The organism is Kitasatospora sp. NPDC048715 (genome assembly GCF_043198905.1).
Classification (GTDB): Bacteria; Actinomycetota; Actinomycetes; order Streptomycetales; family Streptomycetaceae; genus Kitasatospora; species Kitasatospora lactacystinica.
Genome location: NZ_JBICVH010000006.1, coordinates 1 through 114,087, shown reverse-complemented (window position 1 = coordinate 114,087; position 114,087 = coordinate 1). Strand labels below are relative to the sequence as shown.

The following is a 114,087-nucleotide window of genomic DNA, read 5'->3' as shown; positions in this document are numbered from 1 at the left end:
CGGCGGGCGGGGGCGGCGTGAGGCCGGCGGCGGGCGCGACCCGGCGGGTGTGCTCGTCCGCGGCCCGCGTGACGGCGTCCAGCACCGCCACGTCGGCGCTGCGGAACCGGCGGGCGGCGCGGGCGGCGTCGGCCAGGGTGCCGGCCGCCCGCGCCAGCCGGGCGTAGGCGCGCGCCACCGACGCCGGTTCGACGCCGGGGCGTGGGATCCCCTGCCAGGCCCTGCGGAGCGCGGCGACGCGCGGGTGGGCGGAGCGCGCCAGCCGACGGCCCATCGGTGTGCCGGCCCAGGCCGCGAAGGCCGCGGCGACCCGGTCGGCCCCGTCGGCCAGCACCGCGCGCCGGTCGGCCCGCTCCGCCTCGGCCACCGCCGCGACCTCGGCGTCGAGCGCGGCCAGGCGCCGGGCGGTGGCACGGTCGACGGGACGCCCGAGGACCCGTGCGGCCAGCGTTCCGGCCCGCCGGGACAGGGTGCGCAGCGCGGTCCAGGCGGGCGTGCCGCCGTAGCCGCGGGTGGTGAGGTCGTGGGCGAGGTCGGCCGCGAGGCGGGCGACCGACCGGCAGGCCGCGGCGCAGATCCCCCGCAGGAGCCGGGTGGCCCGGTACTCGCCGTCGGCGAGCACGGTCTGCTGCCCGACGGCCTCCTTGACGGCGGCCCAGGCCCCGACGGCTGCCGCCTGGACCGACTGGACCTGTGCCCACTGGGGCAGCGCCAGCCACCACTCCGCGCGGGCCCGTACGGTCTCGATGGCGGAGGTGAGTTCGGCGAGGGCCTGCTCGGGCGGGAGCCCGGCGTGCGCCGCGTCGTCCGGGGCGGGCTCGTGCCGGACGTCCGGCGGGGCCGCGGTCAGCACACCGAGGCGCTCCCGCAGGAGCGCGGCCTGTTCCTGCGGCATGTCGGTGGTGAGCGCCAGCGCGTCGGACAGCCATCCGTCGTCGGAGGAACGGGACTTCGCGGCAGTGGCCCCGTCGTCCTCGGCCTCGGCCCGGGCCATGCCGTCGTCGTCGGGCCCCGCGTCCAGGCCGTGCAGGGCCGCCTCGGCCTCGGCCCGCTCGCGTTCGCGTTCCCACCGCTCGTTGTCGCGGACCTGGACGTCCCAGAGGTCGCCTTCCTTGACGAGCTGTTCGTAGAGCGAGGTCGGGGCGTTCGGTCCGGTCATCGCGCGGTAGGCGTCATGGGGCCGGAACGCCCCGCCGCTGGTCATGAGCTCCTCGGACTCCTCGCCGCGGTGGACCCAGAGCGACTCCTCCTCGGTTCCGCGCCGGTAGGCGCGCACGTAGGTGCTCTCGCCGACCCGTCGGGACTCGACGACCTCGTACGCCGGGTCGCCGAAGACGCTGTAGAGCGGCTCCGCGGGCGGCTGTCGAAGTGCGGCGCCCCGTTGCGCGGAGGCGGGCCCCCGGACGGTCCCGCCGGTCGTGGACGGTGGTGGGGCGGGGCCGTCGGCCGCGGCGTCCTGCGGCGTGAGCCGCTCCCGTGCATCTGTGTCGGGTTCGGCGGGCTCGGGTGGCATCAGGTCCTCCTCGGGGTCGGCCGGCTTCCACCGGACCTCGGCGGGTGGGCGGGGTGTCGTCGGATCCGGCGCACTACAGCGGCGGCTCGTCGGTGCTCAGCTCCGCCGCCAGGGCCGGGCTGGGGTGCTCGCGCTCGCGGGTGCCGAGGCCGCCGGGCTCCTCCAGCCACTGCCGCAGGGTCTCCTCGTCCGGCCCGCCCCAGGGCCGGGCGACCGGGTCGGCGTGCCTGTTGGCGCACTTCGCCCGGCGGGTGGTCGGGAGGAGGTTGTTCGCCGTGATCAGCCAGTCCGCCTCGGCGGTGTCGCGGCCAGGGCTGGGGCAGGTGTAGGAGCGGACCCATCCGATCTGCAGCGCGAGGAGGACCTCGATGACGTCCTCGTGCCGGTGCCAGCAGGCGGGCACCGAGGCGCGGGCCTCCGGGTTGACCTCCACCAGCCAGCGCAGCCAGTGCCCGAGCTCCTCCAGCCGGGAGCGCCGCTCCTGCGGCTCCATGTCGCGCAGGACGATCCGCGGCACGGGCGCGGGGTCGGGCTCGGGGACGTCCGTCCACGGATCGGCCGGGTACAGGCCGTCGGTCGGCTCGGTGCGGGTCTCGGACACGGGGTGCTCTCCTCAGGACTTGGTCAGCGGGACCGGGGGTGTCGTGGGTGAATGCTGCGGCCGCGGCGGGACCACCACCGGCGCGGGGCCCGCCGCGGCCGTCGGCTCGGGTTTCCCGGCCAGGAGCCCGATCAGGTCCGGGTCGGCGTACGTCCGACGCAGCTTCACCTGGACCGGGCGCTGGTTGCCGTAGACGGCGATCGCGGTGAAGTCGGGCAGTTCCCGCAGCACGTGGGTGGGCGCGAGGTCGGTCTCGACCAGCTGCTCGGAGGTGGACGCGCCGCCGCCTCCCCTGCTGGTCGACCTCCTCGTCACCAGGGCCCGGCCGAGGAGGTTGGTGAAGGCCCGCAGCGTCTCCGGGTCGGCGTTGCCGGGCAGCAGCATGCGCAGGCCGCTCGCGTTCATGACGGTGTTGGCGGCCTCGCGGCCGAGCACGCCGATCAGCTGGCTGAGGTCGTGCCACACGGTCAGGGCGACGATGCCGATGCCGCGTCCGACGGTCAGCAGTCTCGGCAGGGCCTTGTAGCGGAAGCAGTTGCCGGCCTCGTCGATGACGAGGCCGAGCGCGGGGTCGAGGGGGCGGCCGGTGCGCTGGTAGCGGGCCTGGGCGGCGTGCACGATGCTCGCGGTGATCGCGGTCAGCAGCGGCGCGAAGCGTTCGCCGTCGGCCTCGCTGGCGATCAGGCAGACGGTGCCGCACCGGTCGAGGACCTCCTCGGCGGTGAAGTCGCTGGCCGCGGCGGTGGCCCGGACCTCCTCGTCCGCGTAGACCTTGGTGATCACGCCGAGGGTGAACTTGATGCTCCCGACGCCGTCGGGGTGCAGGGCGAACGCGGCGGCGTAGTCGTCCGCGACATCGGGGTGGCCGCCGTCGACCAGGACCTCGCGGACCTCGTCCACGGCGTCCTCGGCGAGCGCGAGCCAGCGTCTGAACGTGGTGATGTCCCCGCCGGCGAGGTTGGCGGCCAGCAGCACGCCCTTGACGACGGCCTTGGCCTGGTCGACCCAGGGGCCGGACCGCGGATCGCCCGCGGTGGAGGCGGCGTCGGCCAGCCAGGTGGCCATCCGGTCGGCGGCCTTGGCGTCCGCGCAGTAGTCGACCGGCGACCAGCGGGCGGTCGGGCGGTCGGGCAGGCCGGCCGGGGCGACGACGTACACCGGTCCCAGGGCCGCCCGCCGCGCGTACACCACGTCGAGGTCGGCCGCCTTGACGGTGGTCATCACGCAGGGGCCGTACCACTCGGCGGCGATCGGCAGCACCAGTCCGGTGGTCTTGCTGCTGCCGGGCAGGCCGAACACGGTCGCGGAGATGTTCTCCTTGGCGGCGAGGATCCAGTTCCGGCGGGCCTTGCTGCGGCCGAAGGCCATGCGGTTGCGACGCCGGTCGGGTTCCTCCGGTACCCGGAGCCGGCGTTCGGTCGCCCGGCCGCCCCAGCGGGCGCCGTCCGCGCCGGGGTCGGTGCCGCGGCGCATCCACAGCCACGTCCCGCCCGCGACCGGGCTGGCCCAGATCAGTACCAGCAGCGGCCACCACAGCCAGCCCGGCGGTGCCGGGGCGAAGGCCGCGGCCGGCCCGCGCAGCGGCCAGGTGACGGCGGCGAGGCCGGCGCCGCCGACCAGGCGGCAGGAGTGCCCGGTGAGCAGGGCGGCGGCCCGGGCGGCGATCAGGCCGGAGGCCAGCAGCCACAGCACCGCGGTGCCGAGCACGGTCGCGGCCCAGGTCGGCTCGGAGCGCTGGTCGCTCGTCACAGGGCCATCCGCTCGTCCGTGTGGTACAGCTCCTTCTCCTTCTCGGTGAGGTGGAGCTGGACCGGGAAGGCGCCGGAGCGGCCGGGCATCCACAGGCCCCGGCCGGCGTGCGCGCGGCCCCAGCCGGAGATGAGCTCGACCTGCGGGTCGGTGAGGCCGACCGCGTCCCGGATCGGCCCCAGGGCCTTGGCGTCCTGAGCCATCGTGATCTTCGTGTCGAACGAGGAGACCATGTGCTGGGCGATCATCGCCGCCTCGCTCCCGGCCGCGCCGACCGCCTCGAAGTCGCTCAACCTGTGGGTGGCGGCGAGGTCGAAGACGCCGTCGGCCCGGTGCAGGCGCAGGTCGCTGTCCAGCTTGCGGATCACCGTGGCGCCGCCGACCTGGAGCGCCCGCCACAGCTCGTCCCTGACGACCAGGCGCTGGGGCCCGTCGGGCTGGTCGATCGCGGCCTGGGTCCAGCTGGAGATGCACATCATGATCATGGCGACGGTCTCGTCGCCGTAGGCGCGGGTGCGGGAGATGTCGATGCTGACCATCGGCGCCGACCAGTCGATGCGGCTGGGGGAGGTCTCCGCGGTGCTGAACAGGTCGCCGACGTGCCCGTCGAGCATGGTGGCCAGCGCGGCCCGGGACGCCCTGGTCGCCTCCCGGGTGGCCTGGATGTCCTCGCCCCGGATCCGCAGCTCGCGCGCCATCTCGGTGGTCGGGTCGCGCAGGGCGGCGTGCACGGCGCGCAGGGTCGGGGTGGCCAGGACGGTGGTGCCCCTCAGCTGGCCGGTGACCTCCTTGATCGCGGCGGAGATCGCCTCCGTCTCCTCCGGCGTCAGCGGGCGGCGCATCTGCAGCTCCAGCAGCGTGCACAGCAGGCTCAGGCGGCGCCGGTGGATCTCCGTGAGGCGCTCGCGCCACTCCACCGGGTCGGTGACGCGCTCCAGGCCGTCGCCGAGCGAGCCGGCGTCCAAGGGGTTGATGCGCCCGGGCAGCCCGGGGCCGAGCTCCAGCGGCTCGCACCCCAGCCAGCGGCACACCCGCCCGTACTCGCCCTTCACGTCACCGGCGATCAGGACCTTCACGCCGAACGCCGCCAGCCGTGTGGACAGGGCCTTGATGAGCGCGCTCTTCCCGGCTCCCATGGTGCCGGTGACCAGGACGGCGGGGTTGGAGACGATCTTGTGCTGGACCCACGCGCCCGGGTGCATGGAGAACTGCCGGCCGGTCAGGATGTCGTGGCCGATGTAGGCACCGACCGGAGGCAGGGCCGAGCCGCCCCCGAAGGGGTAGAGGCCGGAGACGTTGTGGGTGTCGCAGCGGTGGACCTCCGGGGCCGCGACCCGTACGGCCCTTCCGGCGTGGGGGCCGGGCCACCCCAGGAGCGGCGTCGGCGGTGCGGCGGCGGGGCGCCGCGGTGCCCGCCGTCCGCGCTGGGCGGGAACCGGCGCCGGCCCGGTCGTCAGGACGTCCGGCAGGCCGATCGAGGACAGGTCGGTGTCCCCGCGGCGCATCCAGTCGCTCAGGCGGCCCATCAGATCACCGCCCGCCGCTTGACCGGCAGACCCAGCCCGAGCGGCAGCGTCGCCGCGAAACCCGAGTCCTGCGCGGCGTAGAGCTCGCGCAGGCGAAGGCCGGAGGTGTACGCGTCGCGCTTCAGCCGGGCGGTCGCCAACGGCAGCTCCTCGGGCTCGTCGACCGTCACGGTGACCACGCCGCTGAAGCGCGCGATGCCGTGGCCAGCCGTGCGGGCGTGGTCCTGGTCCTGGGTGTCGACCAGCGCCTTGCGCTCGTCCAGGGACTCGATCCGCCCGCCCCGTGCGCGCACCCGGCGCTTGACGTCGGCCTTGGTGCGCTCGCGGCTCAGCGTGGCCCGGGCGGTGCGGGCACCGAGGCACTCGTAGGTGAGCGAGACACTCCGCCGGGCGTTGCCGGAGGGGCTCATCAGCGGGGTCAGCACGCTCGCGTACACCCGGCCCTCGGGCCAGCCGTAGACCTCGAAGCTCGCCGACACGCCGCTGTCGTGCCGGTAGCGGCTCCAGTGCTGCTCGGCCGCGGCGGGGCCGGCGGCCGACTCGTCCACCCCCGGCGGTGTGCCCGCCCACCCGGGTGCGCAGGCGGCCGCCGCGTGGGCGGCGAGCACGGGCACCTCGCCCGGGTCGTAGGCGGTGCGGATCACCTCGACGATCTGGCCGACGGTCAGCGTGGCGACGACCTGGAGGTCGGCGGCGGCGATCGCACCCTGCATCGCGAGCAGCTCGCGCACCAGGACGGCCGTCGCCCCCAGGGTGCCGCCGCCCGAGCTCCTGATGTCCTGGCGGACCCGGGACGCGGCCAGGGTGACGGTCAGGTAGGTGCGGCGGGTGGACGCCGCGGGCGCCGCCTCCGCGGCGAGAGCGGTGACCAGGTCGTGGGCTGCGGCGGGCGCACCCCGGTCGAGGTGGCCGGTCGTCCACGCCATCAGCGCGGTGCCGTCCTCGGGAGCGGACCGGTCGGTGACCGAGATCCGCACGATCGGCCCACCCTCGACGCAGTGCCCCCGGAGGAAACCGCCCCAGCCGGAGACCCGGGCGTTCACCCGGGCCGTGTCGGCGAGCGCGATCCCGGGGTAGCGCACCTCCATGATCGCCGAGTAGTGGCCCTGCAGCGGGTCGTGGACGACGCCGATCTCCCGGCCGGCCCCGGTGGGAACCGTCAGGAACTCCAGGCGGGCCAGCACGCCGGGCAGGTCCGTGCGCCGCGACCCGTCGGCTCGCCGGGGCGCGAACGCGCCGCTGAAGAACATCGTCTGCCTCCTGACGACAGCAATCTGGAATCGGACCGTGAGTACCGCCCACTCCGCCGCGGTCAGGCCGTACACCCGCAGGTAGACCGCCGCGAGCAGCAGCAGCGCGACCGGCACGGCGACGATCTCGCCCGCCCACGCGTGGGTGTAGACCGGCAGCATCGCGACCAGGCCCGCGCCGGCGACCGTCACCAGTCCGCTCAGGCTCAGCTCGCCCAGGTACGGGCTGCGCTCGCGCTGCCAGCCGCCGTACGTCGCCGGCTCCTCGGGGGACGTCACGGCCCCTCACCTCCTGATGGCGGGTCGGCCGGCAGGGGCGGGACCGGTGCCGGGGTCGGGTGGGCGGCGGCCGTCGGGCCGTTCGTCGGGCCGTTCGTCGGGCCGGGCTGCGGGGCAGCCGGCGGTGCGGGGGCGCCCGCCGCGCGCGCCAGGGGCGGTCGCGGCGTGCTGGCAGCCGGAAGAGGCGGGGCCGCAGTCGTGCCGGAGTGCGCGGCCGAAGACCGGGCGGCGGGGGCCGGACCGGTCGAGGCAGCGGCTGGGGCCCTTGCGGTGCCCGGCGACCCGGCGGGCGCGGATGCCTCGCCCGAACGGCTGGGCGGGAGGTTGACGGAACCGCCCATGTCGCGCCCGGAGCCGAGCCCGGCGTGCGCGGCCATCGCGTCCAGACCGCCGGAGGCCAGCTCGGTGCCCGCCTTCACGCCCTGGGCGGCCATCAGCCCGGCCATCACCGCGCGGCCCGCCGAGGAGCGTCGGCCGTCGTCCGCCCTGCGCCGGTCGGCGTCGTCCGACTCCACCGCCCTGGCCAGCGCCGGCCCCGGCGGTGCCGCGCCGCTCCCGGACGGAACCCCGCCGCCACGGCCCCAGATCGCCGAGGCCGCGGTGCCGCCGACCGCGCCGATGATGCCGCTCGCGACCGACCCGCCGCTGGAACCCCCGCCGGCGAACGGCATGAAGCGGGCGGTCACCGGCCAGGCGACGGCACCGACACCGACGACCAGCAGGCCCCCGACCACGCCCGTGACGGTGGTGGCCGCACCGACCATGCCCTGCCCGATCAGCAAGGTGATCACGACGACCGGCTTGATCATGACGATCGAGTACACGGCCTTGCGGGCGGTCGGCGCCCACTGTCGGGTGAACTCGCTGATCGCCCCGGCCGCCGACACCGGGAACGCCACGACGAGGAGGTCGAGGGCGTCGTGCCGGAAGATGAACTCGATCCACATCAGCCCGGCGACCAGCGATCCGACGACGCCCAGCACCAGCAGCCAACCGACTTCGGAGACGGTGTCCATCCCGGCGAACAGGCCGCTGACACGGGCGACGAACTGGTCGGTGGTCAGGCCGGAGGAGCGGATCATCCAGTTGGAGACGTCGTCGGCGGCCCAGATCAGGGTCTGGGTCACGGTGTACATGGCCGCGCAGCTCAGCCCCCACTCGACCAGGCCCGTGACCGCCGTGGCGATCCCCTTGCCCTCGTGCGAGACGCAGGTGCGGGTGACCTCCACGCACAGCAGGATCGTGGCGATGACGGCGGACAACTGGAGCATCAGGGCGAGGGTGTCCGAGATCCCGTCCGCGTCCAGGTCCACGACGGACCCCTCCAGCACCGTCTTGGCCATCTCCCCGAGCACCCACTTCGCCGCACTGGCGAAGGTGCGGGCGAGGCGGCTGGTCCCCTCATCGGCGATCGCGGCGCCGGGGTTCTTCAGGGCGGCGCCGAGGCCACCCTCAGGTTCGGTCCCACAGTGGGCGGCGCCGGGATTCTCCTTGCACCAGGTGGCCATCTCCTTGTCGGCGTTCTCGCAGTAGACCTCCATCCCGGGCAGGGGCAGGAGATCGGCGTCGCAGTACTTGTGCTTGAAGGTCGCGTACACGCAGGTCGAGAGCGGGTCGTCCCTCAGCCCGAGCGTCCGGCAGCCCTCCTTGTCCAGTGGCACGCAGCCACCGCGAGCGTCCATCTGCTCCGCCGGGGGCTTCGGTTGCAGACCGGCGGCGGTCAGCTTCTCGGGCTGCCCGACGGGCCGGGTGTGCGCGGGGCAGGGTGTTCCGGCGGTGGCTCCCGAGACGGGAACCGGTGGCGGCGCGGCGGCGAACGCGGCAACGGGCCCGGCCAGTGCGGCCAGGAGGAGCACCAACACCAGCACCGCGCGCCGCAGGCCACTAGTGCTGATAGGCAACGGGCCTCCAGCCGGCAGCGTCGGCTTGCGCGGTACCCGGCTGGGCCACGACCGGGGTCTCCCGCATCTTCTTCGAGGTGAGCCTCCAGTCGTCGCCGTCCCACACCACCGGGGCCGCGACAGCGAAGACACCAGTGCCGTGCTGGATGCCGCCGACGGTGGGTGTCTGGGTGGTCAGCAGCCACACGTCGACGGCGTCGGCGCTCACCGACTCGGTCTGGTAGGCGCGGACCTGGAAGGCGATGAAGTCCGAGCCGGTGCTGCCTCCGGCCTCGGGAAGGCCGAGCAGGCGTCGCCAGTCCCGGGCGTCCGCGATAGCCAGCGAGGTCAGCTTGAAGAACTCCTCGTCGTTATGGCGGGCCATCACCATCATCTGCCCGGGCACCGCGTCGGGGCTCAGCAGGTCGCGGGCCTCGGTGTAGTGGGCGGCCGCGGACACGGCACCGGCCATGGTGTGGGGGTAGCCGATCGGGATGCCCTTCTCGACCCGGGCGGGCGCGGGCAGCGGCACCGCCGCCACCACCGTGGACGGGCTCGCGGACGGCGGCGCGGCGGCGGCCGAGGCGCTGGCAGCAGTGCCGCCCCGCGGTTCGGGCTCGGCCTGCCAGACCAGGACGGCGACCGCGCCCGTGACGGCGGCCGCCGCCAGGGCCGCCCCGGTGACGAGCGTGCGCAGGGCCCGGCGTCGGCGGAACTCGACGGAGTCCACTCGTCAGCCCTTCAGGCTCGCGCCGAGCCAGACGATCGGCCACGCCAGTCCGATGATCACGGCCCCGCGGAAGCACTTCGGCATACCCGCCTTGCCCCGCGCACTGATCTCGGGTCGGTCGGACATGGACCCGAAGCTGTCCATCGCGGCGCACGCGCAGAGCGCGGCCACCACGAGAACCAGGCAGATGCCCATGGTCCAGTTGACGATCGTGGTGAGCGCGCTGCCGACCTCCCCGGACGGGATCTCCGGCTTGAAGCCCTTCCCGACGTCGTAGAACGACCCGTTCGGGGCGGTGGTGGGGTCATTGGCCGGCAGGGCGGTCAGCCGGGCTGCCAGCAGCGACATAGAGGTCGTCATGTGAGGGATCCTCCGAGGTGGCGGCCGTCCCGGCCGGGGCCCGCAGCGGGCCCCAGGACCTCTCGGCCGTGGTGATCAGGGTGTCGGCGAGCCCGGTGCCGGCCGCCTCGAACCGGCGGCTGAGCCGGTCGGTCCGCAGGGCGTGCGCCCGCCAGGCCGGGCAGTGCGGCACCCGCACCACCGCGCCGACCCGGGGTTCGAGCATGGTGGTGACCGCCCGGCACTGCCGCGGCATCCCGTTGGCCATGCCGACCAGCGCCAGCACGCACCGCTGAAGCGGAAGGGACGCGGCCTCGGCTGCGGCGATCGCGACGGCCGCCGCCTCCAGGCCCTCCCGCGACGTCGGCGCGCAGATCACCGGCACGGCCCCCTCCAGCAGCATCCACTGGGCGGTGCGTGAGTGGACCCCGGCGTCACCGAGGTCGTCCGCGACGGTCAGCGCCGTGTCCACCACGCTCACCTGCCAGCCGCCGGCCCCTGCCAGAGCCGGCCATGCCGACGGCGCCGAGGGCAGGGCGAGCGGCGGTTCCGACCATGGCCTGCGGTCGGTGAGCACCTGGACCCGGCCGTCCAGGCAGGACGAGGCGGCGGCGCGGACCTGACCGGTGCTCAGAGGCCGGTCGACGGGTACGGAGACGAGCCCGGCGCCGCCGGCCAGCGGCCAGCGGCGCCACGGAGACGACGCGGTCGACGCGCTGTCGAGCACCACCGTCGAGGCGAGCCGGGCCAGCCCGGCCGCGGCAAGCAGGGCCACGGTGCTCCGGCCGCTGCCGGCCGCCGCCCCCAGGACCGGGACGACGAGCCGGGCGCCGACGTGCAGCCCGGCCACGGGCGCGGACCTGCCCACCGATGTTCACTCCCTCCCACCTGACCGATGTTCAGCGATGCCAGTTCGATGCCAGTTCATGGCCATCACTGGCCGTAGCCGCACTGTCTAGCACAGTGACGACCAGCTCTGTTTACACTCGGCGATCGACTTGGAGCGGATCGTGACCAGGGGTGCGCCGGTGCCGTACGACACCACCGACTTCGGGGCCGGGGCCGGAATGCGGCCCTGTCCCCGCTGCCTCGACGGTCGGCCGGAGGTGATGCCGGCCGCCGAGGCAGCGGCCCACCTGCGGCGTCGCCGCCTGCGAGTCCTCGTCTCCGGCCGCTCCGGGCACCTGCCCGGTCGGCAGGTCGGCCGGCTCCGGCGGTGCGGCAGGCAGCGCCCGGAGCACACGTTCGCCACCGGCCGCGCCGGCCTGCCCGGCCGGTCCGTACCTGACACGCCGACGGGTGCCACACGATCGGGGGACCTGGACTGTGCCCAAACGGACGATCCTGCTGGCGGGCGGCGCGGTCGCCGCACCCGCCGGACTGCTCGCCCTGGTGCTGCTGGCGGCCGCCACCGACGTACCCGCCGCAGCGAGCGCCCCGGGGCGCGGACCGTACGGCAGCGCGCTTCGACCGGGCAGCGTCCCGACGCCGTACGGTCCGATGATCGAGCGCGCCGCCGGGGCCTGCGACCAGGGCCTGACCTCCCCCGGGCTCGCCGCCCAGCTCCACCGGGAGAGCGGCTTCGACCCCAACGCCCAGAGTCCGGCGGGCGCCCAGGGCATCGCCCAGTTCGTCCCGGACACGTGGCGCACCTGGGGCCGGGACGCCGACGGCAACGGGGTGAGCAGCCCGTTCGATCCGGCCGACGCGATCGACGCCCAGGGACGGATGATGTGCTCGCTGATCCGCCAGGCCCGCGACTCCGGCATCGCCGCCGACCCGTGGCAGCTCGCGCTCGCGGGCTACAACGCGGGCTGGCACGCCGTCCAAGCCGCGCACGGCATCCCGCCCTACCGGGAAACCCAGCAGTACGTCGCCGCCATCGTCGCCGAGGTCCCGGACTTCACCGCCCCCACGCCCGCCGGACCACCGGCCGACGCTGACGACGCCCTCCCACCGGGGTGGGACGTCCCGGCCGGCACCCACCCGCAGGCCGCCGCCGCCATTCACTGGGCCCTCGCCCAACGCGGCGGCTGGTACACCTTCGGCGGGGACTGCACCGACCCGCTCGGCACCGCCCCCTCCCGCCGCTGCGACTGCTCCAGCCTCGTCCAGCAGGCCTACGCCCGTGCCGGGATCCGGCTGAGCCGCTCGACGTTCACCCAGGTCGAGGAAGGGCAACCGGTCGACCCGGACAGCCTCCGGCCCGGCGACCTCGTCTTCACCACCGGAACGGACGGCGGTCCGGGCCGCCCCGGCCATGTCGCCCTCTACATCGGCGACGGCCGCCTCCTGGAGGCCCCCCGCACCGGCCTCCAGATCCGGACGGGCAGCTACCAGGCCTGGAGAGCAGCCGGCAGCGGCCCCAACCAGGTCGTCGCCGTCCGCCGGATCGTCACCTGATCCCCCGTCCGGGTGACCGGATCCACCCACAACCCCGGGTTATCCACAGGAACCCGCACCATCGGCCCCCGGGGACGGCCGGATCGGCCACCCTGACCGCCACGACAACAACCGACGAAGGAGTCCGCCATGACGACCGCCTGGTTCGACCGCATCGCCGCCCGCCTCGCCGAGCCCGGCATCCAGGGCCCGCTCTCGGCGGCCTGGTCCCTCGCCCACCAGACCGTGTTCTGGTCCCTGGCCGTCACCACCGACACCGGCGGCGACACCCTGGCCGCCTGCGGCACCCACAACCACGCCATCGAGCTCCGCGGCTTCCTGCCGGAGCCCGACGACGGCGACGACCCCGAAACCGACCTCACCTTCGCCGACGGTCCGCGGCTCGCCGAATTCCTGGAGCAGGCGGAGCTTCGGCTTTCGGCAGCGGCGGCCACCGCGGCGACGCCGGACGAGGTCTACACCGTCCTGGTTGCCGTCCGCCTCCTCGGGCACACCGCCGCCGCGGTGCGCACCACGCTCCGCCCGGCGCAGACCGCCCGGTGAGCGCCGAGTTCGGCGAGCTCGTCGTCCTCGCCGGCAGCTACCTCACCGACGCCGACTACCTGCCGATCGAGCGGAGCTCGGAACTCTACCGACGGACCGTCGGCCACCAGGTCGCGGACCTGCTGGACCTCCTCCTCGCCGTGGAGACCCGGTACGCCTGGGAACCGGTGGACACCCTGCCCGACCGGGCGTCCACCGGCCCCGGCCCGGCGACGGCACCGGACAGTGCCCGCCGGGCCCGGCTGCACGTGGCCCTGGCCGAAGCCGCCCGACAACTCAGAGCCGCCTACGGCAAGCCGCCGGCCCTCACGGCCCTCCAGGCCTTCCAGGCCCCCCGGTACGTTCTTCATGCCATCCAGGCCCTGCGCACCGGCCTGGACCTGCTCGCCACCCACACCGATCCCGACGGCCGACCCCTCACCCGGCACGGGCTCGCCCTGGAGAGCACGCAGCTGCGCACCGCCGTCCTGGTCAGGGTCCTCGCCCTCGCCGGAACGGTCGCGGACCTGGTGGGCCGCCTCGGTTCGGCCACGTCCAGCACGTCCTTCACCGAACGCATCCGCGCCCTCGACCGGGTCGTCGACCAGCTGGGAGTGGTGCAGCAGGAGGTCCGGACGCTCGCCGCCGACCCGGACGTCCGGCTCGGCGCCGCGGCGCTCGACACCGTACGGCCCCGCGCGCTGCTGCAGCCCGACCCGCCCCGCACCGCGGAAACCCCCGCACAGCTCGGCACCGGCGCCGCCGCCTCCGCCGACCGGCTCGCGGACATCAGCTGGCGCGCCGTACAGGCAGGTGACGACTCCCACGCGCACACCGCCTCCGCCATGGGCACCGCAGCCTCCAACGCCGTCGCCGTCTACCAGCTGACCCGGTTGCTGTTCACCCACGCCGCCACCCATGCTCCCGCCACCGTGTCCGCCCACCTCGCCTCCGTCCACGCCGCCGACACCGCCTGGGAAGCAGCCGAGCTCGCCTGGCGCCGCGTACGCGCCTGCTGGTTCCCCCTGCGCTCCGCTCCCGACAGCACCCTCTCCGCCGTCACCGCGGAGTCGCACGCCCTGGTCGACCGGGTGGGCCGGCTCCTCTACGCCGACCCGGCCTGGCGGCTGTCCCACGGCCACGGGGGACCGACCCGGCAGGCCTCCGACATCGCCGCGGCCCTGCCGGTGTGGTGCGACGCCCTGCGCCAGATCTCCGCCCGCCTCCAGCACCTCGCCGAGGACCACGCGGTCCTCGCCGAACGCCTCGCCGACACCCGACGGCTGATGATGCGAGCCTCCGGCCCCGGGCACAACCGGCTGCCGGCCCGGCCGCTGCCCGCCGACCGACGCGCCGAACTCGCCGAGGAGTACCGGTCCGCCGGCCGGGCGAGCGCGGCCGCCGAGACGGCCCTCGCCACCGTGGTCTCGGCACTCGGAACCGACCTCGCCGCCCAGCACCTCCACCACCGGCTCGCCTCCACCCCAGACGCCCAGGCCGCCGACCGCATCACCCTCAGGCGCTCAGCGGCCCGGCTCGCCGCCACCGGGCAGAACCCGCAACCGACCCGGCGTCCAAGGCGGAGCGGCCTGGGCCTGTGAACTATGGACCCGCCGGGCGGAATCCAAGAACGCGACGTGGCCGACACCGGTGACGATTCCTACGAGGTGCCTCCCCGCCAGTCGGCGTCGAAGCCTGGACCACCGGCAAGTGCTGTGCCTTCACCGACGACCCGATCCACAGTCGACTGCTCGCGGTCGAGCGGTGGGCCGACCTCGTATGTCCGCAGGAGCACGCAGTGGCGGTTTGTGGCGACGACTTCGGCGACGGCGGCATCGGGGAGCTGAAGGTCGTCCTACTCAGCCTCTCCGCCCCGGGCCCTGGCCGATGCGGTCACCGGCGAACCCGTCCCCTGCACCCATGCCTGATGACAGCCCGTACGATGCTGTCGAAGGTTCAGAGCTGGCTCGCCGGGGCGCAGCTGGGACATACAGCCGCTGAGGATTTGGCCCCGCACACGTGGGGCTCCGGATTCGAACTGAATGGATTGGCGCGCTCTGAGCTCAATCGCCGCAGGTCAGGAAGTGTCGGCCCCGCGCTCGCGGGGATAGCTCCTCGGTGTAGACGGTGATGTCGACGTCGTAGCCGTCGGCCCCGCGCTCGCGGGGATAGCTCCGCGGGTGGGCCCGGCTGGTCGAGGTTCTGCCGGTCGGCCCCGCGCTCGCGGGGATAGCTCCGGGGCTCCCAGGTGCCGGCCGATCGGCGCAGGGTCGGCCCCGCGCTCGCGGGGATAGCTCCAGCCCTTCGAGGGTCTTCGCTGACGTGGTCGGGTCGGCCCCGCGCTCGCGGGGATAGCTCCGGCTACCAGGGCATGGCGGCGGCCGCCGGAGCGTCGGCCCCGCGCTCGCGGGGATAGCTCCACGCTCGCGCTGATCGACTCGATCGAGTCGGCGTCGGCCCCGCGCTCGCGGGGATAGCTCCTCCACCAGCGAGAGGACCAACCGACCATGACCGTCGGCCCCGCGCTCGCGGGGATAGCTCCACCGTCAGCGCCCTGATGTGCGAGTCCTGGTGGTCGGCCCCGCGCTCGCGAGGATAGCTCCTGCCCGCAGCACGCCAGGACCTGGACCGCGCCGTCGGCCCCGCGCTCGCGGGGATAGCTCCAACGTCGACTGGGCGGTGTACTCGCAAGAGGGGTCGGCCCCGCGCTCGCGGGGATAGCTCCTATGCCACTCACCGCTACGGCGCCGGGTGGCCGTCGGCCCCGCGCTCGCGGGGATAGCTCCTGGCGCCTCGATTTCCGCCGGACCCGGCAGCTGTCGGCCCCGCGCTCGCGGGGATAGCTCCCAGATGCTGGCCGACGCCCCGGCGCTCGCGTCGTCGGCCCCGCGCTCGCGGGGATAGCTCCACCCCGGTCCGGCTCCGCATCACCGACGGGGAGTCGGCCCCGCGCTCGTGGGGATAGCTCCCGCACCGGCGATGAGAGCGGCTCCTGCCAGGAGTCGGCCCCGCGCTCGCGGGGATGGAAATCCACGATCCTGGGCGGGCGGGTCCTGCGCGCCCGCACCCCGACCGGGATCGAACAGGAAGTCTGGGCACTGCTGATCGCCTACCAGGCGCTACGGACCGCGATGACGGACGCAACCGACAGCGTCCCGGGCACCGCCGTCCGCCTCCCCCGGGCGAGCCGATCGCGGCTGGTCACCCAGGAGGAGGCGGACGGATCACGTCAGGTCAGACCGGGTCAGGCCGGTCCTCACACGCCCCGGTCAGCAGGTCACGACGGTCGACACGGTTGCGGTCGACGGCGACCAGCCGGGCTGCTCCACACTGAACGTGGCGCTCACCGTCGTGCCGCAGGGCACGGTGCCCGTGATGCCGCCGACCTCGGCCCCTCCGGCCGGGATCAGGACGGTCGGGGTGACGGTGGCGAACGGCGGGCTGGTGATGCCGGTGCTGGTCAGCCGGAAGGAGACCTGCTGGTCCTGCCAGGTCGGGCTGGTCGGCGTGGCGCGCCCGGACGCGTACACCTGGTTGCCGTTGACGGTGATACAGGCCCTGGTCGTGACGTAGTTCGGCGCGCCCGGGCTGCCGCAGACGGTGGTGCCCGCCGGTCCGGCCGGGGAACCGGTCGCGGCGGTGGCGGCGTAGGCGGTGGCGGCCTGGGCGCCGGTCAGCGCCGCCAGGGCGGCGGCACCGGCGAGCACGGCGGAGAAGCGGTTCATGGGGTTCCTCCCTCATTCGGTGCTCCCGGCGGACGCCGAGAGCACTGTGACATGTCACATCGCTCTTGTCGGGCAGTGTGGCAGGCCATCACGAACGGAGTACCGGATTCCCCCAGGAGGGCCGCGCCCTGTCCACAACCGGTCGCCGAATGGCCTGGATGGCCTGTCATGGGCCGAACGAACCGCCACCGGCCGCACAACTCCACGGGAGAACAGTTGAGTTGGCGAGAACCTCGGGAACCGACACCTCGGGAACCGCCCCGTCAGTCCAGGAAGAGTGCCGCGAGTCGGGGAAGGTGGCGCCGCATCGCGTCGTCGTCCTCCGGATCCCAGGTGCCACCACCCGGCCGGTCGGGACGCGTCATACCGTTGATCGCGGCCTCCACCGCCGCCCCGAGCGTGTCGGTCTCGCCCCGGACCTTCCGGTACGCGTCCGTGATCGGGAGGCTCAGCGCCTCGAAGCCGATCCAGCCGCCCTCGTCGCGGCTCATCCTGACGACCACCGGCAGATCGGCCAGGGAGTCGGGATCGGCCACCGCGCGGCTGAACGTCTCCCGTCCGAGCAGGGCCAGCCCGTCACGGAAGTCCATGAAACCATCGTCCGAGACGCTGCCCTCGATCAGGAAGGCGGCCCACTTCAGCGGATACCGCTCCGCGGCGTCGGTCACCTCGATGTGCTTCACATAGAAGTCGATGATGTCGTCCGGCTCCAGCGCCGCGAGTACGTCGACCAGCGCTCCGGGCAACGGGTCATCGGGCGGATCCCGGTCGTCGGCCCGGTCCCCGACCGCGGCGCGCGCCTGCCCGATGATGCCCCACCATGCGTCGATGTCCATGCCCGGGATCGTAGAAGCCCCCTCCGACAGGTCCCCGCCCACGGGCCACGGGCCGCAGACCACGGAGCACGGACCACCTGCCGAGCACCGGGGCCGTCACCTCGGCCCTACACCAACTCCCCCAGGGAGAAGGCGGGTCCGGTCTCCATGGATCGCCATCCCTGACCGAGCGCCGCGCGGACTCCCGCCTCGACGGCGGACGGCAAGACCGGAAACGCCGACGTGGCGGCCACGAGCACCGCGCTCCTCCGGCCGACCCGTTGGACCGCGAAATCCGAAACACCGTTGCTGCACGGGACACAGCACCGGACGCTGCCGATCACCCGCCACCGGTACACCACACCGTCGACGGTGATCAGACGCGAACCCTTCTTCACCAGCGACAACTTGTCCCCCTCGTCGGGAACCACAGTATCGACCGCAGTCCGCCACTGGCCCGGACCGCCCCAACTGATCCGGTCCACGGACGAGGCTGCGACCGGCCGCCTCGTTACGGTCTACCCGGCGGCCGGCCAGTTCGGGGTGATGTCGTAGGCGTACTCAACCTCCCCGAGCGTCTTGCCGTCGTCGTCCACGAAGGTCGACTTGGCGGTGTAGCTGCCCCGGGACAGCATCCCGCTCGGGGCCCCCTCCCAGCCATGCCGGGGAAGACGATGACACGGGACCAGCGCCGCCGGGGCGGCCGCCCTCCTGACCAACCGCCCGACCGGCTCTGGGGCGGGCGGTTGCTTGTCGGCAACGATCTCCGCGCCCAGCGGAAACCCGGTAGGCGTGGCGGCATGGCGCTGGCATCATCCCCACATGTACCTCACCTTGCACCCGGATGCGCACCGTGAGGGTGCGCTCCAGGCCCTCGAGCACGTTCACACGAAGGTCAGCAACCTGTACACCGGCTTCTCGGGCGACGCCGGGCAACTCGTGCTCGCCTACCTGGAGTGGGCGAACGACGCGTTCTCTCACCTGGAGGGGCGGATCAGCGAGGCGGACATCGACCGGCTGATCTTCACCCGCCGGTACGAGCACATGCTGGCCGGTGCGACCGAGTTGGGCGCCGCGCACATGGTGCGGTTCACCAACAGCCTCGTCAGGCTCGAACTGGGCGTGCGCAGCCGCGAACTCGCGCTCGCCGTGAACGCGCTCAAGGAAGCGATCGCGAACCGGCCTGCCGTAGCGCTCAACGCCGTCTTCGACACCAGCCTGTTCATCCACCACCCCGAGAAGCTGGATGCGATCGACTGGGTCGCTCTGACCGGGCTCTCCGAGGGCGCGGTCAACTTGATGATCCCGATGGTCGTCATTGATGAGCTCGACCGGACCAAGGACACCCACTCGAAGGGGGACGTGCGAGGCCGGGCCCGGGTCGCCTTGGCCGTCATAGACCGGTTGTTCCCGAAGGGCGATGAGACCTTCCCCGTCCTGCAGAAGGGAGGAGCCGGGGGCCTCGATGTGACCGTAGAGATCATGTTTGACCCGCCGCGGCACACCCGGCTCCCGATCGCCGACGACGAGATCGTGGATCGGACGCTCGCCCTGCGGCCGATGGTCGGTGATGCCCCCGTGACGCTCTTCACCTATGACACCGGCCAGTCGACCCGGGCCCGGTACGCCGGCCTCGACGCCCGGAAGCTCAGGCAGAGGGACTGAGGGGGTCGGCTGTCCACCGCTCCGGCTCACACGGCGAGCCGGTCTGTGCCGTTCTGTCCGGCCCAATCGGACAGGAAGGGCACAGGGATGACGACCCTCCACATGACCAGCGACGACTCCTGAGCCACGCGTCCGGAGTGGACGGCGCGTTCGCGATCGAGCTGACCGAGCAGGGGATGCGCCGGCTGGCCGGCGCGGTGAGGTAGCACGAGCAGGCGATGACTGAGCCGGGGCAGTGGGCGGTGTGGCTGCGCAACCTGCCCGGCGCCGAGCTAATCGAGGTCGCCCTCGGCCGGTGGGGCGGACGTTCTCGACGAGGCCGTGCGCCGCCCCCGGAACCTGGTCGCCAAGGCTGGGATGGGGGCGTGAACGCTGTCCAGCAGGACTCGCAGGCCGAGCGGTGCCTCCCGCAACCGGATTTCCCTACCCGCTCGGACACCTCAAGGCCGGGACGGTCCGCTGGTGGTGCCCGCTGCGCTGCGGCCGGCACCTCGACGGGTGGCCTCGGGCTGGAGACCGTCGGGCCGACCCGGCTGCCGATCGGCTTTTGGTACGGCGCCCCGGTTGGCCTGCGGCGGAGCCGCCTGGGGACGGAACCCAGCCGGCCCCGGGACGAATCCCAGCAGCCGTTGCCGAACGTCCCGCCGGCGTCGTCCGGCTCAGAGGGTGATCGGGCGCCACATGGAGACGTAGCGGGGGAGTCCGGGTACGGCTGCATGATCCCCATCTCGGTGCAGCCCCACCGTTCGTAGAGGGCCGGACCTTCGGGTGTTTCACGTCGACCAAGAGGTTGGAGCGTTCCTGGGTTCGGTGGGAGAGCAACTCTTCGTGGAGCGTGCGGGCGGTGGGTGCCGCGGTAGTCCGTACGGACCATCACCTCGCACAAAGCAAAGGTGCGGCGATCGTGCTCCTCCAGGTCCACGCCCGGCACGGTGCTGACGAGCCCGGTCCCACTGGTAGCCGGCGGTGCGGGCGAAGCCGTAGGCGTAGCCGACGGGCTGCCCGTCCACCTCCCCGAGGGTACAGCCCCAGCGGGAGGTGGCGGTGTGGCGGTGGAGGCGGTCGGTGAACCGCTCGACGGAGAGGAACGGATCGGTGGCGGCCTCGACCTTGTAGATCTCGGCGTAGAGGTCGAGCAGCAGCGGCTCGATGGCGGGCGGGTGCTCGGTGGCGTGGGTAGCTGACGGTCAGGGCCTTGGGCTGGGTGGCCACGGTGCTGCTCCTTCTGTGGTGGTGGTGTCGTCGTAGCGTTCATGAAGGCGGCCGCGTAAGGGGTCGTCACGCTTCCGGGACGGGCACCGTGCTGTTCCCCGGGCGTGATCTGGATGGTTACGCTCGGGCCATGAGTGACTTCCTCGTGGTGACGACGACCCATGACGACGAGACGAAGGCCCGCGCGCTGGCCGCGAAGGTGATCGGCGAGCGGCTGGCCGCGTGCGCGCAGGTCTACCCGGTCCGCTCGGTGTACTGGTGGGAGGGCGAGGTGCGGTCCGGCGACGAGTGGCGGATCGACTTCAAGACCCGTGCCGAGCTGGCCGGGCCGCTCAGCACGTTCATCGGTGAGCAGCACTCGTACGACGTGCCGGAGGTCGTCGCGGTGCCGGTCGTGGCCGGCGCCGAGAGCTACCTGAACTGGATCAGCGCTGAGACGTCGGCCGGCTGACCGAGCAGGGGATGCGCCGGCTGGCCGGCGCGGTGAGGCAGAGCACGAGCAGGCGATGACTGAGCCGGGCAGTGGGCGGTGTGGCTGCGCAACCTGCCCGACGCCGAGCTCGCCTCGGTCCCGGTGGGCGACGCGGGTGACCCGGACCAGCCCGAACACGCTGGCCAGCCAGCGCGCGAGACCCGTCTCCCGCCATGGCCGCACCCGCCCCTCCGGCCCCACCACGACCGGCCGGGCACCGGCACGGACCACTTCTTCCTCCCGCACCGCGTGCAGGTCCGGATGGTCCTGCAGCAGCTGCCGTAACAGCTCCCGCCCCGCCGGCCCTCACCGCCATGGTCGACACCGGCCTGGCCCGGTACGTCGCGGCCGCCACCAGCCGCAAGGCACCGCTCGCCCCGACCGCCGGCTACGGACCCGGTGCTGACGGCCAAGGCGGCGAGCAGCGCATCGACCACGCCTACGCCGACCCGCACACCGCCGAAGCGATCCTGGGGTTCGAGGTGCTGACCGGCCATGAGGACGTCTCCGACCACTGTCCCCTGCTCCTGACCGCCGACCTGGACGGTCTGCGTGCGGCCGCGGCCTCCGGATATGCACGGCGGCGCGCACAGACCGTGGCGAAGACCGCGTGGCGTGCGAACCTGCGTACGGCCCGGCACGCCGCCGAGGCCTCAGCTTGCTGAGCCGGGGGGCAAGGGCCTTCCCGCAGAACGACAGCCTGAACAGAGGGTGGTGGTCGGCACCCCAAGGGCTGTGCCGACCACCACCAGCTCCTACCGAGATTTGGGTCGGTTCGGCCGGTCGTTGCCCCGGTACAGCTGGGCGCCGGCGACGACGATCTGCCGGTCGGGGTCGGGGCGGGCATCGAGCTCGTCCGCGCTGCGGTAGCCAAGGACCGCGCTGGCGCGCGTCGTACCGCCGGTGTTCGCGCCCACCGTGTGGAAGAGGGTGCCGTCGAACAACAGGACACCGCCGGCAGGGACGGGCACGGGAACCGCTTGGTCGGCGAGGTCCGCCAACTCGGGATGCTCGTCCATCCACGTGCCGCCGCCGTCGGGCTGCGGGACGCCGACGTACGGAGCGCGGTGGGACCCGGGCACGATCCACGTGCATCCGGTCTCCACGGTGGCGTCCTCGAAGTACACGATGGCGGTCAGCAGGCCGCGGGTGGGCTGGAGGATGTCGCGGTGCAGCCGCACCTGGTGGGCGCCGGAGGCGTTCAGCGAGCCCTGATTGTGCCGGTTGAGGACGTAGACGACGTTGGGGCCGAGCAGCGAGGTGAGCGGCCCGAGGATGGCGGGGTGGACGATGAGGCGGTGCATCAGGGTGCGGTCGTGCTGGTAGAGCCGGTAGATCTTGGCCTGCCCGACGGGCAGGAGGGCGGCGCGGGCGCGGACCGTCCTGGCGACCTCGACCAACAGGTCGCGGGGCAGACCGGGGTCGGGCAGGCGCAGGTAGCCGAGGTCGCGGAAGTGGCGGGCCTGCTGCTCGGTCAGCGTGGACAGGGCGATGCCGGGCACGGTGCTGCTCTCCTCTCAGGCGCTGCGGCCGAAGGCGGCCAAGCGGTCGGGTGTGCCGAGGTCGGGGGCCGAGGTGCGGATGTCGAAGGCCCCGACAGGGTGGCCCTGGCTGATCGCCCAGGGCATGAACTGCCGGTACAGGTCCGCCTCGCCGGGGTGGGCCAGGCACCGGGCATACTCCTCGAACAGCGCCCGGAACGGGGCAGGGGTGAGGACGACGGCGCCCGTGCTCGTGGCCTGCCGCAGCCCGCTGCGGCTCCCGGTCGGCAGGGTGGCGTCCACGCCCTCCAGCCGTGGACGACGTGCCGGCCGTCGGGGTCGAGGAAGAGACGGCCCGCGTTCTGCGCGCAGCGGCCGGGCGCGGTGGTCACGGTCCACGTCACCGCTGCCGGGCGGGAGCGGTGCTCCGTGACGGCGGACGGAAGCAGGACGGTAGGGAAGAGGGTGTCGGCGGGCAGCACCACCGCGGCCGGGACATCGGACAGGTGGCCCAGGGCCGCGTAGGCCGCACCGGCGGTGCCGAGCGGGTGCTGCTCGCGGTGGATCGTCAGCTCCACCTGCCGGGCCGACGGGTGGGTGAGGGCGTAGGTCTCGACTGCGTCGGCACCGGTGGCGGGGTCGGTGCTGGTGAGCACGGCGATCCGGCGGAATCCGGCGACGGTGAGCCGGGTGAGCGCGTGGCCGAGCATCGGGGTGCGGCCGACGGAGGTGTCGATCGGCACCAGCACCTTCGGCGTGCCCTGGAGTTCGGCATCGGGCGCGGCACGCAGGCGGCTGCCCTTGCCGCCGGCCAGGACCAGGGCCACGGTCTGGGCGGGCAGGGAGACGAGTGCGCTGCTGTAGTACGGGGCGGTGTCGGTGGTGCTCCGATCGGTCACGGGGTCCTCCCGGGTGGCGGGTGGGTGAGGATGTGGTGCCGGCCCGCCCGTCTCGGGGACTACAGGAGGCTCAGCCCGTCCAGGGCGAGGTAGGCGGCGGCAGTGTCGGTCATCTCGCCCCGGCGGAGCACGCAGTCGCGGAACTCGGTCAGGGAAAGGGTGACGACGTCGATGAACTCGGTGCGCTCCGGCTGCGGTTCGGCGACCTTGACGCAGTCGGTGGCGACGAAGGCGAAGCGGCGTACGTCGGAGTAGGCATCGAGCCAGTAGGGTCCGACCTCTCGTACCTCGCCCTGGTAGCCGGTCTCCTCCAGCAACTCGCGGGCGATCGCGTCCGCTGCGGATTCCCCGGGTTCGATGTAGCCGCCCGGCAGTTCGTGCAGAACGCGGTCGGGGCCCGGACGGTACTGGCGGGCCAGGATGACCTGCCGGTCGGAAGTGAGAGCGAGTACGGCGCCGGCCGGGCGCTCGCATTTGAGGTAGAACTCCTCCTTCCGTCCGTCGGGCAGTTCGAACTCGACCCGGTCCACGGACCGGCCGAACTTGCTGAAGGCGGTGGTGCGGTCGATCTCGCGCCACGATGCAGTGGTGGTGTCGGTCGTCATGGCCAGGACTGTACGGCCCCTGGTCGGTGCGGCGCGGCCGTTCGACCACCGCTCCTCGGCCGGTGCCTGGTGGCGGGTGGAACATCTCCAGGAGACCACCGGATCGGGTGACAACAGCAGAGCAGATCGGTAGGCAGTCTGCGGCAGCCCCAGCACGCTGAGCTCGCTGCCCGGGCCGGAGGTTGAAGGCGGGGCATTGTGACGAACACGCTGTTCAGACGCGCACGGCTCACTCGGGGCCTGACTCAGCGTCAAGTCGCGGAGCAGGTCAAGCGCACTGGTTGAAGCGGACACCGGGCGGGAGTCACCGTTTGACGCCGGCTATGTCTCACGCATAGAACGTGGCCTCATCACCTGGCCGCACAAGCACTACCGGCAGGCCCTCTGCACTGTGCTGGGCGCGGAAAACGCGGCCGAGCTGGGCCTGACCGCCAAGCAGCTCCACCACGAGGAGGTGAGCACCTCGAACCGCCGAGACGTCCTGGCCACCGCCCTCACCGTCCTGCTGCCACCTACCCCGCCCCTCACGCGCCTGCGCATGGGCGACATCCGCGCCATCACCGAGCGTACCGGCCTCCTGGAGCACTGGGACCGGGCCTCGGGCGGGCGCGCAGTGCGCGACTTCGCGCTGCGCGAGCTGCACGCCGCAGTCAGCCTCACCGAGGCGTCGACCAGCCCGGCCGTACGCCGTGCACTGCTCGGTGCGATCGCGCGCCTGGCGAACCTGACTGCCTGGGCGTCGTTCGATGCCGGTCTGTTCGACGAGGCCCGCTCACTGTTCCAGGTCGGTCTGACCGCCGGTCGCGACCACGGCGACACCGGACTGCTGTGCCACCTCGCCACCAACGCCGTCCGCCAGGAGATCCACCTGCGCCACCCCGGGCAAGCCCTCAAGCTGGCAGGCGAGGTGGGCGGGCGCCTGCCCGCAGCGGTGCGGGCGATGCTCTGCGCCGTCTCGGCCCAGATCCACGCCCTGAACGGCGACGAACGCCAAGTGGCCCGCCACCTGGTCGCAGCCGAGCACGCCTATGACCGGGTCACCGACCTCGCATCCGGACCGGCCTGGACCTCCACGATCACCGCAGCCAAGATCGGCAGCGACACCGGATTCGCCCTCTACCTGCTGTCCGCCACCACCGGCCGCGACAACCCGCAGGTTGTCGCCGACCTACGCCGGGCTGCCGAAGCCAGCACCGTCCAGGCCCAGACCCGGGTGCGGGCGATGGCCACCGCCCGCCTGGCCACCGCGCTCGCAACCACCGTCGGCTCAGCCCGCTTGACCTCCGCCCTCACCGACATGCGCCACGCATCCCGCACGCAGGCCGCTCGGTAGTCGAAGCACCTCCGGAAACCGGCCGGCCCCGCCCCCCAGGGAGCACGATCTGTGCGTTTGACCAGGTCAAGAGTGTTTTACCGGGCCCGTTATTATCGTGACGTTCCAATCGGACCCACTTGGAGTGCCGGTAAGAACCGTGTCACCAGCCGCAAATGGCGTGACCGGAGCGAGCAGGGCCATGCGGCAGGATCGTCTGCATGACACCGGAGATGGCCGTCAGGGCTACCGACGCGCTCGCCACGGCTGCTGGCGAGCATCTCGGTCGACGGGGCCTGGGCCAAGAGGGGCAGATGCGGCGCCGCCGGTGGCAGAGGAACCGGTTGTAGCCGGGTTCGTATGTGTGGGGCGGCGTGCGAGATACGTGCCAGAGTTGAAGGGCAACTGGGCCGCATTCGCCGAGGCGACGGCCTCAGCCGAAGCGCCCCGGCGTCGCGGCCGCAAGAGCGGGTGAGCGGGCCCGCCGCAGGCGGCTGACGGAGGCTTGGCGGCGGCGCGGTCTCCGGCCTCGGCTCCGGGACTCGCGAGAAGATCGAATGGGCTCAGGGTCGCTCTTGCACCTCCATACCGTCGTACGTCCCGCCGACGCACTTGCCGAGCCCGGGTTCGATCTGGAAAACCTGCCCGCCCCCGTCCATGCATGCTTGCGGGTAGATCCAAGCCTCCGCGTTGGCGAATCCCGCGCTTCCGAGCGTGAGAGCAACGGTCGTGGCGCACAAGGCGACCGCTGTGAGGGCACGACGCATGGGGACATCCTCGGGTCGAATCGATTGGGCAACCAACCAATTGGATCCTCGCTCTGTGCCCTGCCGCGGCATTCCTCCGATCATGGGCGCGTCGTGCTTTCCGGCCAGCAGGTGACCGGCGAGCTCCAGCCCACCGGTCACGGTCAGAGCGAAGCCGAGGTTCTGCTGTCGGGTCATCGTGGGCCTTCCCTCGGCCGGTGTCCGGGCGTGGGGGCCGGTTGAGCGCTGACGCGACCGGAGCAGTTCGGGACCTGTGGCACGAGGCGGGTGCGCCACTCGCCGGACGTACTCGTCCGTCCCGCCAGCCGGACGGCACGGCAGTGGTCAGCTCGTGCGGCGCCGACGGAGGCGGTGCTCTCCAGGAATCTCCGGACCATGGGCACGTCGGACTGCGGAGCGAACCTCGAACGCAGATCGGCGAGCGTGGATGAACTCCGGGCCGAGGTGACGCCGCCCATGTGTTCCACCGCCCGGTGAGCGGCACCGGGGCCGTAGCCGGCCGTCGGTGCGAGTGCCGCACCGCCGACCTTGCGGGCCAGGTCGACGACCCGGCGGCGGTGAGAGCCCTCGTCCGTGCGGTGGTCCGGCACCCGACCGACGCCGTGCCCGTAGTGGGTGCGGTTGTGGAAGTGTGCCCGGTCGGCGATGGTGGCGACATCGAGTTCCTCTCCCAGTGCCGGCTCGTTGAAGTCACCGCAGGCCAGGGCCCGGCCGTGGGCAGTGAGTACCCGGCTGAACCACTCGGATTCGATCATCCGCAGCGTCGGGCCGTAGAAGGTGGCGTGGTGGCCAACGAGGACGATGCGGCCCGGGGCCCGCTGGCCGTTCTCCCCAGGACACCGAGTTCGACGTTCACCATCGGGATGCGAAGGGCGCGGCTGTGCTCGGTGATGTGCTCGCGCCTGACGAAGAAGGGCCGTCGCGCCGTACCAGGACGGCGTTGCGGTGCGGGGTGACCGGGGTGTCGGCGATCTTCTTGGCAATGTCGAACGCCTCGCGCGTGGCCAGGCGTTCGGCGGCCGTGCCGTAGACCCGCCCCACGTGGAGGACCGAGAGTGCCCGGCTCGCCTCCGGGGTGGCGAGTCGCACCGTCACCCGCGGGGGCAGGGAGAGGCCTGAGATCTGCTCGACCATCGGCGCCGCTGCGCTGAGGGCATCACTGAGGCTGTCGGCCAGGTGGTCTCCGTCGGAGCCGGCGTCGTTGAGGATTTCTAAGGAGGTCATGATCGTTTCTGGTGAGTAGGGGGCCGGCGGCGGGTGGTTCCACGGTCGACGGCCTGGGCAGGAAGGGGGGTGCTGTGTTCTACGCGGGGGCGAGGACGAGGGCGTGGAGGTCCCAGGCGACGTGCGCTGCCACCAGCGGGAGCAGGCGTCGTTGGTCCCAGTACAGGGCGACGGCGGCGACCGCGAAGACGGCGCTTGCCAGGCCGGGCGCGCCCAGGTAGGCGTGCAGGGCGATCCGGCCGGCAGCAGCGGCTGCCAGCAGGACCGGCACGGGTACGCGTAGCTGCCGGCCGATGGTGACGAGCGCTCCCGTGAGCACGAGTTCCTCGATGAGGGGCAGCGCCAGGCTCATCGCCGCGAGCGCGATGGCGGGCACGTGATCGTGAGCGTCGAACCCGGCCGTCGGGGCGGGGACGGGGTAGTACTGGGCGATCAGATCGGCCACCGCGGCCGCCGCACGGAGGGCGAGGAGGTAGCACAGGGCGGACAGGATCGCGAGGCCGGCTGCGCGCCAGGTCGGCCGGGTGAAGCGGACCGGTGCTCCGACCCGGTGCATCAGCTCGGCGGCGAGCAGGGCGAGGATGAGCGGGTTGAGCAGCAGGCGGAGCAGGTCGCCGGCCAGGCTGCCGTCCTCGGCGGCGACGGTGAGTCGGCAGAGGGCGAGCACGGCGGCGGTGAGGACGACGGGGTCGCGCCAGGCCTCGGTGCCGCCCCGGGTCAGGCGCAGCCGGATGGTGCAGGCGGCGGCGGCCAGGACGCCGGCGCATTCGGTCCAGGCGAACGGGCCCGCACCTATTCGGTGGTCGGCGAGGTGGCAGGCGAGTTCGGCGATCTGTGCGGCGTAGGCGGTGGTGGCGAGGGTGCCCCATAGCAGCAGCCAGCGCAGTGTCGCGGGCCCGGTGCGGGTGTGGGGTGGGGTGGTCGTGGCGGTCATGGTCTCTCAGCGGTCGGTGGATCTCGGTGATGAAGCGATGCGGTTCAGGTGACCGGGTGTCCGTCGGCCAGGAGCACGGGGGCACTGGGGTCGGCGAGGCGTCGCAGCGCTGCCTGGATGCGGCCGGAGGGAATGCGGCTCGGATCGGTGAACCGCATCCCGTCGTGGACTTCGCCCGGCTTCGGGAGCTCCTGGCAGGAGATCTGCTCGTCGCGGAGGGTGCCGCCGTCGAAGACCAGCCAGTACGCCTCGGCCGTGGTCTCGGTGGTGGGCGTGGTGTCCACCACGAGCAGCCGCAGGGCGTCGACATCCAGGGAGGCGTCGCGCCGGGCGGCGTGCCGGGCGGCATCGTGCGGCGCCTGGTCTCTGATGGCGCGCCAGGTCGGCACGTCCCAGCCCCGGTTGTCGTCAGCGTTGGTCGTCACCTGGAAGACGCCGCCGGACGCGTTGCGGATGATGACCTGGGCGTAGACGCAGCGGCCGGGCGGGTACAACGGGTCGAGCTTGGAGTACGGCAGGAGCATGCGGGTCGGGTCCGATCGGTCGCAGGGGTGGGAGGGTGCTGTTCAGGGGCGGGGCGGGGCGGGGCGGCAGGCAGTCGATGACGTCGTCCTCGGCGAGGCACGAGTACGTGGTGCGGTGCTCGTCGTCGGTCAGCGGGCGCGAGAGCGGCGGCGTCTCGCTGTCGGCGGACTCCCGACAGGCGAAGAGCGCCGGGACCAGGTCGGCGGCGGCGTGCGCGTCGGCGGCGTGGGGGCCGCGCAGCATGAGGAGGTTGGTGCGGGGCAGCATCGCGGCCTGGCGTACGAGGGTGGGCGCCAGGGTGTAGGAGCTGCCCGGGAGCTCGGTGGTGGTGACGGCCCGGCGCAGGTCGCGGGTGGTGAAGGGGCCGTCGGTGCGGCCGTCGGTGCGCAGCGAGACGGTGTGGAGGTAGCCGCCGGCCAGGACCCGGACGGTGTGCGGGTGGGCGTGGTTGTGCGGGACGCGCTGGTTGGCGGGGTGGTGGCGGGTGTTGAGGCGGATCTCGAAGCCGCGGTCGTCCGCGGCGGCCAGGACCAGGCGGTCTTCGAGCAGGGTGGTGCGGGAGGCCTCGTACCGTTCGGGGGCCAGGACGGTGGTGGTGGTGAGGTAGGACAGCAGGGCGCGGTCGGCGGCGAGGCGGTGCAGGGCGCCGGCCTGGGCGTGGAGGCGCGGCAGGTCGGCGCCGCGCAGGTCGGGGATGTCCTCCGGCAACGCGCCGCCGGGTCGGTCGTCGTCGCGGCGCGGCGCGGTGAGGCGGTATCGGGCGGTGGCGGTGGCGGCCCGGTAGTCGGCTGCGCTCAGCGGCAGCAGGTCGGGGTCGGTGGGCGGGAGGTGGGTGAGGACGAGTTGCACGCTGTCCGGGGCGCCGGTGAGCAGGGTCGTGGCGCCGGCGTGGAGGAGGCACAGCTGGCCGGGGTGCAGGGTGCGCAGGTACTGGGGGGTCTGCCGGTCGATGTCGTCCTGGTCGCGGTAGAGGGCCAGGTGCAGGGTGTCGGCCAGCGGGAGGATCGCGGTGGTGCGCCCGGTGGGCCGGGGCGCGGCGGCGGTGCCGTCGGGCAGGCGCAGGTACCAGGCCGGGTGGCTGTCGCGGGGGGCGGCGAGCAGGAGCAGGGTGTGGCCGGGGCCGGTGTGGGAGCCGGCCGCGAGTGCGCGCGGGTCGGCCTGGTCGAGCAGGCGCTGTACCGCGTCGACGGTGGGGGTGAGCCAGTCGTCGCCGACCAGGCGGTGGGGGTCGGCGAGCGGGCTGCTGGGGTCGTGGGTGAGGAGGTCGGCGGCCGGCAGCGGGATGACGCCGGCCGGGGCGCTCGGCGGGAGCGGGGTGGGCATGGTGGTCGTGTCCTCGTGGGGGTCAGAGGGTGGTGGGCGGCCGGGGGGAGTTCCAGGGCCTGGCCTCGGGAGGGACCAAGGGGCGCTCGGCGCGCAGCTCGGGGGTGGTGGTGGCCACGAGGGCGTGGGCCCGGTGGCGGGCGGCAAGTTCGGCCTGCCGCTCGAAGCCGGCGGCCAGCCGGCTCTGGCTCTGCTCCAGCCGGTCCTGGCGTTCTTCCACGGCGGCCAGGCGGTCGTTGACGACCTGGGCGCTGCGCAGGACGACCCCGAGGTCGGTGAGGTTCGCCATCGCCCTGGCCCGCATGTCGGCCAGGTCGGGGGGCAGCTGCGAGGTGCTGCCGCGGGCGTCGGCCAGGGTCTCGGCGGTCAGCGCCGCCACCAGGTCCAGGGCCTCCTGCGCCTCGAAGCGGGCGGCCCGCAGCTCGGTCATCCCGTCGTCCAGCCTGGCCAGCGCATCGGCGAGTTCCTGACGGGCCCGGCGGTGCTCGGTACGCCAGACGGCCGCGGCCGCGACGTCCTCGGCCCAGCGTGCGGCCGCTTCCCGGGCCTCCTGGCGCGGGCCCGTGGCCAGCTCCTGCTGCTGGCGGCTCAGCACGCATGCCGGCCGCGAGCACCCGTGGTGACGGCGCGGCAGTTCCCCCAGGCCGAACAGCATGGTGATCATGGCCGGGATCCGTTGCACTCCGAGGAGCTCGCCCACCTCGCGTACGGCGTCGCGGACCACTGCGGGGCCGCGCCCGGTGATCTCGGCGATCTCGCGCGGCATGAGCCCCGCGGAGATGTGGGCGAACACTCGGACCTGGGTGGAGTCCAGACGGCCCGGCGGACGGTCGGGCCCCACCGCCGGCACGATGCCGGCCCGCACACCGATCGCAGCAAGGTGAGCCGCATTGCGGGCACCGGTGATACTCCGCAGCCGCTTGAGCTCGTAGCAGACGACCCCCGTGCTGCAACCCATCCGCAGGGCGACCGCCGGGATCGTCCTGCCGGCGGCGGTGAGCACCAGAACGTCGCGCTGCTCCCGGGTCAGGACGATCCGGCCCCCGCAGGTGGGGCACGGCTCGCCGCGGACCACGGACTCCCGGTCCCACGGACCGGCGTAGGGCCGGATCACGCCGCCCCCTTCGACGCGCAGATCGGGCAGTTCGGCGAGCCGTCCAGGGCGCCGGGCACGCCGTGCAGGCGGAAGACGGCCGCGGGGTTGCCACGGGTGCCGGCCCGGTGCCGGATGTCGGCCAGGTACGTGGTGACCGTGGCCGGTGTCACCCCGAAGTAGCCGGCGATTTCCTGGCTGGTCCAGCCCTGGGCCCGGAGCTGGAAGTGGGCCAGAGGCGTTTTCGGGAGCGGCCTTGCCGGTTCCGTCCGCGGGGGCAGCAGGATCTTCGCGCGGCAGGCCACGTCCACCATCTGCTCCCGGGTGCTCGCCCGGAGCCGCTCCTGCAGGGAGTGCAGGCTCCTGCGCACCACGGTGGGCGTCAGCCTCTCTGCGTTCCGGCGCCCGGGCATCGCGTTGACGGCGGCCGCGATCTCGATCGCGTTCAGGTCGGTGACCAGGTGTCTCAGCACCAGGGCCTCGTGTCCGGGGATCTCCTCGGCGACGTAGTGGCCGCACCGCATGACCGCGGGCTCGTGGACCGCCGGCAGCAGGGGCCCGCTCGGGCGGGAGGTCGTCATCGCGGCCCCCAGTTCCAGGGGGCCGGGTGGGCGCCGCGCAGGCACGCAACGCGGTGCGCGGCCTCCGCGCGGGCCCGCTGGTCGAGGTGGGCACTGCGGACTGCGTCCATCACCGCGGTGAGGACCACGACGTCGCGCACGACCTGGTAGCCGGACCACGCCCCGATGTAGGGGTAGGCCTGCTGCTCCATGTCGTAGGCCAAGTAGGTGTCGGCGTAGGTCCGGTGGTCCTGGCGGAGGCCGGTGAGCAGTTCGGAGCGCCAGCGGGCGGCGACCAGGTCCCACTCCCTGTGGCCGCGCGTCAGCGGGCGGCGCAGCAGGGTCCCGGCGTGGACGCCGTCGTCGTGGACCGGGACCATGCCGAGGGTGCCGAAAACGACGGTGTCCGGGGTCGGCCAGTCGAGGTAGTCCCACTCCTCGTGCAGTTGGATGGTGCGCTCGCGCAGGAAACGGCGGGCGGCCGCGTTCAGCGGGGCGTCGTCCAGACCGTCCAGCAGCCCGGCGAACGGGTCGTGCTCGCGCAGCCACGGCGCCGTCCGGGGGTCGATCCGGTGGGTGAGGGCGGTCACCCACCCGGACAGGGATGTGTCGGGGCTCCGCTGCCCCGGGTCCGGCCAGAACGTCACCGTCTGTCCCGCGGTGTCCGCTCGGACGTCGCCGTACCGGGGTGCGGTGGCGAGGACCTCGTGCTGCCGCAGGAATCGCGCGCCCCTGATCAGGGCCCAGGCCTCGTCCGGGTCGGGGTGCACCATGGCCAAGGTGCGCGAGGCGGGCAGCAGCCACAGGTGGTTCGGGCTGTCGCTGACCAGCTCGGCCTGCCGGGCGTCGATCCCGCTGGCCGCACAGGCCTGCGTCAGGGCCTCGTAGGAGGCCGCGACGTCCGTTCTGCGGGCCGGGCTGGTGGTCTTGAGCAGAGTTCGGGTGCGGGTTCCGACGCTCACAGCAGTCCTCGATACGAAGTTCGGTGGAAGAAGGGGGGCGGTCCGGGACGGCCAACGGGCCGTCCCGGACCGGCCGGCCCCGTGCCGGGTGGCACGTGCCGGGACGGACGGGCGGAGTGCAGTCCCTCCGCTCTCCGCTCGTCCGGTTCGCCCGGGCCGGGGCGCACGGGGGTGGCGCCCTGGGCCCGGGCTGCCCGCCTCTCCCCAGGGGCGGGTGCTGGTGGGTGCGCGGGCCCGGCGCAGCTCCCCAGCGGCCGGGCCCGCACACCGGGCGACGCCGTCTTCGGGGGGACGGCACCACCTGGGTTCGCGGGGCCGCCCTGGACAGGCTGGGCCCCGCGGGTGTCCGGGCCGGCCTCCCCGAGAGCAACGGGAGGCGGGCGCGGACCGCGGTGAGCGTGCGCGCACGGGGGCGCTGCTCTTCCGCTGTCCACCCCGGCAGATCAAGCCGGGGCAGGCGTTCCGGAGTCCGGTGCCGCCCACGCGGGAAGGCATGCGGCGGGCAGCACCGGAGGTCTACAAGGAGACGGTCACGCCGGTATTCGGTCGAGCGCCGGCTGCCCGGGCAGCATGCCGACGGCCGGCCGCGGCCTGGACTCCCGCAGCGCGGTGCCCGCGCGCAGCACCGCGATCTGCAGGCCGACCTGCTCGGCAAGGGCGGCCGTCGACCGCGCGGACGCGGGCAACGTGACCTCCGCCCAGACCGCCTTACCGCCCTCGGGAAGGGGATCGACGCCGAACCGCGACGCGAGCCGGTTGACCAGCCGCAGGCCGCGGCCGCAGGTCGCCTCGTCGTCCACCGGCCGGTGCTCCGGCCGCCCGGGCCCCGGATCGGTCACCGACACCCGCAGCACTCCTGCGACGTACTCCAGGGAAGCGGTCAACGTCACGTCCGGCCGGTCGCCACCGCAGCCGTGCACGACGGCGTTGGTGCCGAGCTCGCTCAACACCACCAGCACGTCGTCCCGCACGGAGTCCTGCTGCCGGCCCGCAAGACCCAGCAACGGCAGAGCCTCGACCACCCAGCTCCGGAGGTCCCGGATCCGCGCTCGTTCGGCGGAGAACCGCGTGGTGATGGTGCGTGGTCTCGGCTCCATGAAGAGGCCTCACTCGCTCGGGTGATCGAAGGAAATGGCTGTGTGCGGGTTTCCCAGGGGTTCCGTACCGGGGATGACCAGGAGGGTCAGCACGTTGGGGCCCGCCCGTCGTTGCTGACGTTCATTCAACTGGGCCACGTGAACGGCGGGAACCGGTCATGCTGGAGAGCAGTGTGAACGCCGTGAACGCTCGTATACGGAGTGATGATGGGTGCCAAGACTCCGAACACCGGCCTGGCCTCGCTGCTCGAACAGGCTCAATGGACCAAGACGCAGCTTGCCCAGGCCGTGAACCGTGCCGGCCGGGAAATCCAGCTGGACCTCAGGTACGACCACTCGGCAGTGTCCCACTGGGTCAAGGGCACCCAGCCCGCCAACGGGGTTCAGCCAGTCATCTGTGCAGTTCTCAGCAGCAGGCTCGGTCGGACTGTAACGTCAGCAGAGGCGGGCTTCTCCCGCCCCAACGACGATCTGCTGCACCCGAGTTCGGGTGACGTCGTAGACAAGATCGTGAACATCGGGAGGGCCGACATGGACCCATCACGGCGTAACGTGTTGAAGAGCGGTCTCTACGCGGCGGCTCTGGGCGTACCAGGGTTTGCCGACCTGGGCGACCGCATCAATGCCGCCACGCCGCTGACCGGCCGCACGGTTCGGGTTGGGGAGAGTGAGGTCAAGACCGTCCGCCGGATGACCGAGCGGATCGCCGAGATCCTGGACGAACTCGGCGCCGGCCACGCCCGTCCGATGGCCGCAGCGTTTCTGACGAACACCGTCGGCACCTACCTGCGCGCGGACGCCACCCCCGAGATCCGGGCCGACATGCTGACCGCTGCTGCGGATCTGGTCTACCTCATGGGGTGGATGGCGATGTACGAGATCGAACACGGTCTCGGGCAGAGCTACTACCACCGTGCCCTGGAGCTGGCGAGGGCCGCCGAGGACCACGTCACGTACTGCCGGACTCTGCGCGGCATGGCTCTGCAGGCCGCCAACCTGAAGTACGGCCGCAAGGCCCTGAACCTCGCGGACGCAGCTGCGGAGGCCGCACCGAAGGTGGGCCCCCGCTTGGCGGCCTTTCTCTCCGGACAACAGGCACACGGTGCCGCTCTCATGAAGGACCGGACACTGGCGTTCGCACGCCTTCAGCAGACGGAGAAGTCGCTGTCGAAGGCGGAGGGCCGGAACGACCACGTTGGTGGGTACGACATCGCCGCCTACCACTTCCACGTCTCCAGCGTCCTGTACGCCCTCGGGGACGTGCCGGGGTCGATCACGGCCATGCAACAGTCCCAACGGCTGCGCCCCCCGACGGAGAAGCAGGGGCGGGCGCATGCCAACGGTGTCCTGGCACAACGGCAGTTGGAGGTTGGGCACGTCGAACGGGCGACCGCGACGTGGCACGACTTCCTGGACGACTACGAGACCCTGTCGTCGGCCCGGGCCGACGACCACTTCCACCAGATGATGGCCGGGATCCGGCCTCACACCGGCAACGCTCGTGTCCGTGCGCTGGACGAGCGCGCCCGCACGCTGGTCGCGATGAAGTCCTGACGGTGGCGTTGGTGTCCGATGGCACTCTGGTCCGCACCGGCCTCCAGGGAAGTGTTCACCGGTAGGCCGTCGCTCGTGCGGGTGACAAGGTTGCTGGCTGCCGGTGCGAACGGCCCGCGTCGTGGGGTACTGGGTGGATGCGTACCAGCAGGACGGCCGCCGTCGCGGCTCTGCTCGCCCTCGCACAGCTGCACCAGGCAGAGGCCGAACAGGCCCGCGCGACCGCCCTCACCGTTCGACCGCTCATGGGCGACGACGAGCTACCGCTACGTTTGCGAAGCCTGCTGGGCGACTTCCACCGCGCCTTGATCACTATGGCACCGGACAGCACAACCACGCGAGAGTGGACCGACCGCATTCGCCGTCCGAGGGAGAGCCTGTGATAACGATCAGTCACCACCATGGAGGAGATCTCCCGACAGAGTTGTCCGACCTGCTGATCGCCGTACACGCGGACGCGTATGCCGACCAGGCCGATGATCCTTTCGTTCAGAGGTTTCCCTGGTTCGTGAAGCACTGGATCGCACGGCCGGGCTTTCACTGCGTGGTCGCATACGACGGAGAAGAGCCGGTCGGATTCGCCTACGGCGGGCCACTCGCACAAGGGCGGGAATGGTGGCGGGGCCACCTCGACCCCGAACCTGCCGATGTCAGCACCTTCGCGGTATCGGAGGTCATGGTACGGCCGCGCTGGCGCAAGCAGGGCATCTCCGAGCAGCTCCACCTGGAACTCCTTGCCTCCAAATCACAAGCCTTGGCCACACTGCTCGTTGACACCACACACCCCCGAGTCCAGGCACTCTACGAGTCCTGGGGCTACCGAAAAGTGGGAGAGCAGCAGCCGTTCGAGGACGCTCCGCTGTACGCCGTCATGGTCCGACCGATCTGATCGTCACCACGACGCCCTGACGGTGGCCGGCCCGCTGCACAGCGGGCCGGCCCCCGTCAGGGCGTCGCTCATGCGGGTGAAAGGGCGGCAAGCGGTGAGCGCGTGAATGTCCAGCACCTGCTCGACGCACTCGACATCCAGGAGAACGCCGCCCAGGCCCTGGTCGACGACCTCCGCACGCGGTTCGGGGAACTGCAGAACCGGCTGCTGAAGGCGACGACCCGTCTCGAACACCTCGCGATCACCCGTAAGACCGTCACCGTTCTCGCCGACCGCCTCCCGACCCGGACGATCGGCCGGATCGCCGACTGGGTCACCGAGGCCCCGTACCCGAGATAACGCTTGCGTCACGACCGGAGATCGCGTGCAGCAGTCGCGAGTCGGGCTCCGTCAGGTTGAGCGGGGGAGCCAAGGGGGCTTCGGGGGAGGCGAAGATGCTCAAGAGTCACGAGCCGAGTGACCATGCGAACTGCTGACGTCCCTGCCTTCACGGCATTCGTGCATGCACGGTCGTCGGCCCTCTTCAGGACCGCACTGTTGCTCACCGGCGAGCGTCATGTGGCCGACGATCTGGTGCAGTCCACGCTGGAGCAGGTCTGTCGGCACTGGCGCAGGATTCGCTCCGCCGACTCACCGGAGGCCTATGCGCGCCGGATCCTGGTGAACCTCGCCAACGACCGCTGGCGCAAACTACGTGGACGTGCGGAAGTACCCCTGGACGACGGTATCGGGGACGGGTACGTCGATCCGTACAAAGGTCTCGTGGTCCGCGACGAGTTGATGCGTGAGCTGCAGTCCCTGCCGATCGGCATGCGCACCGTACTGGTGCTGCGGTACTTCGAGGATCTCGACGACGCGGAGATCGGCCACTTGATGAACATCTCGGCCGGCTCGGTCCGATCCCAGGTGGCCAGGGGCCTGTCGAAACTCCGGTCGACCGTCGATGCACAGGCACTGCACACACGTTCGGGAGGGGCGGCATGAAGGACTACGACCTGGAGGAGGAGCTGGCCGCGGCCATGCGCGACCGTTCACGGCAGGAACCGTCGCGCGGCTACGACGTCGATGAGCTCATCGGGTCGGTGCGGCGGCGCCGCCGGCGCCTGCAGACGGGTGCGGCGGCGGCCGTGGTGATCGTGGCCCTGGGCGCTGGCTTCGTGTCTCAAGCGGATCATGACCGTGCCCCGGTACCCGTACGGGCATCGACCGCGTCGGGTGCCGATATGCCTGCTTCACCCCCGCCCATCGAGCGGTCCTCGCCCACGGCTGCGGCACCGGCTTCGACACCGGCCCACCCTGCCGACCCGGCCCGGACGACGAACACCCTGTTCCTCTCTGCCCTGCGCTACCAGAATCCGGCCACCCGCTCCGAGGTGGATCCGGCAGAGGTGGCAGCGTTGTTCGCCGACGAGTCCACGTACCAACGGATCTGGGGGGCCGACTCCCGCGGTGTGACCTGCGGTGCCTTGGTCGACGGCGTGCTGGCGTCGGGTGAGGTCCTGCTGTACCAGGGGATTGAACGGCTCGACCGGACCCCTTCCCTGGACTTCGACGGGGCCACGGGGAAGGTGACCGACCTGACCTGCACAACGGTCGCCGGAGCCAGCAAGGGGGGCGACCCCACGGTTTCCGGCTTTTACGGCGGGCTGGTGGCGGCCACCAGGTCCGGTGACTCCACGGCAATGGCGAGGCTCGAGAAGCAGTTCGTGACCGAATACCTTCGATCCGACCGCGGCCAGGGCCCGACCGCCGGCACCTGCTCCTTCACCACACCCCCCTTCTGGCTTGCCGACAACCCCTCGTCCGGAACTCTCACCCACGGATGGACCGTGAACCTCGGCGGCCGGCACGACTTCCCGATCGAGATCGACGAGACAGCGAAGATCGCCAGATCTTGCGGCGGGTGAGCCGCACCGGCCGCCGCTGAGGCGGACGACACCGGACCGAGCACGCACGGCGGCACGTCCGGAACCCCTGCACGCCCTTACAGGCCCATAGGCGATGTCCGCGTGCCCGGACGTCGGAAAGCGAGTACGGGTATGAAGCATCGGACAGCCTTCGTCATACCCGTACTCATGGGCGCCGCCATGGTGGCCCACGTCCTGTTCCCGACCTCGGGTCCGGTCGAGGGCGCCCCTCCTGACCCACTGCCGACGTCAACCCCGTCAGCGCCAGGCGCGCCTTCCGGGCAAGAACTTGCCGTCGCGGGTACGACAACGCCGGAGCAGGCCGTGCGCCTCGCGCTCGACGGGCTCGGGGCGCACCACGGCCGGTACGCTCTCGCCGTCGAGGACCTCACCTCGAGCCGCTCGGCCACCTACGGTTCGTCCACCGAGACCTTCACCTCCGCGAGCATCATCAAAGTCGACATTTTAGCCGCCCTGCTGCTGCAGACGCAGGACCGCGGAGGCCGACTCAGTTCTGCTCAGCGACAGCTGGCCTCCGACATGATCCGCGTCAGCGACAACGACGCGGCACAGAAGCTCTGGATCGACATCGGCAGACGCCAAGGTCTGGACGCGGCCAACGCCCGATTCGGACTCACCCCGGCACACGCCGGCCAAAGGGGAGCCTGGGGACTGACCCGGACCACGGCCCGTGACCAGATCTCCCTCCTGAAGGCCGTGTTCACGCAGGACTCCCCCTTGAACGCCGAATCCCGGTCGTACGTGCGGGCCCTCATGAGCGCCATCATTGACGGACAGAACTGGGGCGTCGGCGCAGCGGGAGCGCCCGGCGACCTGCCGGTACTGAAGAACGGCTGGCTCCCGGGCGGGGTACCTCAGCTATGGGCCGTCAACAGCGTGGGCATCGTCGAACGTGCGGGACACACCTTGCTCGTCGTCGTGCTCACCGACGGTCAGCCCACGCGGGAGACCGGCATCGAACTCATCGAGCAGGTCGCGGCGACCTCGGTCGGGGCACTGGTGCGCGCGCCCTGAAAACCCCCAACCGACGATGCCCCTGCCCGGCAGACAGCGGACTGCTTCGCACATTTCGATCACGCCCGGGCGTCAGAGGGCGTTTGATCGCAGACGGATCGCCCTTTATGTCCTAGTAGGTTCCTCGCCAGGTTGGTGTGGTCTCGTCCGTCATGCGCTTGGCGGGGTGGTCGATCGAGGCGATGTGGATCACGGCTTCGCCCACACTCCCAGCCAGCTCGGCAATGGCCGCCACCGGGCCGGTAGGGGCTGATGACCTCGAAGGGCGCCCCTTGCGCTCTCTCTGGGAGACGGGCCGCATGAAATCACTGTACGACCGACATCGGCGAAGGGCTCGGCCGGCGGTTCCGCGGGTCAGAGGGCAAGTGCAGTGCGGTCGAACCGTCCACAGCGTGCGCAAATTGGTGTCACCCGATCATCCACACGGGCGCCGCCAGAGCTGCGCGGATACGTTTCACCTATGGCACTGCACGCACGAATGGATTCTCCTCCGTCGCACACCGCACCGCAGGAGGCCGGTCACGACGGACTGATCAAGGTCCGGGGTGCCGACGAGCACAATCTGCGCCACGTCGATGTGGACGTGCCGCGCGACCAGGTGGTGGCCTTCACCGGGGTGTCGGGGTCGGGCAAGTCGTCGCTGGCGTTCGCCACCATCTACGCCGAGGCCCAGCAGCGCTACCTCGAGTCCGTCGCGCCGTACGCCCGCAGGCTGATCGACCAGGGATCGGCGCCCAGGGTCGGCGCGATCACCGGTCTGCCGCCGGCCGTCGCCCTGCGCCAGCAGCACAGCGGGGGCAGCACGCGCTCGACGGTGGGGACCGTCAGCCGGGTCTCGAACGTGCTGCGCATGCTGTACTCCCGAGCCGGCACCTACCCGGCGGGCCGGACTCCCGAGGATCTGGCCGGGACGTTCCCCCGGGACGCCGCGCCGCTGGACTCGGACAGTTTCTCGCCGAACACGGCGGTGGGCGCGTGCCGGACGTGTTCCGGTCTGGGGCGCCTGCACACCGTCGACGACGGCAAGCTCGTCGGTGACGACTCCCTGAGCATCCGGGAGGGCGCGATCGCCGCGTGGCCGGGCGCCTGGCAGGGCAAGAACTACCGCGACATCCTCGCCGAGCTGGGCGTGGACATCGACGTACCCTTCCGTACCCTGCCCGCGGCCCGCCGCGAGTGGCTGCTGACGACCGACGAGCAGCCGACGGTCACCGTGCACCCGATCCGCGACGCACACCGCATCGCACGCTCCTACCAGGGCACCTACATGAGCCCCCGCAAGTGGGTGCTGCACACCTTCGCCACCTCCAAAGCAGCGCACCTGCGGGCCAAGGCCGTCTCCTTCATGACCCAGGAGATCTGCCCGACCTGCCACGGCAAGCGGCTCAACCCGGAGGCCCTGGAGGTGACCATCGCCGGGCAGGACATCTCCGTCGCCACCTCGATGCCGCTGACCCAGCTCTCGGCCTTCCTGGAGACCGCGCGCGACCACCCCGACACCCTGGCCCTGCCCGCCGAACGCAGGCAGGCCGCGCACGCCCTGATCAGTGGCCTCCAGGACCAGCTCGGCACACTGATCGACCTGGGCCTGGGCTACCTCGCGACCGGACGCGCGACCTCGACCCTCTCCAGCGGCGAACTCCAGCGCCTGCACATGGCCACCCAGCTCCGCAGCGGCCTGTTCGGCGTGTTGTACGTCCTGGACGAGCCCTCCGCCGGACTGCACGCCGCCGACACCGAGCTGCTGCTCACCGCGCTGCGACGGCTCAGAGGAGCCGGGAACAGCGTCTTCGTCGTGGAACACAACGCCCAGGTCCTCGCCTCGGCCGACTGGATCGTCGACATGGGTCCCGGTGCGGGCCGCCACGGCGGGCGGGTCCTGTACGACGGCCCCGCCGGGCAGCTCGACCAGGCAGAGGAATCGGTGACAGCCCGGTACCTCACGCCAAGCGCGCCCACGGTGCCCGGCCCCGAGAAGCCCCGGCAACCGGACGGCTGGCTGAGCCTCACCGGAGTCACCGGCCACAACCTCCATGACGTGGACGCGAGTTTCCCGCTCGGCACGCTGACCGCGGTCACCGGCGTCTCCGGGTCCGGGAAGTCGACCCTCGTACGGCGTGCCCTCGCGGAGACGGTCCGCGACCACCTGCACGCCGATGAGACCGCGCAGGACATCGCCCGTAGGCCCGCGTCGGTGGAGACCGTCGACGAGGAGGAGGCCGGGGTGCCGGTCTGGGACCTGGAGGAGGACCGCGTGACGGTACGGGCCAGCTCCGGGCTCGAGGACATCGACCGGCTGGCGGTCGTGGACCAGAAGCCCATCGGGCGCACACCGCGTTCGAACCTCGCCACCTACACCGGCCTGTTCGACAGCGTCCGCAAGCTGTTCGCCGCCCAGCCGGCCGCGAAGGAACTCGGCTACACCGCGAGCCGGTTCTCCTTCAACGTGACACAGGGGCGCTGCCCGCACTGCCTGGGCGACGGAGTCGTCAGCATCGAACTCCTCTTCCTGCCCACAGAGACCTCCCCCTGCCCGGTCTGCAAGGGCGCCCGCTACAACCCCGGCACGCTCATGGTGCGTTACCGCGACAGAACCATCGCCGACGTGCTGGCGATGAGCGTGGACGAGGCCCTCGAGTTCCTCCAGGACGTGCAACCCGCCGCCCGCATCCTCGAGTTCCTCTCCGACATCGGCCTGGGCTATCTCACGCTGGGCCAGAGCGCCACGACGCTGTCCGGCGGGGAAGCCCAGCGCATCAAGCTGGTGAGCGAGCTGCACCGCGCGCCGCGCGGCCACACCCTGTACCTCCTCGACGAACCCACCAGCGGGCTGCACCCCGCCGACATCGACCTCCTCGTCGGGCAGCTGCAGCACTTGGTGGACGCCGGGAACACGGTCGTCGTGGTGGAACACGACCTGCGCACCGTCGCCGCCGCGGACTGGGTCCTGGACCTCGGACCGGGGGCGGGCGACGACGGCGGCCGCATCGTCGCCGAAGGCCACCCTGCGGACATCGTGCGAGAGTACGACACTTTGACCGCCTCCCACCTGGGCCGTCATCTGTCGGCACGGACGAGTACCTGAGCCCTTGCCGATCTGATGAGAAGCGATTCCCAGTTCGAAGGCAAGGTCACGTTTTCCCAGGTCCGGCGTGTGAGCCAACACTCCGTGAGCCCGGATCGTCGCCGGGCCCAACTCCGAGGGTCTCGCCACTCTCCGCCGGCACCTGCCATTGGCGATGCGTTCCACGGCCCGGCCGTGTCGCCCAAGCCGGTACGGCCGGGGCGCTCACCCCGGATCGCGAGGGCGGAGGGCGCCGGATCCGTTCCGCCTCGACGGGCGGCCGCCCTCGGCCTCCACCCGTGCTGCTCAGGCCCGTCCGCGCCTCGTTCTCCCGCGTCATCCCGCGGGGGTCTCCGGGAGTGCGGCGCAAACGGTGCCCCGGTCGTCGACGACGGCGCACGCACGGGCGTCGGCGGGGCGGGCGGCGCGGACCATCTTGCTGTGGGCGTCGTGGCCGGACTGCTGGCGGTACTCCTCCTGCTCGGGCGGGGTGCCGAAGACCTGGACGCGGTCGCCGGGAGAGCCTCCGCTCATCTTGGCCCACGCGGCGTGGCAGGAGGGGCTGTAGCGCAGTTCGATCAGTACGCCGAAGTCGCGGTCGGCCGCGGCGGTGGCGGCGTCGCGGTCGCAGACGGTGCCGACCGGGTCGACGTGCAGGCAGGACGCCCCGTCGCAGGAGAAGGCCGCCGTGGGCGCGGGCACCGCCTGCCGGGCGGGCGTGGACGCGGCGTCCGTACCGCTGCGGTCGCCGGCGCCGATTCCCGGGCCCGCCGCGAAGTAGAGGATCGCGCAGGCGGCCGCCACGGCCGCGCCCCCGGTGGCCCACACCGCCCGGTGCCGTCGTTCGCCACCGGGCTCCTGACCTGCTGTCGGCCCGGGGCCGGGCAGGGGAGCCCCCGGTGCGGTCGCCGCCGCAGGCTCGGGTACCGGCTCCGGTACCGGAGAGTCGTCCGCTCCGCCGTCGATCGCCGCCCTGAGCTCGAGAGCGCGGACGAGTTCGCCGTCGGCGACCGCGTAGTACGCGGCCAGGGAGCGGAGCGCCGCTTCCGGTGCCGGGTACCTGCCGTCGGGGTTCTCGTAGCGGGAGAGGGTCGTCTGGGCGATCGCGGTGCGCCGGGACACGGTCACCTGGGTGGGGTTTCCGGCCTCCTGACGCCACCTCCGCAGCGTCCGGGCCAGTTCGGCGCGGGCCGCGGCGGCCGTCTGCCGGTCCGGTTCCTCTGCTTCCTGCGGCGGCCGGCTGTGCGTCATCGGCTCGTTTCCTCTTCCTTCGGCTGCGCATAAGACCAGTTCAGCGCCGTGCGGAGGCTCTGCGCATATGCATGGGTAACCAGGAGTTCACACAGCGTAGGAGTTCGGCGGTCGGGCGTGCAACGGTGGTGATCAGCCGGAGGACGCACCCCGGCGAAACCCATCCCCTTCCGCACCCCGGACGTGTCGCACGTCCATCCGGGTCGGTGGGAGCGCATCCAAGGAGAGATCATGCACATGGCAGAATCGCGCCTGCTCACCGCCCTCGCGGGCCGCGCCGGAAGGACCGCCGCCGTCGCCCTCGTGGCCGCCGGGACGTTCGGCGGCCTCGGCACCGCCACCGCGGCCGCCGCCCTCCCGGACGGTGTGCACGCCGTCCGGGACGCGACCGCCGCCGAGCCCGCCACCGCGGCCGCCACCGCCGCCGAGCCCGCCACCGCGGCCCGCTCCGCGCTGCGCGAGCGGATCGTCTCCATCGCCCGCGACCAGATCACCCCGGCCGGCCAGAAGCCCGAGAAGACCGGCGCGTGCGACAAGTACTTCGCCTACGCCGAAGGGGAGGCCAAGAAGAGTAGGTGCGCGAAGACCTCCTGGTGCGCCGCGTTCGTCGACTGGACCTGGCACCGGGCCGGTGTGAGGCCCGCGCCGACCACCCTGCTCGGGCGCGGTGTCGGCAAGTGGGGCCAGGAGCACCACCTGTTCCACAACCGCCTGCCCGCGCGCGGCGAGCGCCCCTACGCCCCCGCGCCCGGCGACCTCGTCGTCTACGGTTCGCCCGCCTACGCCACCGGTGGCCACGTCGGGGTCGTCGTCGCCGTCAACCACGACGGAACCATCGACACCGTCGAGGGCAACTTCGGGGACAAGGTGACGCACCGCCACTTCAAGCCCGCCGAGGCCCGCGCCGGCAAGCACGGGATCTCCGGCTACGTCAGCGTCCCCGGCGCCTGACCGTCCCGCCTCCACGAGCGCCGGGGCCCCGGGCGGATCACCGTCCGGGCCCCGGCCGCACGCTGCCCTCTCTGCCCTCTGCCCGCGACGGTGCACGGCACACCTGTCGAGGTGCGGGTGCCCCGCCTCGGGAGTGCGGTCGAGGAGCTGCGCCCGGTGCCGGCCCCCGTCCTCTCCGGATCGGTCACGTCCGCGCCCGTCCGGCCGGCTCTGCCGCAGCTGATGCTGCGGGTCTCGACGCAGGCCGCGAACTTCTGTTCATGAATGGAGCAGGCATTCCACGGAGTGGATGTCGACGTCCCCGGTCCGCCGGAACCGGGGTCACGGGGCCGAGCGGGCATGGAAGGCTGACGGCAACTACGGACCAAGAGAGAATTCATGACGCTCAGTCAGATCGAGTGGATGATGCTGGAGACGGTTGCCGCCCTGGGGTCGGGCACCTGGATGGCAGGCGACCGGCTCCTGGAGGCCCACTCCGGCGGGTCGGGTACGGTCCGCAGGCTCGCGCGTGCCGGGCTGTTCGAGCTCACACCTGCCGACCTGCCCGAAACCCTGCCCAGTGGCAAGGACTGTTCGGCCTGGGCGACCCGGCTCACCCCCCTCGGGCACGATGCCCTGCGGTACCGGGCCCGCCACGAGGACCCGGCTGTGGAGGCCCGGCCCGGCCCGGAGCGGGCCCCCGTGCCGGGTGTCGCGCTCGAACTGCGCGGTGCCGACATCGAGCTCCTGCGCCAGGCCCTCGCCGATGCCAAGGCCGGCGTCCTCACGGGCGTGGACTCGGCGGCGCTGGACACCGTGCTCGCCACGGCACTGCCGGTCCCGGGCTCCCGCCGTCACACGGTGCGCGCCACCGAGACCGAGCTGACGGCGATCGTACGCGTGTTGTACCTGGAGTCCCTGTACCGCGACGCCTCGGGTTACAACCGCCTCCTGCGTTTCTCCCGCCAGGCCGGTCTCCTGCGCCCGGAGCAGGTGTAGCGGGGCGGACGGTCCCGGCCGGCGGTGATCGGTTTCGGGACGGCGGGAGGCCGCTCGCCTCCGGGCCCGGACAGGCCCAGCCGGGTGGGAAGAGCGCGCTCCCGCGGGCCGATCGGCCGGACCGGAAGCGATCCGGCACGATGGCCGCAGCGGAGCCGCCGGCACGTGCTCCCTCACCACGCTGTCGAGCAGCGCCGAACTCACCGGAGTCGGTCCGTGCGGTCGGCTCATCGACGGGACCGCAGTCGTCCTGACGGGACTCAGCGGGTCGTAGGAGAGACTGCGCCCCCTGGCCGCCCGCAGGTGAGTACTCCGCTGTCCGGAACCACTGCGAGTTCTGGTGCCAGACCGTGCCCCTGCTGGTCGGCCGAGAGGCCTGACTGCTGATGGGATGGCGTGCCCACCGGGCAGATTGGGCGTGAGCACTGGATCCATTGGCGCACCGGCTATGTCCGACACCGCGGGAGCAGGCTGCTCCGTACCCCTGCGCCTCCCCACAGGGGTATCCGCCGAGGCGCGGAGCGGCAGTGTCCGCCTGTCACAGTGGCGCTGCCCGCTCCTGCATCCGGCCGGCGCGGGCAACTGCCCAGGGGTTCTGCTTCCGGACCCGGATCCGGCGGAAGTAGCGGCGCATCGCGGCGGAGTCCTTGCGCCAGTCGCCCATCTCGGCGATCTGGTCCTCGGGGACATCGGCCTCGCGCAGTGCGGAGGCCCCGCCGGCCCGGAGGCCGTGCGCGGTGACGGCCTTCACGGTGTCCTCGTGCAGCAGCGCGTTGTAGCCGGACTCGACGCGCTGCTGTTCCGAGAGGTCGGCCACACTTCGGTACGCGTTCCGGGCACGGGCCTTGACGACCGCGTTGACGGCGTCGCCGGACAGGTACGAGAGTTCCACCCACTCCTCGACGGCGATCTCGTGGTCGGCCTTCGGCTGCCCGTCAGGGTGCCTCGGCCGGGTCTGCGGGGTGAGCCGGACCTGGAGCTGACCGGCCTTGTTGAGCGCGCGGAACAGGGCCCGGTCGAGCGGCATGCGGACGGTGCGGGCGTACTCCAGCCAGGCGCGCAGGCGGCGCGCCGGGCACAGGTGCGGGGCGTCGTCGCGGGCCGGGATCCAGGCCTCGAAGACCGAACCGTCCTTGCGGGTCTTGCGGGCGACGAGCCGGACGGCGATGCCGTCGGTGTGCAGTTCGGCGTGGACGGGCACCAGGCGGGCCAGCTCGATCCGGCGGCTGAGCAGGTGCCAGCCCATCGTGAGCATGGCGGCGTCGCGTCGACCGATGCCCTGGCGGTGGTCCCGGTCGCAGTCGGCGACCATCTCCTCCAGGTCGGCTTCGAGGATCGCGGGTGACTGCTTCTCGGTCTTGGTCGCCGACCACTTCCTGCGGAAGGCGGCGATCATCTTGCCGGTCTGGATGGTCCCGGGCCGGGTGTTCCCGGGAGTCTCCCGCTCCTGCCAGGTGACCACGGTGCTGTGGTAGTCGGAGACCGTGTTGGGGTCGTAGACGTCGCTGAGGATCATCCACCCGACGTACTCGATCAGCGTCGCCGTGGTGCAGGGCAGTGCGACCCGGCCGCGCTCGGCACACCAGCGTTCGAAGACCCGAATCCGGGCCCGGTGGTTGCGTTCGGTGTTGGGCACCCTCGATTCGCTGAGGAGCCGCGCGATCTCCTCACTGATGACGAAGTCCCCGGCCGCGTACTGCGGCGCCGTGAACGCGGCCGGCAGCGGCCGACCTGCCACCAGCACGGTGTCACGGTCGAATCCGCTGACGTCGATCCCGTGCCTGCCGGTGCGGGCAGCAGGCACTGGCCGGCCATCGACGTCGACGAACTCGCCTTCCATGATGTCGAGTTCGGTACTCATGGCTGACCGCCGTGGAGGCGGGGCCGCCGCCCTGCGAGCTGCGCGGACCCGGCGGAATCGGCCGTGCGACCCTGGGGCACGGCCAGGGCGTCGCCGAGCCGGGCCACTTCGGTGACGCTGTGCCGGTACGTGCGGAAGACGCCGGCGGGCCCGCCGGGCGTGGGTACGGTACTCAACTCGACTCTCCTGCACGCATGGGGTGCTGACGAGAGGAAGCCTCCCACAGCAGTTGCCTCGTATATTGCCAGATATACGAGGCTAACGACCGTTAACGCAGGACGGGAAGTCAGGCGGGGGTGTAGAGGCCGTCAGGGGCGCTGAACCAGTGATGCGCCGCCCCTGCGGCTGGTCGTTAGATTTCTAACGCTGCGGGTGAGGCATGCGGCGACCACGTACTCACATGAGTAGGACCCCGAGGCCGATCCGGGTCGCCGGCCGGGCGGAGCGGCCCCGGGGCCAACTGGTCCCTCGCCCAGACGTCGGGCCGCGAGGGAGGAGGTGTCCCGCACGGGATACCTCACTTCCCGGGCTCTCTCGTCGTCGGGAAACCGCCCGCTGAAGACCTCGATCCTTTTCGGCGTCGTGGTAGATTTAGTCTTGGGTCATCGAAAGAATCTGAAGCATCCGATTGCATTCTGAACTTCAATGAGGTGTCTTCAAAGTTGAAGTCAGGGATTGGATCGAATGTGTTGGTCAATGACTCGGATTCCATTATCAGGTCTTCGGGATTGTTACCGATTCGGGCCTGATGATTTTGACTTCCGAAGGATGATTCCTTCGGGGGCATGGTGGAGCCGCCCGGCTCTCCTCGCGACGGAAGCAACCGGGCGGCCGCGGACCGCGCACAGCGCGGCGGACCATCACCACATGTGCGGCCCGGGTGGCACCCCGGGCCGCACTGCCGCACTCAGAGCCGGCGGAAGATCTCCGCCGCCAGCCTGAGCGCTTCGATGACAATCGCGCCCACCATCTGCACGCGGCGTTCCCGCTGGTCGTCCGGCTTCTCCCGCTCCGGCTCGCCGCCGGCGTTCGGGTCCTTCGGCTCTCCAGTCATGGAACGCTGCTCCCCTCCACGATGGGTGCATGGGCTGCGCCCGGGCCCCCGGGTTCGGGAGAACCCAAGATCATGCGGAGGGGCCGAGGGAATATCCCTCGGAATGGCAGTGATGCGGCCGATTCTATAGCCAACTGACGTGGCATCAAAACTTGAGAGTATTGGGTGCGCTTATTCGTGCACTATCAATTGCCTGACCTGCGGTTCTCTGAAATGCCACCAGATGGCATCCGTCACAGGGCGGCGTCGTTCAGGGGATCTGCCCGACTTGATTCCGGTTCAGGTGGCGGACGTGACTGTGGCGTTCGCGGACGAGGCGTGAGCGGAGGCAGGCATGGCCTCCAGGTGATCATGAGGTGTCGAAGCCCTGATCACCACGACGGAGGACCGTGTCTGCCCGCTCCTCATCGCCCATCCCCGCCGACCTGGACCAGCTTGCCGCCACCCGGCCTGCCGAGCCCGGGGAACGCCCGCAGCTGCTGGGCCGCCTCGCGGCGGTACCCGATCCGCGCCGGGCCAAGGGCCGCCGCCACCCCCTCGCCTTCGTCCTCGCGCTCGCCGCGTGCGCGGTGCTGGCCGGCGCGAAGTCCCTGGCCGCGATTGCGGAGTGGGCCGCCGACGCGCCGCCCGCCGTGCTGGTCGCTCTCGGCGCCGCCCGCCGGGAGCCATCCGGTCCCACCGCCCCGGCCGAGGTCACCGTGCGCCGGGTCCTGCGGCGCGTCGACGGCGAGGTCCTCGACGCGGCGATCGGCACCTGGCTCGCCGCCCGCGACCCTGGCCGCCCGCGACCGGGCCAGGGCAGGGCAGCCCCGCGCCGCCGCTCACTGGCCGTGGACGGCAAGACTGTGCGCGGTGCCCGCCGCGCCGACGGCACCCAGGTCCACCTGCTCGCCGCGATGACCGGAGCCGGCCTGGTCACCGCCCGGCGCGAGGTCGACTCCAAGACCGACGAGATCACCGTCTTCCGGCCGATGCTCGCCCCACTCGACCTGGCCGACACCGTGGTCACCTTCGACGCCCTGCACTCGCAGACCGCCCACGCCCGCTTCCCGGTGGAGGACGAGAAGGCCCACTGCATCGCCGTGATCAAGGGGAATCAGCCGCTGCTGCACCAGCACCTGAAGCAGCTGCCCTGGCGGGACGTGCCGCTGCTGGACAAGACCCGCGCCACCGCACACGGCCGCGACGGGATCCGCCGCGTCAAGACCGCCACCGTCACCTGTGGCCTCGACTTCCCCCACGCCGCCCAGGCCGTGCAGATCGTGCGCCGCCGCCGGATCGTCACCACCGGCAAGGTCACCCTGGAACGCGTCCACGCAGTCACCGACCTGACGGCGGAGCAGGCCGACGCCCCCGAGATCGCGCACCACGTCCGCGAACACCGGGGCATCGAGAACAAGATCCACCACATCCGCGACACCACCTTCGCCGAGGACGCTCCCCCAGCCTTCGGCCGGGAGGTGCCCCCACGCGCGTGCGCACCGGAACCGCATGCCGGACCATGGCCGCACTGCGCAACCTCGCCATCGGCGCCCTCCGCCTCACCGGCTACGACAACATCGCCGCCGGCCTGCGCAAACACGGCCGAGACTCCACCCGGCCACTCGACACCCTCGGCATCACGTGATCAAACCGGACAGACCCTCTGACGACGCCGCCCTGGGGCGGACGCGACCGCCGGGAGAGTGCACATGATCGACGCGGGAACGGCCGCGGGGGCCGGGGGCGGTGGAGTCTGCTCAGGAAGTCACTGCGGGAACGAGGTGGTCGAGTCCCTGCGCACTGCTCGTCGCGGCCTCGATCGAGCGCGGCAGCATGATGCTCTCGTAGGCGCGGACGGCGTCGTCGATGCTGGGTTCGGTGACGAGGGCGTGGGCGAGGTCGGAGCCGTCGAGCATCGCGAGATTGGCGCCCAGCCCGACCGGGGGCATCAGGTGCGCGGCATCGCCGAGCAGCGTGACGCCGGCAACGTGCTGCCAGGTGTGCGGGGCGGGCAGGACGAACAGGGGCCGGTTGATGAACCCGCTGTCGCTGTTGCGCAGGATGTAGCGCAGGCTCTCGTCCCAGTCGTCGAACATCCTCAGCAGGTGCGCGCGTACGGCCCGCTGGTCGCCGGGGTCGATACCGGCGGCCATGTGCCAGTCCTGCGGCGTGCGGAGCGCGATGTAGGCGCGGATGTGGCCGTTGCTGTTGCGCTGGGCGACCAGGGACCTGCCGGCGCCCTTCGCCAGCATCGATCCGTTGCCGACCAGCCGCGCGAGGTCGGGATGGCGGGTGTCGCAGTGGTCGAATCCGGTCTCGACGAAGGTGACGCCGGTGTAGCGGGGTGCGGGGTGCGACAGGGCCGGGCGGACGCGCGACCAGGCGCCGTCGGCGCCGACCACCAGGTCGAAGTCCTCGGCGGCGCCGTCAGCGAAGAGCAGCCGGCAGGTGCCGTCCGCGAGCGGGGTGACCCTGCTGACGGCGCGGTCCCACCGCACCGTGCCCTCGGTGAGTGAGTCCAGGAGCAGTTCGCGCAGTTGGCCACGGTCGATCTCCGGCCGGCCGCCGGCGGCGGAAGGCCCCTGATGCGCCAGGAGGGCGGCGTCGGTGAAGTCGAGCACGCGCCACTCCTCTCCTTCGGGGCGGGCAAGGGCGTGGAACGGGTCGAGGAGCCCCGCCGCCCGCAGGGCGGTCTGGCCGGTGTCGGCGTGCAGGTCGAGGGTGCCGCCCTGCGGGCGGGCGTCGGCGGAGGCCTCGCGTTCGAAGACGGTGGCGGAGCGGCCGTGTTGCTGCAGGACTCGGGCGCAGGCGAGGCCGCCCAGGCCGGCGCCGACGATCGCGATGCGGGGATCACGAGCAGAGTTCATGGGAGTGTCCCTCGGGAGGTGGGTGAGCCGCCGGGAGGCCCGGCATCATCAAGAAAGCACACTCACAAAATAAGTGCAATGACTAAACTTTCGAAGTCGCTGCATCTTGGGATATCATGGGCGAGTGACCGAACCGACCGGGCGCCGCGAGCGCAAGAAGGCCCAGACACGCCGGTCCCTGGCCGACGCCGCACTCGAACTCTTCCTCGACCGCGGCTACGACCAGGTCGGCGTCAAGGACGTCGCCGACGCCGCGGACGTCTCGGTAACCACCCTGTTCAAGCACTTCCCCAGCAAGGAAGCCCTGGTCTTCGACCAGGACGACGACCTTGAAGCAGCGCTCGTCGCCGCCGTGCGCGACCGCACCCCGGGCCAGTCGATCCCCCAGGCGCTGCGCGAGCACATCCTGCTGAAACAGACCCAGTTCGCCGTCCACACCACGGACCCGCGGTTCGCCGACTTCACGCGCATGGTGCAGGAGACCCCCGCGCTGCGCGACTACGCCCACCGCATGTGGACGCGCCACGAAGCGGCCCTGGCGCGAGCCATTACCGAGGCTGCCGGTGCCCCCGAGGACGACATCAGCTGCGCCGCACTGGCCCGTTTCGCCCTTGAGGCCCGCGGCCTCATCCTGCGGCACGCCGAGCCGAACCGCGCCGCCGACGAGGCCTTCGCATTGCTCGAACACGGCTGGGCGGCCTCCCACCCGGGCAGCTGACCCGCTCTGCGCGGAGCCCTGGTGTGCGTGGACGCGTTGCGCGCCTCACAGGTTCAACCTGAGTAACTACGCTGCCACGCAAGCCACCTGAACCGGCATCCAGCCGGACAAAACCTCGGAACGACACCGCCCTGGCATCCGTCAGGTGCATACTGCCCGTGAGCGTCCTGGGGCGTCGGGCCAGTTCGGCGCGGTCGCCAAGGGGCAGCCGGCACCGACAGGTCTGCGCCTGAGTCCCATCGGGCCCGGAGGGAGGCGCCGGACGAGTCGATCAGCGCTGTCTCTGCGTCATGAGGGCGAGTCTAGAGGTGTCGACGCCACGCATCCGAGGCCGCCCGCAGACGGCTTGACCTGCGGGCCTTCGTGCCGCAACCGCTGCACTCTGCGGCAGTCCAGTGCTGGCCTCCAGTGGGCAGGCGCAGTTCACTCGCACAGGTGAATCCAGCTCGCGACGCAACGCCCCGGTTCCGGCGGAGCGGCCCGGGCGCGGATGTGAGTGTCGTGGCTCCCGCCTATCAGCCTGATTCTCCGGATCGGCAGCGTTGCGGTAGACGGCTCGATCGGTGTCGACGTGCTGAAGGATGCCGTCCGATGCGAGGTCGCGCAGGATCTGCCGGGCGCGCTTCTCGTCGACAGCGTGGCCGGCCTCGTGCCGGGAGGGCAGTGGGAGGAGCGCCGGACGCCCGGTACGTTCACCCTGCCCGCGCACGTGGCGTTCTTCTCCGGCTTCCTGCCGAAGCTCCCGCAGCCGCATCAGCCCCCGCGGCTGTGGGAGTGCCGGCCGCCGGCGTTCAAGACGGTCGACCCGCGCACGTTCGTCTTCGACGCGCCGAACCTCCTCGTCGGGCTCGGCCGGCACGGCTACCGCACGGTGTGCATCGGCGGCGTCACGTACTTCTCCCGGGAGACGCCGCTCGGGTCCGTCCTGCCGGACATGTTCGACGAGGACTTCTGGCGGCCGGAGTTCTGCTCGCCGGAGCCGGACTCGACCCGCCCTCATGCCTCGGACCCCGGAGCCCCGCTTGCTCGCTCCTTTCATGCCTCAAACGAGAACCAACCGGGGAAACGAGAGCATGGGCGGGGAAACCGGGGATCCTCGCTGATGCTCGACCTTCCGGCGGTGAGAGTGGTGGCCACCGCCGTTGTTCTGGACGGGGAACGGGGCGAGGCGGTCGTCGACCCCTACCGCGAGATCACCGCCCCCGCGTGGACGGCGGCCGGAGTCCGGCACTGACCCGCCGACAGCAAGCCGGGCGAGCCCCCGGCCGTCGCCGGTGTCGGCTCGATGTGGGGCAGCCGCACCCGCGCGGACCCTCGGGCACTCACACCTACCAGCGTGCCGCCGTCCCAGCCCGGACCGGCGCCGGGTACGCCCGGCCGGCCGATAGCCGCCGTCCCTGCCCGTCAGCACGGACAACGGCAACCGTCGCCGCGTCGGGACGCCGCACCACAGCGGCCCGTCGCCGGTCAGTTGTCCAAGCTCAGCCGGACCTCCGCCGAGCTGGCGTGAGCGAACGTGAAGTCGAAGTGCTCGACCGTGCCCATGCCGTCGGCGAACGCGCTGCGCACCTCGCCGCTGGAACTGTGGATGTGGAGTGCGGCGAAGTCGCCGTCGGGGCGGGTGTCCTTGACCCAGCCGTACACGCGGAGGTTTCCGTTGCTGCAGGCCAGACGGTATTCGGCTTCGGCACCAGGGATGCTGGTGACCTTGTGGGCTCCGCAGGCCGCAGCGCCGGCACCGGCCGCGCCGGCGAGGACGAGACCGGATGAGGCGAGGAGCAAAGAGCTTGCGGCGGCGAGGGTGCGGTGTGAACGCGGCAAGATACGGATCCCTTCTCAGCAGTACGGGCCGGGTGGTCGGCCGGCCCCGTCAGTCGGAACCGTACGCATCGCGCCTCACCGTCCTCGGGGACCGCTGCTCGTAACCACCCGAAGGTGTGCTGACTGCGGGTAGGACGCTGACCCTCCCGCCGGGCCGCCGCCCACCGCCCCGGCGTTCCCCTCTTCGCCGCCGACGCTCCAACCCCCGTGTCGTGAAACGCAAGATGTCGAACTTCGGCCTCAAACGAGCCGCCCACGCGCGCTGGCCACAGCCCACCCGCCACCCAGCCGAAGCGGTCGCCATCGCACGGCACTACAAGACCGCCCCGAGCAACCCGCGACGGCGGTCAACGAGACGATCGCCGCGTTCGTCCTGGGTGGCACTGCGCCCGGGCCGCGGGTGGGGTGGGCACGGTGCGGTCCTGGTCGACCGAGACCGGGTTCCTGCTGCCGGGTGGCGAGCGCAAGGTGCGTCCGGAGAGGGTGTGGCAGGCCGCGGAGATCGGGGTTCCGGTGCTGATGGTCGAGGTCGACCGCTCCACCATGGCTCCGGCCGACATGGCCGCGAAGTCCCCCGGTGCCGCGAGCTGTTCCGCGGCAAGGTCCGCGACAACGACCTGGCCCGCTCCGACCGGGAGCCGGCCGACCGGATGGTGCACTGGTGGCTTCGTACCTGGCCCGGGCACACCCGTGTCGGGTACCCGCCGGTCGCCCCGGTCGTCACCGACGCCGGTCCGGTGGACCTGGCCAACCGTCAGCAGGCGGTGGCGGACCTGGCGCGCGACGCCTGGGGCGGCGGCTGGTGGACCGTCCCCACCCACGACGCGGACGGGGACGGCTGTCGCGAGTACGACGACGCGGTGCCGGTCATCGCCACCACTCTGGAGCTGCTGGCCGAGTACGGCCCGCTTGGGCCGGTGTGGTGGCGCTACGGCGGCCCCGGCCGGCACTCCCTGCTCGATGCGCTCGACAACCCGGACAACCGTGCCGCCTACGACCGGCGCCAGAAGAGGGAGAAGAAGGCCCGCCAGGACCACTGCGACCTGATGTGGACCCTGGCCTGCGCCGACCGTGGCCAGGTCCCGAAGGAGGAGAGCACCTGGGAGTACGGCCCGGACGGCAACGAGCAGTGGACCCGCCGCCCCGGCGGCCGCTGCTGGACCTGCCACCAGGAACACACGCAGGGCCTGGAACGGGAGGCCGAAGAACAGCTGGAGGCGGCCCGGGGGGGCGAACGCCGCGTTGCGCCGGTGCTGGCCGTCCCGGGGCTTTGTCGGCGGGTCGGAGGGCTCGCCGCTGGTACTCGATGAGTAGGCCGGCCCGGACCGGCTGGAGTGACCGGAATGAACGCCCCGGGCCTGCGTACTTGGCCACCGCGGGGATGTTCCTGCTATCGTGACGCCCCTACAATTTGAACGTGTTCAATATTGGGGGGGCGAGTGGATACGTCGGGCGTGTGTCGGCCGGTGCCGCGGGCGGCACGGGTTCTGGTGGTACTGGCGATGCTGTGCGCGGCACCAGCACTGGTCTGGGTGGCCGCCAGCGGCGGGACCTTCATCAACGGTCCGCTGGTGCTCGGTTCACTGGTAACACCCGCACCCCTTTTCGCGCGGGACGCGGACAGCTTTCGGGCAGCTTGCCGGATCACCGGCTGGGGGGTGCTCGCGTTCTCGGCTGTCGGCTTCCTCTTCGGCCTCTTCATGCTGGCGCCGGTGGGCATCGTTCTGCTCGCCGCGGCAAGCCGGTCGCGTCCTGGGTCCCGCCGCGTCCCGCTGCTGGTCGGCACCCTGGTGTCGGTGGTGACCCTCGGCCTTGCCGGCAGGGCGTTCGGCCCGTTGCTGATCGGCCCGTACTTCAGGGAGCCGGACGCTTTCCTCGCCACCGTCGGCGAGGGCAGTTCACTCCTTGGCCCGTCGCTTCCGGCGGAGCTCCTGGTCGACGGCTCAGGCCTCGGCCACGGTGCCACAAGCGTCAGTGTGGGGGAGACCGGCGGAGTACCGGGCGGCAGGCTCACCGTCGTCTTCGCCCCTCACACTCCCGCCGCCGATCTGGCCGTCCTGCGGCAGAGGATCGCCGGCCTGCCGGGCGTCAGCGATGTCAGGCTCTGCAGCCCACCGGCCCACAACTGCCGCTGACCGGGAACCGGACCCGCCGCCCGGGTGGCCGCTGCCGCTTGCCTGCGCGCCGGCGGGCCACTTCGGGCCGACGCCGTGCGTTCCACGCGGCCACATGGTGGGCCGATGCCCGTGCACCGTCCTCGAATGTCGTCGCGACCCATCCGCTGCGCAGTTCCTCGGCGAACTCCTCGACCGTGACCAGGCCCCAGCAGTCGATGAGCCCGTCGGCGTAGATGAGCAGATCGGTGAGGAAGTAGTTGCCGCCGTTACGGATGAACACGTGCCACCACGTACCAAGGATGCGTTCGCCGTCCGCGTGCCTGAAAGTGCGTCGAGATCCTGACATGCCCGCCACCGTAGAGGCCGCAGTTCGCGCTCCTCCTGCGGGTCCGGCTGCGGGTCGAGCAGCGGACCCTTCGCCGTACCCGCCCCGCTGCACAAGGCACTCCATGCGGCGGGGCCTGATTCGGGAGATGCAGCACCAGCGCGTCCTGCGGGCCACGATCGAGCAGCACGCCCGGTACCGGCCGGGCTCCCGGCCGGCGCGGGATCCACGGTGCCGGCGGGGGCCCCTTCAACTGGCACCGCAAGGGCGGCGCGCTGCTGCTCGGCGCCGAGGTCCACGGCGAACCGGGCCCCTCGGAGCCTGGACCGAGGACGACGACCAGGAGGAGCCCGGCGGGCCCAGGGACGAGGACCGCACCGTGTGCTGCCGAGAGCCCCGCCCGGGGCCGCCGACACCCGGGGCGCCCCGACGGCGCCACTGAGGCGCGTGTCTGGCCCGGTCCCGGTAGCGGCACTGTCGGCAGGACATGCCAGGCTGCGTCCGATCTACCTGCCGAAATACCACCCGGGGAGGGGTGCATGGCCGCAGACTTCTACTACGCCGAGAACGAGAACAGCGAACGCGTCGACGACCCGTCCGAAGCCGCCATACGCACGCTACTCAACGGGCTCGACACCGCGGAGAACACATTCGTTGTCCTCCAGGACAGCGAGGACGAGTCGTCCTGGTACGCCTCGGTCGCGCTGGAGGACGAGGGCGGCTACGAGATCGTCCTGCGTGATCCGTCCTGCAGGGAACACGTCGTGACCACGGAGACCAGCGCCGAGCAGATCGCGCGAGACCTCGTCCTGTGGATCGCCCGACGCGACTTCCGGGGACGGACAGGGCGCCACACTGCCCCGCGGCCTGACGTCGCCGGACTCGCGCAACTCGCCGGTCTGGACCCAGCGGCTGCTGAGCCGCTGCTTCCGTGGGACCTGGCCCAGGACATCGCCGGAATCCAGCTCCCCGCCGATTACCGAGCATTCGTCGATCTCTTCGGCCCCGGCGAGCTACGGGGAGAACTCGGCATCGTGACTCCGCGGCCACTGCCCGGCGAACCCATCAGCGTCGACGCTCTCTCCCGCAAGGTCAACTGGCTCACCAGCGATACCGGAGCCGCATTCAAGCAGATGCGGGAGGACTCGTTCGATCTCTGCCCGTACCCCGTCTACCCCGAGCCCGGCGGGCTGTTGTACTGGGCGAGCAACTACAACGGAGATTACTGCTTCTGGCTCACCGAAGGAGACAACCCGGACCGCTGGCCCGTCATGGTGTGGCTGCGAGGCGAGTTCCCCGACGGCTGGCACCACTACGACATGGGCATGGCCCGGTTCCTCCTGCTGGCGCTCTCAGGCGAGGACGCCACCCTGGACGATCTCGGGCTCGCGACCTCGACCTCGCCGGTATGGGTTCCAGACCACGATGTCGACGCCACGCAGCAGTAGCCCGGAGGACAGGATCTTCAAACCCTCAGCCACTGCTCAGCAGACCGTCACATCGGTTACAGAGAGCTACTTGTCACTTCGCCGTAGCTATGCGAGTGCAGGGCCGAGTCAATGGGCTCGGCCCGTGGTGCGGGTGCAGGCGGGCGCCGGCAGCGTGGCGACCCGGCCGGTCGATGTCGGAGGACTTGTCCGCATGGGCCCGGGGCTTCTGCGCAACCCACGCGGGTGACAGCTCGCTGTCCTGAGAGCTCACGGAAGGGGGAGCCTGCCCCATCACGCGGGCAAGTGCCACCGCCGCGGGACGGCCGGTACACGACGCCGACCGGACACCCACCCGAAGCCCCAGGTCGAGCTCGTTCGGAAATAACAGGTAGTGGTGGAATCCACACGCCAGGTCAGCGGATGACCGCCGGTGGAAGTTCGGTCCGCCGTCCCAGGTCTCCAGCCGCGTCACCCGACTGGACCGGATCCTCCGCGAACACCGGGTTTTCCACCGGAATCCCGGCAGGGCCAGGACAGTGACCGCTCTGCGGGCAGCCTGACCTCCACGCACCCGCACGAAGAGCACACCCCATGCACGAAGGACGCACCCCATGAACGAGATGACCGGGTGGACCACCCGCACCACCGCCCGACTCGCCGCCGTCGACCACCCCACCGTGCTGGCCGGCGCATGGAACCTGTTCGACCAGACCGCGGCCTGGGCCATCGGGCCGGGCGCCGACCACGGCGACGCCCTCGCCGCCACCGGCGCCTACACCCTCGTGCTCGAAGCCCGCGATCTGCTCGACCAGCCCGGGTACGACGACGAACCCACAGCGCTCGTCCTCGCGGACGGGACCGCGCTCGCCGAGCTCCTGGACCAGGCGGAGCAACAGCTCGCGGCCGTCGCCGACACCACCGCGCCCGCCGACGCGCACGCCCCGGCCCCGCGCTGGCCGAGAGCGGCCGCAAACTCCGCGTCGCCGTCGAGCAGGCGCGGATCCTCACGGCCCGGGCCCGCTCCGACGGCTACGACCGGGCCGTCGACCTGATCGCTCCCCGCACCGCGGAGACCACCGACCGGCTCGCCACCGGCCGTGCTCCTGATCGGGGGGCAGGTGGCTTCGTTCACGTGAGGCGGCAGCGTTTGGACAGCGGTTCGGGCCGCAGTTGGCGATCTTGAATGCTGCGGATGTTCACGAGAAACGAGAAGCGACGTCGCTGGATGGCGCCGGCCCTCCACCCGGAGGGCCGGAGGGCGGAGTGCAGAGGGCCGTGGGGTTGGAGCCTTCGGTGGCCGGCCGGCCTTCGACGGTTCCCCGGCTCGCACCTGGTGTCGTGGTAGGGATAGCCACAGGGCGGATACGCCCGCTGGCTGGGCTGTGGCACGAGGTGACCGTACGTAGCGTCGGCGACATGAAATCCACCTACTTAGCAGGCAAACCACGGCCCGTGCTTCGCCGGCTGAACGTCGGAACAGTCCTGGCCGTCCTGGCCGCTGCGACCGTGACGACGGGAGCCGCCTCGGCGGACACGGTGCACAGAAGCGATCGCGGACGGTTGGTGTCCGTTCAGCAGATCACCACCCTGGCCGCGAAGGAGGATGTCGCCGCGGCACTGACCGCCGCCAGGTACGACGCGAGTACAGTCCGGTTCGGAGTGGACGCCTACCGGCTGGTGTACCGCACCGTGGACCCCGGCGGCCGACCGGTCACCGCCAGCGGACTGCTGGTGCTGCCCCGCGGCGGCGAACACGAGTTGCGGACGGTGTCATTCACCCACGGCACGGCCAGTTACCGCTCCGACGCCCCGTCCTCCATGGTCAAGGCCGGGTTCGTGTCCTCACCTGCCATCACGTACGCGTCCGCCGGGTTCGCCGCCGCCGCCCCGGACTACATCGGTCTGGGCACCGGCCCGGGACTCCATCCCTGGATGGATGTGCCGTCGGAGACGACCGCCTCCCTGGACATGCTCCGGGCAGCCCGCGCCTTTGTTCCGCGTACGGGCCGGGCGCTGGGACACGACGTGCTGGTCACCGGGTTCTCCCAGGGCGCCTCGGCGGCGATGGGACTCGCACGGGCGCTCCAGGCCGGCGACGACCGGTGGTTCCGGCTCGAAGCCGTCGCGCCGGTCAGCGGCGCCTACGACTTCCAGCACTCCGAGCTGCCGGCACTGCTCGACGGCTCTCTCGACCCGAAATCAAGTGTGCTGTACTCGGCGTACCTTTTCGTCGCCTGGAACCGGCTGCACCATCTGTACGACTCCCCGGACGAGGTCTTCCAGAAGCCGTACAGCAGCACGGTCGAGGCACTGTTCGACGGTTCGCACACCGGCCCGCAACTCTTCGCCGGCACGCCCGACACCATCGACGCACTGCTCACCCCACGCGGCTTCGAGATGCTGCGCCACCCGACCGGCCGCCTGGCCGAGGCACTCCGGGTGGCCGACAGCACCTGCGACTGGGCACCACGTGTCCCGGTCCGCTTGTACGTGGCCGACGCCGACGAGCAGGCGGCCAACGCCAACACCGACCGCTGCGAGGCCACGTTGCGATCGCACGGCGTGAAAGCGGCGGTCGTCGACCTCGCTGCCCCGGACTTCGCGGGCTCCAGGCACCTCGGCTCCAACGTCGCCGGCACGGCGGCCGTCGTGCGCTGGTTCAGCCAACTGCGCTGAGAACCCGCTGGCCCGTCCCCGCTCGCGGGACGGGCCGGCGACCGTCGTGTCGGCCACGGTGCGGGGACGCGCCCACCGGGAGCACCCCGTCGTGGAGCCCGGGTCAGCCTGACTGCAAGAACTCGTGAACATCACCCGACCGTGGTTCGGGACGCCTCCCGGATTCGTGAACAGCCGACGCCACGACTCGTGAACAAGGCCAGGGGGCAGGCCTCCAGTTGCGAGGACGGACGGTCGCGGCCGCCCGACCGGCCGAGGAACTCCTCATCACGTCGCCACGGAGCGTGGTGCGGGGACGGGACCCCCGTGGTGGGAGGCGTTCTCGGCGCGCTGCCCTCCAGGAGAGGCAACCATGTCTCGGCGACGGCCGAACGCGGTTCACGCGCCGCCGACACCACGCCCGCCCTCCGACGGAGGCGTCCCGGGCCGTAGCGCCGGGCGCACTGCTCGTCGGACGTCCCTCCCCGTTGACGGCCTGTCACTCGAAGCGGCGATTTCCGCGCGGCGACGCCACGCCTGTGCCCGACCGATGGCCGGGCCGACGGGCGCCCGCCCGGCACGGCCCGAACGACGGAGGAGTTCCCCGGACCGGTCGGGGACGGTTCACCCGATGGGATGACCGCGGACCGGCCCGGGCGGCTGCGACCGGTATACGTGACGTGATCCACCGTTCGGAGAGACCACCTGCGAGGGGCCCATGACCGATACGGCCGACACGTCGCCGAGGACGGCCGGCGAGATGCTGCCGACCGCCTACGCCCCCCGGGTGGCCCTGATCCGGGGCGCCATGGAAGCCGGGGACACGGTCCTCGCGGCCCGCCTGGCCGAGGAGCTCCACCAGCACGTCGCCCTGGAGCGCGGTGCCCTGCATCCCGAGGCGCTGCGCGCGCAGGAGGTGCGGGCGTACGTCGCGGCGGTCGGCGGCGATCCCCGGCGGGCGGCCGAACTGTTCAGCGTGGCCGCCACCGCGTGGGCCGGCCTGGGCGCGTCGGAGCAGTGGGCGGCGTCGCGCAACGCGGAGGTCTGCCGGCGTCGGGTGGAGTCGGCGGCGTCCGCCCCCTCGGCGGTCCCCGTCGCCCGTCGCCCGCCCGGTTGCCCGTCCCCGGCCCGGGCGTTCGGACGCGGCACCGTCGTGGCGGTCGTCCTGGCGACGGCACTGCTCTCGGGGGCGGCGGACGCCGGCCCGCGGGCCTACCTCGGGACGGGCCCGCTACCGGTGCCCGACGACCAGCCGGTCGCCCCCGCCGTCCTGGGAGCCCTGGAGCGCTCCGCCCCGTCGGCCTCCCTGGCACCGGGCCCCGTGCCGCCCCCGCCGGATCCCGCGGGCGCGGAGCCCGTCCCCGCGCCGGACGCCGGGCCCGCGGGCGAACAGGAGGACCCGGCCGCAGACCCGGACGGAGGCGGGCCCCGGGCGGGGCGCACACCACTGCCGGGCCCCGGACGGCGACCGGGCCTCCCGGCCGGCGGTGCCCGACCGCGGCCCGCTCCCGACGCCGTGCGGCCGTCCGGCGGCCAGGCCACCGGCACCGGCTCGGACCCCTGCGCCGCCGCCCGCGCGTACGGCGGCCGACTCCTCGGCTCCCTCGTCGAGCTGTGCCACCGCGCCGCCGAAGCATCGGGCAAGCGGCCACCCGCACCCTGACCCCGTCCCCGGGGAGGGAAACGACCCGCGGATGCCCGGTGCCGTCCGGACGCCCGGCTGACCGCCTCTCCAGCCAACGGCCCTGACGCTTCCACGAACAGCCCCGGCAAGAGCCCTCTCACGACACCTGGAATCCCGCTCGGTGGCCGGCCGCGAGGCTCGGCTGCGGATGCTTCACCGTGCGGGCCGCGCGGAGCAGCTCGCGAGGTGGGCGCAGGACGTCGACCGGGCCACGGCCGACGAAGCTCGCACTGGGACCGGTACGGGACCGGTCGAGGCGAGGGAGCCAGCCTGTGGAGGCTCCTGTCTCCGCCGCCGCAAGCGACGTCCGCCCCTGAGCGCCCTGGAACGCAATGGTGACGGGTCGCTGAACGGTCCGCCGGAGTGCGCAGACTCGCCCCGGCTGACCGTGATGATCAGCTCTACCTGCTGAGTCCGGTGGGGGCGGGTGCCGGAGAAGGCCCCCGCCGGGGTTTCCTCGCGGCCGGAAGCCCGACGCGTTCAGCGGGAGGGCATTGTTACCGCCGTCCGACCGGACGCGGCGAAGCGGGCGCGGCACTGCCGGATCGGCCGAAGGCCGATGCACCCCACCCCTCTCGGTGCCTGACGGTGAACCGGTGACTGTGCGGACGGTCAGCGCCCTTCGCCGACGACGAGGCCCAGGAGTGTTCGGGGAACTCCATCGCGCTGTACGGTCGGGCGAGTACCGCAGCCGTCGACACAGGAGCCGAGATGGAACCGGATCATGTGCCCGACTGGTTCTGGGAGGTCCTGGAAGCGACACGACCGCGTCTGTCCGCCCTGGAGTCGTGGTTGGAGTCCCACTCGCGGGAGGTGCTCGAAGCCTTCGCGCTCGCATACGAGTCCGCGGCGGAATCGCTGGCCGACTTCTCGGAAGGTGTGAGCGTGGACGGGGACGTCTGGTCCGAGGACAGCACCGAGGATCTGTGCACGTGGGTGGTCGGGCAGGGCTACGGGCTGTGGAGCTCGGTGGTTGGGGGAGAGCTGCGGCTGGAAGAAGCCGCTCGGATGTACATGGGCCGTGCTCCGCTGCTTCCGGAAGGCGTGGCGCTGTGGGACGGGGATGTCTCGGACCCTGAGCACAGGGGCTACCAGTCTCCCGGGGCCATCGTCCACGGCGTCTACCGGACGCGATTCGCCGAGGAGCTCCATGAACGGCTTGAGGGTATGTGAGGAGATTGCCCGGCCGGCCGGGCGGGTAACGCGGCGGCGCCGCGCACATCGTCGACCGGGCCGGCCCGTGGCCGAGAGGAACATGAGTCGCTTCACGCCAGGTGTCCGGTCGACTACCCTCTGCTCTGCGAATCTTCGGAGTGTTGCAGCAGAGAGGAAGCACCGTGGGTGACGAGAACAAGGGCGGCCCGAACGACGGCAAGGGCGGGGCCCACGCCAAGCCCGGCGGTCCGCAGATCGGCCCGAAGCCGAACCCGGACGGACAGGGCCCGACTCCCGATCCGAAGCACAAGTGACGGCGGCCACCGACGTCCACGTCCGGCTGGTCGACCGGCTGGAGGCCTCGGGTGCACTCACCCCCGGTTGGCGGCAGACGTTCCTCGACGTCGGCCGCCATGGGTTCCTCCCGGACGTCTTCTGGGCGAGCACCGGCGACGGCTACGAACGCTGCGACCGCGCGCAGAGCCCCGAGCGCTGGTTGGAGCTCGCGTACTCCGACGTGGCGATCGTGACGCAGTGGGACGACGGAGCGGACAGCGGACAGCAGCGGGAGCCGACCTCGTCGGTCTCCATGCCGACGATGGTCGCCTCCATGCTGCGCGACCTGGACGTCCACGAAGGCCACAGGGTCTGGGAGGGCGGAACCGGCCCCGGCTGGAACGCCGGACTGCTGGCCCGGCGCCAGGGCGCGCACAACGTGGTGACCGTGGAACTGGACGCGGAGGTCGCCGCCCGGGCCGCCGCCAACTTCCGCTCCCTCGACGCCGCTCCGACCGCGGTGGTGGGCGACGCGGCCCACGGATACCTGCCCGGGGCCCCGTACGACCGGGGAATCCTCACCTGCTCGGTACGGGAGGTCCCCCCGGCCGTGATCGGGCAGATCCGCCGGCAGGGCGTGCTGGTGCTGCCCTTCGCGCCGCTCTTCGGGGGCGGAGCCGTCGCCCGGCTGACCGTCGCCGACGGCACGGCCAGGGGCCCGTTCACCGGCTCCTCGGCGTTCATGCGCATGCGCCAGCAGCGCTACCAGGCCCCGCCCGTCGACGACTACCTGCCCGGCGACTGGCCCGGGGACGCCGTGCAGGAGTACACGACCCTGAATCCGCTCGAAGTCGTCGACGACTGGCTGGCGTCCTTCGTCGTGGGCCTGGCCGTACCCGACGTGTACTACCGGCGCGGCGACGGCGGCGGTATGACGACCCTGTGGCTGTTCGACACGGGCGTCACCTCCTGGGCGACGGTGGACTTCGTGGACGGCGCGCGCCGGTTCGAGGTCCGCCAGTCGGGCCCCCGCCGGATGTGGTCGGAGGTCGAGGAGTCCTTCCGGTGGTGGGTGGGGGAAGGCCGTCCGGGGTTCGAGAGCTTCGGGCTGACCGTGGACGGGGGCGAGCACCGGGCGTGGCTGCACGAGCCGGCCAACCCGCTGCCGTCCCCACGGGGGCGGGGCTGAACCGTGCAGGCCGCGTGCGGCATCGGCGGAACCGGTTGCGGTGGCCCGCGGAGGTGCCTTGAGAACGCGTCGGAGTCGGGCACGGCGATGCCGTGACCACGGTGCTCGTGTCGGTCAACGAGGCTGTCTCTTGTCGGCTCGGCGGACCTGTCAGCCGATCTGCTGCGGCAGTCGGCGGTCCTCGAAGGGGTCGTCGCGGTCGTGGGGCTCGTACGGCTCGAAGTCGGGGCGGTCGATGAGCTCGGCGACCGAGAAGGGGTGCCGGTGGTCGGTGAGGAGCCGGTGGACGAACTCGGCGGTGGAACCGTCGAACCGCGCACAGCTGTCGCCGTCCTCGTTGCGGGCGACGACCGGCCACCGGTTCGGGTCCGCGCCCTCCGTCAGCCAGTAGAACTGGTCGGCCCGGACGGAGTCGGCCCACCGCAGGAGCCCGCCCGGGGCGGGGTGGAGCCGGTGGGGGCGGTAGAGGTCGGCGATACCGGGGTCGGCGGCGAGTTCGGCAAGGCGCAGGGCCTGCTCGACGAGGCACAGGAACTGCGGGAACGGGTTGTCGCGGCCGGGCGGGGGGCCGGGCAGGGAGAGGTCGAGGAAGCCGGCGAACGTGCCGGGGCCGAAGTGCTCCGCCAGGCGCCGGTAGTCGGCGGGCAGGGCGGTACCGAGCCGGGCTTCGGCCGACGACCAGTCGACGGGCCACTGCCGCGACCGCGGCCGGCCCGTCACGACGGCGAGCCGCCGCACCCAGCGCCCACCCGGCACCTCGGCCCCTTCCTCCGCGTCCCCGGCGGGCAGGAAGGCCGTCGCCGGGTCGACCCGGCGGGCCGTCACCGCGACCAGGTGCGACCCGCCGCCGCCGTTGTCCCGGACGATCCCGCAGCCGATCCACCGCCCGCCCGCCACCCACCCGCACAATTCGACGAGCCGCCCGGCGAACGGCGCGGCCAACGGCAGCCCGCTGCCGTCGTCGAGGGTGGGGTCGACGAAACCACCGGTCGCCAGGACGCGCGACGACCCCCAGCGCGGGCGCAACGCCTCGACGAGGCGGCGGTGGGCGGTGGTGAGGTCGCCGTCGGCGGGCAGGCGGGCGACGGCCGGAGCCGGGCGGGCCAGCAGCGCGTCGATGCGGTGCAGATGGTCGGTGGTGTTGTCCATGACGGCAGTCAACCGCGAGCCGCTGACAGGGCTTCCGATGGCTCTCGCCCTGGCGATCACAGCCTGTCATCAGCTCGCCGGGCTCCTCGGGGAAGTGGCGCCGGTCGCGGTGAGCTGCGCCGTCGTGGCCGCGTTGACCGACGGTGCGGCCGCCGTCGAGCGGCTGAAGCGCGAGGACGGCCGGATCCGGCTGATGCCGCACACCTCGGCGTACGGGCCGAGCCCTGGTCGTGGCCGTCGACCACCCGGTTCGAGGAGCAACAAGCCCGCGGCTGGAGGTGACCGGCACGGGCCGGTCGTGAGTGCCGCCGGTGCCCTGTCCACGGGCGCAGCGCCCGACGCTTCACCAACGGGCCCGTGCCCGGCCCGCACCACCGACGGAGGGGAAGATCATTGTGCCGAGGATCCTGGAGGAGCGCGGCGGCCACCTGCCGCACCGCGACTACATCGCCCGAGTCGTCACCGAGCTGGAGGCGGTCCGGTGCGGTCCCAACGGCTGGTGGCTGGAGGGAGAAGACCCCGCACTCTGCCCGTTCACGTTCGCCACGCCCACTCCTCACCCAAGTCGCCGCACCCGTGCCCAGCCCTACGGCAGCCGGCGGAAGCAGGCTCCGTGGCCGAGCACGACGATGATCACCACCAACATGACACAGAGTTCCAGGCTGGGGACTGCACGTAGCGGGTGTTCTCGGTCGACTCGCATGCCGACATATGCCCCCGGGGGCCGCCACTCTCCCCGCCAACTCCGATAACGCCGCGACCTGCTCGAATCTTCATCCGGAGTCGAGCCCGCACCCGCTCCCCGGAATCGTCAAGCGCCGCCGCTCCAGCGCCCACCTGGACATGGTGGAGCTGCGCCTTCTCCGCCGCCCGGTCGATCTCGGCCGGCGTCATCCCGTCCGCGTCCCGGCACACCAGCGCGGTGGAAGTGGTCCGTGTCCGGGCGGAGCTCCAGCTGCTCGTCGGCCGGGTGCAGCCAGCGTGCCGGGTGTCTCCCGGACGGCGCAGCTGCTCCGGGAGACGCTGGGGGATGCTCTTGATGTAGGTCTCGCCGACCACGACGTCCCCGGTACGCATCGCTGACTCCTCGTCCGTGCCTGTCTCCATCGTGCTGTGACCGGACAGCACGCCTTGCGAATGGACATCGAAGTTTGCGAGCACCATGGTTCAGTCACTCTGGATGATGGCTGAGCGAGATCTGCCGCCGAGCCGGGGCGCACTCTCTGGCTGCGGGGCGGCTACGGGACGGCGTGGTGGAACACCCCCTACCCCGGCGTCGCCGTCGGCCGGCGACCAGGACTGGCACCCCCCGCTCGCCAAGGTCGGCGGTGCGGCGGTCCCCCTCCGGCTCCCGGCCGCCTTCGCCCCGGCCGGGAGCCCGTGCTCGTGGGCGCGTTCAAGGCCGGCGTGTGAAGGCCGCTCAAGACTTGGACGAGCCGGCCGCGGCGAAGAGTCGTTCGGCCTCGGCCTTGACCGCCGCGAGGTCCTTGTGGCTGATCTGATCCACTGCCCGGCTCAGGACTTCTCCCAGGTCCTCGTCTCCGGGTTTCGCGCCGATGAGCCCGCCGACCAGGCCCTCCTGCGGGGCGAAGTCATGGGTGATGACCAGCTCCGTCGAACCGTCGGCAAGTTCCCTCACGCGCCATTCCCCACCCATGTGGCTCATCAACTGAGCTTTCTCCAGCTGCTCATAGGCGATGACCCGGCGATCCTGGTCGATGTCGCGCCGCGACACCCAGGACTGCTTCTGGCCGGCGACCTCGGCCACGATCCTGACGATCTGGTGGGTCGGGGAGCTCTCCGTGATCTGGACCTCGTGGGTCTGCGGGAAGATGCGGGCGTATCCCTCCACGTCGACCAGGACATCCCATACCTTCTCGACGGGGGCGTTGATCGTGATGGCGTGTTCCTTGTGCTGCATGAGGGTCCTTCCGGTGTTCGATCTGGCATGCGGCCGGAGGTGGAGTTCGTGTCCCCCGGTGTAGGGGATGCGCGCGGCCGTGCACGACGGGCGGACCTCCCCGACCCGGCCACCCGGACCATCCGCTGCCCTCCCCAGGACATCCCCGCCTACGCCGGGCAGCTGGCTGGTCGGCTGGGCGAAGAAATACCTGAACCTCACGGTCAGGACCGTCAACCGGCCCGAGGACGCGAAGGGGTTCGTCGTCCTGCCCCGCCGCTGGGTGGTCGAACGCTCGCACGCCTGGGTCATGCACGCCCGCCGACACGCCCGCGACTACGAACGCCTCGTCCGGCACTCCGAATCGCTGATCACCTGGGCCGCGATCACCCTCATGACCAGGTGCATCACCAAGCAGCAGTCCAGACGCCCGGGACAGCCGCCCTCCCGCCCAAGCCCAGCAGGACTGATCGTTCTCAACGCCGGCCGACCGATAGCCCTCCGCACCGCCGGAATGAGGTCTCCAAGAACGTCACGCCACCGCCGCCGGTCGCCCAGCTCATCGTCGCCCGCCCGGATGGCACCCCGCTCGGCGTCCTCGCCCTCGACGACCAGGATGCCGAGATCCTCGTCAAGTGCGTCCACGAGATGTCCGCCGACCGCTACGGCCCGCTGTTCGCCACGGACCTGGAAGGGGTGTGACCCCGGTACGCCAGAAACCCGCCAGAACTTGATCTTGGCCTGCTGAGTGCCTGACGTTGTCGGGGACCTCGGCGATGACGGTCGGCCATGCCCTCGACATCTCAGTCTCCAAGATCCCCGACCTCGTCACCCGCGATCAGCTCTGTGTCTCCTCGCGGCGTCCAATAGCGGCCGCATCGGGTACGACGAGCAGCTTGCCGGTGGTACGCCGAGCCTCCAGATCGCTGTGGGCCTGGGCGGCCTCGGACAATGCGTAGCGGCCCGTTACGGTGACCTCAAGCGCCTTGGAGCGCACCCACTCGAACACATCGGCGGCCCGTCGGAGCAGTTCGGACCGATCGGCGATGAAGTGCCCGAGGCTGGGCCGGATCAGGGTCAGCGAACCGCCGTGGGCGAGCCGAATCGGATCAAACGGCGGCACGGCACCACTTGCCGCGCCGAAGAGCACGAGATGGCCGCGGGTTCGCAGGCTGGCGAGGCTCGCATCGAAGGTGTGCGCGCCGACGCCGTCGAAGACGACCGGCAGTCCCTGACCGCCGTTGAGCCGCCTCACCTCGGCTGCGAGATCGTCGACTGCGGAGGAAAGGATCACCTCAGCGGCCCCGGCACGCTTCGCCAGCTCGGCCTTCGCCGTGGTCGACGTCGTGCCGATCACCCTGCCGCCGAGATGGGTGATGAGCTGGGTCAAAAGCAGCCCCATGCCACCAGCAGCCGCATGCACGAGCACCGTGTCGCCTCCCTGAACCGGGTAGGCGTCCTTCACGAGATAGTGCGCGGTCATGCCTTGGAGGAGCACGGCGGCGGCTGTCTCGAAGCCGATGTCGTCGGGCAGCGGCACCAGCCGGGAGGAGTCCACGACGGCCCGCTCGGCATACGTGCCGGGAATCTCCACCCAGCCGACCCGGTCCCCGACTGCGACGTCGGCGACGCCGGGTCCAACTTCGACGACCGTGCCGGCGCCCTCAGCGCCCGGGGTGAAGGGCAGCGGGAGGCTGTACCGGCCTTCGCGGTGGTAGACGTCGAGGAAGTTGACCCCGGATGCGGCGACCTCCACGACCGCTTGGCCCGGGCCCGGCGTCGGTTGATCAATATCGACCAGTCGCAGCACCTCGGGACCGCCCACTTCGGACATCTGAATCGCTCGCATGACCCCTCCTGAAACGGCAAACTTCCCTCACCAACTCCACCCGTGGCGATGCTATTTCCGCTCGCGGTGAGGTGTCGTAGCCGTCACGTTCAGGTCAGCGACATGAAGCCGGCCGTGCCGCGGACAGGCCCACCGAACCTCCTGAGCTGGCACGCTGAACGATGCTCGGCCGCAGCCTCGCCTCCGGATACTCCTCCGGCCTCGGGAACCGGCCCATCCGCTGGTACGACTTCAACGCCAGCAGCAGGGCCGGCTGATCTCCATCCGCGTCCATCCGCTCCGCCGCCCACGCCGCCTCCTCCCGCGTCCGCGCGAAGAACAGATGCAGCTCATGCGCACTGACCAGCCGCTTGAACCGCGGATACGCAGTCCGCTCGATCGAAGTCGTCCCCACGCCCCGCAAGATCCGGTAGCCAATGACGTTCCAGGCACCCGCGCCGCATCGTGCCGCCCGAGATCATGCCGCGGGCAGTCATCGGCTCGCGCAGGTGCCACCGGGTCCAGATGTGCTGGCCATCCAGGGGCACGGTCATCGTCTCCGTGTCGGTGAGGATCGGTTGCAGGGCCGCCCGTACCACCCCAGAATGACTTTCTATAACAGCCCTAGACCTCAGCCACCTACTCAGCCGGCGCCGCGCGCGCCCCTCACGTACGCGTGAAAACGGCGGTTCGGAAGGCTGGCCATGGAAGTGGTGACGGTAAGGCTGTTATAGAAAGTCATTCTGAGAGGACCGGAAAGACGCACCTCCGCAGATTCCTGGCGACCAGGAGCCCGAGGGATCATGTGACGGTCGAAACCTTCCTCCCATGGGCCTGAGTCTAGGAACGACCTCTGACAGCGACGGGTCCGCCGCCGAGCCGACAGCCCGGCCTTCGGGGAGGATCGCTCCGGGTGTCGGCGGTAGCGGTCGGTCTGCGCCGAGCCGGTTCGGAACGCGGCCGCAGGCGCGGAGTTGCCGGTCGGGGACGTGGTCGTACCGATGATGGCGCCAGGACCGGCACCCAAGACTTCGAGATCACCTCACGGCGGCTTGTGGGCGCCCCTGGCTGGACAGCGATCGACAACCCGCCTCCGGCACCTCTCTGACCGGCCTGTGACACCCTGGGTCCCATGCACACCCCAGCCGGCGGGCCCACCCCCAAGGAAGAGCTCCCAGTCCTCCACCCCGATCCCGAGCAGGTGCTCACCGACTGGCTGACGACCACCCCGCTCGGCGACAGCGCCCAGCTGAACTACCCGCGCGAGGTCATGCGCTGGATCGCGTACATCGGGGACCGGGTCTGGACCGCCGGCGGCCGCGACGTCAAGGACTGGAGCGCGGGCGCGGACAACGCCCGCACCCGCGCCTTCCTCGTCAGCGCCGTGCGCGGCTTCTACCAGCACGCCCAGCGCTTCGACCCCGGCATCGTCAACCCCGCCCCCAAGACCCTGCGCCCCTCCGTGGCCGACCTCCCCGGCCGCCCCGCCCTCACCCGCGCCGAGTCCACCCTCTACGTCTCCGCCCTGGACCGCTACAGCGGCCTGATGCCCCACCGCGCCCGCGCGCTCGGCTACCTCGTCCTCGGCCGCGGCCTGCGCGCCCACCAGGCCGTCGCCCTCGACGTCGAGGGCATCGTGCGCGAGCAGCACCGCACCACCGCCCTCGTCACCCTCAAGGGCGGCGGCACCGAGTTCCAGGAACTCCCCCCACCCGTCGCCCTCGCCGTCGAGGACTACCTCCCCCACCGCCGCACCGCCGCCCCCCACAGCAGCCCCGAGGCCGGCCCGCTGCTCACCAGCGGCCGCGGCCGCCGACTCGACCCCGCGCCCAGCGTGCGCGACCTCCTGCGCGCCGTCGCCTCCACCCACCCCCAGCTCACCCACCTCGCCGACACCCTCACCGCCGACGGCCTCGCCGCCAGCCCCAACCCCTTCCTCGGATAGGTCCCGCCGCCCATACCAGGGAGCGGTGGGCGGGACCCGGTGCGGACGGCGTCGAGCACGTCGGTGTCCGGCTGCCGAGGGCGCCCGCAATGACCGAATCTCGGCCGGAGCATCCTTTCCCCGTCTACGGTGGGGTCCGTGATTCCTGAGTACGTGTCGGCTCTTCGCAGGGCCGTCGGCCCCGACCACCTGCTGTGGCTGTCGGGGGTGGTCGCGGTGGTCCGTGACGGGAACGGACAGGTGCTGCTGCAGCGCCGGTCCGCCGGCGGTCCGTGGACACCGCTGAGCGGAATCGTGGAGCCGGACGAGGAGCCGGCCGCCGCGGTGGTGCGCGAGGTCGCGGAGGAGACCGGCGTGCAGGTTCTGGTGGAGCGCCTGGCCCAGGTGGGTACCTCCCCGCAGGTGCGGCACGGCAACGGCGACCTGGCGCAGTACCTGGAGCTGGTGTCCGCGTGCCGGCCGACGGGCCCGGGTCAGCCGGCCCGGGTCTGCGACGACGAATCGGTGGAGGTCGGCTGGTTCGCGCTGGACGCCCTGCCGCCGATGAGCGGGCGGATGCGGGAGATCATCGCGCTGGTCGAGAGGGACGAGCCGCAGGCGTGGTTCACGCCGGCGCCGTGAGGGTGCACCGACGCACCGGTGTCCGGCCGGCGTACGCGGCGTCCAGCCGGGCGCCCAGGGCACGGCGCGCGCCACTGGACCTCATGCCCGAGGTTCACCGCCGCCACAACGACGGGCACCCCGGGCCTGCTGGACGTCCTGATGAGCAGCCGGCTGGTTCGCCAGCAGGCCGCGACCATTCGACAAGGCGGAACCGGTCGCGCGGCTCGCACCCGCGCCGGTTCCCGTGGTACCTCGGGAGGCCGAAGACGCCAGTCTTCGGCCTCCCGAAGCGATCTGCACGCCGTCGCCGAGGGGCCGCGCTACAACAAGTCCATGTCGGTCGTGAAGGGCTGACGCTTCTGGCCGAGTTCGGTGACGGCTGCTTCGGCGGCGGCTTGCTCGATCTTCGCGCGCTGGGCTTCCCGGAAAGCCGCGTCGTGCCGCCCAGTCGCGTCGTGGGCTGTTGTCCCCGTCGAGCCGTCGACCTGTTCGCGCAGGATGTCGGCGTGTCCTGCGTGCCGGCTGGTCTCGGTGAGCATGTGAACCAGAACGTTGAAAAGCTTCACATCGGGGCGGGGCCACCAGGGCACGTAGCCGGCGGCGTCGATGGCGAGGGCGGTGATCGTCGCGTCTGCGTGCTCCCAGACACGACGGTAGCGGTCGGTGATCTCCTCGCGCGTCTCGTGCTCGGTCGCCCACATGTCGGCGTCGCGCTCCCCATCATCGTCCCAGCGGGGCACGGGCTCGGGGAACGGTCGGTCGAAGACTTCGCCGAAGTACCTCGCCTCCAGCATCGCCAGGTGCTTGACCAGGCCGAGAAGATTGGTGCCCGTCGAGGTCAGGGGCCGGCGGATGTCGTACTCGCCGAGCCCGTCGAGCTTCCAGAGCATTGTCTCGCGTAATTCTCGCAGATCGCCGTGCAGGTACTCTTTCGCGAAATCATCGATCATGGTGCACGAGCCTGTCACGCGCCGCTGGTGGGCTCAACGTGCGACCGGCACTCCCGGAGTGGCAAGTGCGTCCCCGTAGTGGGCGCGTCCCGCTGTCACTCCCGGCTTCCGGTTGCGGCCACACCGAAGGTGAGCGCGCCCGTCAGTAGCGCACAGGCGAGTGCGAAGGCCGCCCACTGTCCGATGGATTCGACGTGGTCGCCGAGCCCGAGCAGCTGCCAGGCGGTGTCCCGCAGCGCCAACGAGACCGGCAGTGTCAACGCGCCTGCGGTGGTCGCGATCCGGGCGGCCCGTCGCGTCCCCGATGCGGGAGGGGAGGCGGCGAACCGCAGGACGCTGTTGCAGATCATCACGAAGGCGAAGGTTCCGCCCGCGAAGACCGCGGCCTCCACGGTGAAGAGCAGCACCCCGGGCCAGCCCTCGCCGGAGGCCAGTCCCGTGGCGACCAGCAGGCCGGCGGTGAGGGCGGCCGCGGCGGCGAGCGGGGCGAAGCGCCGACGCACGAAGCCGAGCACCGTGCCGCGGCCGATCAGCGCGGCGAGTGCGCGCCCCGCGCGGGAGCGGGGGCCGGCGAGCAGGTTCGCGAGGGGCGCGAGGTCGTCCAGCCAGTCCCCGCCCGCACCGTCGGCCGCGTCGTCGGCCCCGCGTACCGGTTTCGGCAGCCGTCGGATCGCCCGGAGGTGCAGCAGCAGGCTCCCGGCCGTCACCCCGGTGAGCGGCAGCAGGGACGCGATCAGCCAGGGGGTGCCACCGTCCCAGGAAGCGCGGTCCGCCCGCGCGGCCACCGCCGCCCAGTCGGTGGCGAGCGTGGCGGCGACGAGCAGCGTGCAGACCAGCGCGGCCCGAAGTACCTGCTCGACCCGGTAGCGCGGAAGCGGCCGGTCGCGGCGGCACAGCAGCGCCCGGACCGCACCGAGCGCGCTGAGCAGGGGGACGAAGAACATGGTGAAGGTCACCACCGCGTCGTACGGATCGCCCTGCCAGGGGCTGCCCGCCCGCACCGAGCGGACCTGCGTCGTCAGGTAGGCGAACAGGGTGAAGGCGGCGGCGCCGGCGGCGGATGTCGACAGCGCCGCGGCCGCGGTGGGCCGAGCGGGGTGTCCGACGTCCAGCTGATCGATCGTCACGTCATTGCGCATGACGGCGATAGTACACATCGCGTAGTACGTGGCGCGTAGTTCGCGGCACGTAGTATGGTGCTCCGTCAGATCGGAAGGAACGACACATGCAAGCCAACGACGCCCAGACGCTGGTGCTCTGCGCGCTGGCCGACGGGCCGATGCACGGATACGCCATCAACACGGCGATCGAGGAGCTGACCGGGGAGCGGCTGGGCCCCGGCAGCCTGTACGGGGCGCTGGCCAGGCTGGAGACGAAGCGGCTGATCGAGCCGCTCGACGGGCAGGGCCGCCAGCGCCCGGTCCAGCTGACGCCCCTCGGCCGCGAGATCCTGGAACGAGAACTGCGCGCCATGGCCCGCGTTGCGAACGCGGGACTGCGGCGCCTGGGGGTGAACCCGGCGTGAGCATCGTCGCCCGGAGCCTGGTCAGGCTCTACCCGGACGCCTTCCGCGAGCGCTGGGGCTCGATGGTGGAGGACGAGGCCCGCGGCGCGGGCTGGAAGTCGTGGCCCAACCTGGTCGCGGGCATCGTGGACATGTGGCTGCACCCCGCCCACTGGCCCGCCGACTCCCCGGCGCAGCGCCAGCGGCGGGTGGCCACCATGGGGATCACGGTCGCCCTCGCCGCCTGGTTCCTGAGCCATTTGGCCGCCGAACAAGCCGGCCCCCTGCCCGCCGACGGCGTGCGGAACGGAGTCATGCACGGCTGCACCACCCTGCTGCTGCTCGGCATCGCCCTCGTCGCACCCCGGCCCCGGCCCACGCCGAGCGCCGCGATCACGCTGCTGGGGTGGGCGCTCCGCCGTCTCGCCGTACCCACGCTCCTCGGCACCACCGTGGTCGTCCTGGTGCACGGCGGCGTGGACGCGGACGCCTCGCCGCCCACCCTGCGCACCGCCGTGCTCGCCGCCTGGTGGATCTCCCTCGGCCTCGGCGCGATCCAGATCCCCCGCATCTTCACCGGCGTCGGCGCGGACGCCGTCGTGCCACCCGGCACCGGCCGCCTCCGGGCCGGCGTACGGACCCTCGCCGGTGCCAGCGCCACCGGCGGCGCGACCATCCTCGGACTCTCCATCGCCGCTGACGGATTCCACCCGCTCGGCGCCGGCATCGGCGTGGGCCTGCTCCTGCTGACGGCGGTGTGCGCGGGCACCCTGAGCGACCTGCGCGACCTGCCATCGGGGCCGTAGGCCGCACGACGCCCCCTGATTTGGGTCCGCCTGAACCGGCGGGCCGCTCCCATCCCACCTGGACGGTGCTCATGCCCGACCTGCTCCGCTCCCTCTACACCCGCCGCCTGCGCCGCGAGGTCATGGCGGGCCCACTGCCCCGGCACGTCGGGCTGATCATGGACGGCAACCGCCGCTGGGCCCGACAGATGGGCATGGCCAACCCGAGCCTCGGCCACAAGGCGGGCGCCGAACACGTCGAGGAGGTGCTCTCCTGGTGCGAGGCCCTGGGGATCAAGCACATCACCGTCTTCGTCTGCTCGACCGAGAACCTCCAACGCCGCGGCGACGCCGAAGTCACCTACCTGATGCGGCTGATCGAGCAGGTGGTCGCCGACCGCCTCACCCGCCCGGACGCCCGCTGGCAGATCCACCTCGCCGGAATGACCGACGCCCTGCCCGACAGCACCGCCCGCGCCCTCAAGGAGGCGGTCGAGGCCACCCGAACCTGCACCACCGGCGCCCACGTCACTCTGGCCGTCGGCTACGGCGGCCGCCAGGAGGTCATCGACGCCATGCGCGACCTGATGTACGCGCGGGCCGAAGCCGGCGCGTCACTGACCGAGGTTGCTGACGCCCTGACCGTCGACGACATCGCCCCGCACCTGTACACCGCCGGCCAGCCCGATCCCGACCTGGTCATCCGCACCAGCGGAGAGCAACGGCTCTCCAACTTCCTGCTCTGGCAGAGCGCCTACTCGGAGCTGTACTTCTGCGAGGCCTACTGGCCCGCGTTCCGCGAGGTCGACTTCCTGCGCGCCGTCCGCAGCTTCGCCGCAAGGCAGCGGCGCTACGGCAGCTGAACCGACCCGGAGACCCTCCGACAACTCGTCGCATCCACCCCGGAGGGACGATGGCCGACCTCTCCGGCAATACCGACGCAGGTCAACGACGTCATGCGACCTGATTCCGCCGGGGCCGTGGGGTGAGCGCGGACGGGCCCGGGGCTCGCGGATTGCGGTCGCTCACCCCGCTCCGGCGCATGCCTCCGCCTCTGCCAGGTACCGCGCCACCGGGCCCAGGGTCAGCATTCCGCTGGCGGCGCCGGCGTGTTCTGCACAGGCATCACGCAGGGCAGCCGCAGCGTGCGCGGCGATTCCCCGCTCGCCGAGGCGCACGGCGGCGTGGGCGGTCAGGCACCACATGGCCTCCTGCATGTGGTCACGCGGTGGCTCGGGCACCGCAGCGAGGGCGGTACGAGCCTGCTCGCCCCGGTCCTGGGCGAGCAGCACGAGGGGTCGCGTCCAGGGCCTGTACGGGCCCCAGTCGAGGTGCGGGTCGGTGGGCGCGGGCCGGCTGTGCAGCAGGCGCAGTCCCAGTAGGGCGAGCGGGAACAGGCCGCGGTGCAGCCCCGGCATTCCGGCCGTCCGGAGGGCGTCCTCGGCAGCGCGGTAGTGCGCTGCTGCCGTGGCGGCGGTCGGTCCGCCGGGTTCGGCGCTGCGGGCGGCCGTGGCCCGGGCCCTGAACCACCCGGTGAGGACGGGGACGAGGGGCGCCTCGGTGGTGGCGGCGAGCTGGTCGGCCGCGTTGGCGTGCGCGGTCGCGGCGTCGAGGTCGCCGAGGGCCGAGGCCGATTGCAGGCGGACGAGTCGGCCGAGCACGGCGAAGTTCGGCAGCTCGTGCCGGGTGGACAAGTCGAGGATCTCGGCGCCGGTCCTGTCCCGTGCGGCCGCGAGCCCGGGGCTGCTGAAGGACTGCAGGAACACCCCGTTGAGGGCGAAGGCCAGCAGGGCGGGATCGGCCAGGTCCCGTGCCAGCTCCTCGGCCTGACGCGCCGCCTGCTGCGCGTGCTTCAGCTCGGTCCCGGACAGATCGGCGCTGCGGCTCTCGACGGCGACCGTGGCCAGGAGGCGGGCGCGCAGGTCGGCGGGGCCGTCTGGGCCCAGCCCTGTGAGCGTGCGCTCGGCAGCCGCGACGACGGCGCGGGACTGCTCGGGGTCGTCGGCCCGGCTCCAGATGGCGGGCACGTCGTAGGCGCCGATGATCCGGGCGGTCAGGGAGAGGTCTCCCGTGCGTTCCGCCGCCTGGATGGCGGCGAGGCGGTCGCGCCGCGAGCGCACGAGGGCGTCGCCACCCGCCAGTGCGAGGGTGCGGGCCAGATCCACGGTGGTGCGCGGGCCGAGCCGGACACCAGGGCCGGTCCACGCCGTACGTGCTCCTTCGGGGGGCGCGGACCCGTTGAGGATGTCCGTCTCCAGGCGCTGAAGGTCGCCACCGGGGTCGAGTCCGAGTTGGTCAACGAGCATCGCGCGGGCACGGCGGAGGGTGGCCAGCGCGTCGGCCCGGCGGCCCGCGCGGTACAGCGCGCGGGCAAGCAGCTCCCAGGCCGGCTCGCGCCACGGGTGTTCGGCGACATGGGCACCCAGTTCGGCGACGAGATCGGCCCCTTCCCCGGAGTCGAGGAGGATCCGGGCGCGCAGTTCCACCCCCTCCAACCTCAATTCCTCCAGCCGGGTCCGCTCGCGCTGCGCCCATGCGGAGCCGGTCACATCGGCGTAGGCGGGTCCTCGCCAGGCCGCGAGTGCCGCGCCGAGGCCGATCACCGCGGCGGGGTTGCGGCGGGCTCGGGCCAGGGTGTCCTGGAAGCGATGGACGTCCACGTCCTCGCGCGGCAGGCGCAGCGCGTAGCCGGGACCTTCGGTGACGATGACGCGCGGCGGATTGCGGGGCGGTCGGTCGGGTTCGAGGGCGCGGCGCAGCGCGGCGACGAAGGTACGCAAAGCGCCGACGGCGCGGGCAGGCGGATCGGTCCACAGGTCATTGACGAGGGTGTCGGTGGTGACCATCCGTCCCTCGGCGGCGACGAGCCGGGCGAGTACCTCACGATGGCGGGGTCCGCCCAGGTCGACCGGGCTGCCGTCGTCGTGGAGGGCCCGCACCACACCGAGCACGTCGATTCGCATGCCCTCATCCTCCGTGCCGGGGGTCGGCTGCGCCCAACCGCACTGATCGGTTGCTGATCGCCGTCGCCCAAGCTGATGATCCGGTCAAGTCCCCGACCCGAAAGGGTGGTCCTTCATGACGCTCACCATTCCCGGCTTCGATCACGTCCGCCTGCCCGGTGCGGACGGTGTGGAGCTGGCTGCAGCTGTCGGCGGCAGCGGAAGCCCGGTCGTGCTGTTGCACGGTTTTCCCCAGACCCACCTGATGTGGCGACACGTCGCCGAGCGGCTCGCCGACGAGCACACGGTGATCTGTCCTGACCTGCGGGGCTACGGCGCCAGCGACAAGCCGGCGGCCACCGACCCCGATGTGTACGCCAAGCGCACCATGGCCGCCGACGTCGTGTCCCTGGCGGCGGCGCTCGGCCACGAGCGCTTTGCCCTCGTCGGCCACGACCGAGGCGCCCTGGTCGCCTTCCGGGCGGGGTTGGACCACCCTGAGACCATCACGCACCTGGGCATCCTCGACGTCGTGCCGACGCTCGACATGTGGAACGTCCTGCATGGCGTCTCGGCGGCGGTCGGCTACCACCTCTTCCTGATGGCGCAGCCGCCGGGCCTGCCGGAGACGATGATCGCAGGCAGCGCGGACGCGTTCTTCGGCTCGTTCCTCGACGCCTGGGCCAACGACCCGACCACCATGCCCGAGGACGTACGTGCCGAATACCTGCGCGCGAGCGCCGCGGCAGTGACGTCGATCGTCGCGGACTACCGGGCCTCGGCGGACATCGACGTCACGCACGACCAAGCGGACCTGGACGCCGGGTCGCAGCTGGCCATGCCCGTGACGGTCGTCCAGCAGGACTGGGGCGCGCGGCTCGGCTACGACGCTGCCGGGGTGTGGAAGGCGTGGGCGCCGGACCTGGACCACCGGCTGACCCGCGCCGGGCACTTCATGGCCGAAGAGGCACCCGACGAGATCGCGGCCGCGATCCGGGGCCTGCTGGCCCGCTGAGCCCCCTGCTCTCGACTCGTCGGCTGGGCCACGGTCGGTCGGCGAGCGCCAGGTTTTCGGCGATCAGCCTTCTTTTCTTGCGCTGGGTCCCCAGGCGGTGCCGCCCGGCCTACCCGGGGTGCAACGAACGGCCCAACGTCTTGGGTGCGCCGGCGGTCAGTCCTCTTCCTCGTCGTCCTCGGCCGCGGGGTCGCGGAAGGGTCGCAGGCCCTGGCCGGGGCCGCTGGCCGTGATGTTGAACAGGTAGCGGCCCAGGAAGTGAAGCGGAAGCCGAGCATCTTGTACAGGCCGAACGCCATGTCCGAGTACGAGGCGTTGTCGGTCGCGACCATCTCCGGCTTCACCCCGCCGTCGAGGTTCAGCAGGGTGTCCAGCGTGTACAGGCTGTCGCGCGGTGTGCCGCGCACCACCATCGCGCCGATCCCCGCCACCTGGTCGTGAACTGCATTGAGCCAGGTCACGCCCCGTTTGTAGCCGTAATACTTGGGCGAGGGACCGGTGTTGATGCTCTTGACCGGGACGACGAAGCGCAGCCCGTCGACGGAGGCGAGCAGCCCGCCGCCCCACATCTGGGCCAACTCGATACGGGACTGGGCAGTGATGAGCGCGGCGTTCGCCGCGGCGATGGTGTCGGCGCGCACGTAGTTCTGGTCGACGTGGGACAGGCGCGAGCGGCTCAGCGCCTTGTTCTCCGTGTCGATGACCGGGGTCAGGCCGATGTTGCAGCTCTGGGATACCAGCAGCGCGACCGGGGAGACGAGCAGGCCCTCCATGCGGGTGCGCCGCTCGGAGACGTGGCCGAAGGCGTCGAGGAACCCGGTCCAGGAATGGACCTCGAACAGCAGGTCCGGCAGCTCGATCCGGGGGAGCATCGCCTCCGTGGTGTTCTTCAGCCAGGTCAGCGACTCCGGCTCACCCACCGCACCCAGCTTGTCCACCGACAACTTGGCCCTGCCGCCACCCTCGGGGACGACGACCTCCACCTTCGCGTCGTCACCGGCCTCTTGAAGCCGGTCGGCCATCTGCCGCCACGCGGCATCCAGACCCCGGACCAGCTGGTCCAGGTGCTCGGCGGCAGCTTCGGACAGGGACAGGCCCGCCAGCACGTCCGCCTCGGCCGACCCGTCGTCCTCCGGCACCTGGGCCTCCACGGTCGCCACCGCCCCCGCGACCGCGACCGCCGTACGCGGCACGGTCTCCTCGACCGCCGCCCACAACGCGCCGACGTCCAGGTCCGTATCGATGATCACCACCGTCAGCACCCGGGAACCCGCCGTCCAGGAACCGGGACCGGCCGGCGCCGCCCGCGCCCTGCGCGCGGCACTGCCCGGCCAGAACACCCTCAGCCCCGCCGAACAGCAACTCCTGACGGAATGGCTCCGGCGACTGTCCGCATAGCCGCCCGGTCATCCGGGCAGGGAGGCCGCAGCGGCGACGCCCGTCATCCTCCGGTTCACCCGGGCATGTGCAGGGCAGCGGAACGGGACCGCTGGTGGCGGCCCAGGAACCGGCGCCACGCGGTGCGGACCGAGCCGGCGATCGCCGCGAACGAGCCGGCGATCGCCGCGAACGAGCCGGTGGGCGTGGCGCTCGGCAGCCGCCGGCCGCTGAAGGTGACGATCGCACTCGCGCTGACGAACGCCGGGAGGCCCCCGGGAGGGCATCATCCGGTACGGCACTAGGATCTCCGAGCCGGTATCAAGGGGGGCAGCGTGGCCATCGCCATAGTCGACGCCGTCAGGCTCGCGAAGGAGAACCGCCGGAGGTACGAGCGTCTGCTGGAGTGCAAGGAGGAGCTCGATCAGCGGGCCGCGGCCGAGAACGCCGCCCAGCAGAAGGCACGGCAGGCGCTCTACGACGAGGCCCTGGTCCCCTTCTGCGAGGCGTTCCGGCGTCTTGAGCGCGTCAATCCGGTCGAGCCGGCCTCGATCGAGATGCCGAACGTCGGCGACGTGGTGGGCATCGAGCTTCGACGGCTGCGCGAACGTGCCGTGGCGGCCGCGGCCGGCACGCTGGCGGGCAGCGCGCTCGTCGGGTCCGGTGCAGGGCTGGGCGCCTATCTCGCGGTGGGAGCTTTCGCCTCCGCCTCGACCGGCACGGCGATCTCGGGATTGTCCGGGGCGGCGGCCAGCAGTGCCACGCTCGCGTGGTTCGGCGGCGGGTCTCTGGCCGCGGGCGGTGGCGGGATGGCGGCCGGGACGACGGTGCTGTCCCTGATCGTCGCGGCTCCGGCCGTCCTCTCGCTGGCCGCCATCGGGGAGTGGCAGAGCCGCAGACTCAGGCGCGGCGAACAGGAGAAGGCACAGGCCCTGGAACGGGCCGAGACGGATATGAGCGAGGTGGAGGACGCCGCGTCCGCGGTCTACGAGCGCAGCAGGGACACCCGGCGCGTCCTGCGGGACCTCCGGTTCATGATCGTGGAACGGCTGCCGTCGTTCACCGCGCTGGTCGAAGCGTGTGACGAGTTCGCCCACTACGATTCCCGCCGACACACGGAGGTGGTGACGATGGTGGATCTCGCCGGCCTCGCCGTCTTGGTCATGAGTTGCCCGATCACTGACGCGGACGGACGGATGACCGAGGAATCGGGGCGGGTCGTCGCCGACGCCCGGGCCCGGCTGCAGGCGATGGAAACCAGGTCGTGAGGTCCGTACCGGGCTCGTCCGGGCGCTCTGCGACCCCCTTGGCGCCGGCCACGCCGCCTGGGCCGTTGCCGACACGGCCGCCCGGCGCCGGGCGGCGGCGACCGTCGAGACGCTGCGGACGCAGGAGACAGTGCGGGACGGCCGGCGGATCTCCCGGCAGCGAGGTCACCGAGTTCTCCTCGCGGGGACCTGATCAATAGGCTGTCTCAAGCCGCGGTGGTTGGGCCGCGCGCACATTCGAACGCTCGGCGGAGCCTCTGCCCGAGTTCTCCGAGAGGCGCTGCTGATGCACCCGAGTGTTGCCCGACTGGCTGGGATTCTGCCGCAGCACCCCGGAGCCGGCGATCCCATCGACTGGGACGAGGCGGCCCAAAGGTGGGGCACTCCATTTCCGGCGGACTACCGCGACTTCGTCTCCCTCTACGGTGGTGGGTCGATCAATTGCTCGCTCTCCATAGGACTGCCGCTGGAGGTCGCCCGGGGTTCTCGCGGCCCCCTGCTCTTCGAGGAGTTGATCGAGTGCGGGTACGAGCTGCTCGATCTGGATCCCGCCGACGGCCCAGCCCTGGAGGGGAAGATCTCATGGGCCGTGGATTGCAGCGCCAGCCAGGCGTTCTGGGACACCACGGATCCGGATCCCGACAGGTGGACCACCCTCGTACTCACCCGCGATGGTGACTGGGTCGAGTACGACTGCGGCATGGTCGACTTCCTCGTCGGGTTCCTGACCGGCGAGATCAGTCCTCAACCCATGGGCATGTTCTCCCCCGACCAGCCGGTCTTCCTGAACTGGCGGGAGGAACGACGCCTCAAGGAGGAGGGCATCGACCCCTGGCCCCACCTCTGACTGTCCGAAAGCCAGGGCTCCGGTCCAACTTCTACGGTGTGCCACCTCCCTGTGACCGTTGTTCTCTGCTCTTCCTGTCGGCTCCGGAGATCAGGGTGATGTCGGTGCGGGACAACGGCGACGTGATCCGGATCGGTGTCAGATCCCGGACGGTCACGGCTTGCTGCCCGGGGCTGGGGGAGCCGGTCGGGACGGGTTCACGGCTCCTACCTGCGGTTTCCCGCCGATCTTCCCCTGGCAGCACGGCGGGTGGTGCTGCGGCTTCGTGTCTGGCGCTTCACGTGCGAAGTCGTCTCCTGCGGGCGGCGGACGTTCGTCGAGCAGGTCACGGGCCTGAGCCGCCGCCACCGGGCAGCGGACTCCCGCCAGGGAGCGGCCGAGAGCCCGGTCCTAGCCTGGAGACGTGATGACAACCTCGTCGATCCTCGGACAGTTCGATCTCTGCGCGGACAAAGGAGAGTTCCCTGATCTCGACAACGGCTACTACTACCCGGTCGATGCGCGGATCCACTTGCTCGGCGACAGCACGCGCTGGGCCGTGGTCGCCGAACTGCTGGGTTACAACCCGCGCGGCGGCAACCTCATCGACGTCATGCACCGCTTCGGCAACTGCCTGACGCGCGGCGAGCCCGGGTTCGGCGACTTCCTGGCACGGGTGGACAACATGGAGGAGATCGATCCCGCCGGCGCCGAGGTCTACGCGGGAGGAGTCCGGGTGGTCGTCCGGGGCACCGCGCTGACGGTCGACGCCGACGCCGACACCCCTTTGCAGGACGTGTTCCGCCTGCTCGCGCCGGCGAACAGGACGCTCCTGCTGGCCGACGAGACGGAGCTGCGGGCCGGCATTCCCTCCGACCTGCCGGAGCTGATGCGACTTGACGAGTGGAACCAACCGGAGGACTTCTGGGACGTCATGCCCAGCGGTCACGAGACGTTCCGTATGATCGCCGAGGTCTTGGACTCCGGGGACCCGACCCGGTACCGACCGACGCTCCCGGCGAACACCCACTGGTCCCACTGGCCGGACGCCGGAACTCTGTAGATCGTCTGCCCGACCGCTGCCGACACAACTGTGCTTCCGGCCCTGCGTTCCTGCGTTCCTGCGTTCCTGCGTTCCTGCGTTCCTGCGTTCCTGCGTTCCTGCGTTCCTGCGTTCCTGCGTTCCTGCGTTCCTGCGTTCCTGCGAAAGCCTGTCACCGTTGCGCAGGGCCGCCGACCGCCCGCTTCTACGGACGAACCCAGATCCCCCGACCGCAGACTCCTATCAGTACTGGACCCCCTCGGGCGGAGGTGCACCGTCCGCCCCCTCGGAGAGCGTCGTTCCGGCGGACCGGCAGGAATCACCGCCCGATCGGGACCTGCTTCGAGTCTGCAGCCCTGCCCCTCGATGGGGCTGCGCTACTTTCCGGGCCTGCCGAGCTGGTGGATGCGCCAGCCCGCCGCGCGCCAGGGCTCGGGGTCGAGGGTGGTGCGGCAGTCGACCAGGAGGGGGTCGGCGGGCAGATCCAGCAGTGCACCGGGGTCCGCCCGCCAGTACTCGGACCACTCGGTCGCCAGGACCACCAGCTCGGCGCCGGCCAGTGCGGCGGGCAGGTCCGCGGTGAAGTCGAGTTCGGGGTTGCGGACCATCGCGTTGGCGACGGCCTGCGGGTCGTGCACGGTGACCACGGCGCCGGCCCGGTACAGGGCGAGGGCCAGGGCCAGGGCGGGGGACTCCCGGACGTCGGAGGTGCCGGGCTTGAACGCCGCACCCAGCACGGTGACCCGGGCGTCCCGGAGCGGCCGGTCGCCGAGGGCGTCGGCGACGAGGTCCATCGCGACGCCGATGCGGGACTCGTTGATCCCCTCGGCGGCGAGCAGCAGGTCGGCGGCGCCGCCGGCACCGCTGCCGGGCCGAGGCGGTGAACGCGCGGACGTCCTTGGGCAGGCAGCCGCCGCCGTAGCCGATGCCCGGCCGCATGCCGCCCGCGCCGATCCGCGGGTCGACGCCGAGGATCTCCACGATCCGGGCGATGTCGGCGCCGGCGGCCTCGCACATGTCCGCGACCGCGTTGATGTAGGAGATCTTGAGACCGAGGAAGGTGTTGGCGGCGCCTTTGGCGAGTTCGGCGGTCGCCGGGTCGCAGACGAACAACGGGACACCGGCGTCCAGAATGCCGGCGTACACCTCGCGGATCGCCTTCTCGCCCTCGGCGCCGGTGACCCCGGCGATGATGCGGTCCGGGCGCAGCGTGTCCTCCACGGCATGGCCCTCGCGCAGGAACTCGGGGTTCCACACCACCTCGACTCCGGTGCCCGCCGGGGCCAGTCGCTGGACGAGAGCGGTGACCTCGGCAGTGGTGCCGACGGTGACCGTCGACTTCCCGACGATGGTGCAGGGCTCGGTGAGGTGGAGGGCGAGCCGGCGGACGGCGCCGAAGACCTGGCCCGTGTCGTAGGAGCGGCCGTCGGCGTCGATGGGGGTACCGACGCCGATGAAGTGCAGCTCGGCGAACGCGGCCGCCTCCGCGATGTCGGCGGTGAACCGCAGACGGCCGCTGCCGACGTGCCGGGCCAGCAACTCGGGCAGGCCGGGCTCGAAGATCGGGCACTCGCCGGCGTTGAGCCGCTCGACCTTTTCGCGGTCGACGTCCACGCCGACGACCTCGTGGCCGAGCTCGGCCATCGCCGCCGCGTGCGGAATGCCGAGGTGGCCGCAGCCGATCACGGAGACGCGCATGGAGGGTCCTTGTCTGAGCAAGAGGCGCACCGTCACTCTGTGCACCCATGACGCTACCGGGTGTCGGGTGGGTCGGAGGAGCGGATGTGGGGTCAACTGCTCAGAACTGGACGGACGCCACGCACTTGGCGTGGCTCGTCGGAGCCATCCCCGCGCGTGCGGGGCCGACACGGTCGCGTACATCCGCCGAAGTTCAGGAGTGGAGCTATCCCCGCGCGTGCGGGGCCGACAGCACGACGGCGTGACCTACCTGCCTGCCGCCAGAGCTATCCCCGCGCGTGTGGGGCCGACGAGTTACGACCGTCTGCCGGTACCGGAGACTCAGAGCTATCCCCGCGCGTGCGGGACCGACGAGCAGGCGGCGGTCCACCACGTCCGGGCCGTGGAGCTATCCCCGCGCGTGCGGGACCGACGAGGTCTACGCCATTGCCTCGCTGTCCGGCGTGGAGCTATCCCCGCGCGTGCGGGGCCGACATGTGGTTACATGGCAAGCGTCCGGCTAGGGTGGAGCTATCCCCGCGCGTGCGGGGCCGACACTTCCTGACCTGCCACGATCCGTCTCAGGGTACGCCAATTCATTCAGTTCGAATCCAGGCCCCGCTGGCTACACAGGGCCGACACTTCCCTTCCCGTTCCAGGGTCACCGGCCCCGCAGGTCGTTGGCGTCAATGAGTACGCGCCGCACAAAGATCGCGCTCACGGGACGGTTCTGGTCGACATCGGGATTCGCTGACCCGGCTTCCGATACGGTGGCGGGAACGAGAGAAGACGCTCCATGGATCCCCGCATTCTCCGCCTGCGCCGCAAGCTGGCCGCGATCCCGTTCCAACCGGTGCGCAGCCACTCCTTCGGGGAAGAGCAGCACAAGTTCCGCCTCGGTCCGAAGCTGACGGAAGCACGCGTCGCTGCGTTCGAGGCCGAACACGACATCATCGTGCCTGATTCCTACCGGCAGTTCCTCACGCACATCGGTGGCTCCGGGGCGGCACCGTTCTACGGTCTCATGCCGCTGGAGCGGTGCTCCCTGCTGGTCATGGATCCGCGCGGAGAACCGGGAGCACCGCGGGGCTTCGGAAGCCCGGAACCCGGGGCGCACGCACGCGACCTCTTCCTCCACATCATTGAGATGGGCTGCACCGACGTATGCGTCATCGCGGTGACCGGTCCTCTCGTGGGCCGCGTCCTCATCGGCAACAGCGACGGCTACTGGGGTCCCAACGTCTCCTCCGCCACCGACTTCCTCGACTGGTACGAACGCTGGCTCGACCACATGAGCGCCGGACTCGACAACCGGGCCCTGGAGCTCACCTCGCCTCGGCTTCGTGCCCATCCGAACCGCCATCGCCTGGCGCCAAGGATCTGACTTCCCGTAAGAGCGACACGGAAGTCCGAGTCAGGCCAGGACTCGTGGGCAGGGCCGCCCCGGGCCGTGGTCAGGACGACGGGTCGTTCCGGGCTTCGCTGTCAGCCGTGCCAGGGCTTCGCATGGTGCGCGGGCAGCATTGGTGGCCGCTGTCCCCGGAGGTCGCAACCGCGTTCATCTGCGGCAGCCGGCGCCATCAACGTCGCTGTCTCATGCCAAGCCCGTACATGCGGCCGGGTACTGCTCGGCGGACGGACGGACGAGCGGACGGGAACGGCATGCGGCGAGGACGTCCTTCGTGCGGTCGGAGCCGGTCCGCGCGTAGGCGGCGGTGCGCGCTGCGGGGCGGAGAAGGGCGGGGGAGCGCAGCGAACTGCAGACGGGCCGGACCGGCTCGGCCCCGCCTGAGCCGGATCCGACGCCCGCCTCCTGGTGGCCCACCCCTCCCTCCGTGAAAGGCTTGCCGGTATGCACGAAGCACCGGAGGACCGCGCCGTACGGAGCTTTCTGTCAGCGATCCGCGTCGGCGACCTGTGCGGCGGGGTCGTATCGGAGGCCACCCGTTCCGGGGTGGCGGTGACGTTGGACGGGTTCCCGGCGAGACCGCTGGGGTTCGTCGGCTCGTTGGACCTGCCCTGGGGGCGGCCTCGGACCGAGGGCGTGGAGGTCGGTCGGCGGATCACCGCTGAGGTCATCGCCGTCGACCGGCCCGCGGGCGGGGTGCGGCTGTCGATGGCAGCCACCGGGCACCCGGAGCTGTGGGCCTTTCTGAAGCTGCTCGCCCCCGGCGAGATCCTGGCCGGCACGGTCGCGTCGATCGAGTCGTTCGGCGTGTTCGTGGCGCTGGACGACGGGCCCGCCCATCCGGTCTTCCCGGGGGTCGGGTTCATCACGTTCCCCGAACTGTCCTGGTGTCGCTTCGAAACGGCCTCGGACATTGTCCGGGTCGGTGAGCGCGTCTCGTGCGAATTCCTCCAGTTCGACACCACGAACGGGGAGGCCAGGCTGTCCTTGCGGGCTACGCGGCCGGACCCCTTCCAGGACCTCGCCGACGACGTCGTGCCGGGCCGGACACTGCGCGGAAGGGTCACCGGGCTGGTTCCGTTCGGCGCTTTCGTCCAGGTGGCCGACGGGGTCGAGGGGCTGATCCACCTCAAGGACCTCGCACGGACACCCGTGCGGACACCGCAGGAGGTCGTAGGGGTCGGCGACGAAGTCCTGGTCGTCGTCACCGACATCGATCGAGGACGCCGAAAGCTGATGCTGTCGCGGCGGGAGCTCCCCTCCCGCCGATCGTGATCGTCCAAGGCGCGGCGCACTCGGTGCAGAGCCGGACGGCGAACCCGGCCGGGCGGGCCTCGTTCCCCCACGGGCCCGGGGCGCAGCCGAGGACGTCCTCGCTGCCGCGCCCGCGTCGGGGGTGAGACAGGAAAATCCTCCAGGGCTGCCTCTTCCGCGCGCTGCGGACCGTCCTCGATGTCGGCGGTGTCCGCTCCGGCATCGGCATCGGCATCGCCCAGGACGTCGTCAACGACCGCTACACCCACCAAGACAACCGGATCGCCCGGAGCCCGGACAGCACCCTCGACCTGGAGTCCCTGGCGCTTCGTGCCGCCGGCTGCCCCGGCCGCGTCGTGGCGATCGAGGCGGTCCGGGACGGCTACACCGTCCACGACTGGTTCACGGTCATGCTGGCGATCACCGAGGACCCCGCGCAGGAGCATCCGTTGGCCACCATCCACTCCACCACGGCGAGGCGCTACCCGGACGGCGGGGAGGAGGCCGGCGGTGGACAGCTCGCATGCGCCGCGGCCGCCGAACGCGCGGGCCGGCCCTGGCCGGGCACCCGTCGGTGCCCTTCCACTTCGCCGGCCCTGACACCCCGGACGACGAGCCTCCCCGCCGGCGGGACTGAGCCGTACGGCACGTCGACCAGCTTGTGGTCGGACCCGACATGTCACCGGCCGACGACCGGGGAGGCCCGGCACCCATGACGGCTGCCGGGCCTCCCGGTCTCTTTCTTCTGCCGATCGACGTGCCGCCCGCGCAGTGCCCCTGATGTGCACTTCACCTCCGGGCACCGGGGAGCCGGGTCCTCGGACTGTCACCTGCAGTAGGAGTCGGCTCTGACATGACCTGCGAGCATCCTGTCGCTGCTCCCCCGATGCCGCCGCTCCAGTGGATGCACACGTTCTTCGCGTAGAGGCAGACCGGCCCCGCGTACGAGGAGAAGCAGCCGGCGCCTCAGACTCCGCTGTGGGCGCTGGTGGTTGCGGTGGCCGTCCCGGGCGCCAGGGTCACGGGGGCAAGCCCCACGGTGGGCGCGCCGGCCAGCGGGTGTCCTCCTTTCTCGTCAGGTGAGGAGGCCGTCGGACTGGGCGCCCCTCCCGAGCGGCAGGGCTATCCGCAGTGGGTGTGCCAGCGGCTGACTTCCTGGTCGTGGATCACACCGCCCCAGTCGATGCAGGTGCCGCGGCCGTCCACGGAGACGGGGCCGGCGTACGAGGTGTAGTAGCCGGAGTCGATGTCCTGGATGCCGTCGTCCCGCCCGATCCAGGCATTCATCGAGAGGGCGGCGCCCGGGTGGCTGCGCACGACGACCAGGCAGTTGCGGCCCGACTCCGCGCTCCAGGTCAGGTAGGCCGTTCCGAGGTTCCCGATCGGCGCGGAGTCGATGAGCTTGTATCCGTTCCCGCAGACTCCGGACGCGTCAGCGTGGGCGGCGGGAGTGGCGAGGGCGAGCAGTCCCATCGTCATGGCTCCCGCGATGACGGCGGGAACGGAACTTCTGAGGCCCCGGAGCCGTCCGGGACCCTCGCGAGGGCCGACCCCACCGCAATGGAGTGCTTCGACGATCATGATCGTTCCTCCTTCTCCTCGCTACCCGCAGTGCGACCTGTACTGGTACGCCCCGGTGGGTGCGTCGTCCACGTAGCCGCCCCAGTTGATGCAGGTGGCCCGCCCGTTCGCGTACACCGGACCCGCGTAGTGGTGGTAGAGGTTCTTGTCCTCCTCCTCGAAGCCGTCTGCGGTCCGCTGGATCCAGGCCGTCATGTAGTAGAGCTCGACGGGTCCGTCGTTCGCCCCGTACTTCTGCGTGACGACGCAGTTGTAGCCGTTGGATTTGTTCCAGGTCAGAAAGGTGCGCCCGTATCCGCTGATGTCGAGCGAGTCGACCTCGCTGTATCCGGCGCCGCACGATCCGTTGTAGGTCCCGTTCACCGGAGTTGCTGCGGCCGCTTGCGGAAAAGCGAAGAGGCCCACGAGCGCCGACGACAGGGCGATTCCTGCGCGAAGGCGGAACGACTGGATTTTCCTCACTTGGACTCCCTGTGCGACTGACCGAGCGGGTGGGGTGGATGATCCGGGTCGGAATTCCCGGGAATGCGGGGGATCGGAGAGCGCCGCGACGGCGGGATCAACCGCAGTGCCCGGCGTTCTGCCAGTACTTTCCGTAGGTGTACGAGCCACCCCAGTCCACGCAGCTTCCCTCGGCGTAGACGAAGACCGGGCCGGCGTAAGCGGTGTAGTTACCGCTGTCGGAATGACGGGAGGCGTAGTCGCCGGTCCGCTGAATCCACGCGTCCATGGATCGGGCGGACCCGGGGTATTCGGCCACCGTCACGACGCAGTTGAACCCGCTGTCCGAATAGGTCAGGAAGATGTTGGCGCCCGACTCCAGTCGCAGACTGTCGATGACCCGGTATCCGCTGCCGCAGGCGCCGTTGTATCCGGCGGCCGCCTGATCCGTTCCGAGGCGCGAGGGGACCTCGGCCGCGGTTGCCGTTGCAGGCGATGCCATCAGCAGCACTCCGCTTGCGATCAGCGATGCTGCGGCTGCCTTGAAGTTGCCCTTCATTTCTCTCCCTCGGGTTTGATCTCCGTGTGGCGGTTCATTTCATCGGCGAGAATTCGCCCGGACTGATTTCGGAGTGCGCTGGGCCGGGCAGTGGAAATGGCAGGGGCACGGGTGGGGCGTGACTGACGGTCACGCCCCACCCGGGTGGTCGCGCCGAACCCGCTTCGGACCGTCCCGGCGGAACGGTCGGAGCCATGCGAATGCCCGCGCTGCGGGTTTCGGGCTCCGCCGATGTGTCAGCTTCAGGCCCTGCCGAAGACGGGGATCCGCGCTACCACGGCAGCTCCCCGGATCCCCGAACGGGCAGAGGGGCCTCAGTGCCAGCCGGTGCAGATGGGCTGGTCCCAGTTATCGATGCAGGCTCGCGCTTGGACCGAACCGTTGACCATGTTGCCGAAGCTGGTGGAGCCGGTCGCGATCCACCCGTGGATGTTCTGGTTCGTGTTCTGCACCCAGAAGTTCTGCCCGATCGAGGTGCGGGAGATTCGGGCCCAGTTCGCCCTGCACGAAGAGCTGTAGCGGAGTTCGATCGTGCCCAACGTCGAGGCCACCGAGTCCACCGTGTAGGCGTCCGTGCTGCAGCCCATGTCCACCGGGTCCTGTCCGTTGCAGGAGGACCCGTAGCAGCCGGCGGTGACCCGGGGCGTGGCGGCGGATGCGGTCGGAGCGGCGAGCCCGCCCAGCGCCGTCGCGGCCACCGCGAGACCGACCAGGACCCTGACCAGACGATTCGTACGCTTCACTCGGATTTCCTTCCCTGTAAGAAGGGGATCGGCAGAAGTTGCGTGTGTCGGCGTGCGCCCGGCGAGGCACGGGATGGCAGGACCGCGGGTGGGGTGCTGACGGACCCCGCCGAGGACGGGGAGCTGCGCTACCACCGCAGCTCCCGGATGCCCGAACGGGCGAAGGAGCCTCAGTGCCACCCGGTGCAGGCGCCGCTAGAGATGCAGGCACGCGCCTTGCCTGAGCCATCGACCATGTCGCCGTATCCGGTGGAGCCGATCGCGTGCCACCACACGACCAGGCTTTCGTTGTACACGTAGAACTCCTGCCCGTTCGAGGCGCCGGAGATCCGGGCCCAGTTCGCCCTGCACGAAGGGCTGTAGCGGAGTTCGATCGTGCCCAACGTCGAGGCCACCGATTCCACCGTGTAGGCGTCCGTGCTGCAGCCCATGTCCACCGGGTCCTGCCTGTTGCAGGAGGACCCGTAGCAGCCGGCCGTGACCTGAGGCGTGGCGGCGAATGCGGTCGGAGCGGCGAGAACGACGGTGCCGCCGATGAGTGCCGCGCTCGACGCGAACGCGATCATCGCGGTACGGATCTTGACGAGAGACATCGCTGTCTCCTTTCGGTGTGGGGAGCGGAGGGGACTGTGCGGCATTCCGAGAGCCGCAGGGTCTCGGAATGCCGTTGCGCTTCACCGGTGCGGCGGAACACGGCCCGTACGGGCGGTGGTGTCCCCGGGGCGTGGTCGCGCCGGCGTCAGGGCCAGCCGTTGCTGTGCTTCGGCCCCGGCACGGTTCGAGTTTTCACAGCCGGCCGGTTGTTGCGCAGCCCTGCTTGCCGGACGAAACAAAATGCCGCTCCGCAGGTCGGAAGGACCGCTGGAACGAGACAGGCTGATGAGAAGCCGTTGTGGTGGGTTTCCCCGGCCCGTAGGTTGACGCCGGTCCGGTGGTGTCGCCGAGTGGGGGAGGACACAGGATGGGGCGCCAGGAGAGCCCGCTGGATCCGGCCGCAGGGCCGGTCCAACGCTTCGCGTTCGAGCTGCGCCGGTTGCGCGGGGAAGCCGGAGACCTCACCTACCGGGCGATGGCCGGCCGTACCCGCTATTCGGTCGCGACGCTGTCGCGGGCGGCCGGCGGTCAGCAACTTCCCTCGCTGCCGGTGGCGTTGGCCTACGTGGAGGCCTGTGGCGGGGACCTCGCGGAGTGGGAGCGGCGTTGGCACGCCGCCGCGCGGGACGCGGCAGCCGAGGACGGTGACGACGCCGATGCTCCGTACCGGGGCCTGGCCCGCTTCGAGCCCGGTGACCGGGAGCGGTTCTTCGGCCGCGACCGGCTCGTCGCCGACCTGTTGGCCCTGATGGACTCCCGTCGCCTGGTCGCCGTCGTGGGTGCCTCGGGCAGCGGCAAGTCCTCCCTGCTGCGCGCCGGACTGATTCCGGCGCTCCGGGACCGGGGCGCGACGGGCACGGGTCCGGCCGCCATCCGGATCCTCACTCCGGGCCCGCGGCCCGCCTCCGACCATGCCGCAGCGGTGGCGCCCGCGAACGGCACGGGCGACACGGTGCTGGTGGTGGACCAGTTCGAGGAGGCGTTCACGCTGTGCACCGAACCGGCGGAACGCGCGGCCTTCCTCGACCTGCTGCTGGCAGCGTGTGATCCGGACAGCCGATTACGGGTGGTCCTGGCGGTACGGGCGGACTTCTTCGGCCGTTGCGCGGACCACCACGGCCTGGCCGTCGCCCTGCGGAAGGCCACGCTGCTGGTCGGGCCGATGGGCCCGGCCGAGCTGCGAGAGGCCATCGTCAAGCCGGCCGCCGGCGCGGGCCTGATCGTCGAACGCGCCCTCACCTCAAGGATCATCGAGGAGGTCGACGGCGAACCGGGTGGGCTCCCGCTGCTGTCGCACGCCCTGCTGGAGACCTGGCGCCGCCGCAAGGGCAGGACACTGACGGAAGCCGCCTACGAAGCCGCCGGCGGGGTACGCGGCGCCATCGCCCGCACCGCGGAGCGGGCCTACGGCGGCCTGACACCGGAACAGGCCACCACTGCCCGGCGCATCCTGCTGCGACTGGTCACCCCGGGCGACGGCGCTCAGGACACGAGCCGTCCCGCCGACCGCACCGAACTCGAATCCCTCGGCACCGGCGACACCGGCACCGCGGGGGTTCTCGAAGGCCTGGCCCGCGCCCGGCTGATCACCCTGGACGGCGACACCGTCCACCTCGCCCACGAGGCACTGATCAGCTGCTGGCCGCGGCTGAACGCGTGGGTCGACGACGCCCGCGACCGGCTGCGCCAGCACCGGCGCCTCACCGAGGCCGCCAAGGCCTGGGAGGACCTGGGCCGCGATCCCGGAGCGCTCTACCGGGGCACTCTTCTGACAGCGGCCGAAGCGGCCTTCGCGACCGGCGGGCACCGCGACGACCTCACCCCGCTGGAGTTCGAGTTCGTCAGGGCCGCTCTCGCCGCCCGAAGCCGCGAACAGCGAAGCACGGCACGTTCAGCCCGACGGCTGCGCACTCTCCTCGGCACGCTGTCCGCCCTGGTCGTCCTCGTCCTGCTGACCGGGGTGATCGCGTGGCAGCAGAATCGGACCGGCGAACGGCGTCGCACGGAGGCCGCCGCCCGCCGGGCCGCCGCGGTGGCGGACGGCATGCGCACCTCCGACCCCCTCACGGCAATGCGGCTGAGCCTCGCCGCGTGGAAGACCGCCGATCTTCCCGAGTCACGGTCCGCACTGCTCGGCGCCGCCGTCCAGCCGGATCAGGACGTCTTCACCGACCCGCCCTCCGGCAAATCCGTCCCGCAGACCCACTTCCTCAGCGGCGACGGCCGCACCTTCGTCGGTGTCGGCCGCGACGAGGTGGTGAAGTGGGACGTCGACACGCACCGCCGGGTGGCTTCGCTGCCCGGATTGGGGGCCGAAGCGGACGACGTGGACGACATGAGCGCCGACGCCCGGACCCTCGCCGTGTTCGAGCACGACCATGTGAACGTGTGGAACCTGCCCGAGGAGAGTACGGGCGCGGCCCCGGTGTCACGCCATTCCTCCGGTCCCGGCCTGGACCCGACCGCGGCCCGACTCAGCCCGAGCGGACGGACCCTGCTCCTCTACGCTGTCGCGGGCGAGGACGACGTGGTCCAGGTCCGGGATGTCCGCGACGGCCGGTTGCTGCTCGAACGACGCACCAGGGGCGGTGAGCGCAGGCCGGTCGTCCCCGACGAGCTACGCGGCGTACCTGAAGCCAGGCAGCGGCGGATGTGGGTGGAGGACCGCATGCAGCACTACCCGTACCCCGATGCGTCGCTCAGCCCCGACGACCGCCTGATGGCGCTGTGCGTTCCGGGCGAGCCCGTCCAGGTGTGGAATGTGCCCGAACAGCGCCAGGTCCCCACCCCCTGGGCCCCCGACGTCACCGCGCAGCAGTGCCTCAACCAGGCGATCGGGTTCGCGCAGGACGGCCGCCGGCTGGCAGTCGTCGACGGCGGCGGAGTCCGGATCTGGGACATCGCCTCGGGAACGGAGCTCCCGCGGATCGAGCACGCCGACATCAGGGAGGCGGCGTTCAGCGCGGACGGAACGCTCATGGTGGCGTCGGACGGCAAGGAGGTGCTGTTGTGGCGCCTTGACACCCCATCGGTCCCGTTCCTGCGGCATCCGCTCGCCAACACCGACGCCAGCCAGTTCAGGCTGGATCCGGCCGCACACAGGATCCGCTACCTGGAGGGCCCTACCGGAGCGGTGGTCCGCACCATCGACCTCACGACTGGCCTCGCTCCGGCCTGGACGAGCCGACCGATCGCGGCTGCCGTGTTCAGCCCCGACGGCAGCACACTCGCCACGCTGGCGTCGCCGGAGGGCGGGGACATGTACCGCTTCCAACTGCGCGATCTCCGCGGGCCGGGAAACGTCGTCGACCTCCCCGCCACGTCCTGCACCTCGCGGCGTCAGAGCTCCATGCCCTGCACCGTCCTCACGGCCTTTCGTCCCGACGGGGGAGCCTTCGCCTTCAGCGTCTTCGACCGCTTGCAGTGGGACGCACCCCCCAGGGTGTCCATCTGGGACGTCTCCACCGCCAGCGTCACCGCGACCCTGGACCTCGTGGCCGGTGAGAGGCTCACCGTGTCCACTGTCAACGCGATCGCCTTCACACCGGACGGACGATCGCTTCTGGTGTCACGGATGCCGCAGGAGGAGGCCGTGGAAGTCTGGGACCTGTCCCAGAGGGCCAGAACACGGGTGATCTCCGGCGTCGGCGGGGAACAACTCGCCGTCCGGCCGGACGGACAACTCCTCGTCACCTCGCACAACCAACTCGCCGACCTGCCATCGGGCCAGGTGAACCCCCGTACGCTCACCCAGAACACGACCCACGCCGTGGCCTTCAGCCCGGACGGCGGGTACCTGGCCACCGGCGACGAGGGCGGCCGCGTCACACTCTGGGACGGCAATGCCGAGCGGAACCTGGGCGTACTGCCCGGCACCTTCAGACCCAACGCCGCAGGGGTGTTCGACCCCATCTCCGCAATCGCGTTCTCCCACGACGGCCGCACCCTGGCCGCCGCGGGCACCGACGGCACACTGCGGATGTGGGACCTCGCATCCCACCAACCACTCGGCCCCGCCCTCCCCACACCAGGAGGCGCCACCCTCTCCCTGGCCTTCAGCCCCGACGACCGCACCCTGCGCATGGCGACCGAACACGTACCAGGACACGAGGTAGTGGTGGCCCCGGACCGGGAAGCCGCCGACATCTGCGAACGAGCCGGAGGCGGACTGCCGCAAACCGACTGGGACACGTACCTCCCCGAAGTGCCCTACCGGAAGGTCTGCTGACCCCGACGGTGCGATTCCCTGCGGGCCCTCGCCGCCGATCAGGCGCTCGTTGTCCAGCCGTACGACCAGCCGCCGACGGCGCTCCGGTTCACGGTGAGCAGCAGGACGAGGTCCGGGGCCTCGGAGTGGCCGTGAAGACCCGCTGGCGACTCGCCGTCGATCCCATCGAGCTGAACGCGCTCCACGAGATCGCGGCCGGCTGCGACGACACGCCAATCACGGTCGTCGTCGCCCGCTGACCAGCCGCCGACGCCCACAGCGGCTTCGCCCAGGAACAAGGTGAAGCCGGTGCGGTCGAGGTGTGCGACATTCCACGGGTTTCCCTGAACCTCGCTGGCTCTGCCGTGACGAAACGCCCATCGGAGCCCTGAGGGCGAGGACGCCTGCCTCATGGCGGTTCAGCTGGCCCGGACAACGGTGTCAAAGGTCGGGCAGATCCGGCCTGCCAAGCGGGGCGGATACCAGTGTGAGCCGAACCCGACCGGCCGCCAGCGCTCAACGAGCATCCCCGTGCGTGCGCGGCCTACGCAGCCAAGTCGCTGCCGCGCACGTACGTCTCGGAGCCATCCCCGCGCGTGCGGGGCCTACGCCCGGAGACGCTCGCCCGCCGTGCCGAGGCCACAGCCATCCCCGCGCGTGCGGGGCCTACGACTCGGTGCTCAACTCGGTCACGTCGCTGGAGGAGCCATCCCCGCGCGTGCGGGGCCTACGGGGTGGTGGGTGACGGGCGTCAGCGGGTGGGGGAGCCATCCCCGCGCGTGCGGGGCCTACGGGGCGGCCCCGTGATCCACGGAGGCAACCGTGGAGCCATCCCCGCGCGTGCGGGGCCTACACTTTCTGACCTGCTGTGGTTCGGCTCAGAGTGCGCCAATTAAATCAGTTCGAGTCCACAGCCCCTCCACAGCCCGGTCTGCGCAGGGGGCGACCTGGCGCTCCGTTCTCCCAACCGAGCAGGGCTACTTCGTCGGTTGGCCGACCCTTCGCACATCGCTCCGCCATGTCACCCACACAGGAGCACTTCGAGCAGCAGGATCACGGGACCGCCGTCTCGCGTCCCATTCTGCTCCGAGGCGGCGCGGTCAACTGGTCGCACGTCCAAGTTCGGCCCGACAAGGCTGCCCCGGGTCCAATGTCCGCATCCGCACGGTCGGGAATGCCCGTCACAGTTCCGGACCCCGCTGACCGCCCGCTCGCCGACGGGCAGCGCGCCGGGACCAATGCGAGCGCCAGCGACGTTCACCCTGCCCAGGTCGGGCCCGGAGCCGGCCGTCACCCGTGGCCGGCTCCGGGCGGGACTCGCCGTGCCGCGACGGTCGGCCTGCGTCGTGAAAGCCGGCACGCGCACGACGCGCCCGCCCATGTGAATGACCAGTGCTCATGAATTCCCCCCTCCGCCAAACAGGCATCACCGCAGGTGGTAGCCCTTGAGATTGGATGCCGACTCAGGAAAGAAGGGCGGTTCTCCGGAAGTCCGGCCACCGCGATCCATCCCGTTTGTGCTCCATGACACGCGGGTCGTGTCAGGCTCCGGGCTGATCATCTGGAATGCTGTTCTCCGTCCGCCGACCACGGCTTTGAGCGGCGGGCATCCGCAGTACCGGGCAGTCGGCCCGGGAAGCCCACGGAGAGAACGGAACATCATGAAGCCATCTGTGCTTGTCGTGTCCACCGACCCCCAGGGGTCCGCCGTCGTCTGGGCCGAGCGGGTGGGAGACAACCTGCCCTTCGACTTCATGGCGGCACACGACCATGCCGAGCAGTTGATCCACCTGAAGAAGACCGGCGCGAAGATCCACGTCATCGCCAACCAGAAGGGCGGCGTGGGCAAGACCACCACCACGGTCAACCTCGCGGCGTGCACCTTCGACGTCCTCGGTGAGAAGGACGAGTACCAGCACATCTTCATCGACACGCCGGGCACCCTGGCGGACGAGGAGATCCTGCGCAGGGCCCTGGAGATCGCGGACGACGTCCTGGTCCCGATGATCACCGAGCCGCTGTGCTTCGACCCGACGGCCCGGACCATCCAGAAGGTCATCGAGCCGATGGACATCCCCTTCCGGATCGTCGTCAACAACTGGGACCCCCGGGACGGCCGCGCCGACCTCGAGGACACCGAGGCGTACATCACGGCGAAGGGGTGGCCCCGCGCCAAGACCGTCCTGCGCCGGTACAAGATCCACTCGCGGGCGGTGGCCGAGGGAACGGTCGTCACCCAGTACAAGGAGAGCGGTACCGCCTACCGGGCCCGCGAGGACTTCTTCCGCCTGTCCCTCGAGCTGGGTTACGGGGGCCGCTGATGGCGGGTCGTCGCGTCTCCTTCGCGTCGATGGCCGGCGACCCGGTCGTCGACGCCCCCGGCGTGGACAGCGCCAACAACAGCGCCCCGGTGGCCAAGTGGATCCCCACCGCCGACTGCCTGCCCAACCCGCGCAACCCCCGTGACGAGCTGGGCGACCTCTCCGACCTGGCGAGCATCAAGGACCGCCAGCTGCAGAGCTGCCTCGCCGTCACCCCGGCCGCCTACCTGCGGCTGTGGCCGGAGGACCAGCAGACGCTGGGCGCGGGACCGCAGGACGTCGTCATCGTCAACGGCAACCGCCGGCGGGCCGCCGCTGAGCTGTACGGGCGCGAGCAGCTGCTCGTCGTCGTCGACGACTCGGTGGCGGAGTCCAAGGCGACCCTGCTGCGGGCCGCACTCGACGAGAACATGGCGCGCAAGGACTTCGACCCGATCGAAGAGGCCAACGCGGTCATACTCATCGTGGCGCAGTACCCGACCGCCAAGGAGGCCGCCGAGGCCGAGGGCTGGTCCCAGAGCTGGATCTCGCACCGCAAGAACCTGCTGAAGCTCCACCCCGAGCTGCAGCGCCAGGTGCGGGCCAAGGCGCGCGGCGAGGAGGGCGTCTCCATCAACGTCGCCCGCCGGCTCGGTTCGGTGAAGGGCATCGAGGCGATGTCCCTGGCCGGGCAGACCGCGGAGCTGGAGCAGTTGCTCCAGTCCGACGCCGACGCGGTGGCCGCCAGGCGCGCCGCGAAGCTGGAGGCCAGGGCCGCCGCCAAGGCGCCTGCGGAGGCCCCCGCGCCGCAGCCCGCTGCGGTGGCTGCCTCCGCACCCGCTTCCACGCCCGCGGCCCAGCCGGCCGCGGAGGCGGCACCGGCCACCGTGAAGGCGCCGGCTCCCGTCGCTCCCCGGCCGGAGCCCGCGCCCCGTAACCCGGTCGCGAGCGCCGAGCCCGTCCGGAGCCCCGAGCGATTTTCCGCGGAAAATTCCGAGCCGCTCCCGATGCCGGAGCAGCGGGTCGTGGTCCCGGTGGACGAGCAGTCGTCGGCCGCCCCGCAGGCGGAGCTCGGCGACGTCGACTGGCACAACGTGGAGGAGCTGGCGGACGCCATCTGCCGCACCCTCTCGGCCGACGAGGCCTACCGCCTCGCCGACGCCCTGGCCAACCGACTGCTGACGACCAGCAGCTGACACACCCGTGGTGCCCCGGCCCCGCCGTCCTGGCGAGGCCGGGGCACCACCGCATGGGGCTCCTGCACGATCCGACAGGATCGGGCGACTCCATCGGGTACCCGCTCGGGGAGGGAAGCCCCCGTGACCCTCGGGGGTTCGGCCTGGCCGGTGCGGTGGTGGAGAGCAGCGAGCGGCAGCGGCCGGCTCTGTTTCGTTCCTCTGTCGGGCGAGGGTCGGATGCGTTCCGGCGACGGACTTCCGGTGCGCGACGAAGCCCGACGCGCAGCAGCCGAGATCACCGCCGTACTGAGGGGCCTTGAGGAAATTCAGTCGGCCTGGCAGGACGCAGCGGGCAGGATGGCGGGATGGCTGATCTGCTGTGGGACGACCAGGTCGCGTGGCTGCTCGATCCCACCGATGGGGGGTGCCTGCCCGATGCGTTCGTTGAGGACACGACGGCGGCGGACTGGCAGGCCGTGCTCGACCTGATCGAGGAACAGGGCTGGGCCTTCGAGTACGCCGAGGGCGAGGCGGTGCTGCCGTTGCCCCGGGCCGAGGCCGTGTTGTCCCGCCCGGCCGGCGCCGAGTGCCCGAGCCTGAGTGTGCGGCCTGATCCCGAGGTCTGCGCGATCTTCCGGTTCCTCGGGGACGAGCAGATCGACTTCGACGTCGACCTCCGGGAGCTTCAGGGGCAGGAGCGGCTGGACGTCCTGTGCGGGTTCCTGACCGCCATCGGGCGCCGCCTGGGCAAGTCGGTGCCGCTGTTCCCCGAAGGCGGCGGCACGCAGCCACTGCTCGGGTTCGACGTCGCCGCCGACCGGGTCAGGGTGATGTGGACGCCACCGGAAAAGCGAGGCGAGCCATCGCTGCAGTCGGCCGCCAACCTGCACTGAGGAGCACTGTGCCTGAGCAGTTCTTGCTGATCTGCGACGAGATCCCCCAGGACATCGTTCTCCTCGATGTGGGCCCGCGGCCCCTGGAAGTAGCGAAGGTGCTCCGGGAGCTCGTGGGCATCGGTCTCTGGCGGGCCAAGCAGATCGTGACGCAGACGCCGCCAGTGCGCCTCGCAGAGGAGGTCGGTGATGACGTGACAGCGAAGTGGGTCGGTCCTCTGCGCGGGGCGGGCGCGGTGATCGAGCTGCGGACCTGGTGGCGATACCGACCAGGGCAAGGGCCACTGCCAGTGGCCTGAGCCAGGAAGGCGCCGCTTCGGCCCATCCCCGGTCGACCGTCGCCACTGTGGAACTGTCCGGGGGTTCTTGAGCTGGGTAGTGGGCCGTTCCGAGAGTTCGCCCCTGCCTCGGGTGCCCCTCCGGCGCGCGCTCACCGACGTGCCTGGATGGTTCGCCGGTGCCCGGGCCTGTGTCCGTGGCACGCCATTGGTCCAGAATCAGGGCATGGATGTCCCCAAGCTGCTGGAAGCCGCCTCCCTACTGGTTCCCGAAGAGGTCGCCACCGAGAACGACATCACGGTGAACGACGTCTGGGAGTACCTCACCCATGATGAGTGGGAGGTGGCCCTCGGGCTGCTGGAGGAGCTGGGTGACGTTCACCCGCTTCCGCTGAGCTTCTGGGAGACTCTCGCCACCGCCGCCGAGCAGATGCGGCTGGAGACGAGCTCGGCCTGGTGTCGCTGGCGCTGCTACGAAGCCCGCAATGGCGTCATCCGAGCCGACCTCACCCTCCGACCGGCCGGCGAGGCACGTCGGCAGACGCCCTTCTCGGGTGCTGGCGTCCTTCGGCCGATGTGGGACATCGGGACTCGAACCACGACCGGCGAACCGGCCCTGAACATCGCCCGCCTCTGGGTGGAGTTCACGCCCTTCATGGAGCCTGGCGGGCGAGCCACGGTGCGATTGGCACCTCTCGACCCCTCGCAGTGGCAGCACCTTCGACCCGGCCAGGTGATCACTATGCATGAGGACCGATCGGCGGCCGGAACGGCGGTTGTCCTGGAGGTTCACCGTCCGACGGCCGAGCCGGCCGCATAGAGGTGGGCGTCCAGGCTGGATGCGCGCGAACCCCGGTGCCTCGGTGGTGAGGGCCATGCGAACACCGGCCGGCGACCGACGATGAGGAGCTGTTTTGCCTCCGACGTGATCGGTAGGCGGCTACTGCGGGTGACCGGTCCGCTCGGTCCTTGTGCCGCCCGTCCACCACGTCACGGACAGGGGCGCCGGATCGGATGTCGGTCGCCGCTGAGACCATCCAGTCGTGACCCGAGCATGTGATCAGCGCCCCGATGAGACCACCCTCGCCGCCCTGCGCTCCGCGTTCCCGCCGGAGTGGCGGGAACCCGCCCTGGGACACGGCGGCATGATGGCATGGGAGGCCGCGAACGGAGTGGCGCTCCCGGAGCCCTACCGAACCTTCGTCGCGGAGATCGGCAACGGCAGCAGTCTCGGGCCTGCCGAGGACGGAGGGCTCCAACCCCTCGGGTGGCTGCCCGCGAGCTGGCCGGACCTGGGGCCGCGCCTGCCCGGCGAACCGTTCCCGCTGGACGACGCCTGGCTGTGGGAGGACGACGGCGAGGCCGATCCGGACGATCCACGCATCCACGCCGCCTTCACCCACGGATCGGTGGTCCTCGGCTCGCACGACGGCCACTCGTTCTGGCTGTTAGTGACGGCCGGACCCCACCGGGGCGAGGTCTGGATGGTGTCCGACGTCGGCGCGATCCCCGTGCCCGGCGCCGAGGCCTGGGACTTCACGGAATGGGTCGGGCACTGGCACTCGGGCAACGGCTGGCCGACCTGAGCCGGACGCGGAATCCGGAAACCGTACGCCGACCCCTGCGGAATCAGGGGCAGGCACGCACGCAGACGTCGCACGGTATCGAGCCGCACGTTCCCGGGCCCGACGGCGTCCGCGGTCGAACCGATCGCGTGGAAGGCCCAGTACTGGTTGAACACGAGCCCCTCGGAGACCGCCGCCTCGACGAGCGCCGGCAGGAACTCCTCCTCCGGCCGGGCGTACCGGCGGGCGTAGGCCACCGGCCGGGTCCCGCCGTCGGGGGAGCCGAGCGCGGAGACGGTGTCGTAGTCGGCCACCAGAGGAGTGAGTCCGGCCAACTCGACGAAGACCAGTTCCTGACGGTAGGTCCGCGCCGGCCCGGACGACGACTTCCCGTCGGCTCTCCCACGTGGCGGAGCGGCTGGGACGTACCGTCCCACCTGTACCTGACGGTCGCCGACAACCGGCTGCTGCTCGACCTGGACGACGGGCGGGACGTCGAGCTGCTCCAGGAGGAACTCAGGGCCGGTGCTCCCAGCGGGTGCGTGGTGCTCCAGGAGGCCCTACCGGGACCGGAGCACGCCTGGCTGCCGGGGACGGGCGGCGGCCACATGCGCGAGGCGGTGGCTCCCCTCGTCCGGCGTGGCGGCGAACAGCCCGGTGCGGAGTCCCCGTCGACCACCCGATCAGTCAGTCCAATGTCACGGCTGCGCCCGCCGGGCAGCGACTGGCTGTATCTGAAGCTCTACTTCGTGGCGGACGAATGCCGAGGTGCTGTCGAATGCCGCCGGTCGACGGCAAAGCGCAGGCAAAGTACGATCGGTGCGCTCGGTCCTCGGCGATGTCAGGAGTGCCCCCGGATGGTGTTCAAGCGGCTTCTCGGTGCCCTGGGCGTCGGCGGACCCACCGTCGACACGGTGCTGTCCACCCCGACCGTCCATCCCGGTGGCACCGTGCACGGCCAGGTCGACCTGGTCGGCGGCAGCCGGGACGCCGAGATCAACGGCATCACGCTCTGCCTGGCCGCCCGGGTAGAGGTCGAGCACGAGGACGGCGAGAGCCACACCGTCAAGGAGTTCGCCCGGGTGCAGGTCTGCGGCCCGCTGCGGCTGGCGGCCGAAGAGCGGCGCGCCGTCCCGTTCGCCTTCCCCGTACCGTGGGAGACGCCGCTGACCGCGATCGGGGGCCACCACCTGACCGGCATGGTGCTCGGGGTGCGCACCGACGTCGACATCGCAGGCCAGCTGGACCGCGGGGACACCGACCCGATCGCGGTGCAGCCGCTGCCGGTGCAGCAGCGGGTGCTGGAGGCGCTGGCGGCGCTCGGCTTCCACTTCCACCGGGCCGACCTGGAGGCCGGCCGGATCCACGGCACGGGCCAGACGCTGCCGTTCTACCAGGAGATCGAGTACAAGGCGGCACCTCAGTTCGCCCGGCGCTGCAACGAGATCGAGCTGTCCTTCGTCACCGACCCGCACCGGGTCGAGGTGGTGCTGGAGTTCGACAAGCGCGGCATGTTCCACAGTGGCGACTCGGTGCGCACGTTCCTGCTGGACCATGCGGCCGGGAATCACGACCTGACCAGTACGGTGGACGGCTGGATCCGCGGCGTGCTGGGCCACTGATCGCACGCCTCGCCCCCGGCGGGAGTGGTGGTCGTCCTGCGCGGCGAGCACCTCGGTGCCGGTGGCCAGGAGCGCGAGGCGGGGCGGGATCGCCGCCATGTCGCACCGTTGTGGGCGCGTGCCCTCGCCCATGCCCGTACCGTGCTTCGCGGTCCCCTGATGGGGCCGGTGCCCGTCCGGGACGACGCGCACCGGCCCTCGAAGAGAACCACCGGTCACCAGGCGTTGTGCCCGGTTCTGCCGCAGGGTCGGATTCCATGACCGCAGCAGGAGGAGCATGTGGATCGTCGTCCTCAGCCACGTCACGCTCGACGACGTCATGCAAGGGGCCTGGCCGCGGTGACGAGGACACCCGCGCCGGGTTCACCCACGGCGGCTGGGCGGCCGAACGCGGCGGGGACGCCGCCATCGCGAGGGCCTGGGGCCGGCGGCTGGCCGCCAGCGGCGGACACCTCCTGGGACGCCGCACCCACCAGGACGTCATGGCCTACTGGAACACCCAGGACAGCCCGTTCCGCGCCGCCCTGAACAACGCCCCCAACTACGTGGCCTCCACCGCCTTGACCGAGCCCCTGCCGTGGCCCTGGCGGGTGCGGGTCTCCATGGTGACGCCCATGTCCGCCCCGATCCGGCCGTTGCTGCAGGCGGAGAAGAGGCGCTCGTGGGTGTGGACGTTGGTGCGGTACCGCTCGCGCAGGAAGTCGACCATGGCCTGGATGCTGTCGTTCATCGCGTCGTCGTGGCGCACTGTCAGCCGCCCCCCTTGACGTACCCGGACCATTGCGCGAAGCAGCACCCTGCGGATGGCATGTTCTGGTCGGGGGCGGCGGGGTGGGGAAGACGGGCAGCCAGGCGCCAGGCGCCGGCCGGGTGCGGTGGATACGGCCCTGCAGCGCGGCGAACGACGGGACGCCCGCGCACATCACCACGAGCTCCCGTGTCGTCCGTCGGCCGACCTCGGTCACTGGCCCGTCTCTGAGCTATCCCCGCGAGCGGCGGGGCCGACCAGGCGATCGAGCGGTGGGCCGCCACCGCGCTGGAGCTATCCCCGCGAGCGCGGGGCCGACATGAGCAACGACGCTGACGCCGAGATGGACGCGGAGCTATCCCCGCGAGCGCGGGGCCGACACCGGCCCGCTGTCCTGCACCATCAGCTGGGCGGAGCTATCCCCGCGAGCGCGGGGCCGACGCCAAGACCCTGCGCGAGATGGGCGACGACGCGGAGCTATCCCCGCGAGCGCGGGGCCGACTACCAGGTCAGGAACCAGGTCATCGCCGCCGCGGAGCTATCCCCGCGAGCGCGGGGCCGACTACACCGCCAAGGCCCTGCCCGGCCGCGCCGCGGAGCTATCCCCGCGAGCGCGGGGCCGACACTTCCTGACCTGCAGCGATTGGGCGCAGAGTGCGCCAATCCATTCAGTTCGGATCCGGAGCCCTGCCCGTGCGGGGCGGGCCGTAGCCCCTGAGGCCGACTCTCCAAGCTGCGCCCTGGCGAGCTGAGCCTGAGCCTTCGACAGCATCGTACGGGCTGAGTCCAGACGTCGGCGCGGATACGTCTACCCCAGCACGGTCACCACAGCTGCCCTCGTCATCTGGCTCCGCACATGATCGACCGGTCGTTTCGCCTCCGATTTGCAACCTCGCCACGCCTGCGGTGACTTGGCGAAGGCGCGGGCCCTGCCGGTCCTGGCGGTTCTGCGGGGAGGCTGCTGGACTGCGGGCTGCTGCACCGCCGCGTGCAGGACCTGGCTCTGGCGCAGCTCGACGGGTTCGGCCCTTCGCCTTGGCGTGGACCGGGCTGCGCGGATGGACTGTCCCCCGCGCTGCTCCCCACGCAACCCGAAGTCGCCCTCCCCAGCAGCCTGACGACCGGCCAAGAATGCGCCAGACGCACCAACCCCACCAGGGGCACTGGCACCTCAGAGCTCGTCCTCATCTCCCCAGTCGACATTGCTCAGCGTCTCGCCGAACCGCTCCTGTGCCGCCTCCGGCCCGCAGCCGAAGGCGCGGCCGATGTACTCCCAGGTCATCAGGTTGCTGCGGGCCTTGCGGCCGGCCAGCAGGGCGGTCGAGCCGGCGGCGCGCTCGAACCGGGCGGCCGCACGGACAGCGGCGTACGGCTTGCTCTCCATCAGGTCGCAGATACGGTCCACCAGCGCCGCGACCAGCTCCTCGACCTCGCGCGGCACCACACCCTCGGCCAAGTCGACGTGCCACTCCCAGTCCGCGAACGGCCCGGTGGCCTCGCCCACCGCCTCGGTCGCCTCGTCGTCACCGAAGTCCAGCAGGTGCACCCGCTCACCCCGCCAGCCGCAGCCGCAACCACTGCGCACCGCAACGGCCCGAGGACCGTCCGCACCGTTGTAGAGCCACCAGGTCGTACGCCCGTCCGGCAACGGCGCCGGCTCGCTGCCGTCCGCCAACACCGCCACCGGGAAACCCTCGTGGCGCCCGCTCTCCTCAAACCATGGCATGCCGTGTCCCTCGCGTCCCTGGAGTACAGCACCAGGGTTCTCAGCCTGTGACGCAGTGTCAAGGCTTCGCGACAACCGGTGCGACCCGCAGTTCGAGGGGGCGCGCGCCAGCCGCCGCACGCTGGGCCGGGGGTGCTCAGGCAGTTCGGTGAACCGCTCGATCCGGGTGACCGTCCCATCGGCGACGATCCGCGATGAGGACGCCACTGGGCTCAGAACCGCACCCCGACGAAGTTCGGCACATCGGTGTGGCGAGCCGCTGCTCGCAGTGGGTACCTAGGAGGTGGTCCACGGCTGGCCGTTCGCCCGGACGAAATGCGCCTTTGCGCCGGCGGGTGGGATGCCCAACCTCCTCGCGATTCGCCGTACCAGCAGACGACATGACCGTCTCATTTTGCGGCACAGCCCGGGCTGTCGCCGGCGAGGATCTTCAATGCCGCATGTCAGTGACCGTGCGCGCCTCAAGCAGTACGAGACTGTGCTGATCGGGCCAGGCGCCCAGGCCCGTTCGGTGGTGCGCTCGCGTCAGCCCAGCGGGGGGTGGATCAGCCGTCCGTGGTGGATCAGGGACACGGACTGCTTGAGGCGGCGAACGCGAATGCTGATCTCGTAGCCCCTGATGCCCTCGATGCGGGCCAGGCGGCTGCTGAGGTAGCGGTAGAAGTCGGGGGTGTCCCGGCAGATGACGACGGCCATGAGGTTGTGCCGGCCGCTGGTCGCCGCGACGAAGGCGCATTCGTCGTGCCGGCCGAGCTCCTCACCGATCCGGTCGAGTCCGGGGAGGTCGACCTGGAGCCAGAGGACGGCGTTGAGCTCGTAGCCGAGGCGTTCGGGCAGGATGTCGATGCCGTAGGCGAGGGAGCCGGAGGTCTCCAGGGCCTCCAGGCGGCGGGCGACTCGGGGTGTGGACCAGCCGGTGACCTCCGACAGGCGGGTGTGGGAGACGCGGCCGTCCTCCGCCAGGGCCTCGAAGAGCGGGAGGTCCTCGTCGGCCGGGGCGAGCGGCGGTCCGGCGGCCGCAGGGCGCTCCGCCGTCAGCCGTCGCACCTGTTCGTCGGTCAGGAAGCGTTCCCCGCCGGCCCAGCCGACCGCGTCCGGGGCGCCGAACGTGTGGAGGAGGAGGTCGACGCTCATGTCGAGGACCGAGGCGGCGCGCGGGAGCTGCCGCAGCAGGACGTCGTCGCGCCCGGTGCCGACGGCCGAGCGGATGGTGCAGATGATCTCCGACCCACCGGAGGCGATGCTGGCGTAGCCGACCTCGGGTCTGCGGGCGAGGGAGTCGGCGACGGGCCCCACGGCTTCCGGGCGGCAGCGCAGCCGCGCGACCCACTCCGCATGCCCGTGGGCGGACGGGCTCCTCAGCCCGACGACGCGCAGGATCCCGCCTCGCCGCAGCGCGTTGTAGCGGCGGGCCACGGTCTGTTCGGACACCCCCACGACCTCGCCGAGGTGGCGGAACGAGGCCCGGGGGGCGCAGTAGAGCCCGTGGATGATTTTGCGGTCCAGGTCGTCAGGCACAGAGGAATCGTGACACACGGGCGGACCGGAATGGAGGTTCTGGTACGTCTGCCGGGATCACTTGGGGATTTCTCGCCCGTGGGGCCGAAGCTTTCCTGTGCCCCCAGCAACCGGTGCCCGCGCGGCATCCCGCAGTCGAAGGAACCACCCCGTGAACTCCGCAACGGTGCAGCGCCCCGTGGCCGGACGAGGCGTCACGCTCGTCATGGCCTGTCTGGGCGTCTTCGTCGCCTACCTTCCCGTGACCACCGTGTCGGTGAGCCTGCCGGCGCTCCAGCGGGCGTTGGGCGCCTCGACCTCCCAACTGTCCTGGGTATCGGACGCGTTCGTGCTGCCGATGGCCGCGCTGATCCTGACCACCGGGGTGTGGGGCGACGTCCACGGCCGCAAGCGGGTGTTCCAGGCGGGCATGGCGTTCTGCGCACTGGGCGCGGCCGTCTCGCTGGCCGCGGACTCGGTGCAGTGGCTGTGGGTCGGGCAGGCGGCCTCCGGGCTGGGTGCGGCGGCCCTGCTGCCCACCACGCTGGCCCTGATCAGCCACGCCGTCCCCGACCACCGGGAGCGCGGGAGGTTCATAGGCCTGTGGGCGATGTCCATGCTGGCCTCGCTGGCCCTGGGACCGCTGATCGCCGGGCTGCTGCAGCAGCACGTCGCGGTACGTTGGATCTTCCTCCTGCCCATCCCGGTGTCGCTGGTCGTGCTGGTCGTCGCGGCCTTCCTGCTGCCGGACTCCCGGGCGCCGCACGGCCGGCGGCTCGACTGGCCGGGGCAGATCAGCGCGGCCGTCACGGTCACCGCCGTCGTCTACGGCGTGATCGAGGGCGGCGCCGACGGCTTCGGTACGCCCTCCGTGGTGGCGGCCCTGGTGATCGGCGCCGTGAGCGCGGTCGCGTTCGTCGTCGTGGAGCGTCGCAGCAGCAGCCCGATGCTCGACCTGGCCCTGTTCCGCAGCCCCGCGTTCGCCGCCACGTCGCTGGTCGCCATGATCAGCTTCCTGGGGCTGATCGGCTTCTTCTTCGTCCTGAGCCTGTACTTCGGTCTGGTGCAGCATCTGAGCACGTGGGAGGCCGGGCTGCGGATGGTTCTGGTGTCCGGGACGTCCCTGGTCGTGGGCGTCCCCGTCGGACGGCTGATGCACCGGGTGTCCGCTCGGGTCATGATCACCACCGGCCTGGTGCTGATGGCGGGCTCGCTGCTGTCGCTGATCGGCGTCGACGCGGGCACCTCGTACGGGTCGCTCGCCTGGCGCCTGGTCCTGCTCGGCCTCGGCATCGGCGCCGTCCTCACCCCGATGACGGCCTCCGCGGTCTCCTCCGTACCGCACCACCTGGCCGGCATGGCCGCCGCCGGGAACAACGCCTTCCGCCAGCTCGGCGGCGCCCTCGGCCCCGCCGTGCTCGGCGCCCTGCTGACCACCCGCGCCCTCGACGCCCTGCCCGGCCGGCTCGCCGACGCCGGCGTGCCGGCGGAGACCGGCGGCCGCGTCCTCACCGTCGCCCGGGAGCAGGGCCTCGGCGCCGTGGCCGGGCTCGACCTGGGCCCTGCCACCAAGCCGGCCCTGAGCGCACTCAGCGGCTCCTTCCTCGACGGCCTCCAGCTCTGCCTGGTGGTGTCGGCCTCGCTCGCCCTGCTGGCGGCCGTCGCCTGCGCCGTCCTCCTGCGGCCCGCCGTGCCCGCCGGCCGTCCTGACGCCGGGGCCCCGGCTCCGCAGACCGCCGCCGTCCCCGTCCCCGTCCCTGTGGGCAGCGCGTCCGCCTAGCGGCTCCTCCTCCGGCGCCCGTCGTGTCCCGAACCGGGGCCGGCGGGTCGCCGACGTTCCTGCCGACGTTCCCGCCGGCGGACGAGGGCTGTGCCCGGTTCAGCGCGACCAGTAGATGTCCTCGATGTCCGGTCGCAGGGGCGACAGCGGGCGGGCCCGGTCCGGGGCGTACGCGACGTCGCCGCCGCTGACGGACATGGTGAGGGTGACCGTCCGGTCCGGTTCCGTCGAGAGCGCGACCCAGACGGCGATTCCCTCCGAGGTTTCGGCGCTGAGGTAGTCCGGGCCCTCGTCCGGGGCGCTCGGGGTCCAGGCCGACGGTTTCTGCCGGAGGCCGCGCAGCCGCCACTCGGCCTCGATGCGGTCCCGCAGCTCCTGCCGATGGGACGCGCTGATCCTGGTACGGGCGGTGAACCGACGGTCGACGGTGGACAGCTTGCTCGGCGTGCCGTCCGGACGCGGCTCGTACCGGCTGACGGTACAGCCCCTGTCGCTCAGCACGAGGTCAGGGCTCAGGCCCCCCAACGTGTCACGGACGGTTTGCTCGCTGAGCGCGTGGAACTGCTCCGGGGTGTGGCGGACGATCTCGGGTCCGGGCTTGGACGCGTAGTCATCGGCGCCGATGAACCACCATGCGGCGATCTGGAACGCGAACGTCACCCCGATCACGGCGACAATGATCGCCGCCGCCACCAGAGCCGCCTTCACCAACGACTTGCCCAACAACCCCAACCCCCCGCCGTGCGTCGTACCGCCACCGTATGCGCGCGACCCGGCACGACTCCTGAGCATCCGTACTCAGAAAGGCCACCCGGTGCTGCCCGCCCTCAGCCGTAGCTGCGGAGCGGCCGGCGGCCGCTTCGAACGGGACCGATGGGGGAGAGTGGGCAGCGCGCGCCGGTCTACTCCTGGAGGTGTGGCGCTTCCGTTCCCTCTTCGTCTTCGTCTCCGTCTCCGTCTCCGTTGCCGCTCGTCGCGGCCCGCCGGTGTCGGGCGGCGATGTCCGGGTCGACTTCGACGCTGGTGATGTTGTCCTCGCCGAGGCGGTCGGTGCGGGCCCGATCCTCACCGTGCACGTGCCGGCACGGGAGCCGGGCTGCGAGGTGGCGGCCCGTCAGGACGCCAGGCCGGCAACCCGGTCGGGCGCCGCGTCAGGCCACGGTAGGGTCACCGCAAGGGGGTGATACCCCTGTGTGCGAAACAATGCATTCGGCTACGAACCCACGGGGGTCCTTGTGTCCATGGTTCGATCCACCGTCAGGATTCCGCTCGCGGTGGGCGCGGCCGCGATGGCCGCGGCCGTCGTCACGGGGTGCTCCTCCGGCACGTTGACCGCAAACGGCAACCCGGCGGCCGTCACCGCCACCTCTGCCACGTCCCCGGGCACCGCCCCGGTGGACGCGCCGACGCTCCCGACGTCCGGCACCCCGGCGTTCGGCACCCCCAGCAGCACGCCGACCGGCCCTCCGCTGCTCACCGGAGTGGACCTGCGCGCGTCCCTGCCGACCGCCGCGGTGCTGCCCGCCGGGTGGACGATCAAGGGCAACGGCAACCAGGTCGACACCGGCACCACCCTCAACGAGTACCGGGCCGACCCGCCGCAGATCACGGAACCGTGCAACCAGATGCGTCTCGCCGGGACCCTCTTCTCCCAGGGCTACAAGGTCTCGGGCGCGATGAACGAGGTCTACGACGGGGAGCACATGGTCCAGGTCTACCTGGCCGCCTACCGCCCCGGCGACGCGGCCAAACTGCTCGGCGACCTGAGGACGTACGCGGAGCGCTGCAAGACCTTCACCGGGAAGAGCGTGGACGGTGCCCCGATCCCGATGACCGTGACGTTGCAGCCCGTGCCGGGGCTCGGTGCCGAGGCCTTCGACATGAAGAGGGTGCCCACCGGCCCGTACAGCACTTCGGAGATCGTGATGACCCGGATCGGCGACCGGGTGCTGTTCCTCAGCGGCGACGACATCCTGGGCCGACTGCCGAACATCATGCAGCTGGCGGTGCCGCTGGTGAAGACCATCAAGTAGGAGTCCCGGCCCCGCCCGCGCCACGGTGGCGGGGCGGGGACCCGCCACCACCCGGTGCCCGACCGGCTGCCCGCCGACCACCTTCGATGACGGCCGTGAACCGTCTCCCAGCTGCCGAAGCGGGATGACAGGCCCCGCCGGGGGGAGGCCGGTCCACTGCCGGAACAGCATCCCGTTGGCCGGGCAAGAGCAACGCTCGACCTCGCTGTCCGGGGTTGCCAGGCCTTCACGGCAGCTGACGCGGCCGGTGATGATTCTTGGCACATGAGGCCACATGGATTCAGCCGCCGTCACATGGCGGATGTGGTGCCTGGTACTCAGGGACGGTGCGGTCGGACCGGTCGCCGGGCTTGAGGCCGCCGGCCGGCAGCGGCTGCGGCCCCCGGCGCCTGGTCCGGTACGCCGAAGAATCTTCACTCATCTGTCCGATTTCGTCGCGGTCCACCCCGGGAACGATCGCATGCGCACTCAGCGGCGTGCCGAGTCGCACTGATGTGTCGCACTCGACCCCGGAGCTTCGTCGTGGACCTCCTCCACGTTGACCGGACCTGCCCGCCGCTTCCGCCGAACGAACGGGAACCGCCGTGACCACCTTCGCCACCAAACCGATGTTGATCGCCGAACTGATGGAGATCCCAGCGGCCGATCACGACCTGAAGTGGATCAAGGACAGTCTGCAGTCCGCCATCGCTCTGGAGCTGTCGACCCTGCCGCCCTACCTGTGCGGCATGTGGTCCGTCAAGACCAAGGGCTCCGAAGCCGAGGCGCTGATCAAGGGCGTCGTCCACGACGAGATGTACCACATGGGGATGGCGTGCAACATGCTGTCGGCGATCGGTGGGACGCCGCACATCCTCGCTGCGGCCCCAACGTATCCGGGCAAGCTGCCGGGCAATGTGCGGCCGACGATCGATGTGTACCTCCAAGGGCTGACCCAGACGTACGTCCGGGAGGTCTTCATGGAGATCGAGATGCCCGAGAACCCGCTCGCACCCCTGCACGAGGAATGGATCACGATCGGCAAGTTCTACGACGCGCTGCGGGACGCGTTCGACAACGTCGAACCATCCATCGGGCCGGGCCATCAGATGGAGACACAGATCGGGAGGAACAAGCTGGAGAAGTTCACCTCGGTCGACCAGATCACGAAGGCGATCGACGTGATCAAGGAGCAGGGAGAGGGCACCAGCCACCTCCCCGACGACCCCACCACCGACGGACGGCTGGCCCACTACTACGGCTTCGGCCAGATCTGGAAGGGGCACAGGCTGGTACCCACGCCCACCGGCCCCACACCGTACGACTGGGTCGGGGACCCGGTCCCCTTCCCCGAGACGTACCCCATGGGCAGGCTCACGGCGGAGTGCTGGCCCAACCCCCCGGAGAAGGTGCAGGGACTCCTCACCGCCTTCAACGGCAAGTACACCGAGATGCTCAGCCTCCTGGAGAAGGCATGGCGGGACGGAGACGCCGCCGCGCTGGGCCAGTCGATCGTCGCGATGTTCGCGCTGAAACCGGCCGCGCAGGACTTGATGGCCGAGCCCCTGCGGGATGACAGCACGCATGTGTACGGGCCCGAGTTCCTCGTCCACCTCACGGACCCCGGCCACCCCAAGCACGGCTGACGGACGGGGGCGCCGGCTGGACAACCCAATCGCCGCCCGGCCGACGGCCGCGGTCGCGGCCGTGGCGGAACCGGCGGAGGCGCCGCGCCGGGCCGCGGGGGAAGCGGAGTACGTCAAGGTGCGGTAGTCGTCACGGACGGCCCACTGCACCGGGTGTCGGCCGCCGTACGCGTTCCCCGCGTACGGCGGCCGACGGCGTTCCGGAGCGGTCGCGGGTGGCTGGACCTCGGGCGGGGGCGTGGGGCGGGGCCGTCAGGGCGCCGGGCTCTCCGCGCCCTCGACGTCGGCGAGCAGTTTGCGCAGGAGCTCGTCCAGGGTGGTCCGTTCCTCGCCCGAGAGGGCGGAGAGCAGCGCGGTCTCGTTGGCCGCGTGGTCGGTGAAGGCGGCGTCCACGAGGGTGCGTCCGGCCGCGGTGAGGGCGATGCGGACGCTGCGCCGGTCCGCCGGGTCGGTGCGGCGTTCCACCAGGCCCGCCGATTCCAGCCGGTCGATTCGGCTGGTCATGCCGGCCCGCGACATCAGCAGCAGCGCGGCGAGTTCGGAGGGCATCAGTTCGTACGGCGCGCCGGAGCGGCGCAGGGTGGCGAGGACGTCGAACTCGCCGCGCTGGAGGCCGTGTTGCTTGAACACCTCTTCGACGACCCGGCCCGCGAGCAGCGCGAGGCGGCCGAGGCGGCCGACGGTGCCGACGGCCGCCAGGTCGAGGTCCGGGCGCTCCCGGCTCCACTGGTCGAGCATGACGTCCACGTGATCCATGGGGGCATGTTATTCGATGGGAGATAGTTAGACGTAGTACTATCAGCCAGGGAACTATCGAAGTGCTCACTGTGGGGAGAGGCCAATGACGTTGATCGGACCGGAAGCCGTGGTGGTGCGGGGCGACGAAGCCGAGACCGTCGGAATGCTCGGCGGCAAGGGGCGGTTGCTGGCGGACTCCAGCGCCACCGGCGGCGCCCTGAGCACCCTGCGCGTCACGCTGGGGCGCGGCAAGGACGGCGCCACTCCGCACTACCACGGG

At 71.6% G+C, this 114,087-nt stretch carries 101 protein-coding genes, 7 pseudogenes and 4 CRISPR repeat arrays (1 of these 112 only partly in view); of the genes and pseudogenes, 55 read left to right on the top strand and 53 right to left on the bottom strand.

Going from position 1 to position 114,087, the window contains the following annotated elements; translation table 11 throughout:
• The 9 genes from ACGFSC_RS13730 to ACGFSC_RS13690 form a co-directional block, all read right to left on the bottom strand.
• Positions 1-1,513, bottom strand: the 5' portion of a protein-coding gene (locus ACGFSC_RS13730; RefSeq protein WP_359896571.1) for a hypothetical protein. It extends 476 nt beyond the left edge of the window; the window shows 1,513 of its 1,989 coding nt (coding positions 1-1,513); its start codon is at positions 1,511-1,513; its stop codon lies off the left edge, out of view.
• 73 nt (positions 1,514-1,586) lie between these two features.
• Positions 1,587-2,114: a hypothetical protein gene (locus ACGFSC_RS13725; RefSeq protein WP_359896569.1), complete on the bottom strand. Its 528-nt coding sequence runs from the start codon at positions 2,112-2,114 to the stop codon at positions 1,587-1,589.
• Positions 2,115-2,126: 12 nt separating this feature from the next.
• Positions 2,127-3,863 (bottom strand): type IV secretory system conjugative DNA transfer family protein, encoded by a 1,737-nt coding sequence (locus ACGFSC_RS13720; RefSeq protein WP_359896567.1) that lies wholly within the window; start codon positions 3,861-3,863, stop codon positions 2,127-2,129.
• Entirely contained in the window at positions 3,860-5,389 is a 1,530-nt protein-coding gene (locus tag ACGFSC_RS13715) for a type VI secretion protein (protein ID WP_359896566.1), read from the bottom strand. Before ACGFSC_RS13715 ends, ACGFSC_RS13720 begins: the two co-directional genes overlap by 4 nt.
• Positions 5,389-6,918 (bottom strand): SCO6880 family protein, encoded by a 1,530-nt coding sequence (locus tag ACGFSC_RS13710; RefSeq protein ID WP_359896564.1) that lies wholly within the window; start codon positions 6,916-6,918, stop codon positions 5,389-5,391. The genes ACGFSC_RS13715 and ACGFSC_RS13710 overlap by 1 nt, the downstream gene beginning before the upstream one ends.
• Complete coding sequence (locus tag ACGFSC_RS13705; protein WP_359896562.1) at positions 6,915-8,819, bottom strand: hypothetical protein; 1,905 nt, start codon at positions 8,817-8,819, stop codon at positions 6,915-6,917. The genes ACGFSC_RS13710 and ACGFSC_RS13705 overlap by 4 nt, the downstream gene beginning before the upstream one ends.
• Entirely contained in the window at positions 8,803-9,528 is a 726-nt protein-coding gene (locus ACGFSC_RS13700; RefSeq protein ID WP_359896561.1) for a hypothetical protein, read from the bottom strand. Before ACGFSC_RS13700 ends, ACGFSC_RS13705 begins: the two co-directional genes overlap by 17 nt.
• Positions 9,529-9,531: 3 nt before the next feature.
• Positions 9,532-9,888, bottom strand: coding sequence for a hypothetical protein (locus tag ACGFSC_RS13695; RefSeq protein WP_359896560.1), 357 nt, complete (start codon positions 9,886-9,888; stop codon positions 9,532-9,534).
• Positions 9,833-10,735 carry a hypothetical protein gene (locus ACGFSC_RS13690; protein ID WP_359896558.1) on the bottom strand — a complete coding sequence of 301 codons (903 nt, stop codon included), beginning with the start codon at positions 10,733-10,735 and terminating at the stop codon, positions 9,833-9,835. Before ACGFSC_RS13690 ends, ACGFSC_RS13695 begins: the two co-directional genes overlap by 56 nt.
• Positions 10,736-11,193: 458 nt before the next feature.
• Between ACGFSC_RS13690 and ACGFSC_RS13685 the strand changes: the two genes are divergently transcribed.
• The 3 genes from ACGFSC_RS13685 to ACGFSC_RS13675 all read left to right on the top strand — a co-directional run bounded on the left by ACGFSC_RS13685 (position 11,194) and on the right by ACGFSC_RS13675 (position 14,393).
• Complete coding sequence (locus ACGFSC_RS13685; protein WP_359896557.1) at positions 11,194-12,270, top strand: NlpC/P60 family protein; 1,077 nt, start codon at positions 11,194-11,196, stop codon at positions 12,268-12,270.
• Positions 12,271-12,399: 129 nt separating this feature from the next.
• Positions 12,400-12,813, top strand: coding sequence for a hypothetical protein (locus tag ACGFSC_RS13680; RefSeq protein ID WP_359896555.1), 414 nt, complete (start codon positions 12,400-12,402; stop codon positions 12,811-12,813).
• Positions 12,810-14,393 carry a hypothetical protein gene (locus tag ACGFSC_RS13675; protein ID WP_359896553.1) on the top strand — a complete coding sequence of 528 codons (1,584 nt, stop codon included), beginning with the start codon at positions 12,810-12,812 and terminating at the stop codon, positions 14,391-14,393. Before ACGFSC_RS13680 ends, ACGFSC_RS13675 begins: the two co-directional genes overlap by 4 nt.
• A gap of 485 nt (positions 14,394-14,878) precedes the next feature.
• Positions 14,879-15,822: direct repeats of the CRISPR family, unit length 29 nt; unit sequence GTCGGCCCCGCGCTCGCGGGGATAGCTCC.
• 239 nt (positions 15,823-16,061) lie between these two features.
• Here the strand turns inward: ACGFSC_RS13675 and ACGFSC_RS13670 are convergent.
• The 4 genes from ACGFSC_RS13670 to ACGFSC_RS13655 form a co-directional block, all read right to left on the bottom strand.
• Positions 16,062-16,517, bottom strand: coding sequence for a hypothetical protein (locus ACGFSC_RS13670; protein WP_359896551.1), 456 nt, complete (start codon positions 16,515-16,517; stop codon positions 16,062-16,064).
• Between the two features lie 263 nt (positions 16,518-16,780).
• Positions 16,781-17,353 carry a DUF4240 domain-containing protein gene (locus tag ACGFSC_RS13665; protein WP_359896549.1) on the bottom strand — a complete coding sequence of 191 codons (573 nt, stop codon included), beginning with the start codon at positions 17,351-17,353 and terminating at the stop codon, positions 16,781-16,783.
• Positions 17,354-17,460: 107 nt separating this feature from the next.
• A complete protein-coding gene (locus ACGFSC_RS13660) occupies positions 17,461-17,817 on the bottom strand; it encodes a hypothetical protein (RefSeq protein WP_359896548.1) in 357 nt (118 codons plus the stop codon).
• A 33-nt stretch (positions 17,818-17,850) separates the two neighbouring features.
• Positions 17,851-18,051, bottom strand: a complete 201-nt coding sequence (locus tag ACGFSC_RS13655; protein WP_359896546.1) for a hypothetical protein — start codon at positions 18,049-18,051, stop codon at positions 17,851-17,853.
• Between the two features lie 103 nt (positions 18,052-18,154).
• Here ACGFSC_RS13655 and ACGFSC_RS13650 point away from each other — a divergent pair, with 103 nt between their 5' ends.
• From ACGFSC_RS13650 to cutA, 3 genes are all read left to right on the top strand, one after another.
• Positions 18,155-18,997: a PIN domain-containing protein gene (locus ACGFSC_RS13650; protein ID WP_359896544.1), complete on the top strand. Its 843-nt coding sequence runs from the start codon at positions 18,155-18,157 to the stop codon at positions 18,995-18,997.
• 1,046 nt (positions 18,998-20,043) lie between these two features.
• Complete coding sequence (locus ACGFSC_RS13645; RefSeq protein WP_359896543.1) at positions 20,044-20,181, top strand: hypothetical protein; 138 nt, start codon at positions 20,044-20,046, stop codon at positions 20,179-20,181.
• Between the two features lie 158 nt (positions 20,182-20,339).
• Complete coding sequence (gene cutA, locus ACGFSC_RS13640; RefSeq protein WP_359896541.1) at positions 20,340-20,660, top strand: divalent-cation tolerance protein CutA; 321 nt, start codon at positions 20,340-20,342, stop codon at positions 20,658-20,660.
• Positions 20,661-20,759: 99 nt separating this feature from the next.
• Here cutA and ACGFSC_RS13635 read toward each other — a convergent pair.
• Positions 20,760-20,981 (bottom strand): annotated as a pseudogene (locus ACGFSC_RS13635) (ISKra4 family transposase); the annotation flags it as partial.
• Positions 20,982-20,995: 14 nt separating this feature from the next.
• Here ACGFSC_RS13635 and ACGFSC_RS13630 point away from each other — a divergent pair.
• Positions 20,996-21,346 carry a hypothetical protein gene (locus tag ACGFSC_RS13630; RefSeq protein ID WP_359896539.1) on the top strand — a complete coding sequence of 117 codons (351 nt, stop codon included), beginning with the start codon at positions 20,996-20,998 and terminating at the stop codon, positions 21,344-21,346.
• 90 nt (positions 21,347-21,436) lie between these two features.
• Here ACGFSC_RS13630 and ACGFSC_RS13625 read toward each other — a convergent pair whose 3' ends face one another.
• The 4 genes and pseudogenes from ACGFSC_RS13625 to ACGFSC_RS13610 form a co-directional block, all read right to left on the bottom strand.
• The gene (locus ACGFSC_RS13625) at positions 21,437-22,183 is read right to left on the bottom strand and encodes a phytanoyl-CoA dioxygenase family protein (protein ID WP_359896537.1); all 747 of its coding nucleotides are present in this window, start codon (positions 22,181-22,183) and stop codon (positions 21,437-21,439) included.
• A gap of 15 nt (positions 22,184-22,198) precedes the next feature.
• A complete protein-coding gene (locus ACGFSC_RS13620; protein ID WP_359896842.1) occupies positions 22,199-22,465 on the bottom strand; it encodes a hypothetical protein in 267 nt (88 codons plus the stop codon).
• Positions 22,466-22,593: 128 nt separating this feature from the next.
• Positions 22,594-22,989 (bottom strand): annotated as a pseudogene (locus ACGFSC_RS13615) (NTP transferase domain-containing protein); the annotation flags it as partial.
• Positions 22,990-23,120: 131 nt separating this feature from the next.
• Positions 23,121-23,666: an NUDIX hydrolase gene (locus tag ACGFSC_RS13610; RefSeq protein ID WP_359896536.1), complete on the bottom strand. Its 546-nt coding sequence runs from the start codon at positions 23,664-23,666 to the stop codon at positions 23,121-23,123.
• A gap of 391 nt (positions 23,667-24,057) precedes the next feature.
• On the opposite strand from ACGFSC_RS13610, the gene ACGFSC_RS13605 reads away from it, so the two are divergent.
• Positions 24,058-24,999: a hypothetical protein gene (locus ACGFSC_RS13605; RefSeq protein ID WP_359896534.1), complete on the top strand. Its 942-nt coding sequence runs from the start codon at positions 24,058-24,060 to the stop codon at positions 24,997-24,999.
• A gap of 542 nt (positions 25,000-25,541) precedes the next feature.
• Here ACGFSC_RS13605 and ACGFSC_RS13600 read toward each other — a convergent pair.
• The 10 genes from ACGFSC_RS13600 to ACGFSC_RS13555 form a co-directional block, all read right to left on the bottom strand.
• Entirely contained in the window at positions 25,542-25,922 is a 381-nt protein-coding gene (locus ACGFSC_RS13600) for a hypothetical protein (protein ID WP_359896532.1), read from the bottom strand.
• Complete coding sequence (locus tag ACGFSC_RS13595; protein ID WP_359896531.1) at positions 25,919-26,500, bottom strand: hypothetical protein; 582 nt, start codon at positions 26,498-26,500, stop codon at positions 25,919-25,921. The genes ACGFSC_RS13600 and ACGFSC_RS13595 overlap by 4 nt, the downstream gene beginning before the upstream one ends.
• A 97-nt stretch (positions 26,501-26,597) precedes the next feature.
• Positions 26,598-26,969 (bottom strand): hypothetical protein, encoded by a 372-nt coding sequence (locus tag ACGFSC_RS13590; RefSeq protein ID WP_359896529.1) that lies wholly within the window; start codon positions 26,967-26,969, stop codon positions 26,598-26,600.
• 79 nt (positions 26,970-27,048) lie between these two features.
• Positions 27,049-27,903 (bottom strand): type II CAAX prenyl endopeptidase Rce1 family protein, encoded by an 855-nt coding sequence (locus tag ACGFSC_RS13585; RefSeq protein ID WP_359896526.1) that lies wholly within the window; start codon positions 27,901-27,903, stop codon positions 27,049-27,051.
• A gap of 44 nt (positions 27,904-27,947) precedes the next feature.
• Positions 27,948-28,328 (bottom strand): hypothetical protein, encoded by a 381-nt coding sequence (locus ACGFSC_RS13580; RefSeq protein ID WP_359896524.1) that lies wholly within the window; start codon positions 28,326-28,328, stop codon positions 27,948-27,950.
• A complete protein-coding gene (locus ACGFSC_RS13575) occupies positions 28,312-29,751 on the bottom strand; it encodes a hypothetical protein (RefSeq protein WP_359896522.1) in 1,440 nt (479 codons plus the stop codon). Before ACGFSC_RS13575 ends, ACGFSC_RS13580 begins: the two co-directional genes overlap by 17 nt.
• Before the next feature lie 22 nt (positions 29,752-29,773).
• Positions 29,774-30,865 (bottom strand): hypothetical protein, encoded by a 1,092-nt coding sequence (locus tag ACGFSC_RS13570; protein ID WP_359896520.1) that lies wholly within the window; start codon positions 30,863-30,865, stop codon positions 29,774-29,776.
• The gene (locus ACGFSC_RS13565) at positions 30,862-31,425 is read right to left on the bottom strand and encodes a hypothetical protein (RefSeq protein ID WP_359896519.1); all 564 of its coding nucleotides are present in this window, start codon (positions 31,423-31,425) and stop codon (positions 30,862-30,864) included. Before ACGFSC_RS13565 ends, ACGFSC_RS13570 begins: the two co-directional genes overlap by 4 nt.
• Positions 31,422-32,366 carry a hypothetical protein gene (locus ACGFSC_RS13560; protein WP_359896517.1) on the bottom strand — a complete coding sequence of 315 codons (945 nt, stop codon included), beginning with the start codon at positions 32,364-32,366 and terminating at the stop codon, positions 31,422-31,424. The genes ACGFSC_RS13565 and ACGFSC_RS13560 overlap by 4 nt, the downstream gene beginning before the upstream one ends.
• Before the next feature lie 530 nt (positions 32,367-32,896).
• Positions 32,897-33,463, bottom strand: a complete 567-nt coding sequence (locus ACGFSC_RS13555) for an ATP-binding protein (protein ID WP_359902337.1) — start codon at positions 33,461-33,463, stop codon at positions 32,897-32,899.
• 207 nt (positions 33,464-33,670) lie between these two features.
• On the opposite strand from ACGFSC_RS13555, the gene ACGFSC_RS13550 reads away from it, so the two are divergent.
• The 6 genes from ACGFSC_RS13550 (at position 33,671) to ACGFSC_RS13525 (ending at position 38,848) form a co-directional block, all read left to right on the top strand.
• Positions 33,671-35,017, top strand: a complete 1,347-nt coding sequence (locus tag ACGFSC_RS13550; protein ID WP_359902503.1) for a hypothetical protein — start codon at positions 33,671-33,673, stop codon at positions 35,015-35,017.
• 424 nt (positions 35,018-35,441) lie between these two features.
• Positions 35,442-35,906 (top strand): GNAT family N-acetyltransferase, encoded by a 465-nt coding sequence (locus tag ACGFSC_RS13545; RefSeq protein WP_359902340.1) that lies wholly within the window; start codon positions 35,442-35,444, stop codon positions 35,904-35,906.
• 102 nt (positions 35,907-36,008) lie between these two features.
• A complete protein-coding gene (locus ACGFSC_RS13540; protein ID WP_359902343.1) occupies positions 36,009-36,245 on the top strand; it encodes a hypothetical protein in 237 nt (78 codons plus the stop codon).
• 123 nt (positions 36,246-36,368) lie between these two features.
• Positions 36,369-36,890: a SigE family RNA polymerase sigma factor gene (locus ACGFSC_RS13535; RefSeq protein ID WP_359902506.1), complete on the top strand. Its 522-nt coding sequence runs from the start codon at positions 36,369-36,371 to the stop codon at positions 36,888-36,890.
• Positions 36,887-37,813 (top strand): hypothetical protein, encoded by a 927-nt coding sequence (locus ACGFSC_RS13530; protein WP_359902346.1) that lies wholly within the window; start codon positions 36,887-36,889, stop codon positions 37,811-37,813. The genes ACGFSC_RS13535 and ACGFSC_RS13530 overlap by 4 nt, the downstream gene beginning before the upstream one ends.
• Positions 37,814-38,137: 324 nt before the next feature.
• Positions 38,138-38,848, top strand: a complete 711-nt coding sequence (locus tag ACGFSC_RS13525; protein ID WP_359902349.1) for a serine hydrolase — start codon at positions 38,138-38,140, stop codon at positions 38,846-38,848.
• A gap of 112 nt (positions 38,849-38,960) precedes the next feature.
• Here ACGFSC_RS13525 and ACGFSC_RS13520 read toward each other — a convergent pair.
• A pseudogene (locus ACGFSC_RS13520) lies at positions 38,961-39,047 on the bottom strand (IS5/IS1182 family transposase); the annotation flags it as partial.
• Between the two features lie 279 nt (positions 39,048-39,326).
• On the opposite strand from ACGFSC_RS13520, the gene ACGFSC_RS13515 reads away from it, so the two are divergent.
• Positions 39,327-41,933 (top strand): excinuclease ABC subunit UvrA, encoded by a 2,607-nt coding sequence (locus tag ACGFSC_RS13515; RefSeq protein WP_359902352.1) that lies wholly within the window; start codon positions 39,327-39,329, stop codon positions 41,931-41,933.
• A 315-nt stretch (positions 41,934-42,248) separates the two neighbouring features.
• On the opposite strand, the gene ACGFSC_RS13510 is transcribed toward ACGFSC_RS13515, so the two are convergent.
• Positions 42,249-43,163 (bottom strand): DUF2690 domain-containing protein, encoded by a 915-nt coding sequence (locus ACGFSC_RS13510; protein ID WP_359902355.1) that lies wholly within the window; start codon positions 43,161-43,163, stop codon positions 42,249-42,251.
• Between the two features lie 237 nt (positions 43,164-43,400).
• Between ACGFSC_RS13510 and ACGFSC_RS13505 the strand changes: the two genes are divergently transcribed.
• Together ACGFSC_RS13505 and ACGFSC_RS13500 are read left to right on the top strand one after the other, a co-directional pair.
• Positions 43,401-44,114, top strand: a complete 714-nt coding sequence (locus ACGFSC_RS13505; protein ID WP_359902358.1) for a CHAP domain-containing protein — start codon at positions 43,401-43,403, stop codon at positions 44,112-44,114.
• 378 nt (positions 44,115-44,492) lie between these two features.
• Positions 44,493-45,092, top strand: coding sequence for a hypothetical protein (locus tag ACGFSC_RS13500; RefSeq protein WP_359902361.1), 600 nt, complete (start codon positions 44,493-44,495; stop codon positions 45,090-45,092).
• A 538-nt stretch (positions 45,093-45,630) separates the two neighbouring features.
• On the opposite strand, the gene ACGFSC_RS13495 is transcribed toward ACGFSC_RS13500, so the two are convergent.
• Positions 45,631-46,953 (bottom strand): hypothetical protein, encoded by a 1,323-nt coding sequence (locus ACGFSC_RS13495; RefSeq protein ID WP_359902364.1) that lies wholly within the window; start codon positions 46,951-46,953, stop codon positions 45,631-45,633.
• Positions 46,954-47,860: 907 nt separating this feature from the next.
• Complete coding sequence (locus ACGFSC_RS13490) at positions 47,861-48,007, bottom strand: hypothetical protein (RefSeq protein WP_359902367.1); 147 nt, start codon at positions 48,005-48,007, stop codon at positions 47,861-47,863.
• 389 nt (positions 48,008-48,396) lie between these two features.
• Here ACGFSC_RS13490 and ACGFSC_RS13485 point away from each other — a divergent pair, with 389 nt between their 5' ends.
• Positions 48,397-49,656, top strand: coding sequence for an ISAs1 family transposase (locus tag ACGFSC_RS13485; RefSeq protein WP_359902370.1), 1,260 nt, complete (start codon positions 48,397-48,399; stop codon positions 49,654-49,656).
• A 90-nt stretch (positions 49,657-49,746) separates the two neighbouring features.
• Here the strand turns inward: ACGFSC_RS13485 and ACGFSC_RS13480 are convergent, their stop codons facing one another.
• Positions 49,747-50,856 carry an NAD(P)/FAD-dependent oxidoreductase gene (locus ACGFSC_RS13480; RefSeq protein ID WP_359902373.1) on the bottom strand — a complete coding sequence of 370 codons (1,110 nt, stop codon included), beginning with the start codon at positions 50,854-50,856 and terminating at the stop codon, positions 49,747-49,749.
• A 124-nt stretch (positions 50,857-50,980) separates the two neighbouring features.
• On the opposite strand from ACGFSC_RS13480, the gene ACGFSC_RS13475 reads away from it, so the two are divergent.
• The gene (locus tag ACGFSC_RS13475) at positions 50,981-51,574 is read left to right on the top strand and encodes a helix-turn-helix domain-containing protein (RefSeq protein WP_359902375.1); all 594 of its coding nucleotides are present in this window, start codon (positions 50,981-50,983) and stop codon (positions 51,572-51,574) included.
• 496 nt (positions 51,575-52,070) lie between these two features.
• On the top strand, positions 52,071-52,808 hold the full coding sequence (locus ACGFSC_RS13470) for a hypothetical protein (protein WP_359902377.1): 738 nt from the start codon (positions 52,071-52,073) through the stop codon (positions 52,806-52,808).
• Between the two features lie 233 nt (positions 52,809-53,041).
• Here ACGFSC_RS13470 and ACGFSC_RS13465 read toward each other — a convergent pair whose 3' ends face one another.
• Complete coding sequence (locus tag ACGFSC_RS13465) at positions 53,042-53,395, bottom strand: hypothetical protein (RefSeq protein WP_359902380.1); 354 nt, start codon at positions 53,393-53,395, stop codon at positions 53,042-53,044.
• Positions 53,396-54,045: 650 nt separating this feature from the next.
• Here ACGFSC_RS13465 and ACGFSC_RS13460 point away from each other — a divergent pair.
• Positions 54,046-54,705 carry a hypothetical protein gene (locus ACGFSC_RS13460; RefSeq protein WP_359902383.1) on the top strand — a complete coding sequence of 220 codons (660 nt, stop codon included), beginning with the start codon at positions 54,046-54,048 and terminating at the stop codon, positions 54,703-54,705.
• 129 nt (positions 54,706-54,834) lie between these two features.
• The gene (locus ACGFSC_RS13455) at positions 54,835-55,530 is read left to right on the top strand and encodes a hypothetical protein (protein WP_359902385.1); all 696 of its coding nucleotides are present in this window, start codon (positions 54,835-54,837) and stop codon (positions 55,528-55,530) included.
• On the opposite strand, the gene ACGFSC_RS13450 is transcribed toward ACGFSC_RS13455, so the two are convergent.
• Entirely contained in the window at positions 55,493-55,792 is a 300-nt protein-coding gene (locus tag ACGFSC_RS13450; RefSeq protein ID WP_359902388.1) for a hypothetical protein, read from the bottom strand. The genes ACGFSC_RS13455 and ACGFSC_RS13450 overlap by 38 nt on opposite strands.
• A gap of 584 nt (positions 55,793-56,376) precedes the next feature.
• Between ACGFSC_RS13450 and ACGFSC_RS13445 the strand changes: the two genes are divergently transcribed.
• The 7 genes from ACGFSC_RS13445 to ACGFSC_RS13415 all read left to right on the top strand — a co-directional run bounded on the left by ACGFSC_RS13445 (position 56,377) and on the right by ACGFSC_RS13415 (position 64,226).
• On the top strand, positions 56,377-57,285 hold the full coding sequence (locus ACGFSC_RS13445; protein WP_359902391.1) for a hypothetical protein: 909 nt from the start codon (positions 56,377-56,379) through the stop codon (positions 57,283-57,285).
• Positions 57,286-57,878: 593 nt separating this feature from the next.
• Positions 57,879-58,319: a hypothetical protein gene (locus ACGFSC_RS13440; RefSeq protein WP_359902392.1), complete on the top strand. Its 441-nt coding sequence runs from the start codon at positions 57,879-57,881 to the stop codon at positions 58,317-58,319.
• Positions 58,320-58,830: 511 nt separating this feature from the next.
• The gene (locus tag ACGFSC_RS13435; protein WP_359902398.1) at positions 58,831-59,943 is read left to right on the top strand and encodes a lipase; all 1,113 of its coding nucleotides are present in this window, start codon (positions 58,831-58,833) and stop codon (positions 59,941-59,943) included.
• 697 nt (positions 59,944-60,640) lie between these two features.
• Complete coding sequence (locus ACGFSC_RS13430) at positions 60,641-61,585, top strand: hypothetical protein (RefSeq protein WP_359902400.1); 945 nt, start codon at positions 60,641-60,643, stop codon at positions 61,583-61,585.
• A gap of 732 nt (positions 61,586-62,317) precedes the next feature.
• A complete protein-coding gene (locus ACGFSC_RS13425; protein WP_359902403.1) occupies positions 62,318-62,779 on the top strand; it encodes a hypothetical protein in 462 nt (153 codons plus the stop codon).
• Positions 62,780-62,943: 164 nt separating this feature from the next.
• On the top strand, positions 62,944-63,075 hold the full coding sequence (locus tag ACGFSC_RS13420) for a hypothetical protein (RefSeq protein WP_331768627.1): 132 nt from the start codon (positions 62,944-62,946) through the stop codon (positions 63,073-63,075).
• Positions 63,072-64,226, top strand: coding sequence for a protein-L-isoaspartate(D-aspartate) O-methyltransferase (locus tag ACGFSC_RS13415; RefSeq protein WP_359902406.1), 1,155 nt, complete (start codon positions 63,072-63,074; stop codon positions 64,224-64,226). The genes ACGFSC_RS13420 and ACGFSC_RS13415 overlap by 4 nt, the downstream gene beginning before the upstream one ends.
• Before the next feature lie 150 nt (positions 64,227-64,376).
• Here ACGFSC_RS13415 and ACGFSC_RS13410 read toward each other — a convergent pair whose 3' ends face one another.
• Both ACGFSC_RS13410 and ACGFSC_RS13405 read right to left on the bottom strand, forming a co-directional pair.
• Positions 64,377-65,375, bottom strand: a complete 999-nt coding sequence (locus ACGFSC_RS13410) for an SMI1/KNR4 family protein (RefSeq protein WP_359902409.1) — start codon at positions 65,373-65,375, stop codon at positions 64,377-64,379.
• Between the two features lie 1,420 nt (positions 65,376-66,795).
• Complete coding sequence (locus tag ACGFSC_RS13405) at positions 66,796-67,296, bottom strand: aromatase/cyclase (RefSeq protein ID WP_359902412.1); 501 nt, start codon at positions 67,294-67,296, stop codon at positions 66,796-66,798.
• 166 nt (positions 67,297-67,462) lie between these two features.
• Here ACGFSC_RS13405 and ACGFSC_RS13400 point away from each other — a divergent pair.
• Positions 67,463-67,682: pseudogene (locus ACGFSC_RS13400) on the top strand (transposase); the annotation flags it as partial.
• Positions 67,678-67,977, top strand: a complete 300-nt coding sequence (locus ACGFSC_RS13395) for a hypothetical protein (RefSeq protein ID WP_359902512.1) — start codon at positions 67,678-67,680, stop codon at positions 67,975-67,977. The pseudogene ACGFSC_RS13400 and the gene ACGFSC_RS13395, both read left to right, overlap by 5 nt.
• 136 nt (positions 67,978-68,113) lie before the next feature.
• Here the strand turns inward: ACGFSC_RS13395 and ACGFSC_RS13390 are convergent, their stop codons facing one another.
• A complete protein-coding gene (locus tag ACGFSC_RS13390; protein WP_359902415.1) occupies positions 68,114-69,124 on the bottom strand; it encodes a quinone oxidoreductase in 1,011 nt (336 codons plus the stop codon).
• A gap of 1,111 nt (positions 69,125-70,235) precedes the next feature.
• Here ACGFSC_RS13390 and ACGFSC_RS13385 point away from each other — a divergent pair.
• Positions 70,236-71,048, top strand: a complete 813-nt coding sequence (locus ACGFSC_RS13385) for a hypothetical protein (protein WP_359902418.1) — start codon at positions 70,236-70,238, stop codon at positions 71,046-71,048.
• 138 nt (positions 71,049-71,186) lie between these two features.
• Positions 71,187-71,669 (top strand): NUDIX domain-containing protein, encoded by a 483-nt coding sequence (locus tag ACGFSC_RS13380; RefSeq protein WP_359902420.1) that lies wholly within the window; start codon positions 71,187-71,189, stop codon positions 71,667-71,669.
• Between the two features lie 302 nt (positions 71,670-71,971).
• Here ACGFSC_RS13380 and ACGFSC_RS13375 read toward each other — a convergent pair whose 3' ends face one another.
• Complete coding sequence (locus tag ACGFSC_RS13375; protein ID WP_359902423.1) at positions 71,972-72,601, bottom strand: DinB family protein; 630 nt, start codon at positions 72,599-72,601, stop codon at positions 71,972-71,974.
• 95 nt (positions 72,602-72,696) lie between these two features.
• The gene (locus ACGFSC_RS13370; RefSeq protein ID WP_359902426.1) at positions 72,697-73,740 is read right to left on the bottom strand and encodes a hypothetical protein; all 1,044 of its coding nucleotides are present in this window, start codon (positions 73,738-73,740) and stop codon (positions 72,697-72,699) included.
• Between the two features lie 86 nt (positions 73,741-73,826).
• On the opposite strand from ACGFSC_RS13370, the gene ACGFSC_RS13365 reads away from it, so the two are divergent.
• The 3 genes from ACGFSC_RS13365 to uppS all read left to right on the top strand — a co-directional run bounded on the left by ACGFSC_RS13365 (position 73,827) and on the right by uppS (position 75,753).
• Positions 73,827-74,126, top strand: a complete 300-nt coding sequence (locus tag ACGFSC_RS13365; protein ID WP_359902429.1) for a helix-turn-helix transcriptional regulator — start codon at positions 73,827-73,829, stop codon at positions 74,124-74,126.
• Positions 74,123-74,911, top strand: a complete 789-nt coding sequence (locus tag ACGFSC_RS13360; RefSeq protein ID WP_359902432.1) for a hypothetical protein — start codon at positions 74,123-74,125, stop codon at positions 74,909-74,911. Before ACGFSC_RS13365 ends, ACGFSC_RS13360 begins: the two co-directional genes overlap by 4 nt.
• A 65-nt stretch (positions 74,912-74,976) precedes the next feature.
• Positions 74,977-75,753, top strand: a complete 777-nt coding sequence (uppS, locus tag ACGFSC_RS13355) for a polyprenyl diphosphate synthase (RefSeq protein WP_359902435.1) — start codon at positions 74,977-74,979, stop codon at positions 75,751-75,753.
• Positions 75,754-75,915: 162 nt separating this feature from the next.
• Here the strand turns inward: uppS and ACGFSC_RS13350 are convergent, their stop codons facing one another.
• The gene (locus ACGFSC_RS13350; RefSeq protein WP_359902438.1) at positions 75,916-77,853 is read right to left on the bottom strand and encodes a BTAD domain-containing putative transcriptional regulator; all 1,938 of its coding nucleotides are present in this window, start codon (positions 77,851-77,853) and stop codon (positions 75,916-75,918) included.
• Between the two features lie 115 nt (positions 77,854-77,968).
• Here ACGFSC_RS13350 and ACGFSC_RS13345 point away from each other — a divergent pair, with 115 nt between their 5' ends.
• On the top strand, positions 77,969-78,847 hold the full coding sequence (locus tag ACGFSC_RS13345) for an alpha/beta hydrolase (RefSeq protein WP_359902441.1): 879 nt from the start codon (positions 77,969-77,971) through the stop codon (positions 78,845-78,847).
• 257 nt (positions 78,848-79,104) lie between these two features.
• On the opposite strand, the pseudogene ACGFSC_RS13340 reads toward ACGFSC_RS13345, so the two are convergent.
• Positions 79,105-79,962 (bottom strand): annotated as a pseudogene (locus tag ACGFSC_RS13340) (Tn3 family transposase); the annotation flags it as partial.
• A gap of 127 nt (positions 79,963-80,089) precedes the next feature.
• Here ACGFSC_RS13340 and ACGFSC_RS13335 point away from each other — a divergent pair.
• The 4 genes from ACGFSC_RS13335 (at position 80,090) to ACGFSC_RS13320 (ending at position 83,381) form a co-directional block, all read left to right on the top strand.
• A complete protein-coding gene (locus ACGFSC_RS13335) occupies positions 80,090-80,245 on the top strand; it encodes a hypothetical protein (protein ID WP_359902443.1) in 156 nt (51 codons plus the stop codon).
• A gap of 314 nt (positions 80,246-80,559) precedes the next feature.
• The gene (locus ACGFSC_RS13330; protein WP_359902446.1) at positions 80,560-81,492 is read left to right on the top strand and encodes a hypothetical protein; all 933 of its coding nucleotides are present in this window, start codon (positions 80,560-80,562) and stop codon (positions 81,490-81,492) included.
• Between the two features lie 286 nt (positions 81,493-81,778).
• The gene (locus ACGFSC_RS13325; protein ID WP_359902448.1) at positions 81,779-82,339 is read left to right on the top strand and encodes an SMI1/KNR4 family protein; all 561 of its coding nucleotides are present in this window, start codon (positions 81,779-81,781) and stop codon (positions 82,337-82,339) included.
• A gap of 406 nt (positions 82,340-82,745) precedes the next feature.
• The gene (locus ACGFSC_RS13320; RefSeq protein ID WP_392863411.1) at positions 82,746-83,381 is read left to right on the top strand and encodes a DUF7003 family protein; all 636 of its coding nucleotides are present in this window, start codon (positions 82,746-82,748) and stop codon (positions 83,379-83,381) included.
• A 356-nt stretch (positions 83,382-83,737) separates the two neighbouring features.
• Here ACGFSC_RS13320 and ACGFSC_RS13315 read toward each other — a convergent pair.
• A pseudogene (locus tag ACGFSC_RS13315) lies at positions 83,738-85,058 on the bottom strand (UDP-glucose dehydrogenase family protein).
• A gap of 141 nt (positions 85,059-85,199) precedes the next feature.
• Positions 85,200-85,593: direct repeats of the CRISPR family, unit length 22 nt; unit sequence GAGCTATCCCCGCGCGTGCGGG.
• 240 nt (positions 85,594-85,833) lie between these two features.
• Between ACGFSC_RS13315 and ACGFSC_RS13310 the strand changes: the two are divergent.
• Complete coding sequence (locus ACGFSC_RS13310; RefSeq protein WP_359902454.1) at positions 85,834-86,421, top strand: SMI1/KNR4 family protein; 588 nt, start codon at positions 85,834-85,836, stop codon at positions 86,419-86,421.
• A 432-nt stretch (positions 86,422-86,853) separates the two neighbouring features.
• Positions 86,854-87,720, top strand: coding sequence for a S1 RNA-binding domain-containing protein (locus ACGFSC_RS13305; RefSeq protein WP_359902456.1), 867 nt, complete (start codon positions 86,854-86,856; stop codon positions 87,718-87,720).
• A gap of 1,101 nt (positions 87,721-88,821) precedes the next feature.
• On the opposite strand, the gene ACGFSC_RS13300 is transcribed toward ACGFSC_RS13305, so the two are convergent.
• From ACGFSC_RS13300 to ACGFSC_RS13280, 5 genes are all read right to left on the bottom strand, one after another.
• A complete protein-coding gene (locus ACGFSC_RS13300) occupies positions 88,822-89,178 on the bottom strand; it encodes a spore-associated protein A (RefSeq protein ID WP_359902458.1) in 357 nt (118 codons plus the stop codon).
• Positions 89,179-89,301: 123 nt separating this feature from the next.
• Positions 89,302-89,643 (bottom strand): spore-associated protein A, encoded by a 342-nt coding sequence (locus ACGFSC_RS13295; RefSeq protein ID WP_359902461.1) that lies wholly within the window; start codon positions 89,641-89,643, stop codon positions 89,302-89,304.
• Between the two features lie 196 nt (positions 89,644-89,839).
• Positions 89,840-90,280 carry a spore-associated protein A gene (locus tag ACGFSC_RS13290; RefSeq protein ID WP_359902463.1) on the bottom strand — a complete coding sequence of 147 codons (441 nt, stop codon included), beginning with the start codon at positions 90,278-90,280 and terminating at the stop codon, positions 89,840-89,842.
• A 314-nt stretch (positions 90,281-90,594) separates the two neighbouring features.
• Positions 90,595-91,023, bottom strand: coding sequence for a DUF2690 domain-containing protein (locus ACGFSC_RS13285; RefSeq protein WP_359902465.1), 429 nt, complete (start codon positions 91,021-91,023; stop codon positions 90,595-90,597).
• 170 nt (positions 91,024-91,193) lie between these two features.
• The gene (locus ACGFSC_RS13280; RefSeq protein WP_359902468.1) at positions 91,194-91,616 is read right to left on the bottom strand and encodes a DUF2690 domain-containing protein; all 423 of its coding nucleotides are present in this window, start codon (positions 91,614-91,616) and stop codon (positions 91,194-91,196) included.
• A gap of 368 nt (positions 91,617-91,984) precedes the next feature.
• On the opposite strand from ACGFSC_RS13280, the gene ACGFSC_RS13275 reads away from it, so the two are divergent.
• The 8 genes from ACGFSC_RS13275 to ACGFSC_RS13240 all read left to right on the top strand — a co-directional run bounded on the left by ACGFSC_RS13275 (position 91,985) and on the right by ACGFSC_RS13240 (position 103,660).
• Entirely contained in the window at positions 91,985-95,845 is a 3,861-nt protein-coding gene (locus ACGFSC_RS13275; RefSeq protein ID WP_359902471.1) for a helix-turn-helix domain-containing protein, read from the top strand.
• Positions 95,846-96,345: 500 nt separating this feature from the next.
• Positions 96,346-96,678: direct repeats of the CRISPR family, unit length 28 nt; unit sequence AGCCATCCCCGCGCGTGCGGGGCCTACG.
• Between the two features lie 828 nt (positions 96,679-97,506).
• Complete coding sequence (locus ACGFSC_RS13270; protein ID WP_359902473.1) at positions 97,507-98,145, top strand: ParA family protein; 639 nt, start codon at positions 97,507-97,509, stop codon at positions 98,143-98,145.
• A complete protein-coding gene (locus ACGFSC_RS13265) occupies positions 98,145-99,320 on the top strand; it encodes a ParB N-terminal domain-containing protein (protein ID WP_359902476.1) in 1,176 nt (391 codons plus the stop codon). Before ACGFSC_RS13270 ends, ACGFSC_RS13265 begins: the two co-directional genes overlap by 1 nt.
• Positions 99,321-99,667: 347 nt before the next feature.
• Complete coding sequence (locus tag ACGFSC_RS13260; RefSeq protein WP_359902479.1) at positions 99,668-100,195, top strand: hypothetical protein; 528 nt, start codon at positions 99,668-99,670, stop codon at positions 100,193-100,195.
• An 8-nt stretch (positions 100,196-100,203) separates the two neighbouring features.
• A complete protein-coding gene (locus tag ACGFSC_RS13255) occupies positions 100,204-100,494 on the top strand; it encodes a ribosomal protein L7/L12 (protein WP_359902482.1) in 291 nt (96 codons plus the stop codon).
• Between the two features lie 205 nt (positions 100,495-100,699).
• Positions 100,700-101,293 (top strand): hypothetical protein, encoded by a 594-nt coding sequence (locus tag ACGFSC_RS13250; protein ID WP_359902485.1) that lies wholly within the window; start codon positions 100,700-100,702, stop codon positions 101,291-101,293.
• A 223-nt stretch (positions 101,294-101,516) separates the two neighbouring features.
• Positions 101,517-102,059: an SMI1/KNR4 family protein gene (locus ACGFSC_RS13245; RefSeq protein ID WP_359902487.1), complete on the top strand. Its 543-nt coding sequence runs from the start codon at positions 101,517-101,519 to the stop codon at positions 102,057-102,059.
• Between the two features lie 836 nt (positions 102,060-102,895).
• Positions 102,896-103,660 carry a sporulation protein gene (locus ACGFSC_RS13240; protein WP_359902489.1) on the top strand — a complete coding sequence of 255 codons (765 nt, stop codon included), beginning with the start codon at positions 102,896-102,898 and terminating at the stop codon, positions 103,658-103,660.
• Positions 103,661-104,201: 541 nt separating this feature from the next.
• On the opposite strand, the gene ACGFSC_RS13235 is transcribed toward ACGFSC_RS13240, so the two are convergent.
• From ACGFSC_RS13235 to ACGFSC_RS13225, 3 genes are all read right to left on the bottom strand, one after another.
• Positions 104,202-104,390, bottom strand: coding sequence for a hypothetical protein (locus tag ACGFSC_RS13235; protein WP_359902491.1), 189 nt, complete (start codon positions 104,388-104,390; stop codon positions 104,202-104,204).
• Positions 104,391-104,636: 246 nt separating this feature from the next.
• Positions 104,637-105,032: a CRISPR direct-repeat array (repeat unit 29 nt; unit sequence GGAGCTATCCCCGCGAGCGCGGGGCCGAC).
• Between the two features lie 547 nt (positions 105,033-105,579).
• Positions 105,580-106,134: a hypothetical protein gene (locus tag ACGFSC_RS13230; protein WP_359902493.1), complete on the bottom strand. Its 555-nt coding sequence runs from the start codon at positions 106,132-106,134 to the stop codon at positions 105,580-105,582.
• Positions 106,135-106,659: 525 nt separating this feature from the next.
• Positions 106,660-107,652, bottom strand: a complete 993-nt coding sequence (locus ACGFSC_RS13225) for an AsnC family transcriptional regulator (RefSeq protein WP_359902495.1) — start codon at positions 107,650-107,652, stop codon at positions 106,660-106,662.
• Positions 107,653-107,857: 205 nt separating this feature from the next.
• Here ACGFSC_RS13225 and ACGFSC_RS13220 point away from each other — a divergent pair, with 205 nt between their 5' ends.
• On the top strand, positions 107,858-109,411 hold the full coding sequence (locus ACGFSC_RS13220) for an MFS transporter (RefSeq protein ID WP_359902509.1): 1,554 nt from the start codon (positions 107,858-107,860) through the stop codon (positions 109,409-109,411).
• A 99-nt stretch (positions 109,412-109,510) separates the two neighbouring features.
• On the opposite strand, the gene ACGFSC_RS13215 is transcribed toward ACGFSC_RS13220, so the two are convergent.
• Positions 109,511-110,134 carry a hypothetical protein gene (locus ACGFSC_RS13215; RefSeq protein ID WP_359902497.1) on the bottom strand — a complete coding sequence of 208 codons (624 nt, stop codon included), beginning with the start codon at positions 110,132-110,134 and terminating at the stop codon, positions 109,511-109,513.
• A 518-nt stretch (positions 110,135-110,652) separates the two neighbouring features.
• Here ACGFSC_RS13215 and ACGFSC_RS13210 point away from each other — a divergent pair.
• Both ACGFSC_RS13210 and ACGFSC_RS13205 read left to right on the top strand, forming a co-directional pair.
• Positions 110,653-111,444, top strand: coding sequence for a hypothetical protein (locus tag ACGFSC_RS13210; protein WP_359902499.1), 792 nt, complete (start codon positions 110,653-110,655; stop codon positions 111,442-111,444).
• A gap of 584 nt (positions 111,445-112,028) precedes the next feature.
• Positions 112,029-113,069 carry a ferritin-like protein gene (locus ACGFSC_RS13205; protein WP_359902500.1) on the top strand — a complete coding sequence of 347 codons (1,041 nt, stop codon included), beginning with the start codon at positions 112,029-112,031 and terminating at the stop codon, positions 113,067-113,069.
• Positions 113,070-113,321: 252 nt separating this feature from the next.
• Here the strand turns inward: ACGFSC_RS13205 and ACGFSC_RS13200 are convergent, their stop codons facing one another.
• Entirely contained in the window at positions 113,322-113,825 is a 504-nt protein-coding gene (locus ACGFSC_RS13200) for a MarR family winged helix-turn-helix transcriptional regulator (RefSeq protein ID WP_392863202.1), read from the bottom strand.
• A gap of 85 nt (positions 113,826-113,910) precedes the next feature.
• Here ACGFSC_RS13200 and ACGFSC_RS13195 point away from each other — a divergent pair.
• Positions 113,911-114,087, top strand: a pseudogene (locus tag ACGFSC_RS13195) (cupin); the annotation flags it as partial.

Coding starts and splice junctions, on each gene's coding strand:
- ACGFSC_RS13280 (WP_359902468.1), bottom strand. CDS start 91,616: ATGTCTCTCGTCAAGATCCGTACCGCGATGATCGCGTTCGCGTCGAGC.
- ACGFSC_RS13220 (WP_359902509.1), top strand. CDS start 107,858: ATGGCCTGTCTGGGCGTCTTCGTCGCCTACCTTCCCGTGACCACCGTG.
- ACGFSC_RS13235 (WP_359902491.1), bottom strand. CDS start 104,390: ATGAACGACAGCATCCAGGCCATGGTCGACTTCCTGCGCGAGCGGTAC.
- ACGFSC_RS13610 (WP_359896536.1), bottom strand. CDS start 23,666: ATGACGACCGACACCACCACTGCATCGTGGCGCGAGATCGACCGCACC.
- ACGFSC_RS13425 (WP_359902403.1), top strand. CDS start 62,318: ATGGAACCGGATCATGTGCCCGACTGGTTCTGGGAGGTCCTGGAAGCG.
- ACGFSC_RS13375 (WP_359902423.1), bottom strand. CDS start 72,601: ATGATCGATGATTTCGCGAAAGAGTACCTGCACGGCGATCTGCGAGAA.
- ACGFSC_RS13495 (WP_359902364.1), bottom strand. CDS start 46,953: ATGAGTACCGAACTCGACATCATGGAAGGCGAGTTCGTCGACGTCGAT.
- ACGFSC_RS13555 (WP_359902337.1), bottom strand. CDS start 33,463: ATGGAGCCGAGACCACGCACCATCACCACGCGGTTCTCCGCCGAACGA.
- ACGFSC_RS13345 (WP_359902441.1), top strand. CDS start 77,969: ATGACGCTCACCATTCCCGGCTTCGATCACGTCCGCCTGCCCGGTGCG.
- ACGFSC_RS13250 (WP_359902485.1), top strand. CDS start 100,700: ATGGATGTCCCCAAGCTGCTGGAAGCCGCCTCCCTACTGGTTCCCGAA.
- ACGFSC_RS13325 (WP_359902448.1), top strand. CDS start 81,779: ATGCACCCGAGTGTTGCCCGACTGGCTGGGATTCTGCCGCAGCACCCC.
- cutA (WP_359896541.1), top strand. CDS start 20,340: ATGAGTGACTTCCTCGTGGTGACGACGACCCATGACGACGAGACGAAG.
- ACGFSC_RS13210 (WP_359902499.1), top strand. CDS start 110,653: ATGGTTCGATCCACCGTCAGGATTCCGCTCGCGGTGGGCGCGGCCGCG.
- ACGFSC_RS13590 (WP_359896529.1), bottom strand. CDS start 26,969: ATGACCTCCTTAGAAATCCTCAACGACGCCGGCTCCGACGGAGACCAC.
- ACGFSC_RS13230 (WP_359902493.1), bottom strand. CDS start 106,134: ATGCCATGGTTTGAGGAGAGCGGGCGCCACGAGGGTTTCCCGGTGGCG.
- ACGFSC_RS13350 (WP_359902438.1), bottom strand. CDS start 77,853: ATGCGAATCGACGTGCTCGGTGTGGTGCGGGCCCTCCACGACGACGGC.
- ACGFSC_RS13630 (WP_359896539.1), top strand. CDS start 20,996: ATGGTCGACACCGGCCTGGCCCGGTACGTCGCGGCCGCCACCAGCCGC.
- ACGFSC_RS13600 (WP_359896532.1), bottom strand. CDS start 25,922: ATGACCCGACAGCAGAACCTCGGCTTCGCTCTGACCGTGACCGGTGGG.
- ACGFSC_RS13200 (WP_392863202.1), bottom strand. CDS start 113,825: ATGGATCACGTGGACGTCATGCTCGACCAGTGGAGCCGGGAGCGCCCG.
- ACGFSC_RS13260 (WP_359902479.1), top strand. CDS start 99,668: ATGGCTGATCTGCTGTGGGACGACCAGGTCGCGTGGCTGCTCGATCCC.
- ACGFSC_RS13565 (WP_359896519.1), bottom strand. CDS start 31,425: ATGACGACCTCCCGCCCGAGCGGGCCCCTGCTGCCGGCGGTCCACGAG.
- ACGFSC_RS13510 (WP_359902355.1), bottom strand. CDS start 43,163: ATGACGCACAGCCGGCCGCCGCAGGAAGCAGAGGAACCGGACCGGCAG.
- ACGFSC_RS13335 (WP_359902443.1), top strand. CDS start 80,090: ATGATCACCACCGTCAGCACCCGGGAACCCGCCGTCCAGGAACCGGGA.
- ACGFSC_RS13365 (WP_359902429.1), top strand. CDS start 73,827: ATGCAAGCCAACGACGCCCAGACGCTGGTGCTCTGCGCGCTGGCCGAC.
- ACGFSC_RS13385 (WP_359902418.1), top strand. CDS start 70,236: ATGCACACCCCAGCCGGCGGGCCCACCCCCAAGGAAGAGCTCCCAGTC.
- ACGFSC_RS13695 (WP_359896560.1), bottom strand. CDS start 9,888: ATGACGACCTCTATGTCGCTGCTGGCAGCCCGGCTGACCGCCCTGCCG.
- ACGFSC_RS13515 (WP_359902352.1), top strand. CDS start 39,327: ATGGATTCTCCTCCGTCGCACACCGCACCGCAGGAGGCCGGTCACGAC.
- ACGFSC_RS13715 (WP_359896566.1), bottom strand. CDS start 5,389: ATGGGCCGCCTGAGCGACTGGATGCGCCGCGGGGACACCGACCTGTCC.
- ACGFSC_RS13670 (WP_359896551.1), bottom strand. CDS start 16,517: ATGAACCGCTTCTCCGCCGTGCTCGCCGGTGCCGCCGCCCTGGCGGCG.
- ACGFSC_RS13665 (WP_359896549.1), bottom strand. CDS start 17,353: ATGGACATCGACGCATGGTGGGGCATCATCGGGCAGGCGCGCGCCGCG.
- ACGFSC_RS13300 (WP_359902458.1), bottom strand. CDS start 89,178: ATGACGATGGGACTGCTCGCCCTCGCCACTCCCGCCGCCCACGCTGAC.
- ACGFSC_RS13500 (WP_359902361.1), top strand. CDS start 44,493: ATGACGCTCAGTCAGATCGAGTGGATGATGCTGGAGACGGTTGCCGCC.
- ACGFSC_RS13490 (WP_359902367.1), bottom strand. CDS start 48,007: ATGACTGGAGAGCCGAAGGACCCGAACGCCGGCGGCGAGCCGGAGCGG.
- ACGFSC_RS13585 (WP_359896526.1), bottom strand. CDS start 27,903: ATGACCGCCACGACCACCCCACCCCACACCCGCACCGGGCCCGCGACA.
- ACGFSC_RS13265 (WP_359902476.1), top strand. CDS start 98,145: ATGGCGGGTCGTCGCGTCTCCTTCGCGTCGATGGCCGGCGACCCGGTC.
- ACGFSC_RS13320 (WP_392863411.1), top strand. CDS start 82,746: ATGACAACCTCGTCGATCCTCGGACAGTTCGATCTCTGCGCGGACAAA.
- ACGFSC_RS13550 (WP_359902503.1), top strand. CDS start 33,671: ATGGGTGCCAAGACTCCGAACACCGGCCTGGCCTCGCTGCTCGAACAG.
- ACGFSC_RS13275 (WP_359902471.1), top strand. CDS start 91,985: ATGGGGCGCCAGGAGAGCCCGCTGGATCCGGCCGCAGGGCCGGTCCAA.
- ACGFSC_RS13650 (WP_359896544.1), top strand. CDS start 18,155: ATGTACCTCACCTTGCACCCGGATGCGCACCGTGAGGGTGCGCTCCAG.
- ACGFSC_RS13390 (WP_359902415.1), bottom strand. CDS start 69,124: ATGCGAGCGATTCAGATGTCCGAAGTGGGCGGTCCCGAGGTGCTGCGA.
- ACGFSC_RS13405 (WP_359902412.1), bottom strand. CDS start 67,296: ATGCAGCACAAGGAACACGCCATCACGATCAACGCCCCCGTCGAGAAG.
- ACGFSC_RS13680 (WP_359896555.1), top strand. CDS start 12,400: ATGACGACCGCCTGGTTCGACCGCATCGCCGCCCGCCTCGCCGAGCCC.
- ACGFSC_RS13505 (WP_359902358.1), top strand. CDS start 43,401: ATGGCAGAATCGCGCCTGCTCACCGCCCTCGCGGGCCGCGCCGGAAGG.
- ACGFSC_RS13445 (WP_359902391.1), top strand. CDS start 56,377: ATGGCCGCAGACTTCTACTACGCCGAGAACGAGAACAGCGAACGCGTC.
- ACGFSC_RS13460 (WP_359902383.1), top strand. CDS start 54,046: ATGGTGCACTGGTGGCTTCGTACCTGGCCCGGGCACACCCGTGTCGGG.
- ACGFSC_RS13575 (WP_359896522.1), bottom strand. CDS start 29,751: ATGCCCACCCCGCTCCCGCCGAGCGCCCCGGCCGGCGTCATCCCGCTG.
- ACGFSC_RS13310 (WP_359902454.1), top strand. CDS start 85,834: ATGGATCCCCGCATTCTCCGCCTGCGCCGCAAGCTGGCCGCGATCCCG.
- ACGFSC_RS13240 (WP_359902489.1), top strand. CDS start 102,896: ATGGTGTTCAAGCGGCTTCTCGGTGCCCTGGGCGTCGGCGGACCCACC.
- ACGFSC_RS13535 (WP_359902506.1), top strand. CDS start 36,369: ATGCGAACTGCTGACGTCCCTGCCTTCACGGCATTCGTGCATGCACGG.
- ACGFSC_RS13440 (WP_359902392.1), top strand. CDS start 57,879: ATGAACGAGATGACCGGGTGGACCACCCGCACCACCGCCCGACTCGCC.
- ACGFSC_RS13595 (WP_359896531.1), bottom strand. CDS start 26,500: ATGATCGAATCCGAGTGGTTCAGCCGGGTACTCACTGCCCACGGCCGG.
- ACGFSC_RS13370 (WP_359902426.1), bottom strand. CDS start 73,740: ATGCGCAATGACGTGACGATCGATCAGCTGGACGTCGGACACCCCGCT.
- ACGFSC_RS13430 (WP_359902400.1), top strand. CDS start 60,641: ATGACCGATACGGCCGACACGTCGCCGAGGACGGCCGGCGAGATGCTG.
- ACGFSC_RS13290 (WP_359902463.1), bottom strand. CDS start 90,280: ATGAAGGGCAACTTCAAGGCAGCCGCAGCATCGCTGATCGCAAGCGGA.
- ACGFSC_RS13410 (WP_359902409.1), bottom strand. CDS start 65,375: ATGGACAACACCACCGACCATCTGCACCGCATCGACGCGCTGCTGGCC.
- ACGFSC_RS13480 (WP_359902373.1), bottom strand. CDS start 50,856: ATGAACTCTGCTCGTGATCCCCGCATCGCGATCGTCGGCGCCGGCCTG.
- ACGFSC_RS13530 (WP_359902346.1), top strand. CDS start 36,887: ATGAAGGACTACGACCTGGAGGAGGAGCTGGCCGCGGCCATGCGCGAC.